This window comes from Bacillus sp. HY001 (assembly GCF_007558965.1).
Lineage (GTDB): Bacteria > Bacillota > Bacilli > Bacillales > Bacillaceae_G > Bacillus_A > Bacillus_A mobilis.
On sequence record NZ_VLTE01000018.1, the window covers coordinates 1 to 88909 of the forward strand.

At 36.1% G+C, this 88909-nt stretch carries 82 protein-coding genes, 9 tRNA genes and 1 riboswitch; of the genes, 61 read left to right on the top strand and 30 right to left on the bottom strand.

Annotation, left to right across the window (positions count from 1 at the left end; translation table 11 throughout):
- Positions 1-18 precede the first annotated feature (18 nt).
- The 12 genes from FOT98_RS11030 to FOT98_RS11085 all read left to right on the top strand — a co-directional run bounded on the left by FOT98_RS11030 (position 19) and on the right by FOT98_RS11085 (position 3914).
- Positions 19-94 (top strand) — tRNA-Asp (locus FOT98_RS11030).
- 15 nt (positions 95-109) lie between these two features.
- Positions 110-185 (top strand) — tRNA-Phe (locus tag FOT98_RS11035).
- A gap of 14 nt (positions 186-199) precedes the next feature.
- A tRNA-Thr gene (locus tag FOT98_RS11040) sits at positions 200-275 on the top strand.
- Positions 276-285: 10 nt separating this feature from the next.
- Positions 286-361 (top strand) — tRNA-Lys (locus FOT98_RS11045).
- A 13-nt stretch (positions 362-374) separates the two neighbouring features.
- Positions 375-445 (top strand) — tRNA-Gly (locus FOT98_RS11050).
- Between the two features lie 10 nt (positions 446-455).
- A tRNA-Ile gene (locus tag FOT98_RS11055) sits at positions 456-532 on the top strand.
- A gap of 7 nt (positions 533-539) precedes the next feature.
- A tRNA-Asn gene (locus tag FOT98_RS11060) sits at positions 540-614 on the top strand.
- 6 nt (positions 615-620) lie between these two features.
- Positions 621-711, top strand: a tRNA-Ser gene (locus FOT98_RS11065).
- Between the two features lie 5 nt (positions 712-716).
- Positions 717-788: transfer RNA gene (locus FOT98_RS11070), tRNA-Glu, on the top strand.
- 137 nt (positions 789-925) lie between these two features.
- Positions 926-1420 carry an RNA polymerase sigma factor gene (locus FOT98_RS11075; RefSeq protein ID WP_063259480.1) on the top strand — a complete coding sequence of 165 codons (495 nt, stop codon included), beginning with the start codon at positions 926-928 and terminating at the stop codon, positions 1418-1420.
- Positions 1407-2387, top strand: coding sequence for an anti sigma factor C-terminal domain-containing protein (locus FOT98_RS11080; protein ID WP_063259481.1), 981 nt, complete (start codon positions 1407-1409; stop codon positions 2385-2387). Before FOT98_RS11075 ends, FOT98_RS11080 begins: the two co-directional genes overlap by 14 nt.
- Positions 2388-2969: 582 nt before the next feature.
- Positions 2970-3914, top strand: coding sequence for an L-lactate dehydrogenase (locus FOT98_RS11085; protein WP_000715344.1), 945 nt, complete (start codon positions 2970-2972; stop codon positions 3912-3914).
- Positions 3915-4085: 171 nt separating this feature from the next.
- Here FOT98_RS11085 and FOT98_RS11095 read toward each other — a convergent pair whose 3' ends face one another.
- Positions 4086-8309 carry a S8 family serine peptidase gene (locus FOT98_RS11095; RefSeq protein ID WP_063259482.1) on the bottom strand — a complete coding sequence of 1408 codons (4224 nt, stop codon included), beginning with the start codon at positions 8307-8309 and terminating at the stop codon, positions 4086-4088.
- Between the two features lie 32 nt (positions 8310-8341).
- Positions 8342-8947 (bottom strand): CalY family protein, encoded by a 606-nt coding sequence (locus FOT98_RS11100; protein ID WP_063259483.1) that lies wholly within the window; start codon positions 8945-8947, stop codon positions 8342-8344.
- Between the two features lie 470 nt (positions 8948-9417).
- On the opposite strand from FOT98_RS11100, the gene glgB reads away from it, so the two are divergent.
- The 5 genes from glgB (at position 9418) to glgP (ending at position 17457) form a co-directional block, all read left to right on the top strand.
- On the top strand, positions 9418-11355 hold the full coding sequence (gene glgB / locus FOT98_RS11105) for a 1,4-alpha-glucan branching protein GlgB (RefSeq protein ID WP_063259484.1): 1938 nt from the start codon (positions 9418-9420) through the stop codon (positions 11353-11355).
- On the top strand, positions 11303-12433 hold the full coding sequence (gene glgC / locus FOT98_RS11110; protein WP_061679986.1) for a glucose-1-phosphate adenylyltransferase: 1131 nt from the start codon (positions 11303-11305) through the stop codon (positions 12431-12433). Before glgB ends, glgC begins: the two co-directional genes overlap by 53 nt.
- Before the next feature lie 18 nt (positions 12434-12451).
- The gene (gene glgD / locus FOT98_RS11115) at positions 12452-13486 is read left to right on the top strand and encodes a glucose-1-phosphate adenylyltransferase subunit GlgD (protein ID WP_000504142.1); all 1035 of its coding nucleotides are present in this window, start codon (positions 12452-12454) and stop codon (positions 13484-13486) included.
- A 113-nt stretch (positions 13487-13599) separates the two neighbouring features.
- Positions 13600-15030, top strand: coding sequence for a glycogen synthase GlgA (glgA, locus tag FOT98_RS11120; protein WP_061679988.1), 1431 nt, complete (start codon positions 13600-13602; stop codon positions 15028-15030).
- Positions 15031-15048: 18 nt separating this feature from the next.
- On the top strand, positions 15049-17457 hold the full coding sequence (gene glgP, locus FOT98_RS11125) for a glycogen phosphorylase (protein ID WP_063259485.1): 2409 nt from the start codon (positions 15049-15051) through the stop codon (positions 17455-17457).
- 81 nt (positions 17458-17538) lie between these two features.
- Here glgP and FOT98_RS32900 read toward each other — a convergent pair whose 3' ends face one another.
- From FOT98_RS32900 to FOT98_RS11145, 5 genes are all read right to left on the bottom strand, one after another.
- Positions 17539-17673 (bottom strand): hypothetical protein, encoded by a 135-nt coding sequence (locus tag FOT98_RS32900; RefSeq protein WP_000911073.1) that lies wholly within the window; start codon positions 17671-17673, stop codon positions 17539-17541.
- A gap of 76 nt (positions 17674-17749) precedes the next feature.
- Positions 17750-18472 carry a lipase family protein gene (locus FOT98_RS11130; protein WP_001260119.1) on the bottom strand — a complete coding sequence of 241 codons (723 nt, stop codon included), beginning with the start codon at positions 18470-18472 and terminating at the stop codon, positions 17750-17752.
- Between the two features lie 257 nt (positions 18473-18729).
- Positions 18730-19383 (bottom strand): carboxymuconolactone decarboxylase family protein, encoded by a 654-nt coding sequence (locus FOT98_RS11135; protein ID WP_063259486.1) that lies wholly within the window; start codon positions 19381-19383, stop codon positions 18730-18732.
- Between the two features lie 140 nt (positions 19384-19523).
- The gene (locus tag FOT98_RS11140) at positions 19524-19937 is read right to left on the bottom strand and encodes an RrF2 family transcriptional regulator (RefSeq protein WP_064774833.1); all 414 of its coding nucleotides are present in this window, start codon (positions 19935-19937) and stop codon (positions 19524-19526) included.
- A 329-nt stretch (positions 19938-20266) separates the two neighbouring features.
- Positions 20267-21049, bottom strand: coding sequence for a TIGR00266 family protein (locus tag FOT98_RS11145; RefSeq protein ID WP_063259487.1), 783 nt, complete (start codon positions 21047-21049; stop codon positions 20267-20269).
- 321 nt (positions 21050-21370) lie between these two features.
- Between FOT98_RS11145 and cspD the strand changes: the two genes are divergently transcribed.
- Positions 21371-21571, top strand: coding sequence for a cold-shock protein CspD (gene cspD / locus FOT98_RS11150; RefSeq protein WP_001193053.1), 201 nt, complete (start codon positions 21371-21373; stop codon positions 21569-21571).
- Between the two features lie 44 nt (positions 21572-21615).
- Here the strand turns inward: cspD and FOT98_RS11155 are convergent, their stop codons facing one another.
- Both FOT98_RS11155 and FOT98_RS11160 read right to left on the bottom strand, forming a co-directional pair.
- Positions 21616-22347: a yteA family sporulation protein gene (locus tag FOT98_RS11155; protein WP_061677620.1), complete on the bottom strand. Its 732-nt coding sequence runs from the start codon at positions 22345-22347 to the stop codon at positions 21616-21618.
- 110 nt (positions 22348-22457) lie between these two features.
- Positions 22458-23411: a 1,4-dihydroxy-2-naphthoate polyprenyltransferase gene (locus FOT98_RS11160; protein WP_000425753.1), complete on the bottom strand. Its 954-nt coding sequence runs from the start codon at positions 23409-23411 to the stop codon at positions 22458-22460.
- A gap of 194 nt (positions 23412-23605) precedes the next feature.
- On the opposite strand from FOT98_RS11160, the gene FOT98_RS11165 reads away from it, so the two are divergent.
- The 9 genes from FOT98_RS11165 to FOT98_RS11205 all read left to right on the top strand — a co-directional run bounded on the left by FOT98_RS11165 (position 23606) and on the right by FOT98_RS11205 (position 34050).
- A complete protein-coding gene (locus FOT98_RS11165) occupies positions 23606-25000 on the top strand; it encodes an isochorismate synthase (protein WP_063259488.1) in 1395 nt (464 codons plus the stop codon).
- Entirely contained in the window at positions 24997-26751 is a 1755-nt protein-coding gene (menD, locus tag FOT98_RS11170; protein WP_063259489.1) for a 2-succinyl-5-enolpyruvyl-6-hydroxy-3-cyclohexene-1-carboxylic-acid synthase, read from the top strand. The genes FOT98_RS11165 and menD overlap by 4 nt, the downstream gene beginning before the upstream one ends.
- On the top strand, positions 26748-27560 hold the full coding sequence (gene menH, locus FOT98_RS11175) for a 2-succinyl-6-hydroxy-2,4-cyclohexadiene-1-carboxylate synthase (RefSeq protein WP_063259490.1): 813 nt from the start codon (positions 26748-26750) through the stop codon (positions 27558-27560). Before menD ends, menH begins: the two co-directional genes overlap by 4 nt.
- A gap of 68 nt (positions 27561-27628) precedes the next feature.
- Positions 27629-28447, top strand: a complete 819-nt coding sequence (gene menB, locus FOT98_RS11180) for a 1,4-dihydroxy-2-naphthoyl-CoA synthase (RefSeq protein ID WP_000963888.1) — start codon at positions 27629-27631, stop codon at positions 28445-28447.
- 74 nt (positions 28448-28521) lie between these two features.
- Positions 28522-29967 (top strand): o-succinylbenzoate--CoA ligase, encoded by a 1446-nt coding sequence (locus tag FOT98_RS11185; RefSeq protein WP_063259491.1) that lies wholly within the window; start codon positions 28522-28524, stop codon positions 29965-29967.
- Complete coding sequence (gene menC / locus FOT98_RS11190) at positions 29968-31074, top strand: o-succinylbenzoate synthase (protein WP_063259492.1); 1107 nt, start codon at positions 29968-29970, stop codon at positions 31072-31074.
- 235 nt (positions 31075-31309) lie between these two features.
- Positions 31310-32008 carry a response regulator transcription factor gene (locus FOT98_RS11195; RefSeq protein ID WP_063259493.1) on the top strand — a complete coding sequence of 233 codons (699 nt, stop codon included), beginning with the start codon at positions 31310-31312 and terminating at the stop codon, positions 32006-32008.
- A complete protein-coding gene (locus FOT98_RS11200) occupies positions 32001-33107 on the top strand; it encodes a HAMP domain-containing sensor histidine kinase (protein WP_063259494.1) in 1107 nt (368 codons plus the stop codon). The genes FOT98_RS11195 and FOT98_RS11200 overlap by 8 nt, the downstream gene beginning before the upstream one ends.
- A gap of 82 nt (positions 33108-33189) precedes the next feature.
- Positions 33190-34050, top strand: coding sequence for a M15 family metallopeptidase (locus tag FOT98_RS11205; protein ID WP_063259495.1), 861 nt, complete (start codon positions 33190-33192; stop codon positions 34048-34050).
- Positions 34051-34117: 67 nt separating this feature from the next.
- Here FOT98_RS11205 and FOT98_RS11210 read toward each other — a convergent pair whose 3' ends face one another.
- Entirely contained in the window at positions 34118-35347 is a 1230-nt protein-coding gene (locus FOT98_RS11210) for a hypothetical protein (RefSeq protein ID WP_063259496.1), read from the bottom strand.
- 193 nt (positions 35348-35540) lie between these two features.
- Here FOT98_RS11210 and FOT98_RS11215 point away from each other — a divergent pair, with 193 nt between their 5' ends.
- The 7 genes from FOT98_RS11215 (at position 35541) to FOT98_RS11245 (ending at position 42011) form a co-directional block, all read left to right on the top strand.
- Positions 35541-36641, top strand: a complete 1101-nt coding sequence (locus tag FOT98_RS11215) for an amidohydrolase/deacetylase family metallohydrolase (RefSeq protein ID WP_063259497.1) — start codon at positions 35541-35543, stop codon at positions 36639-36641.
- On the top strand, positions 36619-37722 hold the full coding sequence (locus tag FOT98_RS11220) for a DgaE family pyridoxal phosphate-dependent ammonia lyase (protein WP_063259498.1): 1104 nt from the start codon (positions 36619-36621) through the stop codon (positions 37720-37722). Before FOT98_RS11215 ends, FOT98_RS11220 begins: the two co-directional genes overlap by 23 nt.
- 1 nt (position 37723) lies before the next feature.
- Positions 37724-38479, top strand: coding sequence for a 2-dehydro-3-deoxy-phosphogluconate aldolase (gene dagF / locus FOT98_RS11225; protein ID WP_063259499.1), 756 nt, complete (start codon positions 37724-37726; stop codon positions 38477-38479).
- On the top strand, positions 38472-39488 hold the full coding sequence (locus FOT98_RS11230; protein WP_063259500.1) for a sugar kinase: 1017 nt from the start codon (positions 38472-38474) through the stop codon (positions 39486-39488). Before dagF ends, FOT98_RS11230 begins: the two co-directional genes overlap by 8 nt.
- The gene (locus FOT98_RS11235; protein WP_061677598.1) at positions 39488-40213 is read left to right on the top strand and encodes a GntR family transcriptional regulator; all 726 of its coding nucleotides are present in this window, start codon (positions 39488-39490) and stop codon (positions 40211-40213) included. The genes FOT98_RS11230 and FOT98_RS11235 overlap by 1 nt, the downstream gene beginning before the upstream one ends.
- 112 nt (positions 40214-40325) lie before the next feature.
- Positions 40326-41651: a gluconate permease GntP gene (gene gntP, locus FOT98_RS11240; RefSeq protein WP_063259501.1), complete on the top strand. Its 1326-nt coding sequence runs from the start codon at positions 40326-40328 to the stop codon at positions 41649-41651.
- Between the two features lie 168 nt (positions 41652-41819).
- Positions 41820-42011, top strand: a complete 192-nt coding sequence (locus FOT98_RS11245; protein WP_001290406.1) for a YjcZ family sporulation protein — start codon at positions 41820-41822, stop codon at positions 42009-42011.
- A 54-nt stretch (positions 42012-42065) separates the two neighbouring features.
- Here the strand turns inward: FOT98_RS11245 and FOT98_RS11250 are convergent, their stop codons facing one another.
- The 6 genes from FOT98_RS11250 to FOT98_RS11275 all read right to left on the bottom strand — a co-directional run bounded on the left by FOT98_RS11250 (position 42066) and on the right by FOT98_RS11275 (position 50630).
- A complete protein-coding gene (locus FOT98_RS11250) occupies positions 42066-44042 on the bottom strand; it encodes an FtsX-like permease family protein (protein ID WP_063259502.1) in 1977 nt (658 codons plus the stop codon).
- Positions 44039-44791, bottom strand: coding sequence for an ABC transporter ATP-binding protein (locus FOT98_RS11255; protein WP_063259503.1), 753 nt, complete (start codon positions 44789-44791; stop codon positions 44039-44041). Before FOT98_RS11255 ends, FOT98_RS11250 begins: the two co-directional genes overlap by 4 nt.
- A 20-nt stretch (positions 44792-44811) precedes the next feature.
- Entirely contained in the window at positions 44812-46767 is a 1956-nt protein-coding gene (locus FOT98_RS11260; RefSeq protein ID WP_063259504.1) for an ABC transporter permease, read from the bottom strand.
- Positions 46768-46835: 68 nt separating this feature from the next.
- Positions 46836-48815 carry an ABC transporter permease gene (locus FOT98_RS11265; protein ID WP_063259505.1) on the bottom strand — a complete coding sequence of 660 codons (1980 nt, stop codon included), beginning with the start codon at positions 48813-48815 and terminating at the stop codon, positions 46836-46838.
- Between the two features lie 94 nt (positions 48816-48909).
- A complete protein-coding gene (locus tag FOT98_RS11270) occupies positions 48910-49932 on the bottom strand; it encodes a sensor histidine kinase (RefSeq protein ID WP_063259506.1) in 1023 nt (340 codons plus the stop codon).
- A 2-nt stretch (positions 49933-49934) separates the two neighbouring features.
- Entirely contained in the window at positions 49935-50630 is a 696-nt protein-coding gene (locus tag FOT98_RS11275) for a response regulator transcription factor (RefSeq protein WP_000276736.1), read from the bottom strand.
- A 206-nt stretch (positions 50631-50836) separates the two neighbouring features.
- On the opposite strand from FOT98_RS11275, the gene FOT98_RS11280 reads away from it, so the two are divergent.
- Entirely contained in the window at positions 50837-51109 is a 273-nt protein-coding gene (locus FOT98_RS11280) for an autorepressor SdpR family transcription factor (RefSeq protein WP_001070523.1), read from the top strand.
- Positions 51106-51744, top strand: coding sequence for an SdpI family protein (locus FOT98_RS11285; RefSeq protein WP_063259507.1), 639 nt, complete (start codon positions 51106-51108; stop codon positions 51742-51744). Before FOT98_RS11280 ends, FOT98_RS11285 begins: the two co-directional genes overlap by 4 nt.
- A gap of 147 nt (positions 51745-51891) precedes the next feature.
- On the opposite strand, the gene FOT98_RS11290 is transcribed toward FOT98_RS11285, so the two are convergent.
- A complete protein-coding gene (locus FOT98_RS11290) occupies positions 51892-52764 on the bottom strand; it encodes an AraC family transcriptional regulator (protein ID WP_063259508.1) in 873 nt (290 codons plus the stop codon).
- 306 nt (positions 52765-53070) lie between these two features.
- Here FOT98_RS11290 and FOT98_RS11295 point away from each other — a divergent pair, with 306 nt between their 5' ends.
- Together FOT98_RS11295 and FOT98_RS11300 are read left to right on the top strand one after the other, a co-directional pair.
- On the top strand, positions 53071-53841 hold the full coding sequence (locus FOT98_RS11295) for an ABC transporter ATP-binding protein (protein ID WP_000859656.1): 771 nt from the start codon (positions 53071-53073) through the stop codon (positions 53839-53841).
- Complete coding sequence (locus FOT98_RS11300) at positions 53828-55777, top strand: ABC transporter permease (RefSeq protein WP_063259509.1); 1950 nt, start codon at positions 53828-53830, stop codon at positions 55775-55777. Before FOT98_RS11295 ends, FOT98_RS11300 begins: the two co-directional genes overlap by 14 nt.
- Positions 55778-55845: 68 nt before the next feature.
- Here FOT98_RS11300 and FOT98_RS11305 read toward each other — a convergent pair whose 3' ends face one another.
- Both FOT98_RS11305 and FOT98_RS11310 read right to left on the bottom strand, forming a co-directional pair.
- Positions 55846-56115: a YolD-like family protein gene (locus FOT98_RS11305; protein ID WP_063259510.1), complete on the bottom strand. Its 270-nt coding sequence runs from the start codon at positions 56113-56115 to the stop codon at positions 55846-55848.
- 288 nt (positions 56116-56403) lie between these two features.
- Positions 56404-57633: a helix-turn-helix domain-containing protein gene (locus FOT98_RS11310; RefSeq protein ID WP_063259511.1), complete on the bottom strand. Its 1230-nt coding sequence runs from the start codon at positions 57631-57633 to the stop codon at positions 56404-56406.
- 382 nt (positions 57634-58015) lie between these two features.
- Here FOT98_RS11310 and FOT98_RS11315 point away from each other — a divergent pair, with 382 nt between their 5' ends.
- Positions 58016-58594 carry a class I SAM-dependent methyltransferase gene (locus tag FOT98_RS11315; RefSeq protein WP_063259512.1) on the top strand — a complete coding sequence of 193 codons (579 nt, stop codon included), beginning with the start codon at positions 58016-58018 and terminating at the stop codon, positions 58592-58594.
- Positions 58594-59193: a DedA family protein gene (locus FOT98_RS11320; RefSeq protein ID WP_063259513.1), complete on the top strand. Its 600-nt coding sequence runs from the start codon at positions 58594-58596 to the stop codon at positions 59191-59193. The genes FOT98_RS11315 and FOT98_RS11320 overlap by 1 nt, the downstream gene beginning before the upstream one ends.
- Positions 59194-59264: 71 nt before the next feature.
- Here FOT98_RS11320 and FOT98_RS11325 read toward each other — a convergent pair whose 3' ends face one another.
- Complete coding sequence (locus FOT98_RS11325) at positions 59265-59648, bottom strand: hypothetical protein (protein ID WP_063259514.1); 384 nt, start codon at positions 59646-59648, stop codon at positions 59265-59267.
- A gap of 72 nt (positions 59649-59720) precedes the next feature.
- Positions 59721-60179, bottom strand: a complete 459-nt coding sequence (locus FOT98_RS11330; RefSeq protein WP_063259515.1) for a helix-turn-helix transcriptional regulator — start codon at positions 60177-60179, stop codon at positions 59721-59723.
- 205 nt (positions 60180-60384) lie between these two features.
- Here FOT98_RS11330 and FOT98_RS11335 point away from each other — a divergent pair, with 205 nt between their 5' ends.
- The 4 genes from FOT98_RS11335 to FOT98_RS11350 all read left to right on the top strand — a co-directional run bounded on the left by FOT98_RS11335 (position 60385) and on the right by FOT98_RS11350 (position 63821).
- Positions 60385-60732, top strand: coding sequence for a YxeA family protein (locus FOT98_RS11335; RefSeq protein WP_063259516.1), 348 nt, complete (start codon positions 60385-60387; stop codon positions 60730-60732).
- A 75-nt stretch (positions 60733-60807) separates the two neighbouring features.
- Positions 60808-60987 carry a hypothetical protein gene (locus FOT98_RS11340; protein WP_080467438.1) on the top strand — a complete coding sequence of 60 codons (180 nt, stop codon included), beginning with the start codon at positions 60808-60810 and terminating at the stop codon, positions 60985-60987.
- Positions 60988-61141: 154 nt separating this feature from the next.
- On the top strand, positions 61142-61912 hold the full coding sequence (locus FOT98_RS11345) for an ABC transporter ATP-binding protein (protein ID WP_144291062.1): 771 nt from the start codon (positions 61142-61144) through the stop codon (positions 61910-61912).
- Positions 61899-63821 carry an ABC transporter permease gene (locus FOT98_RS11350; protein ID WP_063259518.1) on the top strand — a complete coding sequence of 641 codons (1923 nt, stop codon included), beginning with the start codon at positions 61899-61901 and terminating at the stop codon, positions 63819-63821. The genes FOT98_RS11345 and FOT98_RS11350 overlap by 14 nt, the downstream gene beginning before the upstream one ends.
- 53 nt (positions 63822-63874) lie before the next feature.
- On the opposite strand, the gene FOT98_RS11355 is transcribed toward FOT98_RS11350, so the two are convergent.
- Positions 63875-64834, bottom strand: coding sequence for an Rpn family recombination-promoting nuclease/putative transposase (locus FOT98_RS11355; protein WP_063259519.1), 960 nt, complete (start codon positions 64832-64834; stop codon positions 63875-63877).
- A 181-nt stretch (positions 64835-65015) separates the two neighbouring features.
- Between FOT98_RS11355 and FOT98_RS11360 the strand changes: the two genes are divergently transcribed.
- On the top strand, positions 65016-65696 hold the full coding sequence (locus FOT98_RS11360) for a DUF7003 family protein (RefSeq protein WP_063259533.1): 681 nt from the start codon (positions 65016-65018) through the stop codon (positions 65694-65696).
- A gap of 78 nt (positions 65697-65774) precedes the next feature.
- On the opposite strand, the gene FOT98_RS11365 is transcribed toward FOT98_RS11360, so the two are convergent.
- The gene (locus FOT98_RS11365; RefSeq protein ID WP_000167910.1) at positions 65775-66677 is read right to left on the bottom strand and encodes a diacylglycerol/lipid kinase family protein; all 903 of its coding nucleotides are present in this window, start codon (positions 66675-66677) and stop codon (positions 65775-65777) included.
- Positions 66678-66760: 83 nt separating this feature from the next.
- On the bottom strand, positions 66761-67288 hold the full coding sequence (hpt, locus tag FOT98_RS11370) for a hypoxanthine phosphoribosyltransferase (protein ID WP_001019304.1): 528 nt from the start codon (positions 67286-67288) through the stop codon (positions 66761-66763).
- A 161-nt stretch (positions 67289-67449) separates the two neighbouring features.
- On the opposite strand from hpt, the gene FOT98_RS11375 reads away from it, so the two are divergent.
- From FOT98_RS11375 to FOT98_RS11405, 7 genes are all read left to right on the top strand, one after another.
- Positions 67450-67665: a hypothetical protein gene (locus FOT98_RS11375; protein ID WP_061677576.1), complete on the top strand. Its 216-nt coding sequence runs from the start codon at positions 67450-67452 to the stop codon at positions 67663-67665.
- A 183-nt stretch (positions 67666-67848) separates the two neighbouring features.
- A complete protein-coding gene (locus tag FOT98_RS11380; protein ID WP_063259520.1) occupies positions 67849-68181 on the top strand; it encodes a hypothetical protein in 333 nt (110 codons plus the stop codon).
- Positions 68182-68347: 166 nt separating this feature from the next.
- Complete coding sequence (locus FOT98_RS11385) at positions 68348-71032, top strand: S-layer homology domain-containing protein (RefSeq protein WP_144291063.1); 2685 nt, start codon at positions 68348-68350, stop codon at positions 71030-71032.
- A 163-nt stretch (positions 71033-71195) separates the two neighbouring features.
- Entirely contained in the window at positions 71196-71672 is a 477-nt protein-coding gene (locus FOT98_RS11390) for an LPXTG cell wall anchor domain-containing protein (protein WP_063259521.1), read from the top strand.
- Positions 71673-71761: 89 nt separating this feature from the next.
- Positions 71762-72382 (top strand): class D sortase, encoded by a 621-nt coding sequence (locus FOT98_RS11395; RefSeq protein ID WP_063259522.1) that lies wholly within the window; start codon positions 71762-71764, stop codon positions 72380-72382.
- Between the two features lie 37 nt (positions 72383-72419).
- Entirely contained in the window at positions 72420-73109 is a 690-nt protein-coding gene (locus FOT98_RS11400) for a response regulator transcription factor (protein ID WP_000041855.1), read from the top strand.
- Complete coding sequence (locus tag FOT98_RS11405; protein ID WP_063259523.1) at positions 73106-74956, top strand: sensor histidine kinase; 1851 nt, start codon at positions 73106-73108, stop codon at positions 74954-74956. The genes FOT98_RS11400 and FOT98_RS11405 overlap by 4 nt, the downstream gene beginning before the upstream one ends.
- Before the next feature lie 209 nt (positions 74957-75165).
- Here FOT98_RS11405 and thiT read toward each other — a convergent pair whose 3' ends face one another.
- Positions 75166-75834 (bottom strand): energy-coupled thiamine transporter ThiT, encoded by a 669-nt coding sequence (gene thiT, locus FOT98_RS11410; RefSeq protein ID WP_063259524.1) that lies wholly within the window; start codon positions 75832-75834, stop codon positions 75166-75168.
- Positions 75835-75919: 85 nt separating this feature from the next.
- Positions 75920-76021: riboswitch (TPP riboswitch) on the bottom strand.
- A gap of 194 nt (positions 76022-76215) precedes the next feature.
- Between thiT and FOT98_RS11415 the strand changes: the two genes are divergently transcribed.
- From FOT98_RS11415 to FOT98_RS11425, 3 genes are read left to right on the top strand one after another with little or no spacing between them, the layout of a single operon-like run.
- On the top strand, positions 76216-76443 hold the full coding sequence (locus FOT98_RS11415) for a FeoA family protein (protein ID WP_061677566.1): 228 nt from the start codon (positions 76216-76218) through the stop codon (positions 76441-76443).
- On the top strand, positions 76440-78428 hold the full coding sequence (gene feoB, locus FOT98_RS11420; RefSeq protein ID WP_063259525.1) for a ferrous iron transport protein B: 1989 nt from the start codon (positions 76440-76442) through the stop codon (positions 78426-78428). Before FOT98_RS11415 ends, feoB begins: the two co-directional genes overlap by 4 nt.
- Before the next feature lie 16 nt (positions 78429-78444).
- Positions 78445-78615, top strand: a complete 171-nt coding sequence (locus FOT98_RS11425) for a FeoB-associated Cys-rich membrane protein (RefSeq protein WP_000989598.1) — start codon at positions 78445-78447, stop codon at positions 78613-78615.
- 39 nt (positions 78616-78654) lie between these two features.
- Here FOT98_RS11425 and FOT98_RS11430 read toward each other — a convergent pair whose 3' ends face one another.
- Entirely contained in the window at positions 78655-79233 is a 579-nt protein-coding gene (locus FOT98_RS11430; RefSeq protein ID WP_063259526.1) for a lipoprotein BA_5634 family protein, read from the bottom strand.
- 403 nt (positions 79234-79636) lie between these two features.
- On the opposite strand from FOT98_RS11430, the gene FOT98_RS11435 reads away from it, so the two are divergent.
- From FOT98_RS11435 to FOT98_RS11455, 5 genes are all read left to right on the top strand, one after another.
- Positions 79637-80302, top strand: a complete 666-nt coding sequence (locus FOT98_RS11435; protein ID WP_000110287.1) for a PspA/IM30 family protein — start codon at positions 79637-79639, stop codon at positions 80300-80302.
- An 80-nt stretch (positions 80303-80382) separates the two neighbouring features.
- Positions 80383-80787 (top strand): DUF350 domain-containing protein, encoded by a 405-nt coding sequence (locus tag FOT98_RS11440; protein WP_061677558.1) that lies wholly within the window; start codon positions 80383-80385, stop codon positions 80785-80787.
- A 21-nt stretch (positions 80788-80808) separates the two neighbouring features.
- Positions 80809-81315, top strand: a complete 507-nt coding sequence (locus FOT98_RS11445) for a DUF4178 domain-containing protein (protein WP_000051749.1) — start codon at positions 80809-80811, stop codon at positions 81313-81315.
- Between the two features lie 12 nt (positions 81316-81327).
- Complete coding sequence (locus tag FOT98_RS11450; RefSeq protein WP_063259527.1) at positions 81328-82143, top strand: DUF4247 domain-containing protein; 816 nt, start codon at positions 81328-81330, stop codon at positions 82141-82143.
- A gap of 98 nt (positions 82144-82241) precedes the next feature.
- Complete coding sequence (locus tag FOT98_RS11455) at positions 82242-82460, top strand: hypothetical protein (protein ID WP_063259528.1); 219 nt, start codon at positions 82242-82244, stop codon at positions 82458-82460.
- Between the two features lie 95 nt (positions 82461-82555).
- Here FOT98_RS11455 and FOT98_RS11460 read toward each other — a convergent pair whose 3' ends face one another.
- Entirely contained in the window at positions 82556-83428 is an 873-nt protein-coding gene (locus tag FOT98_RS11460) for a YitT family protein (protein WP_000411242.1), read from the bottom strand.
- 176 nt (positions 83429-83604) lie between these two features.
- A complete protein-coding gene (locus FOT98_RS11465) occupies positions 83605-84639 on the bottom strand; it encodes a YdcF family protein (RefSeq protein ID WP_063259529.1) in 1035 nt (344 codons plus the stop codon).
- A gap of 678 nt (positions 84640-85317) precedes the next feature.
- Between FOT98_RS11465 and FOT98_RS11470 the strand changes: the two genes are divergently transcribed.
- Positions 85318-85551 carry a spore germination protein gene (locus FOT98_RS11470; RefSeq protein ID WP_063259530.1) on the top strand — a complete coding sequence of 78 codons (234 nt, stop codon included), beginning with the start codon at positions 85318-85320 and terminating at the stop codon, positions 85549-85551.
- Positions 85552-85717: 166 nt separating this feature from the next.
- On the opposite strand, the gene cydB is transcribed toward FOT98_RS11470, so the two are convergent.
- Both cydB and cydA read right to left on the bottom strand, forming a co-directional pair.
- The gene (cydB, locus tag FOT98_RS11475) at positions 85718-86746 is read right to left on the bottom strand and encodes a cytochrome d ubiquinol oxidase subunit II (RefSeq protein WP_061677536.1); all 1029 of its coding nucleotides are present in this window, start codon (positions 86744-86746) and stop codon (positions 85718-85720) included.
- On the bottom strand, positions 86736-88085 hold the full coding sequence (cydA, locus tag FOT98_RS11480) for a cytochrome ubiquinol oxidase subunit I (RefSeq protein WP_063259531.1): 1350 nt from the start codon (positions 88083-88085) through the stop codon (positions 86736-86738). The genes cydB and cydA overlap by 11 nt, the downstream gene beginning before the upstream one ends.
- Positions 88086-88909 lie beyond the last annotated feature (824 nt).

Below are 88909 nucleotides of genomic sequence, written 5' to 3' on the forward strand. Positions count from 1 at the left end.
CTGTCCCCGCAACCAAATGGTCCCGTGGTGTAGTGGTTAACATGCCTGCCTGTCACGCAGGAGATCGCCGGTTCGACCCCGGTCGGGACCGCCATTTTTTTTACATAAAGGCTCGGTAGCTCAGTCGGTAGAGCAGAGGACTGAAAATCCTCGTGTCGGCGGTTCGATTCCGTCCCGAGCCACCATTTTGAAGTCGCAAGCCGACTTAGCTCAATTGGTAGAGCAACTGACTTGTAATCAGTAGGTTGGGGGTTCAAGTCCTCTAGTCGGCACCACTTTCAAAATGAGCCATTAGCTCAGTTGGTAGAGCATCTGACTTTTAATCAGAGGGTCGAAGGTTCGAATCCTTCATGGCTCACCATTTACAATTTAATGCGGGTGTAGTTTAGTGGTAAAACAAGAGCCTTCCAAGCTCTGGTCGAGAGTTCGATTCTCTTCACCCGCTTTTCAATTATGGGCCTATAGCTCAGCTGGTTAGAGCGCACGCCTGATAAGCGTGAGGTCGATGGTTCGAGTCCATTTAGGCCCACCATAATTGTTCCGCAGTAGCTCAGTGGTAGAGCTATCGGCTGTTAACCGATCGGTCGTAGGTTCGAGTCCTACCTGCGGAGCCATATTATAGAGAAGTACCCAAGTGGCTCAAGGGGCTCCCCTGCTAAGGGAGTAGATCGCGAACGCGGTGCGAGGGTTCGAATCCCTTCTTCTCTGCCAGAACTGGCCCGTTGGTCAAGTGGTTAAGACACCGCCCTTTCACGGCGGTAACACGGGTTCGAATCCCGTACGGGTCATACTAAAAGAGATAGCATAATCTGCTATCTCTTTTTTGTTGTGTAAAAGTGGACTTTGGATAGTCTGCTTTTTTTTTATGGATTTCTTGTATACTTTTTTCTATTTGAATCGTCTAACTAATAGAAAGGAGAGAGCGATGGAGTATGAAAAGGTAATTATAGAAACATCTAAAAGCATTTATAGATACTTACTTAAAATTGGAGTGACACCAGTAGAAGCGGAGGATATCGTTCAAGATACGATACATAAAGCGTTAGTATCTATACCGAATATGAAAATTAAGCATATAAAAACATGGTTATTTCAAGTTGCGATTAATAGGCATCGTGATCTAGCAAGAAGGCAAAAGCGTATTGAAGAAATTCCAATGGAATCTGTTCAATTAATCGGATCAAAAGGATTAGATGAACCGCTTTTAAGGAAAGAGCTTCAAGTAGAAATACAAAGCATACTTGGAAAGATGAATCCAGTATATAAACATATTCTCTTATTAAAGTATGACTATGAACTCTCATATAAGGAAATAGCAACCGTATTAGAGATGAAAGAAGAGACCGTGCGTGTTTCATTGTATAGGGCTCGTAATGAGTTTAAAAAGCTGTATAGGAGGTTTGAAGATGAGCAGAGATGAGTTTGATTTTGATATAGAATCAAGTAAAGTATCAAAAATGTTGAAGAAGGCGAAGCGAAGACAACTATTAAAAATTATAGTAATTTCGATTTCACTTTTTATTGTTCTATTCTTCGGTTTTATAATAGGAATTTCACAATTGAATAATAGAGCTTACTCAGAGATGGATCAGGATTTAAATATGATAAGACAAATTACAAGACCTAATACGGAAAGAGGCGTAGCAATTACTTCTAATGGTTTATTTAAAAGCACAGTAGAGTATAAAGCGTATAAGGTGATTGAAGGGAAACCTGTTAAGTGGGAAGATGAAGTGTATGAGTATAAAGTTTGGAATACATTTCGCCGATTATCAAATGTAAATCCATTAACGATAGCTGATAATGTTGTAGTAGGGAATGAACGTATTAATAAAACAAGTGAATTGTATAATAATCAAACGATGGAAAGAGAGATACAGTTTTATTTACCATTTACTTCATATAATAATTATATAAATGATATAGAGAAAATAAAAGATGAAAAGAAAGTAGCTGAATTGGCTATATCCTTTGATAAACCATATACAGTATCTAAAATCAAAGAGATACTTCCAGAAGGGGTGCATCCTGTTTGGTACTGGGTAGATACATATTATGATAAAAAATCATATCGTTTAGATGATGTTACTCAAAGTGCTTATGAGGTGTACGGTTTTAAAGCAAAACAAGGTGATATTGAATTTGGAAATGGAACGGAAAAAGATTTTCTTTTAGCAATTCAAAATGGACTGGAGCAAAAGGGAAAGTATTATGAGGAATATAAACGTATATATGACTACCTAAAAGGAAAGAAAACAAAACCAAGTGAGCAGGATGTAAAAGTCATTGGAGTAGTTGTAACAGGAACAGCTGCGGATTTACAGAAGTTAAACGGTCAAAATTATGTAAAAGCCGCTGTGTTAGGGGCTACTGCGGAAAATAAATAAAGAAGCTGTCTCTAATAGTTGATCTATTGGAGAAAGCTTTTTATCCGACATTAACGGGTAGTAAAACTCCCACCTCAAAATTCGGCCGGTGCAAAGAAGCTAGGTGGAGATCAACTGCCCGTAAACGTCCGATTGGTTCAACTAATAATCAGTGGGGGATGAACAAAACCCCCACTGATTATAGGTTCACTTTATGTTGTCATTATTGTCAGGTTTTGTCGGTAAGTCGATATTCCTTGTCGAATCGCCGATATAATTTAAGTTACAGCCGATATATTCCAAAAATCGTTGATATATTTAAATAATCGTCGATATAATTTCACTTACCGATAAAAACGGAACTATTTCAAGTTCACAATCTAAACAAAACGCCTAAATTGGTATGGATTCCACACCTAATCCAATAACTTTACACTCTATGTGAAAAAGTTCACAATTAGGTCATAATTTGTGAAGTAATTCACAATAATACGTGCTACAATATGAATGTAAAGAAGTTAAACAACATTAAATTAGTATTTTAATTAATTACTTAAACAATCATAAAAAAATAGATGTGAACAATAGAGAGGGGAAATTAACATGAAAAAAGGTATCAATCGTGTAGTATTAGTAGGAACAGGAGCTGTAGGTTGTAGTTACGCTTACTCAATGATCAATCAAGGTGTAGCTGAAGAATTCGTACTTGTAGATGTTAATGAAGCAAAAGCAGAAGGGGAAGCAATGGACTTAAGCCATGCGGTACCATTCTCTCCATCACCAACAAAAGTTTGGAGCGGTAGCTATGCAGATTGTAAAGATGCAGATTTAGTAGTTATCACTGCTGGATTACCACAAAAGCCAGGCGAAACTCGCTTAGACTTAGTTGAGAAAAATACAAAGATCTTTAAACAAATCGTTCGCGGTATTATGGATAGCGGATTCGATGGAATCTTCTTAATCGCAACAAACCCAGTTGATATTTTAACTTACGTAACTTGGAAAGAATCTGGTCTACCAAAAGAGCGCGTAATCGGTTCTGGTACTACTTTAGACTCTGCTCGTTTCCGTTACATGTTAGGTGACTACTTAGATGTAGATCCACGTAACGTTCATGCTTACATCGTTGGTGAACACGGTGACACTGAACTTCCAGTATGGAGCCATGCTACTATCGGTGTACAAAAACTAGAAACAATCTTAGCTAACAACGAACAATACAAACAAGAAGACTTAGATAAAATCTTCGAAAACGTACGTGATGCAGCTTACCATATCATCGAGCGTAAAGGTGCAACTTACTACGGAATCGGTATGTCACTACTTCGTGTAACTAAAGCAATCTTAAGCAACGAGAACAGCGTATTAACTGTATCTGCATACCTTGAAGGACAATATGGTGAGAAAGATGCTTTCGTAGGTGTTCCAGCTGTTATTAACCGTGAAGGTGTACGTGAAATCGTAGAACTTGAGCTAAATGAAGATGAAAAAGCGAAATTCGCTCATTCTGTAAAAGTATTAAAAGAAACAATGGCACCAGTACTATAATAATTGTTAAACCATTCAGAGGCGGGACACTGCTTCCTACCTCTGAATTCATATAATTTAATATAAATTCCTTTTCCGGTTTCCCTTGTATATCCCCAATATACCCCTTTTGCTGGATAAGGGTCGTTTATAGAAAAGAGCACTCTACTTTATATAGAGTGCTCTTTATTATTATTTTTTAGGCGTTAATCCTAATTTCTTTAAAATATCTGCAAGTGTACCGCTTTTTGATTTTTCAACAGGTGTTTGTGATTTAGATGCATCCGGTCCTTTTTTCAAGAAATTCTTTTCAACGAAGCGAATATCTTTTTCGTCGACAATGCCATCTTTGTTAAGGTCGCCGTCTTTCACAGATAGTCCTTTTTTACCATAGTTGTTAGCGATAATTTCTGCATCCTTCACATCAATTACTTTATCTCCATTTACATCACCCGCAAGGTTTTCATCAAAGCGTGCATAGTAATATTGGCCAAGTAGCTTACCATCTTTTTCAGTACCTAATTTCGTTGTTAGTCGGCTTGTTAAATGTCCTGGAACCTCTACGTATAAGTTGTAGTCGCGTTTATTAACAGGAAGTCCATTTAGTTTGAAGTAACCGTATTTATCGAGTGAGCCTTCGAACTTATGACGGTAAGAATCTGTTGCATATACTTTTACGCCAAGCTTTGTATAATCGAATTTTTCATCTAAATAGCCACGTTCATTTAAGAATGCACCAGGTTTAATATTACCTTCTACGAGTGAGTTTAATGACATCACTGAGAATGTTTGATCTTGAAGTACACGCATTCTGTTTGGCTCTGATTGACCTTGCTTCCAGTAAGCGAACACTGCTAAATCTAATTGAGCATTTGCTTCATAAAATTCATCATTTACTACTTTGAAAGTTACATCAATGAACGGGAAGTCACCATCTAATCCGGCGAAGTTTTTATCATCAATAGCTCCGCCTACTGTAACAGATCCTTCTTCTAGTTTCGGTTCATTTACTTTTGCCGTTACCCCTTTTTCGGAAAGGAGTTTTTCAAAAGCAGGATTCAATTTCGCATTTGCAAATTTGAAGTTTTTCTCTAGGAATTCTACGTTAAATTCTCCAGACACAAATTGTTTTACATGTTTGGCATTTAGCGTCACAGTAAATTCATCATCTTTATATAATTCTTTTTTATCATAACTAGCTTTCGCATATTGAGCACCTTGCGGGATGAACCAATAGTTATTTACACCGCTCGGGTAGTCAGGGCCTGCAGTTGCATAATCGAAAATATATACGCCTGTATTCATTGGACCTTCAGTTTTAAAGGAATCAGGTGTAATACCCACTTTAAAGTCACCATTTTCCGTAATAGGTAAAAACTTGTGCAAGTATGGAGAATAGTCATAGTACATAACGCCGTTCGCTTCTTGCGTAATGTTTAACCCTTTTCCTCTTAAGTAGTCAACGTTAGAATCATATACATTTCCTTTAATCCATAGTGCTTTTTTACCATCTTCTACTGTATAGTTTTCTTCATTTAATTCATAAATACCAGGCTGTAATCCAGTTAATTTCACTTCTGGCGGTGTATTATCAATTACGACATAATCACCTTTCACACGTGCTTTACCGGCTTTATCATAGCCAACAAATTCAATTGTGTAATCACCTTCTGGTAAGTCGACTTTCTCATCACCAATTGGTTTTGCAGGATCATTTGTAAAAGGATACACTCTGCCGTTAAAGAATGAATCTAAGTAGTAATACACATCCGTTTTTAGGCCACTCGTGTTTAATGTGCCGATGAAGCCAAGCGCTTTATTTGTTTTTGAATCTTTCACGATAAGATCTAACGTCTCCAGTTCGCTGTTTAATTGGAATGCCCCGTGAACATATGATTCACGATATGGATTGAATTTAGATGTATCAGTTGAGATTGTTTTTCTTGATAATAGTGCATTTTCAATACCAGGCTCTGATACACGAATAGAGAACGGAATTTGATACGTTTCTTCTTTATTTTTCGTGTTTGTAATATGAATATATCCTTCATAGCGGCCTTGCTTTGCACCAGCAGGAATGTTAATTTTTGCTTCAATTTCATCTGATTTACCAGCATCAATTGTAATTGTTTCAGAAGTAGAAACTTTTACACCGTTTGCGGTAGCATCGTTAATAGCAGAAGATGCTGGTGTATAAGAAATTTCTGTTTTAAATTCTTTCTTCTCTTGTTTATTGCGATTTTCCACTTTAATTTTTCGTTTTTGTTCAAGAGATTCCCCGTCTTTTTGATAGTACTTACCGAATGCAATGGATCCAGTTTCTTCAGGTACTTCAATCACTTCATCATTTACAATTGTTTTTGTCGTATCTAACACTTTAAAACTTGTTTCCGTATGAACAGAGTTATAAGCATCTACTCGTCCAGCTCCCACTTCGTATACGGAATACTTTTCTTTTAAATCATCAGCTGTGTTCATAAGAGATGCTTTTACATCGAATGGAGAGTATTCTGGGTGTTCTTGTAAAATAAGAGCAGCAACGCCAGCAATATGAGGAGATGCCATGGATGTTCCTTGCATACGTTCATAGGAAACATCGTAGTTTTCACCTTCTTGCGGGTCGTTAATATATTCAGGTACTGTTGAAAGGACCGCAACACCAGGTGCTGTAATATCAGGTTTAATATCATCATTTGATGTAACAGGGCCGCGTGAGCTAAAGTCTGCAAGATGATCGCCTTCTGTTTGAATGTAATTGATTTCATCGAAAGTTAAGGATGTTTTGCCTTGTTCAATTTGAGCTTTTAGTTTTTCACCATCTTCTTTCGTTAAGCGGAATGCTGGAATGTATTTTGTGCTTTCGCCAATGTAGTAAGGAATTTCTCCATCCACATTGTTATAAATAATAACTGCTTTTGCACCAGCTTGTTTCGCATTTGCGATCTTTTCATCAAATGAGATTGTACCGCGTGCAACGAGAGCGATTTTTCCTTTTACATCTTTTTTACTAAACTCGTCAGGAGTACCGATTCCGACAGATTCAATAGGGAGAGATTGCCCTTTGAAATCTTCTATTTTATCAGTGAAGTTTTTGCCGAATAAAATTAGGTTAGGGAATTGTAATTGTCCAGCATGACCTGATAGTTTCGGTAAGGAAATAGAGCTATCACTTGCTCCAACTGTAATAGCAAATGGAGAAGCACCTGGTGATCCGAGTGTCGCTGGGTTTGGACCAGAGTTCCCAGCAGCAACGACTGTAACAACACCAGAAAGCATCGCGTTATTAACAGCGATAGACGTTGGATCAAGCGGATTGTTGCTATCATCACCTAACGATAAGTTAATGACGTTCATACCGTCAGAAATAGATTTGTCGATTGCAGCGATAATACCAGAACTATCGCCGCTTCCGTAAGGACCGAGTACACGATAGTTATACAGTTCAATGTCAGGTGCAACACCTTTTACTGCGGAATCTGATTTATTTTTCTTTTGAGCAGAAACGATACCAGCTACGTGAGTACCATGCGCAGTGTAGAAGGAAGAACCACGATCATCAAATTCAGGAGCACCAGATTGTTGCCACTCTGTATAAGTTGTTTCCATCGGATCTGCATCGTTATTAATAAAGTCCCAACCTTTTACGGAGTTCGGGTCTACCTTACTAGAATCTTCACCTGCTTTTGCGCGATAGCCTTTATACACGTCTTTTAAGTCAGGATGATTGTAATCAATACCTGTATCTAATACACCAACTTTAATTCCTTTTCCAGTAATGCCCTCGCTATGTAACTTATCTACTCCAATTTGCGGAATGCTATCTGTTAGTTTTTGAGGTGCTTTCTGTTCTGCTTGTTTTGGTAAATTTAGTTTCACTTCGTAATCTTTCCAAATACGTTTTACAACGCCAATTCGTAACAATTCTTCCACTGTATTTGCAGGTAACGTGAGAGCAACGCCATTTATCGCATGCTTATAAGAACGTTTAATTTGTACAGACTGGAAATTCCCTGATTTTACTGATGGGCTGAATTGATAAAGGCGTTTGAGTCCTTTTTGGAATTCCTCATGTTCTTGATCAATACGTGCTTTTATATTTTCAGGAGCAGCTTGTAATCCTTTTTCTTTTTGTTTTAATTCATTAATCTTTACTGGAGCTGTTTGAAATTCTACAATGATATTTACTGGTTCAGAACTACTCGTATTAATATCTGGCGAAATAGTAAAACCAGGATTGGCATCTAACGTTTGTAATGCTTGACGTTGTTCTTTAGAAAGTTTTGATAGTAAAGACTGGGCGTTTGAAGAGTCAATTTGGTTAATAGGATTTTCAGCAAGTACATTGAACGGAAGGGCAGTTGAAAATAGAACGCCAGCCGTTACAATTCCGGTAACAAAACGATTTTTCTTTTTCATATATAGGCCTCCGATAATTTATATTTTAAAAATTATTTCTCCTCGCCTGGTGTTTGCTCTGCATGGAATGTCCAGTTTAGCTGTAAGGAATCACCCTGGAATTTATTTTGATCTTGGTCGTTATCTTCAAAGGAGAAGAGCACGTGTAAGTAATCTGTTTCACCAGATTTAATACCATCTATTAAGTTATGACGTTCTAGAGAAGTAGCTACATCCTCTGGTTTCATAGTTTTTAATTCTGATAGTTTTGTTTCCCACAAAATTTCGTGATCATCGTTTGGATTAGATGGCTTTCCATCATTCACTAAAAATTTGACGATGATGTGATCGCCTAAATCTTCACCATCATTATTTTGTTTTGCATCTGTCACTTCATAGGAGGTTTCAAGTGCTACTTTTGCAATATCCAATGTTCCTTTGTTTTCAAGCTTGAAGTTTCTTTCGATCAAATCACCTGGCTTTAAATCTTTCACATTAACGATTACACTTGGATTAATAGAAAGGTCTAATGTTCCAGCTTGAAATGAGTTACTAGATGTTTCAGAATCACTGAAATAGGCGAATACACCGCCGAATGTAAGGGATAAGCCAAGTGAAGCTGTGACAACTCCCATCCCAACCTTTTGTTTTAATGACATAAGAAAGCCCCCTAATTTAATTTTTATCAAACTTTCGCCTAGAGTATGGATAGAGTAAACATAGTGTTTCAGTATGAATTATATTTGCGAAGGTTCGATGTTCTTTATTGAGAACAAGTATATGCTTATGAATTTTCGATTTCAATAAAATTATGACAAAAAATGTTGAGAAACATTTTTTTATGACAGATTATTTTGTTGCGATTTTAAGTGATAAATAGCGAGTAAAATAGGATAGATCTAATGAAATAAAGGTTGAGAAATAAATAATAAGATGAAAGACTAGTAGAAAATGAAGCGTTTACAATGAATATTCGTCAAAATTCGATATTTTACACAGTAAATTTGAATATTTTAAGCGAAATTAAAGAAAAAAACGAATATTTTTTAAAATATAACAAGGATATTTCAGTTTTTCGCAGAAATGATAAAGAGTAAAAAATTTCTGTCATCTTAGTGAGGTGAACATATTGGATGTAATAAATTGTGAAGAAGTGAAACGAGATGAGTTTCATACAGAAAAGTACTATGACAGTTATAACATCTTTGGGGCACATATTGTGACGGAAGATGGGATGCGAGGTGTACGATTCACAGTATGGGCTCCTCATGCGAAAGCGATGAGTGTTGTTGGAGATTTTAATGAATGGGATTATGAGCAACATAAGATGCTACAAGTGACAGAAGAGGGGATTTGGTCCTTGTTTGTACCGCATATTGAAGAGAATGAGATATATAAGTATGCGATTGAAACGATGGATACTAACGTGATTTTAAAAGCAGATCCTTACGCAGTATATGCAGAAGTAAGACCAAATACGGCATCTGTAGTTTTTGATATAGAGGGATATGAATGGAATGATAAAAACTGGATTCGTAAGAGAAAGAAAAAATCGATTTATAAAGAAGCGATGACAGTTTATGAATTACATTTCGGTTCTTGGAAAAAGAAAGAAGATGGCGCTCTGTATTCTTACAGAGAAATGGCCGAGGAGCTCATTCCGTATGTGGTGGAACATCAATTTACACATATTGAAATTATGCCGCTTGTTGAGCACCCATATGATCGTTCTTGGGGATATCAAGGAACGGGATATTATGCAGCGACAAGTAGATTCGGCACGCCACATGATTTGATGTATTTTGTCGATGAATGTCATAAATATGGAATCGGTGTCATTTTAGATTGGGTGCCGGGGCATTTTTGTAAAGATGCTCACGGTTTATATTTGTTTGATGGGACACCGACTTATGAATATAAAGATATAGATGTGCAAGAAAATACAGTATGGGGGACTGTCAATTTTGATTTAGGAAAGAGGGAAGTACGTAATTTCTTAATTTCAAATGCGTTATTTTGGATGAAGTATTTCCATATTGATGGTTTCAGGGTGGATGCAGTTGCGAACATGCTGTACTGGAATAAAGAAGGACAAGAGCAAAGTAATGAGCACGCTGTTTCATTTTTACGAGAGTTAAATGAAGCGGTGTTTGCAGAAGATGAAGATTTTCTTATGACAGCAGAAGATTCAACAGCTTGGCCACTTGTAACAGCTCCAACGTATGAAGGTGGGCTTGGATTCAATTACAAATGGAATATGGGCTGGATGAATGATGTGCTGAAATATATGGAGTGTGCGCCTGAGTACAGGAAGCATATTCATGAGAAAATAACGTTCTCATTACTATATGCTTACTCTGAAAACTTTATATTACCGCTTTCTCATGATGAAGTCGTTCATGGGAAAAAGTCGTTATTAAATAAAATGCCAGGAGATTACTGGGATAAATTTGCTCAACTTCGTTTATTATATGGATATTTCTTTACTCACCCAGGTAAGAAATTACTCTTTATGGGTGGAGAATTCGGGCAGTTTGATGAGTGGAAAGATCTTGAAGATTTAGATTGGAATTTACATGACTTTGAAATGCATCGTTATATGCATGATTACTTTAAAGAGCTCATAGCATTGTATAAGCGCTCCAAACCACTTTGGCAGCTTGATCATTCACCGGAAGGATTTCAGTGGATAGATGCTAATAATCATGAGCAAAGTATTTTCTCGTTTATCCGCCAAGGGGATAAGCAAGAAGATGCGTTAGTTGTCGTATGTAATTTTACGAAAGCTACATATGAAAACTATAAAGTAGGTTTGCCAGATTTCGAGTATTATAACGAGGTTTTAAACAGTGACGCTGAGCAATATGGCGGATCGGGGCAAGTGAATAAGAAACGTCTTAAGACGATTCAAGAACCGTATCATAATCAAGCGGCACATGTAGAAATTACAATTCCACCATTTGGCGTATCCATATTACGACCAGTGAAGACGAGAAAGGGGAGCAAAAAACAAGATGGCTCAAAAACAAAAATGCGTAGCAATGTTACTAGCAGGGGGAAAAGGTAGTCGATTAAGTGCATTAACAAAAAATTTAGCCAAGCCAGCTGTTCCATTTGGTGGTAAATATCGCATTATTGATTTTACGCTAAGTAACTGTGCGAATTCTGGTATTGAAACGGTTGGGATTTTAACGCAATATCAACCACTCGAACTTCATAATTATATCGGGATTGGAAATGCTTGGGATTTAGACCGAGTAAGCGGTGGAGTCACAGTGTTACCTCCTTATGCGGAGTCTTCAGGGGTGAAATGGTACACAGGTACGGCAAGTGCTATTTATCAAAACTTAAACTATTTAAGTCAGTACGAACCAGAGTACGTTCTGATTTTATCAGGCGACCATATTTATAAAATGGATTACAGTAAAATGCTAGATTACCATGTGGAGAAAGAAGCGGATGTTTCGATTTCTGTTATTGAAGTACCTTGGGATGAAGCGAGTCGTTTCGGTATTATGAATACGAACGAAGAGATGGAGATTGTTGAATTTGAAGAGAAACCGCAATTTCCAAGAAGTAATCTTGCATCAATGGGAATTTATATTTTTAACTGGGCAATTTTGAAAGAGTATTTAGAGATGGATGCAAGAAATCCTGAATCTAGTAATGATTTCGGAAAAGATGTACTTCCGCTTTTATTAGATGAAGGGAAAAAGCTGATGGCGTATCCGTTTGAAGGATATTGGAAAGATGTTGGAACGGTGAAAAGCTTATGGGAAGCGAATATGGATTTACTTCGCGATGAAACGTCGCTGAATTTAAATGATCGTAATTGGCGTATTTATTCTGTGAATCCAAATGAGCCACCTCAATATATTGCTGAACAGGCAAAGGTAGAAGAATCACTTATTAACGAAGGATGCGTCATTGAAGGGGACGTGAAGCATTCTGTGTTATTCCAAGGAGTGACGGTGGAAGAAGGTAGTATGGTTATTGATTCTGTCGTTATGCCAGGAGCGAAGATTGGTAAAAATGTTGTGATTGAAAGAGCGATTGTTGGATCGGAAATGGTTATTGAAGATGGAACAATTATTCGTCCAGAAAAAAATGTCGACGATGTAGTACTCATTGCTGAAGGGAAATAGAAAAGGGGGATGAAATGAATGGGAGAAAAAATGTTAGGAATTATTAATGCAACGGGAAGTTTTCCTTCCTTAAAGAAAGTAACAGGGCATCGTTCACTAGCGGCGTTACCGTTTGGGGGCCGTTATCGACTCATTGATTTCATGCTTTCAAATATGGTGAATTCTAATATTCATAGTGTAGCGGTTTTTACAAGTCATAAAAACCGTTCACTAATGGACCATGTTGGTTCAGGAAAACAGTGGGATTTAGATAGAAAAAGAGACGGACTGTTTTTATTCCCACCAAATTGCCAATGTGATCAAGATGAATTTGGTTCTTTTGCACATTTTAGAAGACATATTGATTATTTTTTAAGAGCTAGAGAAGAATACGTTGTTATTACGAATAGCCATCTCGTAACAGCATTAAATTTCCAGGCGGTGTTAGAGCGACATATACATACGGCAGCTGATATTACTGAAGTTTGCCATGAAGGGGTTTCGCTTCAAACATACGTGTTAAAGAAACAATTATTGTTAGATTTATTTGAGACATATAAAGATGTGGAGCAATACAGTTTATTTGATGTAGTGAGAGAAAAGCGCGGAAAATCACTGCATATTGCTACGTATGAGCATACAGGATATGTAGCTATTATTGATTCGATTGAAAGTTACTATAAACATAGCTTAGAAATTTTGCAGCCTGCTATTTGGAAGCAATTATTTAAGAAAGAAGCACCGATCTTTACGAAAGTAAAAGATGAACCTCCAACTCGTTACCTGAAGGGTGCAGCCGTGAAAAATACAATGATTGCAAACGGCAGTATTATCGAAGGTGAAGTAGAAAATAGTGTTATCTCCCGTTCTGTTAAAATTGGGAAAGGTTCAATTGTTCGTAATAGCATTATTATGCAGAAGAGTAAAATTGGAGATAACTGTATAATAGACGGTGTTATTATTGATAAAGACGTGAAAATTGGTGACGGTGTTGTACTAAAAGGAAACGCCGATGAGCCATATGTTGTAGAAAAAGGAAGCATTCAAAATAGTACGATTAATAGTTATTCTTAAAAGAATCAGTGGGGGGGGTTCCTCCACTGATTAAAGCATTCATTCAAACGAAAACTCGAAGGGAGGAAGCTGCAAGGGAAGTAGTATAAGCTTTTCGTGCAGTGGGACAACAAGTGAATATTTTATTTGCAGTATCAGAATGTGTACCATTTGTTAAATCGGGAGGATTAGCTGATGTAGCAGGTGCGCTCCCAAAAGAGCTAAAAAAATTAGGCGTGGAAGTTCGCATTATACTTCCAAATTATAGTCTTATTCCGCAAAAATTAAGGGATGGATGTACGTTACATAAAGTAATTAATGTCCCGCTTGGGTGGAGAAATCAATATTGCGGAATTTTAAAAGGTGAGCAAGACGGGATTACGTATTACTTAATAGATAATGAATATTATTTTAAGAGAGATTCTCTATATGGTCATTATGATGACGGAGAGCGTTTTTCTTATTTTTCGAAAGCAGTTTTAGAGTGTATTCCTCATCTTGATTTCGAAGTGGATGTTCTTCATAGCCACGATTGGCATACAGCTATGGTGAATTTCTTATTACGTGAAAAGTATCAAGATAATCCATTATACGAGCATATTAAAACGGTATATACGATTCATAACTTGCAGTTCCAAGGTGTATTTCCTCCTGAAGTGATGTACGACTTGTTAGAACTTGGCGACGAATATTTCCATAGTGAGCAGCTAGAGTTTTATGGAAATGTGAACTTTATGAAGGGTGGAATTATCGCTTCTGATCAAATTACAGCGGTTAGCCCGACATACAAAGAGGAAATTCAATATGAGTTTTTCGGTGAGAAGTTAGATGGGTTGTTACGAAAAAATAATGGTAAGCTTAGCGGCATCGTAAATGGAATTGATACGAGCGTATATAATCCAGAAACGGATTCGTATATTACTGCTCAGTACGATGCGGAGTCATTAGAGGAAAAGAATGAAAATAAACGCGCCTTGCAGCGTTATTTTGGTTTGCCAGAAAAAGAAGATACACCAATTATTTCGATGGTAACGAGATTAACGAAGCAAAAAGGTCTTGATTTAGTACGTACTGTATTCCGCGAAATAATGGAGGAAGATGTACAATGTATTATTTTAGGATCAGGTGATTCGGAATATGAGCAATTCTTTGAATGGATGGCATATGAGTATCCTGAAAAGGTAAAAGTGTATATTGGATTTAATGAAGAGTTAGCTCACCAAGTATATGCGGGAAGTGATTTATTCTTAATGCCATCACTATTTGAACCGTGTGGACTTGGACAACTTATCGCATTAGCGTACGGTACGATTCCGATTGTAAGAGAAACAGGCGGATTAAATGATACGGTACAATCTTATGATGAAGAAACTGGAGAAGGAAATGGTTTCAGTTTCACGAACTTTAATGCACATGACATGTTGCACACGGTTCGTCGGGCGATTGAATTTTATCATGATAAACCGGTATGGGAGCAGCTTGTAAAGCAAGCGATGACTGAAGATTATAGCTGGGAGAAATCAGCTCTTGCCTATAAGAAATTGTATAAAAGTCTCATGGAATAACATGTAGGTGGTGAAGAAATGTTTACTCATGTTGAAAGTTTCAAATCAGCTTTTCTAGAAAAGTTAGAGACGATGTATGGTAAAAGTTTCAAAGACTCTACAACTCGTGATCAATACAATACGCTTGGATACATGGTACGTGAGTATATGAATAGTCAATGGATTGCAACGAACGAAAGCTATCGATCTGGAGAGCGAAAGCAAATGTATTACTTATCCATTGAGTTTTTACTTGGGCGTTTGCTTGGAAGTAACATATTAAATTTAGGTATCAGGAATTTATGTGAGCAAGGACTTTCTGAGCTTGGTATTTCGTTACAAGAATTAGAAGAGGTGGAAGCAGATGCAGGTCTTGGAAATGGTGGACTTGGACGATTAGCAGCCTGTTTCCTTGATTCACTTGCATCGTTAAACTTACCAGGTCATGGATGTGGCATTCGTTACAAACACGGCTTATTTGATCAAAAAATTGTTGATGGTTATCAAGTTGAATTTCCAGAACAGTGGCTGCTTCATGAAAACGTATGGGAAGTAAGAAGGCATGATCAAGCTGTAGAAGTAAGTTATTTCGGCAATGTTGAACCACTATACATTGATGGACGTTTAGAGTTCAGGCATACGAATGCAGAAGTGATCATGGCAGTACCATATGACGTTCCGGTAGTAGGTTATGAGACGAGTACTGTAAACACACTTAGACTTTGGAATGCTGAACCAGTTCCTTTCCCGCAAAATTGCAAAGATATTTTGAAATATAAGCGTGAAACAGAAGCGGTATCGGAGTTTTTATATCCAGATGATACGCATGATGAGGGGAAAATACTTCGTTTGAAACAACAATATTTCCTCGTATCAGCAAGTTTGCAAAATATCGTTCGTTTGCATAGAGAAAGATATGGTGACCTTCGTCAATTGCATGAGAAAATTGCGATTCATATTAATGATACACACCCAGTTTTGGCGATTCCAGAACTGATGCGTATTTTATTAGATGAAGAAAAACTAGCATGGGAAGAAGCTTGGCACATAACGACGCAAACGATTTCTTATACGAATCATACGACGTTATCAGAAGCACTTGAAAAGTGGCCAATTCACATTTTTAAACCGTTATTACCGAGAATTTATATGATTATTGAAGAGATTAATGAACGTTTCTGTCATGACCTTTGGGAACGTTATCCATATGAATGGCATCGTATTGAAGAGATGGCGATTATTGCACATGATCTTGTGAAAATGGCTCATTTAGCAATTGTCGGTAGCCATAGCGTTAATGGTGTAGCGAAAATTCATACGGAAATTTTAAAACAACGTGAAATGCGATTGTTTTATGAGTTTTATCCAGATAAGTTTAATAATAAAACGAATGGAATTGCTCATAGACGCTGGTTAATGAAAGCGAATCCGCAGCTGACGAACCTTATTTCAGAGGCGATTGGAACAGAGTGGAAGAAAGAACCGATTAAGCTTCAAGCGCTGCAATTAGTTCAACACGATGCGAGTTTCCAAGAGAAATTTGCAGAGGTAAAACAAGAGCGTAAAGAGATTTTAGCGGAGCGTATTCATAATAAAATGGGGATTACAATTGATCCTAATTCTATTTTTGATGTGCAAGTAAAAAGACTGCATGCTTACAAACGACAATTATTAAACGTCCTTCATATTTTATATTTGTATAACCGTTTGAAAGAGGATGCTAGTTTTACATTTTATCCGCGAACTTTTATTTTTGGAGCGAAAGCATCACCTGGCTATTACTATGCAAAAAAAATTATTAAATTAATTAATGAACTCGCAAGAAAAGTGAATAATGATCCGTACGTAAGCCAATATATGAAAGTTATCTTTCTAGAAAACTATCGAGTGTCTTTAGCAGAAGATATATTCCCAGCTGCGGATGTTAGTGAGCAAATTTCAACTGCGAGTAAAGAAGCATCAGGAACAGGTAATATGAAATTTATGATGAATGGTGCGATCACACTTGGAACGTTAGACGGTGCTAATGTTGAAATAAAAGACAGAGTCGGTGATGATAACTGTTTCATTTTCGGTTTAACGGCGGAAGAGGTTCTTCATTACTATCAAAATGGTGGGTATCGTGCAAGTGATTATTATCACCACAATATGCATATTAAAAAAGTAGTAGATCAGTTAACGAATGGTTTCTTTGCACATTCAGGAGCTGAATTTGAAGCGATTTACGATTCTCTCGTTATTCAAAATGATGAATACTTCGTTCTGCGAGATTTTGGTCCATATGCGGAAAGGCAAGAAGCTGTTGGTAGAGCTTATGAGAACCGAACGAAGTGGCTAGAAATGTCGATTTTAAATATTGCACAATCTGGTCATTTTGCGAGCGATCGAACGATTTTGCAGTATAGTAACGAGATTTGGGGTATTGGTAATGCGGTTACACAGTATTAAATGAAAGTCCCTTTTAAAAGAGGAATATAATCGCTTAAAAAACCGAGCTTAATCTCATTAAGCTCGGTTTTCCTTTTTTGCTTAAGAAAGAAATGGAATAGCGGTATAGATTATACCAGTTCCACCATATTCTCCTGTCGCAAAGTATGAAAATGTAAAGAAACCTGTAAACGTAAAAATTACAATGAGAAAAAGTGCAAAGATAAATTTTAGCATGTAAGGTCCCCTCATCCAAAAATAACTTCATATATTATTATAGTATAAGGATATTTAATTTCCAATTGTTTACTGGTTAAAAATGAGAAGTCAGACATGTTTTGTATGTTGTCATGGCATGATTATTTGTAATAGATTTTGTGTTTTTTGTAAATGTCATGTTGTGATGAACGTGTGCATATTCCCAGTCTTGGTCATTAAAATGGACATTGCGTGGAGGGAGAAGAGGAACGACATCAAATAAATTAACGAAGCGAAAGCTACTAGCTACTTGTAGTTTATAATAATTACGAAATGCAATATCGCCTACTTTTGGAGAGGCAAATGTATAAAGACCGTACTGTGCGAAGGCGGTGTTGATACGCGCATCGAGTATATGTAGTGTGGCGAGCGCGCCGCCCAAGCTATGACCTGTTGCAAGAAGTTTTTTATGGGCTGGAAGTGATACGAGCATATCCATAATAGAATCTCGGCAAGATTCATAAATGGAAAGAAAGCCGTTATGGACATTTCCGCTATTCAAAGCGTATGGGTATGGTTTTTGGTTAACGAGTGAATCGATAATCCAGTCTGTATCTGTTTGTGTCCCGCGAAAAGCTACAATAATCGTATCCTCAGATTCTAGTATGAATCCGAACCATTCTGTCGTTTGAATGGTTTTTCCTTGAAAGCCTTGTACATATTGAAAACCATCTGGTATTTCGAAAATCCCATTTTGTTTATATTGTTCATACGTTAACTCGCAACAAGAAGCTAACAATATGGCAGTATCTTTATCGAAGGATAAAGGAGTACGCATTAAGGAAGCCCTCCTTAAGAAAAAGTATAGTTCAATATATGCAGTGAGGGACTTGATTCATTCTTTTGAGAAGGTTTGAACCTACAATTATGTGGTGTGGATTGTGTTGGAAAAGAACGAGCATATCAATATTGGCATTAAAATATATCGAAAAAGAATAATAAAGTGAAGCTTTAATTAGTGGGGGCCTACTGCCCGGCAAATAGCGGGATAAAAGAAAAAGTATCCGTTGTATGAGGATACTTTTTCAAGGTTTTCTATTTTTGATAGCTTTCAATCATGTTAGCCATATGAGCATAGGCACCGCCTGCGCGTAAAGCAGCTGCAACTAAAATAGCCTCTGCAATTTCTTCTTTTGTTGCTCCTGCTTTTGCTGCAGATTTTGTATGCACATCGATACAATATGGGCATTCTGTTGTATGTGCGATAGCGATAGCAATTAATTCCTTTAGTTTTTTACTTAGAGTTCCTTCTTTAGTTGCTGCCATGTTAAACTCCATAAATGCGGAAAAACCTTCAGGCGCAAATTGTTTTAGGTTTGCTACTTTTTGTAAATTAGATCGGCGATATAGTACATCATCAGCGCCAGAATCTAATGCGTTTTGCATATGTGTACTATGTGTGATTGCGCCACCAGCTTCAACAGAAGCGACAACAAAAATGGCCTCTGTTAGTTCTTCAAGAGATGCACCAGCGCGTTTTGCATTTACTGTATGTGCATCAATACAATATGGACATTCTGTTGCATGCGCTACAGCAACAGCAATGATTTCTTTTTCTTTCTTTGATAAAGCACCTTCAGTCATAACTTGTCTACTAAACTTTTGAAATGCTTGAGCTTGTTCGGGTGCTAGTGTAGATAATTTTGATAAATGGCGTAAATTTTCTTTTTGATATAAATTGTTAGACATAATAAATGTTCCTTTCATATGTAGCTATAATTTTAGGTAAGGAGCTTTGAATAAGTTAAATGTAATTTTAAAAGTTACATTTATGACATACTTTCATTTCGGTATAGTTTGTAAAAGCATTTATACCAAAATGAAACTCTTTATTTAAATAATTTATCTATAACATCTTGTATACTTAGTTTATCTAAAAATAATTTATAATGTTTATCGCCCTCGATGAATATTTCAGTCATTACATCGCCTATTCCTGAAGAAATTGTACAATCTTTATCTATATCACCAGATCTCCAATTAGAAGATAAAGAACTAGTTGAAGTTAGTTCATAAATGTCTCCAAGCGTAACATCTTTAGGATTGTGCTTGAAAATATAACCACCGTTAATTCCTTCTTTTGTAGAAATTAAACCATTCTTTTTTAACATTCGCATAACTTTACGAATTCGCGCTGCATTAGCACAAATGTTATCAGCTAATTCTTCACTATTTGCCATATTCCCAGATACATGATTTAGATAAGTTAAACAATGTACTGCAATCATAAATTCACTATTCAAGTTTGTATCACTCCTTACAAACGTAATTTTAAATGTTACAGTTTAATATTGCAAGAGTTTTGTACTGCTTGTTTAAAGACACTATCATTATTTTTGTTTCTCCCGCTATTTGCGGGCAGTAAGACCCCTACCTCAAATTCAGCGGAAGCAAAGAAGGTAGGCGGGTGATCAACTGCTCGTAAAAGCTCGATTGGTGAGGGGCGATTAAAATTTCACTTTATTTGAGGAGTTATCATAATAGTGCATGTTACTCGTTGAAAGGAAAAATAAAAAGAGATATAACCTAGTCAAAAAGTTCGACGAAGTTATACCCCTGCTACTATTATAAATTATTCTTTCCCATCTAAAAGACGTCCAAGTCCGCCTAAAACGCTGCCTTCACCGCTGTTTTGAGCTGCTGGGCTTGTAAGGCGTGCTGCTAAACGGCTAAGTGTTAAGGACTGAATCCAAACTGTTCCAGGTCCTTCTAACGTTGCGAAGAATAAACCTTCGCCGCCAAATAGAGCTGTTTTTACTTTTCCAACGAATTGAACATCGTAGTTAACGTCTTTTGTCATGGCAACGAGACAACCCGTATCAATGCGAAGCTTTTCGCCAGGTTTTAATTCACGCTTGTATACAGTTCCGCCTGCATGCATGAAAGCAAGTCCATCACCTTCAAGTTTCTGCATGATGAAACCTTCTCCACCGAAGAAACCAGTTCCGATTTTTTTCGTAAACTCGATTCCGATAGAAACGCCTTTTGCTGCACAAAGAAACGCATCTTTTTGGCAAACTACTTTTCCTTGATATTCTGTTAAATCTACAGGAACAATTTTACCAGGATAAGGAGCAGCAAAAGATACATGGCGCTTGCCATGACCTGTATTTGTAAAGACAGTCATAAACATACTTTCGCCTGTAACAAGACGCTTGCCAGCGCCCATTAATTTACCGAATAGACCACTAGATTGGCCAGAACCATCACCGAAGATTGTTTCCATTTCGATATGATCTTCCATCATCATCATTGCGCCAGCCTCTGCGATAACGCTTTCTTCTGGATCTAATTCAATTTCAACAAACTGCATATCATCGCCATATAATTTATACTCGATTTCATGTGCTTGCATTTTTTCACCTCATCATATGTAGTAATTATATTGTACCGAAATCAAAGAAATTAGAATACTGTAGATTTGTTAATTTTTAAATAAAAATAGAATGAAAATTTAAGGTTATACTAGGATTATAAAAAACGATGGATTGAAAGTGTTCTCATTTGACGTTTTTGATATAGCATGATATAGTGAAATCACTATTGAGCTACATAATGTGGTACGGAAATAAAGCACGTTGTATTAAAGGCTGTAAGCTTGTTATACATTCATGTCCTTTATATCCACCTTTTCATGTGGATTCATAGTTTCATTTTTATTTAGGAGGTACATGACATGCAAACAGGTAAAGTTAAATGGTTTAACGGCGAAAAAGGTTTTGGCTTCATCGAAGTTGAAGGCGGAGAAGACGTATTCGTACATTTCTCAGCTATCCAAGGCGAAGGCTTCAAAACTTTAGAAGAAGGTCAAGAAGTTTCTTTCGAAATCGTTGAAGGAAACCGCGGACCACAAGCAGCTAACGTTACAAAAAACTAATTAGCTAGCGATAAAAAGCATTCCGATTTTCGGAATGCTTTTTTTTATTCTTTGGAACTCGATTCATTTGAGGATAATTCGCCCTTAAAGGTACGCTCTTCAAAGTCATCAAGCATTTGTTCATATTCTTCATGCTCTTCCGTAGCGAAAACTTGCGGATTTTTTCCATACATATCTGTACCGATAAAGTTTTCGAAATCCTCTACGTAACCTACATTTTCCTCGCTATTTACATACATGCCATTATAGTTTTTGGAATCTTGTCTTTCTAAATCAGACGGCGTTTCAGACGTTCCGTAATTGGCAACATCTTGCCATGCATCTTCCGCATCGTATTCAACAGAATGATCTTCGTCGTGCTTGTGAAAAGAAGGAGCCAACACTTCTTCTTCAACTGGTCGCGTGTTCATATTTAATTTATTTGTAGTGTGCTGAATACACGTTGTAGCAGTTGGCATTGCCTCTAATCTTTCAAACGGAATTTCTTCGCCAGATACTTCGCAAATTCCATACGTACCTGCTTCAATTTTTTGCAGAGCATGTTTCGTATCTTCTAGCTGCTTATGCCAAAACTCGATGAGCCCGAAATCTTTTTCACGTTCGTACAATTCTGTAGCCATATCACCTGGATGATTGTCATAGCTAGATAATTCTCCAACAGAATCGCGTTCAGAAGCACGATCTGTATTCTCATGAGTTTGTATTGTTTGTTCAACTTCTAGCTGTTGTTTTTCTAAAATAGATTTAAATTGATTTATTTGTTGTGGAGTTAACATAGTCGTCCACCTTCCTACAATTCAGTTTCTTTACATAGTATGAGCGTTGCGAGTAGGAATTATGAGCTGAAATTGGTATATGAAAAAGGAGCCGCGTTAGCGGCTCCTTCTTATAGGAAATATCCAAGTAGTAATCCGATTCCCATTAAGAGACCGAAGATTGTATTTGTTTTTGCTGTTGCAATCATTGCAGGTACCATTTCCATTGGAATGCTTTTGCCGATAAAGCCTTTCGTCGCTTTAAATGCTTTCGGTGCACTTAAAAATACGATAAGCATCCATGGTGATACGATGCCCACGATAATTAAAGCAATTGTCCAAATGTAGGAAACGATGAACATAGAAGCAAGTACACCAACGGCTCTTTCACGTCCAACGAGAATTGCTAACGTTTTACGGCCATTTTCTTTATCGCCATCTAAGTCACGAATGTTATTAGCTAATAATATGGCGCCAATTAAAATGGAGCTTGGAATAGATAGTAAAATGACTTCTGATGTTACAGTTCCAGTTTGAATAAAGAATGAAATCCCGATAATAATGACACCCATAAATAGTCCGGCTGTTAACTCTCCAAATGGTGTATAGGCAATTGGAAGTGGACCGCCTGTATAAAGGTAAGCAACGGCCATACAAACAAGACCGATTGCTGCAAGCCACCAGCTAGAATTCATACAAATATAAACACCTAATAGTATTGCGATGCCGAAAAATCCAAATGCTAAGTTAAGCACTGTTTTTGGCTGAATGCCATCGCGGACGATAGCGCCGCCGATACCAACTGATCCTTCGTGATCAAGTCCTCTTTTATAATCAAAGTATTCATTAAACATGTTTGTTGCTGCTTGAATGAGAAGACAAGCAAGAAGCATCATAAGGAAAAGAGGGAGATGTATTTGATTTATGCCTCCGACCTGCATTGCATATGCTGTTCCGATGAAAACAGGAACGAAAGCTGCTGTTAATGTATGGGGACGTAGTAAACTCCACCAAATGCGCCAGCCTGTTTGCTTACTTGGCTTTGGCGCCGTAGGAGAGGAATTCGTTTCGACGTTCATTTCCATGTTGAATCCTCCTTTGGTCACATATTGTACACAACTAAGTGTAGAAAAAGCATCATTTAGTGTCAACGTTTATTTTCTAGGAAGAGAAGGTGAATTTCTCAGAAATGCTAAACGTTGACAGGCCTTTCGTTTGAGGTGTATCTTAAAATCAAGCGTAATTATGACTATTTTTCGCCCATAGGGGGGAGACAATTGTGATTCAAACGAAACAAGTAGGCTTGCAAGAAGTTCTTGCTGCAGCTATTAAGCGTGCAACTGATGAAAAAATATTGGTGAGCTTCGTAAAACAAATAGACTGGATGGATCCGCTTCTGTTTTATGCAGCAGGTAAAAGGATTGCATCCGAAAATAGATGTTATTTTGCAGACCCAGCTCAGCATGTAATATTTGCTGGAATTGGCTCTGTTTTCACTATAGCAACTGCTTCTCAAAAACGCTTTCAAACTACTCGTGACGAGTGGGATAAAGTAAAAGAAAAAGCATTTGTACAAAGAGAAAAATACGAATTTGGAACAGGTCCTCTTTTATTTGGTGGATTTTCATTTGATCAAGAAAAAGAGAAAACGGACTTATGGAAAGAATTTGATGATACGACATTTTCACTACCAGCATTTTTATTAACTGTAAAAAATGAAAAAGCATGGTTAACAATGAATACATTTGTTTCAGCAACAGATTGTGCAGAAACTCTTTATAACGAAATTGTTTCTTTAGAAGAGAAAATTTTTGGGGAGAGTAAATGTGCACTAGAAGGATTGAAACTAACAGTTACTTCTAAAGTAGAAGTAGATCCGAAAGGCTGGATGAAGGCCATTGAGAAAGTGCAAGATGAAATGAAGCAGGGGAACGTGCAGAAGGTTGTATTAGCGAGGGAGCTAAAAGTAGAAATGGATCATCATATTGATTCTGCTCTCGTTTTAGAAGCACTTCGCATAGGGCAACCAGATTGTTACGTATTTTCTTTTGATTATAAAGGAGCATGCTTCTTAGGAGCGACGCCAGAGAGATTAATTCGCAAAGAAGATGAGAAGTTTACTTCGATGTGTCTTGCTGGTTCAACTGGTCATGGTCAATCTATAGAAGAAAGTAAACGAAATAGTAATGCGCTTCTTCATGATGAAAAGAATTTAGCTGAACACGGTTATGTTGTGAACATGATCCGAGGAGTATTAAATGAGCACTGCGAATCTGTTAATATTCCGGAAAGTCCGGGCTTATTAACAACGAAAAACTTAATTCATTTATATACACCTGTAGAGGCAAAAGGCGATGCGAGTCTTCTAACAATGGTAGAAGAATTACATCCAACACCAGCTCTTGGCGGGACACCTCGTTTGGAAGCGATGAAACTGATTCGTGATGTTGAATTGTTAGACAGAGGATTATATGGTGCACCGATTGGCTGGATAGATGATGAAGGAAATGGTGAATTTGCGGTTGCGCTTCGCTGCGGATTATTAAATGGCGAGAAAGCATCCTTATTTGCCGGTTGCGGGATTGTAATTGATTCAGTACCGCAACTTGAATATGAAGAAACAAGTTTGAAGTTTAGACCGATGCTTGGTGCTTTGGAGGAATTAATGAAATGAACAATCATATAGAAGCATTATCATATTATTTAGGCGCGTTCGTGGATGAACTGACGCGTCTAAATGTATGTGATGTTGTCATTAGTCCAGGCTCACGGTCAACGCCGATTGCTTTGCTAATGGAACAACATGAAGGAATGAACACATATTTACATGTAGATGAAAGATCGGCAGGATTTTTTGCGCTCGGTATTGCAAAAGCGAAAAAACGTCCCGTTGCCTTATTATGTACGTCAGGAACGGCAGCAGCGAACTACTATCCAGCTGTATGTGAAGCTTTTCATTCGCGAGTGCCGCTCATCGTCTTAACAGCAGATAGACCGCATGAATTAAGAGACGTCGGTGCACCACAAGCGATGAATCAATTCAATTTATACGGTACATTTGTGAAGCAATTTACAGAGATGGCACTTCCAGAAGCGAGTGAAGCGATGTATCATTACGCTCGCATGACGACGCAGCGCACGATAGCAAGTGCACTTCTAGCGCCGCAAGGACCTGTTCATCTTAATTTTCCAGTTCGCGAACCGCTTATTCCGGACTTTTCATTAGAAAGTTTATGGGATAAAGGACGCGGGGAATATACAGGAGTAGTTCAGCAAGGGAACGTGATGATGCCGAGTGAATATGTAGATTCTCTTGTAGGGCGCCTTTCACAGATGGAAAAGGGGCTTATTATTTGTGGAGATGATAGCCATTCAGAAATCGCAGCGTTTGCAACGCAACTAGCTGAAAAAACGGGATATCCAATATTAGCAGATCCACTTTCTAACATTCGTAGCGGACACCACGATAAAAAGATGGTAATCGACTGTTACGACACATTTTTACGAAATGAATTGTTAAAAGAAACGTGGAAGCCAGAAGTTATGATTCGCTTTGGTGGTATGCCTGTTTCGAAAGCATTAACGCAGTTCATTAAAAAACAGACGAAAGCCGTTCATATCGTTGTTGAGGAATCTGGACAATGGAGAGATCCAGCTCTCGTTGCGACAGAAGTGGTTCAAGCGAGTGATATTGCATTTTGCAAGGCACTAATAGAAAAAATGCCAGTTATGAAAAAGAATGATTGGTCCCTAATGTGGCAACATATAAACGAAAAAACGAAGGAAACGCTTCGTGAAATGGAAACATATGATACTGCATTTGAAGGGAAAGTTATTACGGATATCGTCCGTGTATTACCAGAAGGGGCAACGTTATTTGCGAGTAATAGTATGCCAATTCGTGATACAGATTCATTCTTCTTCACATCGGACAAAAATATTCAAGTGATGGCAAACCGCGGTGTAAACGGGATTGATGGAATTATTTCGACAGCTTTAGGAGCGAGCATTATTTGCGATCCGCTCGTATTAGTTATTGGTGATTTATCATTTTATCACGATTTAAACGGATTATTAGCCGCAAAATTACATGAATTAAATATAACGATTGTTGTTGTAAATAATGACGGCGGCGGTATTTTCTCATTCTTACCACAATATGAGAAAAAGGAACACTTCGAATCATTATTTGGAACACCGATTGGGCTTGATTATGAGCATGTTGTCAAAATGTACGGTGGTTCATTTAGCCGTGTAAATGGTTGGGAGCAATTCCGAGAAGAGGTACAAAAAGGAACAAGGGCGGAAGGTTTACACGTTGTAGAAATTTGTACGAACCGTGATGAAAACTTAACATTGCATCGCAAATTATGGAAAAAAACGCAGGATGTAATTACTACATCGTTGCAAGGTGAATCAAAATGAACGTAACGCTGCAAGGTGTATCGTATGAATATGAAGTAGTCGGAAGCGGAGAACCACTTCTACTTCTTCATGGTTTTACGGGAAGCATGGAAACGTGGCGTTCTTTCGTTCCTTCTTGGAGTGAGAAATTTCAAGTCATTTTAGTAGACATTGTTGGGCACGGAAAAACGGAAAGTCCTGAAGATGTGACTCATTATGATATTCGAAATGTAGCACTACAAATGAAAGAACTACTGGATTATCTTCATATTGAAAAAGCGCACATACTCGGCTATTCAATGGGCGGTAGACTGGCGATTACGATGGCATGTTTATATCCAGAGTATGTACATTCTCTTTTATTAGAAAATTGTACAGCCGGACTCAAAAGTGAAGAGGACAGAAAAGAACGTCGTGAAAAAGATGAGCGACTTGCTCATAAAATTGAGCGAGAAGGCATCAATAGTTTTGTAACGATGTGGGAAAATATTCCGCTGTTTGAAACGCAAAAAAGTTTAGCACAAAACGTACAAGAAGCGGTGCGAAAAGAACGACTTGCTAACGATTCAAAAGGACTTGCAAATAGCTTAAGAGGCATGGGAACAGGGGCTCAGCCTTCATGGTGGGACGAGCTGCCAAACTTAAAAATGCCTGTTCTTTTAATGAACGGGGAGCATGATGAAAAGTTCTTTCGCATATTAAAAACCATCGAAAAAAGCGCCCATGACGCGAAATTTGTCAAAATTGATGGTGCTGGCCATGCAATTCATGTGGAACAACCGGAAAAGTTTGATACAATAGTAAAGGGATTTCTAAAAACTATGCAGTGATGCTTTTTCATCTAAGAAGGAAGCTACACTTATAGAGGAGATCAGAAATATACAAGGAGGTAGTTGTAATGGCTATTGAATGGGTAAAAGAAGGCAATTACGAAGATATTATTTATTCAACATACAATGGTATCGCAAAGATTTCGATTAACCGCCCTGAAGTACATAACGCATTCCGTCCTAAAACGGTAATGGAGTTAATCAACGCTTTTGCACACGCTCGTGATGATGCAAATGTTGGCGTTATCATTTTAACAGGTGAAGGTGGACGTGCATTCTGTTCTGGCGGCGACCAAAAAGTTCGCGGTCATGGTGGATATGTAGGTGACGACCAAATTCCTCGTTTAAACGTATTAGACTTACAACGTCTAATTCGCGCAATTCCTAAACCAGTTATCGCAATGGTAGCAGGTTATGCAATCGGTGGTGGACACGTACTTCATATCGTATGTGACTTAACAATCGCTGCAGACAACGCTGTATTCGGACAAACAGGTCCTAAAGTAGGAAGCTTTGACGGTGGATACGGAGCTGGTTACTTAGCTCGTATGGTAGGCCACAAGAAAGCTCGCGAAATTTGGTACCTATGCCGTCAATATAGCGCACAGGAAGCGCTTGATATGGGCTTAGTAAACACAGTAGTACCATTAGAAGAGCTTGAAGCAGAAACAGTACAATGGGCACAAGAAATCTTAGCAAACAGCCCAATGGCACTTCGTTTCCTAAAAGCTGCATTCAACGCAGATACAGACGGTCTAGCTGGTATTCAACAACTAGCTGGAGATGCAACGTTATTGTACTACACAACTGACGAAGCAAAAGAAGGTCGTGACGCGTTCAAAGAAAAACGCAGTCCGGACTTCGGTCAATTCCCTCGTTTCCCGTGATCAACCGGAAACAAAACAACTAAGAGACTTGATGTCATATCAAGTCTCTTTCTTTCATGAAAGGAGAATGAATGATGGAGACGATGCCAAATTGGTTAAAGCAACGTGCGTTTTTAACACCAGACCGCACTGCAATTGAAATAGAGGATGAAAAGGTTACTTTTATGCAGCTGCATGAAAAAGTAGTATCTGTTTGTGAACACTTCACGCATGTAGGAGTGAAGCGTGGGCAAAAGGTGGCTGTTCTGATGAAAAATGGTATGGAGATGATTACAGTTATTCACGCCCTATCTTACGTAGGTGCAGTAGCTGTGCTTTTAAATACGCGTCTTTCAAGAGAAGAGCTACTTTGGCAAATGGATGATGCTGAAGTTATTTGTTTAGTGACGGATCAAGATTTTGAGGCTAAAGATGTTCCTGTATATTCATTTGCTGAAGTGATGAATGGACCGAAGGCGGAAGCCTCTATACAAGAAGAATTCTCTTTAGGAGAAGCGATGACAATTATTTATACGTCTGGGACGACAGGTAAACCGAAAGGCGTTATTTTAACGTACGGCAATCATTGGGCAAGCGCGGTTGGCTCTTCGCTTAATTTAGGGCTTCGTGATGATGATTGCTGGTTAGCTTGTATGCCGATGTTCCACGTTGGCGGGTTATCTCTTTTAATGAAAAATATTATGTACGGCATGCGCATTTTACTCGTTCCGAAATATGATGCCGATTTTATTCATAAAGCACTTCAAACGAGAGGCGTAACGATTATTTCTGTCGTTTCTAAAATGTTAACAGATCTATTAGAGAGACTAGGAGAAGAGACATATCCATCTTCTTTACGATGCATGTTACTTGGCGGAGGACCAGCGCCGAAACCGTTACTTGAAACATGTGTAGAAAAAGGAATTCCTGTGTATCAAACGTACGGTATGACAGAAACGTCGTCGCAAATTTGTACGTTATCAGCAGATTACATGTTAACGAAAGTAGGATCAGCCGGAAAACCACTATTTCAGTGCCAACTTCGTATTGAAAAAGATGGCGTAGTAGTGGCGTCGTTTGCGGAAGGCGAGATTGTAGTAAAAGGACCAAACGTAACAGGTGGTTATTTTAACCGTGAAGATGCGACGCGCGAAACCATTCAAAACGGATGGCTGCATACTGGTGACCTCGGTTATTTAGATGACGAAGGATTTTTATACGTATTAGATCGCCGCAGTGATTTAATTATTTCTGGCGGGGAAAATATATATCCGGCTCAAATTGAAGAAGTGTTACTTTCTCATCCGATGGTAGCAGAAGCCGGTGTTGTCGGTATGACTGACGATAAATGGGGACAAGTACCCGCTGCTTTTGTGGTGAAAAGCGGGGCGGTAACAGAAAAAGAAATTCTTCATTTTTGCGAGGAGAAATTAGCGAAATATAAAGTGCCGAAAAAAGCATGTTTTTTAGAGGAATTGCCACGAAACGCTTCGAAAAAATTGTTAAGACGAGAGTTAAGACAATTAGTGGAGGAGATGTAAGTGGAAATAAAAAAAGCGACACTTCATATAACGGAAATGCCACTCGTAATCCCGTTTGCTGCAAGCTACGGAACTTATGAGAAGCGTGAGAGCATCGTGATTGAATTAGAAGATACGGACGGGTACATTGGATTTGGCGAAGTCGTTGCGTTTTCTGAACCATGGTATACGGAAGAAACAGTGAAGACGGCGCTGCATGTACTACAAGATTTTTTATTACCTGATTTATTAAAAGCTGAAATTTCTCATCCGAATGAAGTGCCAGGTTTGTTCCAGCATATAAAAAGAAACCGAATGGCAAAGGCCGGAATTGAAGGGGCTGTTTGGGATCTATATGCGAAGCGTGAACAGAAATCATTAGCGACGTTACTTGGCGGAACTAGGACTGAAATTGAAGTTGGCGTTGTGGTTGGTATCAATACAATTCCGGTTATGTTAAAACAAATCGAGAAGTACGCAGAAGAAGGATATGAGCGTTTTAAAGTGAAAATAAAGCCAGAGCATGATTACGAATTATTGAAAGAAATTCGTAAAGAGTTCCCGCACATCCCGTTAATGGCTGATGCAAATTCAGCGTACACGTTAGCGGATACGGAGAAATTGAAACGATTAGATGAATTTCAATTGATGATGATTGAACAGCCGTTAGCGGATTACGATTTTCTCGACCATGCACAGTTGCAAAAGAAAATAGAAACGCCCATTTGTTTAGACGAAAGCATCCATAGTTTAGAAGACGCGCGCGTTGCGATTACGCTTGGCAGCTGCCGCATCGTTAATATTAAACCAGGGCGAGTGGGTGGATTAACAGAATCTATTCAAATTCATAATTATTGCATGGAGCACAACATACCCGTTTGGTGCGGCGGTATGGTAGAAATGGGGATTTCAAGGGCACAAAATGTTGCACTTGCTTCACTGCCGAACTTTTCGATTCCAGGTGATATATCTGCCTCTAGTAGACACTGGGAGAAGGATATTATTTCACCGGAAGTGATGCTAGAGAGCGGAAAAGTGATTGTAGCGCAAAGCGTTGACGCTGAGTATGAAGTAGACCGCGGAAGGCTGGCGGAAATCACGAAGCAGCGAATTGTTTTAGAGCGGTAGGTTGAGTCTTTCAAATAGCGGGTGAATTTCGTCGTTAATTGTCGGTAAGTCGATATTCCTTGTCGAAACGTCGATATATTAAAAAAATCGTTGATATATTTCAAGTTGTGTTCGATATATTTGAAAAATCGTCGATATAATTTCATTTACTAAGGTTACTCCCGCGAGTAACCTTTTCGTATTGTACAAATTGGATAGACTAGTTTACAATCGAGCGTATATAAGGGGGAGTAAAATGAAGCGCATTTCAATTTTAATAGCGGATGATGAGGCAGAAATTGCTGATTTAATTGAGATACATTTAGAAAAAGAAGGCTACCACGTCGTGAAAGCAGCTGATGGAGAAGAGGCAATTCATATTATTGAAACGCAGCCAATCGACTTAGTGGTTTTAGATATTATGATGCCGAAAATGGATGGTTATGAAGTGACACGCCAAATTCGTGCGAAGCATCATATGCCAATCATTTTCTTAAGTGCGAAAACGTCTGATTTTGATAAGGTGACAGGGCTTGTATTAGGCGCGGATGATTATATGACGAAACCTTTTACACCGATTGAATTAGTTGCGCGTGTAAATGCACAATTACGCCGATTTCTTACGTTAAATCAGCCGAAAGTAGCGGAGAATAAATCTGCTTTAGAGGTAGGCGGAGTCGTTATTGATCCTGAGCGAAGAACAGTAAATGTGTACGGAGAAAAAGTTGAATTAACACCGAAAGAGTTTGATATTTTATATTTATTAGCGAGCCATCCGAAGAAAGTGTACAATGTAGAAAATATTTTTCAGCAAGTATGGGCAGATGATTATTTTGAAGGCGGAAATACAGTTATGGTACATATTCGTACATTGCGGAAAAAACTTGGGGAAGATAAAAGAAAGAACAAGTTAATAAAAACAGTGTGGGGAGTAGGGTATACGTTCAATGGCTAAAAAGATGAGAAGCTTTCGCTCGAAGATGGTTATGCTATTTGCGTTAAGTATGATATTTGCTGGTGGCGTAACGTATATCATTTATGAAGGATTACGGATTTATTATAAATTAGTCGTTCGTTTTGAGGATCCGTTAGCTCAATTTCGTTCCATGGTAAGACAAATTGGGGATGTTAATTTCTTTTTAATTATTTTCATCCCTCTATCCATTATGTTTTTCTTCTTCCTTACTAGGCCTTATGTAAAATATTTTGATGAGATTTCAAGCGGGATTCATCATTTGGCGAACGGAAATTTTTCAAATGAAGTGCACGTGTCATCAAATGATGAGTTTGGATATATCGCACGTGAAATAAATGTAGCGAGTGAAAAATTAAAGGAAGCAGTAGAACGAGGCGACTTTGCGGAAAGTAGTAAAGATCAACTCATTGTTAACTTAGCTCACGATTTAAGAACGCCGTTAACATCTGTTTTAGGATATTTAGATTTAATTCTTAAAGATGAGAATTTGACGAAAGAACAAATTAAACATTTTTCCACAATTGCTTTTACGAAATCCGAAAGGCTGGAAAGTTTAATTGATGAATTATTTGAAATCACAAGAATGAATTATGGGATGCTGAAGCTGGAAAAAAGATCGATTGATATAGGTGAATTGCTTATTCAGTTAGATGAAGAATTATATCCGTTATTAGAAAAGAAGGAATTAGAAGCGAGATTGAATATCACGCCGCAGTTACCTATTAACGGAGACGGGAAGTTATTAGCGAGGGTATTTGAAAATCTTTTAACGAATGCGATTCGCTACGGGTATGATGGAAAGTTTGTTGATGTGAACGGGTACATTGAAGGTGAAGAGGTAGTCGTACAAATTATTAATTACGGAGACAGCATTCCAGAAGAAGATTTACCGTATCTTTTTGATATGTTTTATACAGGTGATAAGGCAAGATCAGAGCAGCAAGGTGGTACAGGCCTTGGGCTATTTATTGCGAAAAATATTGTTGAGCAGCATGATGGAAAGATTTCTGCTGAAAGTAATGTGATTAGAACGATATTTGAAGTGAGATTGCCAAAAGAAGAGAGCGAAGTAATTTAATAAAAATTTAAACTTTACCCCACTTTTTATTTTAATAGTTTTTTCTATTCTATACGTAAGTTACGTTAAGGAGGAACTAGAAATGAAAAAGTGGGTATTTATTTCTTTTTTTATAGCATGCACAATCTGTGTAGGCGTTTATATATCACCATTATTTCAAAAAGAGATCGATGTTAAAATTACAGACAAAGATAATACGGTAAGAGCTGCGAATACGGAAAATATAGAGGTTACAAAAGAAGAAATTTATAAAGGGGATCTATTATTAGTTAATAAAGATTACCCAGTTAAAAAAGATAGTATTAGGTCTGACATTATAAATGTAAATCACAATAGTGAATTAGTAAGAGGTTACGTCATATTTGATAGAAATCTTCGCTTATCAAAGGGTGTTGTGGAAAATTTTTTGAACGTTGTCGATGCAGCTGGAAAAGATGGAGTACAGCATTTTTTAATGAGTAGCGGGTATCGAGATTTTCAAGAGCAAAGTAAATTATATAAAGAAATGGGATCTGACTATGCACTTCCAGCAGGATATAGTGAACATAATTTAGGATTATCACTCGACATTGGATCTACGCAAAAGAAAATGGAGAGAGCCCCTGAAGGAAAGTGGATTGAAGAGAACGTATGGAAGCATGGCTTTGTTTTACGTTATCCGAAAAATAAAAGTCATATTACAGGCATTCAATATGAGCCGTGGCATATACGTTATGTCGGCTTACCGCATAGTGCGATTATGCAAAAAGAGAAAATTACATTGGAGGAATACTTAGACTTCTTAAAAGAGAAAAAAGAAATCACAACCGATGTGGAAGGTAAGAAATATACGGTTTCTTATTATAAAGTGTCAGGGAACAGGAAAGTGAATGTTCCAGCGAATAAGCAGTATGAAATTTCGGGGAATAATATGGATGGGGTTATTGTGACGGTACAGGAATAGATAATCTTGATTCTCCCATAATAGTGCTCTATTACGGGAGAATCAAATAGGGGAACAGATACAATTCTCAATGGATTTCATTCCGAGTAAAAAAGATTGGAGCCTCATCAACATTTTTCAGCCATATATACTCCTGACTATGTAAGCTATCCTTCATCCAGACATCGCCTTTATATATATTTGCTTTCTTGCGAAGCCAAGTAAGATAAGGTCCAATAACTTGAGGGTTTTCATCACGTTCATTTTGTTTTGGGAATGAGATTTGTTTCTGTTCTTCTGTTTTTATATTGATCATATAAAGTGTTGTAAACATCGTCGGAACAGGACCTTCTTTCCATACCTTATTTTCTGTTGCACGAGCCACAACCACTTTGTTTGGTGAAAACCATTCTAAATCAAGGTCTACATAACCGACAGGTGTGTAGATCTTTTGTTGTTTTGCTGTTACCATGTCTGCAACTGTGAATTTTTTATTTTCTACAAAGAACCTTCCTTCTCCTGAAATATAGGCGAGTTGATTAGTTGATGGAGCCCACTTCATCCAATCTTTGAACCATAGCATGTTACCAATCGTTCGAAAGTGTCTTCCTTTTGATGAGATAACACATAATGTATTGCTATCCATTGCTAAGGAGGCAGTAGGACTAGCCAAAAAGCTAATCCACTTTCCATCAGAACTCCACTTGAAATAGTTAGCGTTAATCGCAAATAAATCAGTTTCATTTGTTTGAATCGTATAAAAAGGCTTTATTTTATCTTTAGCAAGATTTGCATCGGCTGGTATTTTATAAAGTGGAATTGTGCCCCATCCGGTCGGACGCAAGCAGGATTGTGAGGAGACGATAAAGTCCTTTCCGTTCGGGAACCATTCGAAATCACTAACCCCAAGTGATACATTTTCAAAACCTTGTGGGTGACCGTTTTTAATTTTTGTCACGTTTAATAAACCTTGATCAGTGTAAGCTAATTGATTTTTATTTGGTGACCATTTAAAGTCAGATGTTACGACCCGTTCATAAGGCTGATAGTTTACTTTCTTCTTCGTATCATAAATGAATAAGTTAGACTTTTTCCCTGTTTCATCACTATCAATATAACCAATAAATCTCCCATCATAAGACCATTTTGGAGAATACACATATCGATTTTTTGTGATTTGTATTTCTTGATTTCCTTTCTTTATCCATAGCTGATGGTCCCGGATAAATGCAGCCGTGAGTGATGGAGGGGCTGCGCTAACCGTTGTTGGTACATACAAAGTGATTAAAATTATAAATAATAAAATTCGAAATCCCAAGAATATCCCTCCTGCTTATAGGGTGTCCGAATATGTAATGGAAACTCATATTTTAATATAAAATTAAACATTATAACGTTATATTTACTTCTCCCTTTTTTTGTGTTACGCTAAACGTGTGAAAGAGATATAAAAATGAAATTTTAATGTAAGCGTATTCTTATGGCTTCTTATAGAAAAGGGTGGAAATACAATGACAGAACGATTCGTACTACGTAATGTGAAACGTGTGAACGGGGAAGAGATTGACATTGTAATTGAAAATAATAAAATCGCACAGGTGACGAAAGCTGGTGCTGGCGAGGGTGGAAAGGTTCTTGATTACTCTGGTACTTACGTATCGAGTGGTTGGATTGATTTGCACGTTCATGCTTTTCCAGAGTTTGATCCGTATGGCGATGAGGTGGATGAAATTGGCGTTAAGCAAGGGGTAACGACAATTGTTGATGCGGGTAGCTGCGGAGCTGATCGTATTGCAGATTTAGTACAAAGTAGAGAACAGGCAAAAACGAATTTATTTGCCTTTTTAAACATTTCTCGCATCGGTTTGAAACGAATTGATGAATTGTCCAATATGGAATGGATAGATAAAGAGAAAGTAATAGAAGCAGTAGAAAAGTATAAAGATGTAATCGTTGGGTTAAAGGCGAGAATGAGTAAAAGTGTCGTTTGTGATAGTGGAATTGAACCGCTTCATGTAGCGCGCTCGTTATCTCGTGAAACATCATTACCGATTATGGTACATATCGGTTCAGCCCCTCCTCGCATTGAGGAAGTTGTACCTCTTTTAGAAAAAGATGATGTGATTACACATTACTTAAACGGGAAAGAAAATAATTTATTTGATGAAGAAGGCAAACCGCTACCTGTATTACTAGATGCAGTGAACCGCGGTGTTCATTTAGATGTTGGCCATGGCAATGCTAGTTTTTCTTTTAAAGTAGCAGAAGCGGCGAAGCGTCACGATATTGCTTTTAATACAATTAGTACAGATATTTACCGGAAGAATCGTATACACGGTCCAGTATATAGTATGGCTCACGTTCTTTCGAAATTCCTTTACTTAGGTTATCCGCTAGAAGAAGTAATTGATGCGGTGACGAAACGTGCGGCAGAGTGGCTGAAAAAACCAGAGCTTGGCCGTATTCAAGAAGGCGATATTGCAAACTTAACTTTATTTACGGTGAAAGATGAGAAGGTTACGTTAATTGATTCAGAAGGGGATCAGCGCGTTGCTGAAAGAAGAATTGATACGAAAGGGGTTGTGATCAATGGGTCATTCATTGAATGCTAAGTACGGATTAAAAAGAGTGATTAATGCGAGCGGTAGAATGAGTATTTTAGGTGTATCCGCTCCGACAAATACAGTTATGGATGCGATGAAACATGGTGGACAAAATTATGTGGAAATTGCAGATTTAGTAGATAAAGCAGGAGATTATATTGCGAGAATTCTAGATTCAGAGGCAGCAGTTGTTGTAAATTCAGCATCGAGCGGAATTGCACTTTCTATCGCTGGTATCGTTACAGAAGGAAATCGCCGTAAAAGTGAAAGACTTCATCAAGAGGTCATCGCGAAAAACGAAGTGATTATGTTAAAAGGTCATAACGTTCAATACGGTGCTCCTGTTGAAACGATGATTTACTTAGGCGGCGGTAAACTTGTAGAAGTTGGCTACGCAAATGAAGGGAAAGCAGAGCATATTGAAGATGCGATTGGTGAAAATACAGCGGCGATTCTGTATGTGAAATCCCACCATGCCGTGCAAAAAAATATGATTTCTGTTGAAGAAGCATGGGAAGTTGCGCAGCGAAATAACGTACCACTTATCGTCGATGCGGCAGCTGAAGAGGATATTCAAAAATACGTGAAGTATGCAGACCTTGCCATTTATAGCGGATCAAAGGCAATTGAAGGACCTACTTCTGGTATTGTCGGCGGGAAACGAAAATATATTGAGTGGCTGAAAGTGCAATTACATTGCATCGGAAGAAGTATGAAAGTTGGGAAAGAAACAACTTTTGGCTTACTTCAAGCGCTTGATGAGTACGGGGTAAAAGAAGATAAAAGTGAGCAAGAAAAAGAGTTGTTACAAGTACTTATGCCGCTGAAAGAATTAAACGGTGTAAATGTAACGATTGTTCAAGATGAAGCAGGAAGAGCAATCTTTAGAGCACGTATTCACATTAATGAGAATGAGTTAAATAAATCAGCAAAAGACGTTGTAACAGCATTACGCGAAGGCGAAATTGCCATTTACACACGTGATTACGGCGTAAGACAAGGATTCTTTGATATTGATCCACGTCCACTTCAAGGTGATGACATACATGTAATTGAAGAAAAAATGAGAGAAATTGTAGGGGGAAACTAAAATGACAAACATTCAAAAACGTTTTTATAAAGGCCGTGTAGCATTAAATGTATTAGCGAACAATATCCGAAATGCGAAAGATATTTTTGAAGCAGCAGAAGGTTATGTAGTAGTGGGAGTGCTATCAAAAGACTACCCAACAGTAGAAGAAGCAGTTACAGCGATGAAAGCATACGGAAAAGAAATTGATGACGCGGTATCAATCGGACTAGGAGCAGGAGATAATCGCCAAGCAGCAGTTGTAGCTGAAATTGCGAAGCATTATCCTGGTAGTCATATTAACCAAGTGTTCCCTTCAGTTGGAGCGACACGTGCAAATCTTGGCGGAAAAGATAGCTGGATTAATAGTTTAGTATCACCAACAGGAAAAGTAGGGTACGTAAATATTTCTACTGGTCCAATTAGTGCAGCTGGAGAAGAAAAAGCAATCGTTCCAATTAAAACAGCGATCGCACTTGTACGTGATATGGGCGGAAATTCATTGAAATACTTCCCAATGAAAGGTTTAGCTCATGAAGAAGAATATCGCGCAGTTGCGACAGCATGTGCGGAAGAAGGATTTGCATTAGAACCAACGGGCGGAATTGATAAAGAAAACTTCGAAACAATTGTACGTATTGCGCTTGAAGCAAACGTAGAGCAAGTTATCCCGCACGTGTACTCTTCTATTATTGATAAAGAAACTGGTAATACGAAAACAGAAGATGTTCGTGAATTATTAGCGGTAGTGAAGAAGTTAGTTGATCAATATGCGTAAGAAAATTGCGGCATTCGGCGAAGTAATGATGCGCTTGCAAGTACCCGGATATGAATTGTTGTCGCAAGCTAACACATTAAACTACTCATTTTCTGGTACAGGTGTGAACGTTGCAGCGGCACTTTCTCATCTCGGGCATGAAGGGTTTCTTATTTCAACTTTACCAGAGAACTCGGTTGGAGATGCTGCGATATCTCATATTCAAAAGTTAGGCATTCGGGCGCCGTTTATTTCAAGAGCTGGTAAATATGTCGGCATGTACTTTTTAGAAAATGGATTTGGTGCACGTGCAAGCCGCGTTACATATTCAAATCGATTAGAAAGTAGCTTCAATACGGCGTCTGAAGAGATGTACCAGTTTGAAGAAATCGCCAAGGAAATTGATATCGTTCATTTTTGCGGGATTACACTTGCGATGAATGATACGGTGCGCCATCATATGAAATCTTTAGCGAAAGCAGTTAAAGAAAACGGAGGCACTGTCGTTTTTGATTGCAATTATCGTCCATCGCTTTGGGGAGAAGATGGATATGAGCAGGCGAAACCGCATTATGAAGAAATGCTATCTCTTGCTGATATCGTTATGATGAATGAAAAAGATGCAATGTTCGTTCTTGGTATGCAAACAGAAGAGACGGAGCGAGAGGCGCAACTTGTTGATCTTATTCCGAAAGTGGCTGAAACATATCATATCGCTACAATTGCTGGTACACATCGCTCTATTAATAATGATAATACACACTCGCTTCGAGGGTTTATATGTAAAGATGGTGCGTTCACTTTTGCAAAAACACTTACGTTTTCTGTATATGATAGAATAGGTGCTGGAGATGCTTATACGAGCGGGATTATTCATGGCGAGATAGAAGAGTTTGCACCAGAGAAAGCTGTTTCATTTGCGTCAGCAGCTGGAATGCTTGCACATACAATCGTCGGTGATACGCCAATGTCATCAGAGAAGGATATACTTCGGGCAATGACGGCATCAGTAGGTGATGTAGAAAGGTAGTGGGTGTAACGGTGAACGTAACGAGAAAAAAGGGACCATTATATTTACAAATAAAAAATATTATTCGTGATCGAATATTGCATGGTGTATATGCGATTCATACAAATATTCCTTCCGAACCGCAGTTAGAAGAAGAGTTCAAAGTAAGTAAAATTACAGTGCGTAATGCGATTAAAGAACTTGCTCAAGAAGGATATTTGGAAAAGAAAAGCGGTAAAGGAACGAAAGTCATCCGTAATACTTCTGCGACAAAGTTGTCAAAGGGTAAGAAATTTACAGAAGTGTTAGTGGAAGAAGGATATAAAGTACAGAAGAAATTGCTAAAAGCAGAAATCGTTCATAATGAAGAAGGAACCGTGCCGTTTCGATTATTCGGTAAGGAGAGTTTCCGTATTGAACGTTTATATGCGTTAAATGATGCGCCGTATATTCATTATACGCACTATTTCTCAGCACACATGGCAAGTACAGATTTATCGGACTTTGACTTGCAATCACTTTACGATTTAGTCGAGGACAGAGGTATACATTTAGAAAACTTCAGAGATGAATTCGCTGTTGGACTTGCGCCTAATTTCGTTGCAGAAGCGTTAGGTGAAAAAGAGGGGACAGCGTTATTAAAACGTATGCGCTATTCTTACGATGAAGTTGGCGAAGTAATTGAATATAGCGAAGGCTACTACAATACAGAAATGCAGCATTATGTAGTGAATTATGACGTATAAAAAGAGGGGATTGTCCCTCTTTTTTTATAAAGTGAAACTTTAATTGGATTCATCCCGCATCAATTAGGTGTTACTATCCACAAATACGGGGTAAAAATAAGGGGAATGAGAGATGGATATATACTTATTAATCGTCACGTTACTTGCGATCGCAATTGTTATTTTAGGGGTATCATGGTGGAAATGGCATGCATTTATTAGTTTAACAGTTGCGAGTTTATTTTTAGCTATCATGTCTGGACTGAATTTAACGAAAATAGTGACTGCCTATGAAACTGGTGTTGGTAGTGTACTAGGGCATTTAGTTGGTATTTTGGCTCTCGGAACCATTTTAGGGAAAATGATGTCCGATTCAGGGGCCGGCATGCAAGTGGCAGATTTCTTTATTCGATTTTTCGGGGTGAAGAAACTACCGTGGGCTATGTTATTTGCAGGATTTGTTATAGGGATTCCAGTGTTTTTCGAAGTTGGGATCGTCATTTTATTACCACTTGTTATTTCAATTCGAAAAACGACGAAGCAAAATATTTTATTAATTGCTTTACCTGTTATTGCGGGACTATCGATTGTACATGGGCTCGTGCCACCACATCCAGGGGCGATGACAGCAATCGGTATTTATAACGCGAACTTAGGAAAGGTACTTTTATATTCATTAATTATCGCGTTACCAACAGCCATTATCGCAGGACCGATATTTGCAAAGTGGGTACATAAAAGAGTTATACCTGAAAATGAACCGGAGCTTGTTCGAGTTACGACTGTATCAACTGATTTGCCGAGTCGTAAAGTTTCATTTTTTATAATTTTATTACCAGTTGTATTGATGATTTTATCAGTAGTGGCACCATATATTTCATTACCGAAAAAGATAACTGAATTTTTTGTATTTATAGGAAGTCCAGTAATTGCTTTACTTATTTCATGTTTCGCAGCATTTTATTTACTTGGAATCAGACAAGGAATTAATAAAAAGGTCATTAAAAAATTAACGGATGAAAGTTTATTACCGGTCGGTTCCATTATTTTAATTATCGGTGCAGGCGGTGGATTTAAACAAATATTAATTGAAAGCGGCGTTGGAACGGCGATTGCACAAATGGCAGAACATATATCGTTATCACCAATTGTATTAGCTTTCATGGTAGCTGGATTAATTCGAATTGCAACAGGTTCAGCGACAGTAGCATTAACGACAGCAGCAGGGATTGTTTCACCAGTTATTCAGCACATGTCTGGTGTAAATTTAGAATTGCTCGTTATTGCAACGGGTGCAGGATCATTAATGTTTTCTCACGTAAATGATGCAGGATTCTGGCTTGTAAAAGAGTATTTAGGATTAACGGTGAAGGAAACGTTTAAGACGTGGACGGTACTCGAGACATTGTTATCATTTATTGCATTTGGCTTTGCGCTTTTATTAAATACGTTTATTTAGAAGATACCTTAATTGGTATCTTTTTTTGATGAAGCCCATTTCTCAAAACAAGCCCGTTTTTAGGTAAGCCAAGCTTCCTATTCGCCCTGAAAACATACTATAAATGGAATCCCCTCATTTAGAGCAAGGTGAACTTGTTATGAATGATACTAAAGGAGGAATAGAGTAATGAGCGAAAAGTGTGAACACAGACATGATGATTGTAACCGCAGAAATGGGTGCGGCGGCGGTTTTGCGCTTCTAATCGTATTGTTTATTTTATTAATCATCATCGGTGCTAGCTGCTTCGGCGGTGGCGGTTCTTGTGGTTATGGTGGTTACGGCGGTTATGCTGGCGGCTATGGTGGATATTGCTGCTAATTATTTAAAAACTATTGAAAATAGCCTTGTGCATATTGCACAAGGCTATTTTATTCATACTTTAATATGCTGTGATAATTTATTAATGTACAGAGAGCGGATTAAGAAGAAGAAAATGATCTCGATAATCCCGAAAAAGGTAAGTATAATCAATAACTCTTTTAGTAACGGGAAAGCAAACATGCTTTGTAAAAACTTAACCGCAAATAACGTGTGAACACCAGCAACGATGTAAGGAACGAAAAATAAAATTCCTAATTGAATCGTTGCAGAGCGAAACATTTCTGATTCTGTTAAGCCGAGTTTTGTAATCGTAATATACTTTTGTCGCTCAGTTGTTAAGTCATTATACATACGGAAATATAAAACACTAGCCGCACCGATAAAGAAGATAAAGCCAAGAAATGCCCAAATAAAAAAGTGAGCAACTGCACTTTCTTTATTGTGAATGAGTTCGTCGGTAGCGGTGTGAATATAAAACGGCTTGAGAAAACCTTCTTCACCCTTATGTGCTTCATACAAATTATTTGCATCTTGATCTAATATGTTTAATATATTTTTGGTCGGGATAATTGCATTTTCCCAATTTTCCACGAAGTAGTTATAAATCGTAATTGTCTCAATATGAGGAACCATATTTTCAATTGCATTATCTTGCATAACAATGAGATGAGGCAATGCAAATGAGGGTTCTATTCCTTTATTAATAAAACCTTTAATATGAAATTCTTTTTTATTAGAGCCAAGTGTAATTGTATTTTGTTTAGCGAATGGGTTTGATACAAGATTTAATAGCTCTGGTGCATAGCGAGAAATAATGTAAACTTCTGTAGAATCAAGTGTAACTGTGGGTCTATTTAATTGTTTGGCAATTGCGTTATAATCACTCATTTTCATAATTACAATTGATTCTTTTAAAGCTGTGTCTTTTACAACAGTAAACTTGTATTTCGCGTATTGAAAATTAGCATTTGTAAGCTCAGTTTCAATGGTATTAATATGCTTTTGTTCAAGTGGATTCTCACCTTCAGATGTATATGTGAAGGGAATAGGATATCGTTCTAGTATGGATGCCTTCGTACTATTATTAGCAGCGAATAACCCGATAATAATTGTAAATGCAAGTGCAGATAACATAGAAACGATAAAGAGTACATTAATATTACTACGGGTACGAGCGACTAAGTCTGAAATCCATAACATATTTATTTGTTTCAAATAAAACTTTCTACGCTTCTTTAAAATATAGATAAAAAGAAGAAATGTTTGTGAAAAGAATAAATATGTTCCGACTACTACGAGCGGCAAAATAGATAATATAATAAAGAAGACAGATCCATTTTGCACATTTTCTTCTGTTACGTAGCCTTGCGGATAACCAGCGATATAATAACATAGCCCTAAACAAATTAAAGCAAATAAAGAGATGAGTATAGACGGCCTTTTTTCGGCTGTCACTTTCTTGTTCCCTTTTATAAGGTGGACTGTTTTACGAGTACGAATAAACATCGGTGTAAACGTAGAAACGATTAAAAATAAAATGATAAATGTTACAGTTGTGACAATAATCGCTTCCGTCGGCCAATATAAATAGAGGCCTTTCGCACTTGTTAATTTCGAAGTGACTAATAAGAAAAAGTTAGAAAATACAAGACCACCTTGGATACCGATAAAGATAGATAATATCCCGATGATCATGTTTTCAGTAAATAACAGTCTTTTTAATTGTCTCTGTGAAATACCGAGAATCGTGAGTATCCCAAACTGCTGCTTCCGTACGTTTAAAAATGTTCCAATTGAATATAAGAGAAAGAAGAACGAGAACATAACGATAACAAGCTGTGCTGTACTAGCTAAGTTCATTAGAGGATCACGTTCTTGAAAGTTTTGTACATTTTGTAAGCGCGGATGATACGCATATACGGTAAAGGAAAAGAAAACCATGATAGAAAAAGCACTACTTACAAAATAAGCGAAATATGCTTTAGAATTACGCGAGACATTTTTAAATGCAAATTGCCAAAATGTCATCTACGTCTTCCTCCTAATAATGCTAAAACATCTAATATTTCTTGATAAAACTTCTCGCGATATAGCCCGCGGTGTAGTTCGTTGTAAAGCTCGCCATCTTTAATGAAAATGACGCGGTTACAATAACTTGCCGCGAATGGATCGTGCGTAACCATTAAAATTGTTGCCTCTTCTTCTTTATTCAATTTCGTAAATAGTTCCATTACGTCAATTGCCGCTTTTGAATCTAAGTTTCCTGTCGGTTCATCGGCAAGTAGAAGTGACGGATGATGAATAACAGCACGAGCTACTGCGGTACGCTGTGCTTGTCCGCCAGAAACTTCAAAAATACGTTTGTCCAAAATATGATCAATGCCAAGCTTTTTTGAAATGTTATCAAGCTTTTCGTCCATTTCTTTTAATGGAACATTATCTAATGTTAAAGGTAGTACGATATTTTCACCGATTGTTAGTGTATCTAGTAGGTTAAAGTTTTGGAAAACAAATCCTAACTCTTGTCGGCGGAAAATAGCTAACTTCTCTCTACGAAATGTGTGCGGTTTTTTTCCGTTAATCACGACATCACCAGAAGTAGGTGAATCAATTGTAGAGATAACGTTTAAAAATGTAGATTTACCACTACCAGATGGTCCCATGATAGCAACAAATTCACCTTTATCTACATGTAAATTTATATTTTTTAAAGCAGTGTGAGGGACTTTTCCTTCATACACTTTTGAGACGTTTTTTATGTGTAAAACTTCTTCCATAGTAATCACCTTTCTATCCTTTAAAACTTAATATGTTGTGATAATTTTTGCATATAGAAGGAACGAATTAAAAGGAAAAATAACATTTCAACTGTTCCAAAAATCATAAGTACGACTGTAATCTCAGCGAAGAACGAGAGATGTAAAACTTCTTGTAGCATCTTTGTCGCAAACATCGTATGAATCGATGCCATAATGTATGGGACAAAGAAAAGAATCGCAAGTTGAATTGTAGCAGATCGTTTCATCTCAGCTTCTGTTAAACCGATTTTTGTAATCGTTACATACTTTTCTTGCTCATTTGTTAAATCTGTATACATCCTGAAATAAAGAACACTGCCAGCACCAATAAAGAAAATAACACCTAAGAAAGTACCAATTAAGAAGAACGAAGCGACATTTTGTTTTGTGGTGTATAGAGAATCGCTTGCTTCACTTGCATGGAAAGGCTTGTGATCTACTTGAATGTTGTTCCCGTCGGTATTAATTTTGTCTATGAATACCGAGCCGATGTGATTCGCTTTTTCCCAGTCTTTAACTTTAAAGCTATATACACTCATCTGCTTTGAAACGGATGATAATGCCTCTACATTTTCATCAGATAATACGAGTAATTGTGATATTAAACTATTTGGGAATGGGTTATAACTTTTATATTCTTTTATATGTAACTGTAAAGAATTTTGGTTTAGCGTAAGAGTATTTCTCGTTTTTTGATCATGAAGTGTCTCAAAAACTTGATTATCTAAATCTTTAATAAGAACATAGGATTCATTATTCTTCACGTGGAGATTTTCCCAGTGTAATGCTTTAGCAAGTATATTATAGTCACTTTGTTTAATTGCATAATAGAGTTGCGGTTTTTCTTCCGCCGAAGATACTTCATATATATCCGTTTTGAATTGTGTATAAGCAAATTGATCTTCGTTAAACTTTTGTTTTAACCAATTCAAATGTTCATCTGCTAACGTATTTTCAGTATGTGATAAATATGTAAAAGGAAAAGGATTTTCCCTTAATGCATCAAATTTTGTGAATTTCCCAAAACCGTATAAGAATGTAATCATGGTAAAAGCAAGTGTTGATAGCATCGCTACAATAAAGAGCATGTTAATATTTGTCCGAATGCGCGCTGCTAAATCAGAAATCCAAAGCATATTCGTGCGCTTCATATAAAATGTTCTTCGTGTTTTTAATATACGAATGAGTAAAAAACTAATTTGTGAAAAGAAAAAGTATGTTCCGGCTGCAACAAGTGACGGAATGAAAAATATACTGGTGGCGGCGTACAAAAGCCCAACTACGTCGCCAAGCGACATGAAATATAGCGGATTTGCTGCTAGTACGTACCCAGATATTAAACATGTCGCACCAAATAGAGAGATGAGCACGGACGCTTTTCTTTCTTTTTGTTTTGTTCCTTCTTTTAAAAGACGTACAGCCTTTCTCGTCCGAATGAGCATCGGTGTAAAAGATGAGACGAGAATGAAGAGTCCAAGAAAGATGATCATCGTTAAAATAATGGCACCCGTTGGCCAATATAAATATAAACCAGGTACATGCGTAATTTTTGCGGTAACTAATAAAAAGAACTGCGAGAAGACGAGTCCAAGTTGAATACCGAAAAAGATGGAAAGAACACCAATTAGCATGTTTTCTAGAAATATGAGTCTCTTTAATTGCTTTTGAGATATGCCAAGTACCGTTAAAATCCCAAATTGCTTTTTTCGTACTTTTAAGAAAGTACCGATTGAATAGAGTAAAAAGAAAAACGAAAAGAATACAATGACAACTTCTGAAATTGTCATTAATATGTTTAGAGCAGCATTCACGCCTGTCATATGCAATTTAGGATGAAATAAATAAACTGCAAATGAGAAAAAAATTGCAATGGAAAACGCACTACTTACAAAATAGGCGAAATAAGCTCTGGCGTTCCGGGTCACGTTTTTAAATGCAAACTGCCAAAATGTCATTCACCTGAACCTCCTAGTAGGGTGAAGATGAAAAGAGTATCAGAAATACTCTTTTCATCTTGTTTGTCTTAAATAATTTGTCCATTCGTATACTGTGATAATTTTTGCATGTAAAGTGAACGGATGAATAAGAAAAATACGATTTCAACGAATCCGAAAATAATAAGAACGGCTGATACTTCTTTAAACAAAGATAAACCAATTACATCTTGTAGCATTTTCGTTGCAAACATTGTATGAATAGATGCCATAATGTAAGGAACGAAAAATAAAATACTAAGCTGAATGGTTGCAGATCGTTTCATTTCTGTATCTGTCACACCGATTTTAGAAATTGTTATATACTTCTCTTGTTCATTCGTCAAATCTGTATACATTCTAAAGTAAAGAACGCTACCAGCTCCAATGAAGAAAATAACTCCTAAAAATGTCCCGATTAGGAAGAATGCAGCACTACCAGATGTTATTTTGTATAACGCCCCCGCTGATTCAAAGAATTGAATAAGAGGTCCTTCATACTGGGAATTATTTAGATCTTTTTGCACTTTGTCTATAAAATCATCAGCAATTTTATATGTTTGTTCCCAGTTTTGAATTTTGTAATTGTATGCTGATATATGCTTTACCGTGTTGGGGAAGTTATTTACTTGAATATCAGGCAAAACTACCGTTTGATATGAAAAGTCAGATGGAATTGCATTTCCAGGCTCATAGCCTTTTACTCGTAATTTTGTATTTGTACTAGATAGTGTAATGTAATCTCTTTTGTATCTTTGCTCAAACTCGTTGAATATAGTGACATAAGATGTCCCCGTTAACACGTATGCTTCGTTATTATCCATAAATAGTTGTTTCATTCGTAAAGAACTCGCAAGTTTGTTATAGTCACTTTGCTTAATTGCGTATACGTCATTATAAATAGCTACATCTGTATCTTCTTTTAGTGTTGTTTTATATATATCAGTTTTGATTTTTTTATAAGGAAAATGCTCTTTTTGTAACTGGTGTTCAAGCCAATTTAAATGCTCTGTAACAAAAGGATTCGCATCATAGGAAAAATAAGAAATTGGGAAAGGAGAAGTTCTATTAACCTCTAACTTAATAAATTTCCCGAATCCATATAGGAATGTAATCATTGTGAAAGCAATTGTAGAGAGCATTGCTACAATAAAAAGCATATTAATATTCGTTCGAATACGGCTTGCTAAATCAGAAATCCAAAGCATATTAACCCGTTTCATATAAAACTTTCTTCTCGTTTTTAAAATGTAAATAAGTAAAAAACTAATTTGTGAAAAGAAAAAATATGTACCGATTGTAACAAGTGTTGGGATAATGAAAATACTCGAAAGCATATATATATAACCAATTTGCGGACTTACTGATACGAAATATTTAGGATTTCCAGCTAAAGCATAACCACCTAATAAACAAATCGCACCAAATAAGGAAACGAGTATGGACGGTTTTTTTTCTTTTTGTTTTCCGCCATTTGTTTTTAAAAGTTGTACCGTTTTTTTTGTACGGATAAGCATTGGTGTGAATGTAGATACAATGATAAAAAGACTAAGGAAAACGATGGTCGTTAAAATAAACGCGTTAATAGGTAAGTATAAATATATTCCTGGCACGTGCGTAATTTTTGCTGTTACTAATAAGAAAAATTGTGAAAAGACAAGTCCAAACTGCATGCCGAAAAAGATAGATAAAATCCCAATTAACATATTTTCCATAAAAACGAGACGATGTAATTGTTTTCTCGATATTCCTAAAACGGTTAAAACGCCGAATTGCTTTTTTCGAACTTTTAAAAAGGTACCGATGGAATATAGTAAAAAGAAGAAAGAAAAGAAAACAATTACTACTTCTGAAAATATCATCAATCCTGAAATATCAGAGCCCATATTGAAGTTTTGTAATTTTGGATGGAATAAGTAGACAGCAAACGAAAAGAAAACAGCAATGGAAAAGGAACTACTTAAAAAGTAAGCAAAATAAGCTCTCGAGTTGCGTGTTACATTTTTAAAGGCAAACTGCCAAAATGTCATAATATGTACCTCCCGCTAGAAGGCAAATATGTAGTTTTATTGCAAAAAATGTATGAGAGTGCGTTCTCATACATTTTGCTAGCATATGTACCGATCATGCTTCAGTCACCTTCTCCACATGTTCTGCTTGATTATTTGCAGCATTGTGGAAGATGATTTTAATCGTCGTTCCTTTACCAACTTCAGAGTCTAGTTTGACAGAGTGACCTAAATAATCACAAATTTTACTTACAATATAAAGTCCCATACCAGTAGATTCTCCGAATGCGCGACCGTTTTTCCCAGTGTAAAACGGTTCAAATACTCTTCGAATATCTTCTTGCGGAATACCAACACCTTCATCACGAACTTCTAAAATAATATCTTTGCCGTTTCGGTAAGCAGATAAGAATACTTTCTTTCCGCGTTCACCAGAGTAACGAACTGCATTTGTCATTAACTGATAAATGATGAACTTTAGCCATTTCGCATCAGAAGCAACTTTTAAATCAGAATGAACTTCTAAAACAGGGAAGACCCCGTTTCGAATGAATAGTTCTTTTAATCCGTTAATATTTTTTGTTACCGCATCTTTTAATGAAATCGTCTCAACATGGAAATCTTCATGGAAGTTATTTAGCCTTGCCATATATAAAGCCATATCGAGTCCTTGATTTAATCGTTCTAATTCTTTTTTGAATTTCGGAATTAAATGTTCATCTTCCATTTCGAGTACCATAAGTTGCATAACGGATACAGGTGTCTTCATTTGATGTACCCAGTGGTTAATGAATAATTGATGTTCTTGTTGTTTTACTTCATACGATTGTAGTTCTTTTTGGAAGAGACGGTACTGTGTACGCACGAGTTCATTTACACCGTGAGGCATCGGCGCAGTTGCTCTTTCAATAAACGCATCTTCCATTTTCTCTGGTTGCTCACTTAATCTATGGTACATTCTACGATTTCGAACGTAACGATAAGCGAGGAAACAAATAAATAAGTATAAACTTAAAACGACGAAGTAAAATTTATTATTTTGAAATCCATCTACTGCATCATAAAGAACGAAGATGATACCGAAGTTTAATACGTATAGTAAAAAAAATGCAAAATGATCACGTAAAAATAGCTTCATGCTTATTCACTCCAAGTTGCGTTAAAACGATACCCAAGTCCACGTACTGTTTCAATAGCATTTTCAATACCAAGCTCATTGAACTTTTTACGAAGACGCGTAATGTTTACGTTTAATGTATTTTCTTCAACGAAGCTTTCGTCATCCCATAGGGCAGCTAGTAAATCTTCACGGCTCGCTGTACGAGGGAATTTAGATAATAACATTTCTGCTAAAATCGCCTCTTTTTTCGTTAAAAGAACTTGCTCAGCTCCGAAATGAATTTCTGGACGCTCTGGGAATAATTTTAGTCCTTCTACTTCAACGATACGTTCAGAAATATTTGGCGCATAATCACCGTAAATACGGCGTAATTGTCCTTTAATTTTCGCCATTACAACGTCGTAGTGGAACGGTTTTGTAATATAATCATCCGCACCGCTTTCAATCGCCATAATTTGTTCCATCTCACCAGCACGTGCTGAAATGAAAATAATTGGGCAAGTAGATTCATGGCGAATTTGACGGCACCAGTAGAATCCATCGAATTTCGGTAAGTTTACATCAAGTAAAACAAGATGTGGTTTCACTGCGTTAAACGATTCCATAATATCATCGAAGTTCTCTGCAACAACAGCTTCATAGCCGTATTTTTGAATGTGAGATTGTAGTAATGATGAAATATTTGGATCGTCTTCAACGATTAAAATTTTATACATATGTATATTCCTCCTAAAAAACAATTGTAGCTATAGTGTATCATGTGTTTCAAGTCTTTTCATTATGTTGAAAGATAAGCTAGTAAACAGTATAGGTCAAAAGTGAGAAAAGTAAAAAGGGCGTATAGATAATTGACAATTAACTAAAATCATTTTAACATTTAGATAAATATCTAAATGTCTAATTAGTGAAGGGAAGAAAGACATTGAATCAAGCATTTAAAGCATTAGCAGACCCAACAAGGCGAAAAATTTTAGATTTATTAAAAGAAGGTGATTTAACCGCTGGGGAAATTGCTGAACATTTCAATATGACAAAGCCAAGTATTTCACACCACTTAAACGCACTTAAAAATGCTGAACTTATTCAAGATGAAAAAAAGGGGCAATTCGTTATGTACTCTTTAAACACAACTGTATTTCAAGATTTATTGACTTGGGTGTTTACATTTACGAATAAGGGGGAAGAGGGGAAATGAAAAAGCATATATTTCCGTTACTATTAATTGCTTTAACGATTCTTGCATGGTGCATCGCATGGCCGCATTTACCGGGAGAGGTTCCAAGCCATTGGAATCTTGCAGGTGAGGTAAATGGACATATGTCAAAAATGGGAATGATGATTTTTGATGTTGCAATTATGGTTTTTATATATGCATTAGTGACCGTATTGCCTAAGATAGATCCGAGGTACGAGAACTATAAAAAATTTCCTAAAGCACTTGGAAGAATCAATGGAGCAATTTTGTTTTTCTTATTTACTATTAATATGATGACACTAGCAAATGCTTTAGGATACAACATTCCAATTGGAATTGTGGTGAACATAATGGTCGGTATCCTCTTTGTTGTACTCGGTAATTATATGCAACAATGTAAACCAAATTTCTTCATAGGTATTAAAACACCATGGACGTTAAGTAGTGAAGAAGTGTGGAGAAAAACACATAGATTAGGATCAAAGATTATGATGATTGGTGGCATTGTAATTATAATTTCTTCATTTCTACCGGGAATGTGGAAAATGATTTGCTTGTTAAGTGTTGTTGTTATATTGGTTGTTGGTACGATGGTATATTCTTATGTCGCCTATAAAAAAGAACTAAAAATGTAAATAAAAGCTGCTTTTCCATCTAAGGAAAAGCAGCTTTATTTTTTACCCCGCTATTCGCTGGGCAGTAAGACTCCCACCTCAAAATTCGGCGAATGCGGAGGAGTTAGGTGGGGGATGGACAAAACCCCCACTGATTAAAGTTTCACTTTATTTCTTCAAAACCGGTATCCAAATTTCACTTTTAAAGTTTGGAGAGGATATATCTTTCTGTTCATTCCACAATATTTCAGGTCCTTTTGCTAGTTCATAGTTTGAGGAAGGAAACCATTCGGAATAAATACGTCCCCATACATTTTGTAATGTTTCAGGAAATGGACCGACAGCTTCAAAGATAGCCCACGTTGAAGCTGCGACTTCAAGTTGAGCGAATTGCTCTGGACAATCTTTCGTTGTGGCTACTCCAATGTAGTGATCGAGTTCTCCCTTTTCCTCCATTCTTCCTTCAGAAAAATTAGTAGAAGCACTAATGATTCCATTCGGTTCCATGTTTGAAAGTGACTTTAACATTTGAATGGACTCTGGATTTAAACTTTTCCACATAGAAGCAATTTCTGCATTTACACCGTTAAATACAATTGGTACGCGTTTTGTAATACCAATAATTCGAAATGGTTCTTTTTCTTCAATTCGATAATTCATTTCATTTCCTCCTTGAATCGATAACTGGAAGGTCATTGGTGAATAAGCTTTCAAAGAATGACTACTATTTCGGGCCTCTGAAGGTGTTATGCCGTGCAAGTTTTGAAAAGCACGTGCAAAAGAATCTGGTGAGTTGTATCCATATTTTATAGCGACATCAATGACTTTTTCATCGCTATTTTTTAGTTCAAAAGCAGCAAGAGTAAGACGTCTACAGCGAATATATTCTGATAGTGATATGCCAGCTAGAAAAGAAAACATTCTTTTGAAATGATATTCAGAGCAGAAAGCTATTTTTGCGACTTCTTTAAAATCAATTTCATTTGTTAGGTTGTTTTCAATATACTGCATTGCCGCATTCATGTTTTTAAGTGAATCCATACGATGACCTCCTTGTTAAATAGAATAGCAGGAACAAAATAGCTCCATCCGACATTTCATGCACAACTTTGTAGGGTACATTTTTTACCTTACAAAATTGTAATGTTCCTGTAAGGAGAATGAATGGATGGCATGATATCCCAATGTTATAGTAACAAAGTACTTTCGTTCAGTAGGTTAAATTTTGATTTCTCTGCTTACCGTCCTTACATAACTGTCATGTTTGTGTAAGAAACATCGATAGTGGCAAAAGTAGAGAGTGTATATAGTTGAAAATAGAGAATAGAAGAAATGAGGGATGTCGAGATGAAAACAGTGTTAGAAGCAAAAAATATTGAAAAAGTGTATGACACGGGTGGTAATAAATTTGCAGCGTTAAAAGGTATTAACTTACAAGTAAAAGAAGGTGAGTTCGTTGGAATTATGGGACCTTCTGGTTCGGGTAAGACGACTTTACTAAACGTTCTTTCTACAATTGATAATGCGACGAACGGTGAAATTTTAATTGATGGAAAAGATATCGTGAAGATGAATGATGATAAGCTAGCGTTATTCCGCCGCGATCATTTAGGATTCATTTTCCAAGATTATAATTTATTAGATACGTTAACAGTGAAAGAAAATATTGCTTTACCTCTTGCGTTATCAAAGGTGAAAGCGAGTGAGATTGATCGCCGTGTTCTTGAAATCTCAAAGAAATTCGGTATTGATCATATTTTAAGTCAGTTCCCATATCAAGTGTCGGGTGGACAAAAGCAGCGCTGCGCAGCATCACGTGCGATCGTTACGAATCCAAGTATGATTTTCGGAGATGAGCCGACTGGAGCGCTTGATTCTAAATCAGCGACAGATTTATTAGAAAGTATGAAGTCGTTAAATGAATATGATAACTCTACCATTTTAATGGTAACGCATGATGCATTTGCGGCGAGTTACTGTAAACGAGTTATTTTCATTAAAGATGGTGAGTTATATAAAGAATTGCACCGCGGTGAATCAACACGTAAACAGTTCTTCCAAAAAGTCGTTGACGTAATGTCTTCTATTTCCGGAGGTATGGCTGATGACCTTATCTAGCATTGCCCTCCGCAACATACAGCGGAACTTTAAAGACTACTTTGTATATTTTGCATCTATGATCTTTAGCATCGTCATTTATTTTACATTTAAGGCGTTGCAGTATAATTCACAAATGGAAAAAGCCGCGGAAGGTTCAAAAAAAATTAGTGGTGCGTTCCAAGTTTCAAGTGTCATGCTAATTATTTTCGTAGCGGTGTTCATTATATATTCAAACGGTTTCTTTACAAGGAAGCGTAAAAAAGAAGTTGGACTATATTCCTTATTAGGTATTCGTAAAAGACAGATTGGTAAAATGCTGTTTTATGAAAATATGTTAATGGGATTAATGTCTTTAATTATCGGTATTGCGATTGGTAGTGTCCTTTCGAAACTATTCCTTGAACTGCTAGTAAGCATGATGGGATTAAACTTAAATGTTCATTTTGAAGTACCGATGGCTGCAATTGTTGATACAGCACTTATTTTCTTTGTGATTATTTTGTATACATCACTTCAAGGATATCGTTTAATTTATCGATTTAAGCTAATTGAACTTTTCAGGGCAGAACGCGAAGGAGAAGCAATGCCAAAAGGATCAGTTATTATGGCATTAATTTCAGTTTTCTTAATCGGTTCAGGTTATTTCTTAGCATTAATGTACGTGAAGGCACTTAAGTATGCAGACTTTATGGTAGTTGCACTTTACATTTTACTTGCGACAGTATTAGGTACGTACTTACTATTTATGTTCTTTACAGTATTCGTACTAAAGCGTGCAAGAAATAATAAATCATCGTTTTATAACGGTATGAATATGGTAACAACGTCACAGTTACTATACCGTATTAAAGGAAATGCAAAATCACTTGCGACAATTTCTATTTTAAGTGCGGTAACATTAACAGCTGTTGGTACGTCAGTTACGATGTATTACAACACATTTACACAATCAAAAGCAGTTGCACCATATAGCTATTCTTATGAGAAAAAAGATGCAGAGCTTGATAAGAAAGTGAATGCGATTTTTGCAGAAGAGAAGCAAAATCATCCAATTAAAGATCAATTTGAAATTGAGACAGTTCCTGTAAAAGGGAAGTTTGAAGGAAATAAAGTTGATTTCATTCTGAATATGAACTATACGATTTCAGAGAAATATCAGTTCATGTCTCAGTCTGAATTTAATAAACTGGCGAAAAAATATGATGTAGAACCAGTGAATATAGCTACTGGCGAAGCATTTGTATATGATAGTTCGTATATTGAAGGGCATGAGTTTAGTCCACAATATAAAGGAAACAAGGCAGTATTCCAAATTGGAAACGAAACGAAGCAATTAAAAATCCAAGGTGCAAATGACGTTGCAATTACAAATTTAGGTGAATTAGTTGTTGTCGTTTCAGATGAAATGTATGAGCAAGCGAAGCAAGTATTTGGAACACGCGTTGTAAAAAATATTGATGTAAAAGATGAAAAAGATAGTAAAGTGTTAACAGAAAAATTAACAAAAGTGATGCCAGCTGGTGAATCAGAAATGGTCCCACCGTTTAGAGATTTCTATACTGGTTTCCAGATGGGGCTTGAAGGAACAGGATTAATGATGTTTATTGGAATGTTCTTAGGACTTGTGTTCTTACTAGCAACAGGCTCTATCATTTACTTCAAGCAATTAACGGAAGCAAATGCTGACCGTGAACGTTACGTTGTACTTCGTAAAGTCGGTGTAACGAAACAAGAGATGAAAAAAGCTATCGCAAAACAAGTAAGCTTTATCTTTGCGATTCCGTTAGTAATCGGAATCCTGCACAGCTTATTTGCACTAAAAGGTTTAGCGAACTTACTACCATTTGAAATTATGATTCCGCTCCTAATTAGTATCGGAGTATATGGCGTCATTTATATCGGATATTACTTCCTAACAGTTCGTTCTTATTATAAGATTGTGAGTGCGAAATAGTAAGTGAAAATAAGAAAGCCATTTGCCTATTTTTTTATGAGGTGAATGGCTTTTTTTCGTTCTAAATACTACCGCGCATCGATTATGTCGATGAAACTAAAAGTATGTTTTCGGTCAAAGGCATCTATACATACTAAAGAACGCTTTAAAGGATTTAATTCAATTACATTCATATAACTTGTAGGGAAATAACCATTTTTATAATAAGTAATCAATATTTCTTTTTCTGAAATGTAAGAGCGTAATAAAGTATCTTCAATTCTGTCTCTATCATCATATGGTGATACTTTTCGCGATTCTTTCATGTCAGTCGATTTTGATATTTTTGTACTACTCATGCTTTCTATTCTCCTAACAATATATTTTCTATATAGGAAGGTTAATTACTATGGAAGTACCTTGTGTGATAGAACGAAGCAAGTATGTATGATTGGAAGCCGAATTTGCTTAGTACTAAAAAATTATCAAATTCATTAATGTATTTATAGTAATTATTTGTCATTCTTGTACTTTTTTGAATGAGATTAAAACTTTATTAAAGGGAATTTGGAGGAGGGAGAAATAACTGGATTTGAAGAAGGTGAGCTAGTAAGATAACTATTTCACCTTCTATTAAGAAACCGTTTCTATATCACAGTATGATTTTCACGATATTGTCTTGGAGTCATACTAGTGATTTTTTTGAAGACTCTTGTGAAATAACTTTGATCATTAAAATTAAGCCAGGTACAAATATCTGATAATGGATAAGTCGTTAATGTTAATAACTTTTTAGCTTCTTCTACTCGCTCTCTTTGGATGTATTCAATTAAAGGAATTCCCACTTCTTTTTTAAACAGTTTTGATAAATAAGTAGGGGAAATATGTAAGAGATTAGCAAGATCATTAAGAGATATTTCATCGTAAATATGTTTGTGAATATGATTGAGGCACGTAGTAATCGAATTAGAATATGCTTGATTACTATATTCCTTCACACGTTCTGCAAAAGTACATAATGCATCTTCAATTAACCTATTTACAGAATACATGTTATCTAATTTTTCAATCGTTTGTATATATAAAGTACCGAGTGAAAAAGCAATATGTGATGGAAGATTACCGTCTATCGCATATCGAATAGCTAGCGTAATGGCGATAATACCATTATTTTTTTGGTTTCTAAGTTGATCTCCTTTAGATGAAATTGCTGCATCTTCTTGTGGATATGAATACGCATATTGTATGACCTTTTCTTTATTGCCTTCTTTAATGGCTGAAAAAAATTTACGTTCCAATGATATGTCATAATTTTGCGGATCATGGCGGCGACGTTTTGAAATATATAAATCAGGATTTACAATTTTATAAGAAACATCTTCGAGTAATTTATTCTCTTTCCAGACAATATCTCTATCTAATTTTTCATTGAAAATTACGTAATGTAACCAAATACTTATATCAATTAGCGTGCTTTTTTTAATCTCGGGTAGAAATTGATAGTAGTCTACTCCTTGTTGCATTGTATTATTACAGTTGAAATATTTCATAAGCTTAATCGCCATTTCATCTGATACTTTTGGATAGGTAGTCGGGCCGATTATAATCGTTCCTTTTATATGTTCATGAGTTGTTATATGGATGCTAATGAAATTCTCAAGATACTTATTCCCTTTGAAAATTGGAAAATTACAAGGAGCGTTTTCTTGATAAATTTCATTAAGATGTTCTTCTTTAGAAGAATAAAACGGACTACCAATCGTATGAGCAGTAGATTCATATACAATTTTTTTATCAGTAGATAGAAATTGAACAGGAACATGAAACGTTCTATGTACAAGATCACATAAGTGCTGTAGGTCGATGGAATTATTCATTAGCTTCTCCTTTTAAATAGTTTTGAAATATTACATATTAATTAGATCTACATGTGTTTCTATAAAATATAAATTTCTTATTATTTGAATTTTTTCGCTCACACGAAAAGAATTACATATATTGGATAGGGATGAAAGATGATTTACGAATTAAATTCTGTAAATGTTGTATGAAAATAGACGTAGTGATGGTACCTTTCATAAAAATTCTTTTTATATCCATTATACCAAATTAATAAATATAAAAGAGGTATTTATATAGAGAATATGAAATGTTTCATTCTTCATAAAATCTTAAGAAATCTCCTCAATTTTTGTTAAGAAACGATAGTTATACTTAGAAACAAGTTAAAAACTATTGAACGAATGGGGAGAGGTTTACATGCAGCTCATAACATTCTTACATGAATTTATAAAACATCCGAAACATACTGGTGCAATTGCGCCAAGTTCAAAAATATTAGCAAAGAAAATGGTAGATGTAATTGATTTTAATAAGGCAAAGTGCATCGTAGAGTTAGGACCTGGCACAGGGGTCTTTACGAAAGAAATTATGAAGAGAAAGAAAAAGGAGACAATATTTCTTCTTATTGAAATTAATGAAGTGTTTTACAAAGAGTTAAAGAGAAAGTTTAAAGATGAACAGAACGTCATTGTCGTACAAGGTTCAGCTGAAAATATAAAGAAGTATAAGGAAGAGTTCAATATAGAATGCGTTGATTACGTCTTATCTGGATTACCTTTTACATCTTTACCAGAAGAAGTTTCAAAGCTTATCTTAAACAATGTAATGGAAGCGATACATGAGAACGGTGAATTTATTACATTTCAATATTCACTTGTGAAAAAAGGATTTATACAGCATTTCTTTCCTGAAATTACGCTAGAGAAAGTGTGGCTCAATTTCCCGCCAGCGTACGTCTTTAGCTGTAAAAAAGAGCTAAGCAGAGCATATGCATAATGGAATTACATGAATTATTATCTTATATTGAACAATACGGTTATTGGGCATTATTTTTCTGTTTATGGTTAGGTATTATCGGTATGCCGATTCCAGACGAAATGATCGTAATGAGTGGCGGGTTTGTCTCGTCACTAGGGATATTAAGTGTCATTCCAGCATTTTTATTAACCTATTTCGGCGTTGTATCTGGGCTATCTTTAGGTTATATATTAGGGAAAATATTTGGTACGAAAGTACTTGATAAGCTAATGAAAAAGAAAAAGGCGAAATATCTTTTGAAATCTCAACAAATGATAGAGAAGTATGGTCATTATGCGTTAGTTACAAGTTATTTCATACCAGTTGTAAGACATATCGTACCGTATTTAGTTGGAATGAATAACATGTCATTTAAGACATATGCTCTGTATTCTTATACGACAGGATTTGTTTGGACACTCGTTTACTTTGTGCTCGGTTCTTTATTCGGACAACATATTAACAGAATTGTAGCGATCGCGATAGAATATGGCGTGTATTTTGGCGGAATTGTTTTTGTTGTTGCGAGTGGTACTTATTTGTATAAGCAGAGAAGAAGTACGGTCATGAGTAAGTAAATAGGATCAAGGTTTACTCTTATTGAGAGTAGTATAAAAGGGGGAGTTATTTTGTAAAATAACTCCCCCTTTTAATGTAATAGTTCCTTATTACTTTCATTAGGTGTTGTCTGAAATACAGTTATATAAATTGTTAATATGGTTGTATTGATTATATTAGCTAATACAGTCATAAAATCACTTGATGGAGCGATAAGAACGAAGATTGAAAGTATGGCAGAAGCAAGTGGAATAAACTTTTGTAGTATAGTTAACTTTCCATTTTTATGAAGCTTCGAAGATTGAAAGAAGCAAAGTAAGAAAATAAAGGATGTAAATAATAATCCTAAATATCCCCAGCCATCTTCAATATACCAAGGTAAAAAGCTCATTCTTGATGTGAAAATAAATAGATTGAATACTAACGTGCTAATGATTAGTGTATTTAAAACCGTGATATTTGTTTGTTTTTCCATTTGAATTACACTCCGTAATTTATTTTATACTGCTATTTATGGGCAGCAAAAAATACTGATTAAAGTTTCACTTTATTGAGATGTTTTTGCCATTTCCATAAATCTTTGTTCCATTTCATCCAAATCGAACGAGTGGCATATTCTGCGGTCGTCTTTATCTAAAATTCTATAGTGTTGCGATAAAATATTTTGTTGTATTTGATAACCGTTCAATTCTTTTATTTGTCGCCACCATACTTTTCCTCCTAAAGTCTTCGGGAAGTTCGTATTGTAATGTGTAAAAGCGATTGTTTTTATAATTTCATTCACATCATCCCCAAAGGTCATTTGGACTGTATCACACTGTTCGAAGAGTGTTACGACACAAACTGCACCTGACCATGTTAGCGTGCGTCTGCCTTTTTCAATTTCCACTAATGTTTTCTTTGATAAACCGATAATTTCTGACATTTTATCTTGTGATAAATTATTTTCAACACGGATGAGTTTTAGTTTTGAATTAACGAGTTCAATAAATTCTTGTTTATTCATTATGCATCTCCTTTTTCTTTATAGTGTAAAATTACACTAAAGGTGTAATTTTGTCAATTTAAGCGTGAAGAGTTTTTTGAGCTTACTAATTAATATTTCACTTTTAGTTTAAGAAAATGTTAAGAAACAGTACGAGTTTTTATTAAGAAATAGGCCCTATACTTAGAAACATCTTAAAGAAAGCATAATGAAAGGCGGAATATAGATGAAAAGGTTTATACTTGGAGCATTACTTGTTATTGTGGCAGGAGCAGCATATTTATTAAATGGGAGTAAGTTATTAGATCAAATGAATCCATTTCTTGATATAGAGCACCATTATGCCGTAATTGATAATGATGGTAAAGAGTTAGGTGGAAATAAAGGTCGTGAATATAAAGTGAAAGCTTATGATGAAAATGGTAAGGAAAAAGAAGTTACAATTGATGGAGTAGATGAATTACCAAAAGGTTCGTACTGGTATGTGCTTACAAGAGGGAAGCTTTTACATGATAAAGTACAAGTAACGCCAGATAAAATTCCTGATGGAGCGAAGGCGAAGTTAGGATTGTAAGTATAAAACCGATTCTCAATGTGGGAATCGGTTTTGTTATTTTATGGTAAAATTTAGTGAAGGGAGGCGAGAGTGGTGCTACTCATTGTTAGTCTTATTTTAATTGGATTCATGTGTAGTATGAAAATAGTGTCCTTACATATGATAGAACGAGAAAAGATAGAAGAGCGATATGTATATTGTCCCAAATGTGATGGGAAAATTAGGAGAGGCAATTCCGCTCCTTTTTGTTCGAAATGTAATTTAATGTTTTAACTATAGGAAATCTGAAATCATTATGTATGGTTTCGGATTTTTCTTTTTAAGAAAATATTAAGAAACCTCGTGACTATTTGTTAAGAAAATCTATTTATACTGAACTCTGTTGCTTAAAGGGAACAGCAAGAATCATAACAGGAGGTTTAAATAGATGAAAACAATGTTAGAAGCGAAAGGGATTTCGAAAATATATAATACAGGCGGCAATACATTTGAAGCGCTGAAAGATATTTATTTACAGGTAACAGAGGGAGAGTTTGTCGGCATTATGGGGCCGTCTGGTTCTGGGAAAACGACGCTTTTGAATGTTCTTTCTACTATTGATACAGCATCAAAGGGTGAAATTTTAATTGATGGAAAAGATATTGTGAAGATGAATGATGATGAATTAGCATTATTCCGTCGTAATCATTTAGGATTCATTTTCCAAGATTATAATTTATTAGATACTTTAACAGTGCGAGAAAATATTGCATTGCCACTCGCTTTATCAAAAGTAAAGGCGAAAGAGGTAGAATCTCGCGTTGAGACGATTGCGAAGAAATTTGGGATAAATCACATTTTAAATCAATATCCATACGAAATATCAGGGGGACAAAAGCAGCGCTGCGCAGCATCAAGAGCGATTGTAACAAATCCAAGTATGATTTTTGGAGATGAGCCAACTGGTGCGCTTGATTCTAAGTCAGCGACAGATTTATTAGAAAGTATGAAATCATTAAATGAAAAAGATCGTGCAACAATTTTAATGGTAACGCACGATGCATTCGCTGCGAGTTATTGCAAGCGAGTTGTATTCATCAAAGATGGAGAATTATATAAAGAGTTATATCGCGGGGAGCGTACGCGAAAACAGTTCTTCCAACAAGTTGTAGATGTTATGTCTTCTATTTCTGGAGGTGCTATAAGTGAGCTTATATAGTATTGCCCTTCGGAATATAAAACGAAATTTTAAAGATTACTTTATATACTTTGCTTCTATGATTTTTAGTATCGTCATTTATTTTACATTTAAATCATTGCAGTACAATTCACAAATTGGAGAAGCTGGCGACCGGGTTAGTGACGGATTCCAACTTGCGAGTGTTATGCTAATTATTTTTGTTGCGATATTTATTATATATTCGAATGGATTTTTCACACGAAAGCGTAAGAAAGAAATAGGTCTTTACTCTTTACTAGGTATTCGAAAAAAGGAAATAGGCAAAATGCTGTTTTATGAAAATATGTTAATGGGTTTGCTGTCATTAGTAATCGGAATTGTAGTTGGTAGTTTACTTTCAAAATCATTTCTTCAGTTGTTAGTAAGCATGATGGAATTAGGTGTAAATGTTCATTTTGAAGTACCAATTGGCGCAATTATTGATACGGCATGTATGTTTTGCTTGATCATCCTTTATACATCTTTTAAAGGGTATCGCGTTATTTATCGTTTTAAGCTAATTGAATTATTCCGCGCAGACAATGAAGGCGAGAAGATGCCGAAGGATTCAAAGCTAGTAGCAATTATCTCAATTTTATTAATGGGGATCGGTTACACTTTATCAGTTACAAAAATGAAAGATGTGGATAGCGATAACTTTATGTCACTGACTCTTTCTATTTTATTAGCAACGGTACTTGGTACGTATTTATTATTTATGTTCTTTACTGTATTTGTACTAAAAAGAGTGAGAAATAAAAAATCTAAGTTTTATAATGGAATGAATATCGTAACAACTTCGCAACTACTATATCGCATTAGAGGAAATGCAAAATCATTAGCTACAATTGCAGTGTTAAGCGCAGTAACATTAACAGCAGTTGGAACTTCTGTAACCATGTACTATAACGCATATATGGAAGCGAAAAAATATAAGCCGGTTAGTTATTCATATGAAAAGAAAGATACTCATTTGGATCGTAAAGTATCTGGTATTTTAAAAGAGGAAAAAGAAAAGAATGAAGTGATTCATCAATATGAGTTAGAGACGGTAAAGGTAGTCGGTGAATTTGGTGACGATGTTTCAAATAAAGATGCCTTGCACTCAAGAACGACAGAGCTTATCGCACAGTCAGCGTTTAATAAAATTGCAAAATATTTAAAGGAAGAAACCGTGGATGTAAAGAAGGCAGAAGCGTATGCATTTGATGCAATGTACGGTGAGGGGAATAAAGATACTGGTGTATATAAAGGAAAGAAAGGCATATTTCCAATTGGAGAAGTAGCACCTGTACAGGTAAAAGAAGTAAAGGCACGAAATATTACAAACTTATATGAACTTGTAGTTGTCGTTCCAGACGAAGTGTATGAGCAGGCAAAAAAGACAGTTGGATCTCATACTGTACAAAACATTGATGTAAAAGATGAAAGAAATAGTAAAGTGCTAACAGAAAAATTGAAGAATGTAATACCGGAAGAAGATGCAGAACACAAAAAACAATTCAGTGATTTCTATACTACCCTCCGAGATGGTATTGAAGCATCAGGTTTAATTATGTTTAGTGGTATTTTCTTAGGATTAGTATTTTTACTTGCGACAGGTTCTATCATTTACTTTAAACAATTAACAGAAGCTCATGCAGATCGTGAACGTTACATCGTTCTTCGCAAATTAGGAGTAACGAAAAAAGAAATGAAAAAGGCAATCGCAAAACAAATGAGATTTATCTTCTTCCTACCTTTAGTAGTTGGAATTTCACATAGTTTATTCGCACTAACAGGTTTATCGACAGTACTTCCGTATGAGATCGCAGTACCGTTAGTAATTAGTATTGGTGTGTATAGCGTCATTTATATTGGTTATTATTTCTTGACGGTTCGTTCTTATTTTCGGATTGTGAGTAAATAAAAAAGGCGAAAGAGAACATTGTGAAAATGATGTTCTCTTTTGCTTTTTTATCATTATTTATGTCCTAAAATATGCTCAACTTCATGCACACTTAATTTACTTACCTTAGCAATCGTTTCAAGTGGTATACCAAGATTATGCATACTTTTAATCATTTGAATTTTCCCTTGTTGAACCCCTTCTTCCAAGCCCTTTTTCAAACCTTTTTCCAAACCTTTTTCCAAGCCCTTTTCCAAGCCCTTTTCCATACCTCTTTTCATACCTTCTGTCTCTGCGTGGGCGAATTTTGCTGCTTCATCCATTAAAACTTTCTCCCTCGCGTCATAGGCTTGTCGGAAAGAGGAATCTTGACTCATACGTTCCCACTTGTTTATTGCTTTTTGTAAAATAGGATCTCGGTTCATAGCAATATCCTCCAATGTTTTAGTTAAGTGTTCATCCTCATTTGCTGAAAGCAATAAAAGCCAACGAACAAATGGATCTTTCCACGGATTTACTTTTTCTTCATGCCATTGTTTTGTTAACTTTGGAATTTCTACAATGTGAATTTCTATGTCATCACTCAAGAGTTTCTGTTGTTGTGAATTCCATAATGTGCCTGTTGCATGGAATTCTTTGTGGTCTGAGAACATTATAAAGTTCAATAAATTAATGGTGATGGTTTTATGAAGCGAACTGTAAGGCATACCTTTTTGTAATTGAGATGTGTATAATTTTCCCCAATAATATAAACTACGTTTCATCATATCGTGATTATTATTGAGTTGTATTTCTACATTTACTTTTGTTCCTGTGTTTAATGTCGCTGAAATATCTAAAATAGATAACTTATCCTCTTCATATTCCCGATGTAAATGTGGATCTTCTAGTTGTAGAGAAGCGATGGGTGATTCTAAAGACTTTTGTAACATAGCGTTTAAAAATGCAATTAGAATATCTTCACTACCATTCGTACCAAACAATTGTTTAAATGCAAAATCAATGCGTAAATTAACTAACTGTTGGTTGAACACAGATTTCCCTCTCCCTTATGTCAGGTTGCTTCTTTCCTTCATTGTATCTAAAAATAACTAGGGCATGCAAACAGGCCAATTGGCTATTTTTTAGCAATATTATTAGAATGTCACAGACAAATATGTCTATGTTATACTCTAGTGAAATTGAAAAATTTATATAGAGGTGAAGATGATACATATGCAAAAGAATATTTTGAAACTATTAGATAAAAAACAAAGTAATTATGAATTTCCTGCCTTTGATAATGAATATATAGATATTTCACAAGTGAAATTCTCTCTTTTCTTTAAAGATGATAAGGATTGGTTGATGGTGTTTCAAATTGTTGGTGTAGGATCATTAGGTGTATGTAATGATATTCAAGTATATGGTGAGAGAGTGAATCATTCAATTGTTGATGATGGTATTTTGCAGTTAAATGATGGAGAGTATGAGTTATTTGATAATGAAGGTGAATTTATACCTGATATTCATAACGGTAGTGTGAAAATTCGTGGTCATCATTTTGAATATGAATTTTCAGAAGAGGATTACACGAATAATGGAATAGAAGTAAAAACGACAGAGTCTTATCCAAGAGATTTCATGCGTATGCTTGAGACTAATGACAAAGCTCGAAAATTAGTATGGTGGGGAAAAGAAGAAATGTTAGAAGAGTTCGGTTTAGAAGGTGATTGGGAAGTAGCATATGAAACCGAAGAATGGCAACATGTTGAAGACGAGAAAGTAAGTGAAAATGAATTTTTTCAATCAGTAGCCGCTGCAATAGAGAAGAAAGATCCAAGTGTTATTGTGAGTAAGGATTCTAATACGCACTGGAAAAATTGGGTGGAGTTTGATTACGAAAATTTATATTAAAAATTAGAGAGTAAATCAAAATGCCTTGCTAATAAAAAGCCGAGCCAAAGTGTTGAAACTTTAGCTCGGCTTTTTGCATTACACAACCGCAGGATTATAAATCATCGTAAAGTGTCCTTGTAATAGTTCAATATGACAAGGTGTATGAAGCGAGCTTTCTCCATCTGTATCTACTTCTTTTTCTTCTTCGGTTTCAATATGAATGGATTTCGCTTTTACGTGGAAGATGTCATTTTCATTTGAGTCTTCAAATAGTTTCTTTCCGATATAATCTTTAAACGCTTGAATGCCTGTTGATTTTACAACGAAAATATCAAGTGTTCCGTCATCGCACTTTACGTTCGGAATAAAGGACGGGATTCCGCCAAGATATTCACCGTTTCCAACCATAACAAGGACAGCTTCGTCTTCATATACTTGTCCATCGTACGTAATTTTTACGGGGAATGTTTCAGCATTTTTGACAGTTCGAATGGTGCTTAAATAGTAACCGATTTTCCCAAGCTTTGCTTTCTCTTCTGCATCAATATTGTTTGATACTTCAGAGACAAGTCCGATGCCCCAGAAGTTTAAGAAGTGTAGGTCATTTGCTTTTGCGACGTCAACTGGTTTTACATGTCCTTGTGTAATAAGTTTTGCAGCTTCTGCGATGTTTTGCGGAACGCCGAGTGTACGAGAGAAGTCGTTGCAAGTTCCGCCTGGAATGATTGCAAGTGTAGGTCTAGTTTCAAGAGGTGCTAAGCCATTTGTGCATTCAAATACAGTGCCGTCACCACCAAAGACGATAATTAAATCTACTTTACTAGCAAACTCTTGGCAATATTTTGTTGCATCACCTTGCTTTTTCGTATGAAGGATATGTAAGTCAGGAAAAGCTGCCGCAAGAGGTGGTACGATTTTCGTTAAGTTCGTATGTAAATCACCTTGTCCTGCTTTCGGATTTACGATGAGGAGTACTTTTTCAAATTTTGTCTTTGTCATTATTATTCTCTCCCTTTGTCTTTTACGAATCGTGATAGAAAATAAACTTCCACCAGTAATTGATGGAAGTTTATTCTATTATATTATTCCGTTACAACTGAAGCGATAAATGGTAAGTTACGATATTTTTCTGCGCAGTCGATACCGTAGCCAACGATAAATTCGTCTGGAATTTGGAAGCCAACATATTCAGCTTTTAAGTCCACTTTACGTCGCTCAGGTTTATCAAGTAACGTACAGAATTTCAATGCTTTCGGTTTATGCATAAAGAAGTGATCTTTTAAGAAGTGAAGTGTTAAACCAGAATCGATAATGTCTTCTACGACAATTACGTTTTTGCCAGTAATGTTTACATCGATATCTTTTAATAGTTTTACTTTTCCAGTTGTTTCTGTTTGATTTCCGTAGCTAGATGCAGAAATAAAGTCGATTGTTACATCGTTTTTAATGTGACGAATTAAATCAGCAGCGAATACGAAAGATCCTTTTAATACAGCGATTACTACGATTTCTTCTCCTTCAAAGTCACGTTCGATTTGAAGTGCTAGTTCTTTTACTTTTTCTTGTAATTGTTCTTCAGAAATTAAAGTGTCTTTTATTTCAATATTCATTGGAGTCCTCCTACAGTGTAAAACTTGTGAACATTTCGACTGTAAAGGAAAGAAAGGGAAAAGTCAAAGAAGATATAAGTTTTTTACAGAAATCCCCACAAAATAGTCAGATGATATGATATACTGATTATATTAAGAAAACGCTTCCATAAAGGGTGATTATGATGAGAAAGAAAGAGTATACAAGTGCAACATTTATAAAAGCATTGCTTTTAACAATTGTTCTTGGCAGTTTGGCTTACATAATTGATGTACCAGCGATTCGGATTTCACTAATTGGAATGACTTTAGTATTAGGCGCAATTTCCCACGGTATGATGTCACAGCTGCAAGAAGCTGGAGTGGATCATATGAAAGATCATATAGATGAGAAATGAGAAACCTTCACGTATAGAGAGTGAAGGTTTTTTGTTTCTTACAAAAATGTAAGGTAGTTGTAAGGCAAATCGATAGTTGCCTAGTAGTGTTTTGGATAAACTATAGGTGTAAGGTAAAAGGCAAGCATATTTTAGGTAAATTAAGTTTTAGGCACTCTATATGTGAAAAAGGAGTAGGAGGGCATGGAGAAACGTTGGACGACCTTTTCTTTTTTAGCAACTAGCAACACCGTAATGCTAGCTGGCGAAATGGATTTTTTGCACTTGTTTGATCGAGAAGACGATCATTCTTCTTCTAAATTTACAATGAAATGGAATAAATGGAGCGAAAGTTGTAGGTTTGAAGAAGAGGCCCCTAACGAAGAGCAAAAGATTATTTTGACAAACCCTATTAAAGCGTGGGTTGTTCAACGTCGTAAGTGTAACGTCAAAAATCACTTAAAGAAAACTGAGCCGAGACAATTAGTTATCGCTCCGGCCTATTCTACTTCTAAATCACGCGAAAGTAACATGTAAATATTGAGACACACACCCGAAAAGAGCATTGTAGGATACAATGCTCTTTTTCTTTTGGATAAAAAGTCTTTTATCTGAGGAAAAATTTGCTATGATTATGGAGGAATCTTACATTTTATATCAAGTTCAGAAATATGAGCGTAATAAAATTTAAAAAGGTGTGTGCATGATGAAAAAGTATAGTGTAATTGCAGTAGCAAGTCTGTTAGCAACAAATCTATTAACCTTTCCTTCTAGTTCCTTGGCTGAAATTGAAAATAAAACGAGAAATAGTATAGAAGCTTTACCGTATATACAGAGCAATGAGAAAAGTGAATTGCAAAAACAATTAGAGTCTGTAAAAGAGAAACAAATAGGATTAGAAAAAAGAGAAGAAATTTTAAAACAGCAGGAAGATGTATTTGTTACAGCCGACAAATTAAAACAGAAAAAAGAAGAATTGCTAAAGCAAGATGGTGAACATAAAGTACAACTGGAAGAAATACAGGTGCAATTAGATGAATTGAAAAAGCAGCAAGAAGAACTTGAAGGGAAGAACCCGTTACAAGTAAAGGATAGCAGTGAAGAGAAAAAAACTGCTGAAGTAAAAAAACAAGAAGAACTTGAAGAGAAGAATGAATTAGAAATAAAAGAAAGCAATAGCCAAGAAGAAAAAGCTCTTGAAGAATTAGAAGAACAAAAAAAGAAAGAAGAGCTAAAGAAGCAACAAGAGCTAAAGAAGCAACAAGAGGAATTACAAAAGCAGCAGGAAGAGTTGAAAAAGCAACAACTAGAATTGGGGCAGAAAGTAAAACAAGAGCTTGAACTGAAACAAAAGGAAGAACAGACGAAACAAGAGCTTGAACTGAAACAAAAGGAAGAACAGGTGAAACAAGAGCTTGAACTGAAACAAAAGGAAGAACAGGTGAAACAAGAGCTTGAACTGAAACAAAAGGAAGAACAGACGAAACAAGAGCTTGAATTAAAGCAAAAAGAAGAACAGGAAAAGCGAGAAATAGAATTAAAACAAGCTATAAGCATAATGAAGGCGGCACCACAATCATTTCCTGATGTTCCAAGTTGGGCGGAAGAGTCAGTTTATTATTTAGTTAATAAACAGGTGATTTCTGGTATGCCGGATGGGACATTTGCATCAAGCAGAGTGTTAAGTAGAGCTGAAGCAGCAACAATTATGGCAAAAATGTTAGGATTAGAAGTGAAAGAAGGCGAAAAACCAACCTTTACAGACTCTCAAGAACATTGGGCAACATCTTATATTGCCGCAGTGGAAAAAGCAGGGGTCATTCAAGGAGAAGGAAACGGGAAATTCAGTCCGGATGGTCAAATGACAAGGGCTGCTATGGCAGCAATGTTGGTCCAAGCTTATCAATTAGACAAAAAAATTAATAATGAATTACCAACACTCTTTACTGATGTGAAGGATCATTGGGGAGAGAAGTTCATTAATATTTTAGTAAGTATGGGGATATCAAGTGGTGTTGATGGAGAGCATTGGCAACCAGATCGATCGATTACACGTGCAGAGGCAGCACAGCTCGTCGCAGTTACAGATAAGTCTAAAGACAATGAAGTGAAGGTTAAGAAGGTAAACATTTCAAAAAAATTCTTTGCGTATAATGGACCATCTTTATCATCGGGAATTGCAAAGGAATATGGGCCTAGGGAAGTAACAGTGTATGAAGAGCGGGAAGACGGCTGGATTAGAATTCATACGGATGCTGGTTTTAAGTGGATATGTTTAGTTGAAAAGAAAGTGAATATGAATAATAACTTTTTGACATACAATGAGGCATCTTTATCCTCTGGTATTTCAGGGGAGTATGCTCCGCAAATAGTAACAGTTGTTGAAGAAAGAGGAGACAATTGGATTAAAATTCATACTGGTTTAGGCTATAAGTGGGTATGTTTAATAGAAAAAAAGGTTCAGATTGATAGAGATTTTACTACTTATGATGCTCCTGCCCGATCTGCAAATATACTAGGTTATTATGGACCTCAAGCAGTAACTGTTGTAGAGGAAAGAGGAACGTGGCTTCGTATACGTACATATGCAGGTTATCAATGGTTAGATACGAAAAAAGAAACGAAGTATTTATCTAAAGTATTCTTTGCTTATGATAACCCGAGCTTTATATCTCGTGTATCAGGAAAGTATGCACCGCAGACAGTAGAAGTTTATGGAGAAAGAAATGGTGGCTGGATTCAAATCCAAACTAGTAATGGATTAAAGTGGGTTAATGAAGGAAATGTTAATCGTAATCAAGTTATATTAAACGTACCATCACTGTATCAATTCCCAGAATTGAATAATGGTTGCGAAGTCGTTTCTTTACAAATGCTTGTGGAACATCAAATTGGTCGCTCGTTAAATAAAGTAGCATTTGCGTTTGAAATGCCATTTGATCAAACAAAGTTAAAAAATTATAAAACATCATCACAAATTTGGGGTGACCCAGATGTAGGCTTTGTTGGTGATGTGACAGGAAACACGCCAGGGTATTCCATTAATCCAGAACCATTAAAAAAATTGCTAGATAAATATGCAAGAGGAACGAATTTAACTGGAAATGATCTTTCGGTTTTAGAGGATTATGTGAGAAATGGGAAGCCTGTGGTGACATGGGTAACTGTAGCACTAAATAATCCAAGGGCGATTACAACGTGGAAAACGCCAGCTGGAAAAACAATTTATGCGAGAATGAATACGCATGCGGTTGTTTTAACAGGTGTGGATGATAATTACGTGTACTATAATGATCCATTTTATGGGACGAAAAATGTTAAAGTGAGTAAGAGCAGCTTTGCAAGTATTTATAATCAAATGGGCAAGAAGGCTTTAAGTGTAGATTAAATGTAGAAGGTTATCCAAAGAATATTTTGGATAACCTTTTTTTCTACAACGAAATCTTTAAATGAAATATATTTCATCTGCATCTTATATTTATATCTCTTGTTTATTCTAGTGATACATCCGATGCGAAGTGATGTAAAACGTATAAAAGGAGAGATATAAAATGAAAAAGAAACTATTACCAATCTGTGCAATGGCACTGTTAACAGTAGGATATTCTTCAGTAGCAAGCGCGGATACTGGAACAGTAACAAAGGAAGAAGCGGCGCAACTGCAGCAAGATAAAGCGAAAAAAGAAGCAGCGATTAAAGAACAGCAAAAAAGTGAAGAAGAGAAAAAGAGAATAGCACAAGAACAGTTGAAAAATGATAAGGAAAAAAAAGAAGCATTGATTAAGGAACAGCAAAAGAGTGAAGAAGAGAAAAAGAGAATAGCACAAGAACAGCTGAAAAATGATATGGCCAAAAAAGAAGCGGTGATGAAGGACGGTCAAAAGAAAGAAGTAGCAAAGCCAGTTGTACAAGGTGAAAAATTGCCAAACACAGCATCTAATAATGCAGCAATGATGGCACTAAGTGCGTGCCTTGTAGGGATAGGGACATTATTTGGTTTGAAACGTCGTAATAAAGTTAAGGTGTAAGTAAAATATTGTCCTATAAAGAATGGGATAATTTCATATATTAAAAATGGTAGGTTATTCCTACCATTTTTGGCATGGAGGGATGAAACATGAAGTTACTCAATTATATCGGTATCATATTGATGGCGATAGGACTATGTATGGGATCATATTACGTTATGGAATGGTATAAAGGAAAAAGCTCTGCTCAACAATTAACGAAAGAAGAACTAAAGAGCCTTAAAAATATACAACATAATCAACTTGCTTACGAAACACCTGTAACTTCCCAAGTACCTTCATCTCAAACAGAACATAAAGAAGGAGAAAAGGTTGCACTATTACATATACCGAAAATAAAGAAGAAGTTTTCTATATACTGGGGAGCGAATGAGGTAACGCTGAAAAAAGGAGTTGGAATGTTCGTTAGTGATTTAACGACAACGCCATCTGGAGGGGGACATACGGTACTAAGTGGGCACCGGGATACGGTATTTACAGATTTAGGAGAGTTGAAAGAAAAAGACACTCTTGTTTTAGAGTATGATAATAAAACGTACACATACGAAATTCAAAAGATATGGATTACCCATGAGGATGATCGTACTGTTATTATAAAAAAAGAAGAACCGATATTAACACTGACGACTTGCTATCCATTTGATTATATAGGGGATGCACCAGATAGATATATTATTGAGGCGAAGTTAAAGGCTAGTTATTCGAAATGAAGTTGTAGTTTTTGAAAGCGAGAGGGGGATATAAGTTATGTCAAAAAACATTTTAATTGTGGAAGATGAAGATATTTTACGTGAAATATTAAAAGATTATTTTTTGAGTGAGCAATATGTAGTGTTTGAAGCAAGAGATGGGAAAGAAGCTTTAGTTGTATTTGAGGAAGAAGAGGTTGATTTAGTTATTTTAGATATTATGTTGCCGGAACTTGATGGATGGTCTGTTTGCCGAAGAATTCGTAAAACATCCGAGGTTCCTATTATTATGCTGACAGCTCGTGTTGATGAAGATGATACGTTACTTGGATTTGAGCTTGGAGCAGATGACTATGTGACGAAGCCATATAGCCCACCAATTTTATTAGCAAGAGCGAAAAGGTTATTAGAAAGTAGAAAAGTAACAAAGCAACTGCTAGAGAATGAAGATGATACATTATCCATCCACGGTATTCACGTCCACTTCCCGTCGCGTACTGTTACGATAGATAGAACCGACATTAATTTAACACATACAGAGTTTGAAATATTAGCGTATTTTATGAAAAATCAAGGGATTGTTTTAACACGAGAGCAACTCATTTCAAGAATTTGGGGATATGAATTTGCTGGTGACGATCGAACGGTTAATAGCCATATTCGTAATTTGCGAAATAAATTAGGAGAGAAAGCGAAGTACATTACAACTGTAGTACGAACGGGATATAAATTTGAGGGGAATGTATGAGAAAAGGGATTGTTCTCAAATTATTTACTCTTACAACAGCATTGTGCATGTTAATTTTAGCGACGATATTTATTGGACAAACGATATTTTTTAAACAATATTATGCGAATCGAAAAGTAGAAGATATTAAAGTTAACTTAAATTCCTTTGAGAAGAGTTATTTGAATTATGTAGGAAATACAGAAGAAATTAAGCGACTGGAGCAAGATTTTTTAAGAGAAAATAATACGTGGATTACGACATTAGATCAGAATGGAAATTTAAAACATGCGGATGATTTTTATTTTGAGGTAACGATAGATCGTAGGCAACAAAAGAGTTTTGGACAACAAATATTCAAAATTCCTTTATACAATCTCATCAATATAGAGGAGATTGATAATAAATCATCAAATGCATTTTTAGGACAAGAAATTTATTTTTCTGGCGTGAAAAAAGATGATAGTTATATTCCATTCTCTTTCGCGTTAGGCAAGCAAAATTTAAGCGGATCTAATAAACCGTTAGAAAAAGCGTTTCAGGAGAAAATGAAATTAAATGAGGAGGAAAAGAGAGCAGCCGGGGAACAACTTGCCAAGGAAAAGAAACCGGCTGTCCAGGAAGAATCTGCTCAAGAATTAGATGCTTACATAAGTGGGCGTGTTACGAAAGTTCAGCTTCCTGATGTAACAGGTCCTATAAATCCAATTTATAAAAATAGCATCTTCTTAGATAGCATAAAAGAATTTCAAACTAATTTATTATTAAAAGAGAGCAAGCACATACAATATGCAATACAAACAATGGACTATGAAAAAAATGATATTAAATATAAATTATTAATCAAGCCAACAAAAGAAAAAGATGGATCAGTAACTTATATATATGCGATGGCTTCTTTACAGCCTGTAGATGAAGCTGTACAAATGGTGCAAGATTACTATATTTACATCATTGCATTTGTAGTTGTTCTTATTTTTCTAGCGTCATTCTATTATTCAAAACAAATTGCAAAGCCGTTATTAAAAATAAATGATACAACGAAGAAAATAGCGCATTTAGATTTCACAGAACAAATACCGATTACTTCAAAAGATGAAATTGGTGATTTATCGAAAAATATTAATGTATTGTCCAATAAGCTCCATTCGCATATTGGACAGCTAGAACAAGATATTGAAAAGGAAAGAAAGTTAGAAAATACGCGGAAAGAATTTATTTCTGGTGTTTCGCATGAATTAAAAACACCGCTGAGTATTATGAAAAGCTGTATTTCTATATTAAAAGATGGAGTAGCTGAACATAAAAAAGAGTACTATTTTCAAGCGATGGAACGAGAAGTAGATAAAATGGATACTTTAATTTTGGATATGCTGGAGTTAGCTAAATTCGAGTCAGGTACATATAAAATGAAAAAGGATGCATTTTATATTGATGCAGTAATTGAAGATATATGTGAACATCTTTCTGTGGACATAGAGAAAAAAGGACTTCATGTGCATAAAAATATATGTTCATTGGAAGTAGTTGCAAATCAAGGCCGGATTGAACAAGTCATCGTGAACTTCATTACGAATGCCATACGTTATACACCGAATAAAGAGGATATTGTTATTTCTACAATAGATGAGAAGGATCGTATCAAAGTGTGTATTGAAAATAAAGGTACTCACATTGAAGAAGAGCAATTAGATAAAATTTGGGATCGTTTTTATCGCGTGGATGCAGCTCGCAAGCGTTCGCAAGGTGGAACGGGGCTTGGGCTTGCTATTTCTAAAAATATTTTAGAATTACACGATGCTGAATATGGAGTAAAGAATACAGAAGACGGTGTATTATTTTACTTCTACTTACCAAAAAAAGCGTAGATGATGCATGCTACGCTTTTTTTAATTTATCTTCATATTATCTTTACCTAATCTTTATTTTTAAACGATATAATCTGGATAGAAAATGAGGTTATGTAAGGAGTCGATGAACCGTGCATAGCAATTGGCTAAGTATAATGGTATTTATTTTCTTTTGTGCATTTATTGTATTTTTAATTGATATTACGATATGAAAAAAAGAGCGCTCATTAAGCGCTCTTTTTCTTCGAGTTCAGTTGATAAGCATTGATGCTTTTGAATAAACGTGGTGAAGTAAGAAATAAAAAGATAAGTAAAACGGTACATAGAATATAGGAACCAATCATTACACTACCGTTTACTATTAATGAATATAGAACTGCTGATTGACCTTTCGGTGCATATTGTCCCCAGAAAATAATACCGGCAATAAAGTGACAGAAGTAGCGAGCGAAGCTACCAACAAATGTAGCAAGAATAATGTAACCAATAACTTTCTTTCCTTCGTTTTGTTTTTGTAAAGGTTTGTCTTTACGGCTACCTAAACTGGATTGTTCTAAGCTATTTTCATTGGATGTTAAAAGTGCTTTTTGAATTGGACGATAGAATAGACCAGCAAATCCAATGAATGCGAAAGCAACGAAATATTCAATTAGTACTTGAATTGGTGTGACGATAATGGCATCGCCCACGACAATTTGTAATAATCCCCAAATTAAGCCTCCTAAGAAAGCCATTTTGAAGCCCCAGCGGTATGCGATAATAAAAATAGGAATCATAGCGAATGAGATGGAACCGCCTGTTGGAAGTTTGATTGATATTGGTAAAATGTCGATGACCAAGGCGAAGGCTGCAAGAATTGCAGATTCGATCATCGCTTGTAAATTGGTGTTACGCATGTTGTCTCCCCCTAAATCCAAGTTGTACAAAAAAGAATAGATATCATAGGAGGATACGAAATACGTAAATAAAAAGAGGTATGTATTTCGGACGTTTGCACAATCCCTGCGTTAGCATTAACTAACAGGTTCGAAGGGTCGGAACGAAGTGTTCCCTCTCAGCGGTATGGCTCCCCCAGTGATAACGAGATTCTTTATTTGCTATTGTTTATTGTAAGCGAAATGGATGAGAATGGCAAATGAATACAGTATGACAATAATTGAAATAGAATTGTAGCGAAATGTTAATAAATATGAAGCAAAAGGGTATAGTCCAATTGAAATAGAGTATGATATAATTTTTCTGAAAATAATTATCATTCTCTTCTGAGGGGGAAGGTTATGAGCTTAGTAGATATTAAAATTGGCGAGAAAGTGTTAGTAAAAAGTATTCAGTCTTTAGATCAGTTATTAAAGCGCAGACTAGCTGCTTTCGGCCTCGCGGAAGGAAGCGAACTTCGCATGAAACAGAAAGCGATGTTCAAAGGTCCTTGTACATTGGAGTGTCGTGGACAGTTAATTAGTATTCGTCATTGTGACGCGAAAATGATAAAGGTGGAATTAGCGTGAATAAGGTAGCTTTGCTAGGGAATCCGAATACAGGGAAGACATCATTATTTAATGCACTTACTGGTTCTTATGAGTATGTAGGAAACTGGAGCGGTGTAACAGTAGAAAAAAAGGTTGGTAAATTAAAAGATAAGCAAGGAACATTAATTGATTTACCAGGCGTTTATGATTTAAATCCAGTTTCGCGTGATGAAGGTGTCGTTACGAATTTTCTACTAACAGATGAATTTCATCATATGTTAAATATAGTGGATTCTTCGCAATTCGAGCGAAATATGCACTTAACATTGCAATTGCTTGAATTTGGTAAACCAGTTTTGATTGGTTTAAACATGGTGGATGTGGCGAAGCAAAGAGGAATTGTAATTAATGTAAAACGGTTATCAGAACTATTAGGTGTAACAGTCGTTCCTGTCGTTGCAAGAAGCGGAAAAGGCTGTGAAGAACTACTTGCCACTCTTAAAGAAAATGACAAAAAAGAGAAAAAGCCATTCATTATTTCATATGGTGTACAAATGGATGAGGGAATTGGAGAGGTAATAACTCTTTTAGAGACAGCGAATTATAAGCACCCAAGATGGTTATCCCTTCAATTTTTGAGTAATAACGAAGTGGTAGAAAAAGAAATGAAAGCATTACCAATTTATAAGGAACTTGTAGCCGTTCGATCTCGCTTAGAAGGAAAACTTGATTGTACGTTGGAAGAGCACATTTACAAAACTCGTGAAGCGTATATTGAAAAGTTAAAAACAAATGTTATGCAGCAAGAGAAAGAAGGAAAAATTCCTTTTTCGGAAAAAATTGATAGATTAATTACACATAAAATTTTAGGACTTCCAATCTTTTTAGCAGTTATGTTTTTTATTTTTCAGGTTACGTTTACGTGGATTGGTACACCTTTATCGGATATGTTAGATGGCTTTTTTGGTGGACAGCTTACAGATTGGGTGACGGCTGGGCTCACAAGTGTTGGAGCTTCTGAATTTATTCAAGCGCTCGTTACAGAAGGTATTATTGCCGGCGTTGGTGCGGTATTAGTATTCGTTCCACAAATCTTTGCACTATTCTTTTTCATTTCATTATTAGAAGACTCCGGATATATGGCGCGAATTGCAGTTGTTATGGATAGAATTATGGAGTTCTTCGGTTTAAACGGAAAAGCATTCATTCCGATGATTATCGGTTTTGGATGTAATGTTCCTGGGATTATGGCAGCGAGAACGATTGAACAAGAAAAAGAACGTTTACTTACAGTTCTTGTAACACCATTTATGTCTTGTTCAGCACGTTTACCTGTATATGCATTATTTGCGGGAGTGTTCTTCCCTAATAGTCAGGCAACTGTTGTATTTTCTTTATATGTTGCAGGTATTGTTCTTGCATTACTTGTTACAAAAATTATGTCTCTTACAATTTTAAAGGCGGAAAAGTCTATTTTCGTCATTGAACTACCTCCTTACCGCGTGCCACAAGCGAAAACGTTATGGTTAAGCACGTGGGAGAAAGGGAAAGGATTTGTTCGTAAAGCAGGTACATTCATCTTCGGTGGTTCTGTTGTCATTTGGTTATTAAACTATGCAGGTCCATCAGGATTTGGCGTTGATATGGGCGACAGTTTCTTAGCAATGATTGGTGGATTTATCGCACCACTATTTGCACCGCTCGGCTTTGGAACGTGGCAAGCCGCAGCATCTCTTTTAACAGGATTTTTAGCGAAAGAAGTTGTCGTTTCTACAATGGCAATTATTTATGCGGTGAAAGAAGATGTGCTAGGAAATGTTATGGGAGCACATTATACTGCGTTATCAGCTTATGCATTTATGTTCTTTATTTTATTATATGTTCCGTGTTTAGCGACAGTAGCTGTTATTAAACGTGAAACAGGATCAGCGAAGTGGACGATTTTCTCAGTTGTTTATCCACTCGTTGTTGCTTATGTATTAACGTTCATTATATACCAAGTTGGATCCTTACTCGGATTCTAGAAGGAGATGTATTAGAGTGATGGTCAATATTATAATTGGAGCTATCATTTTTGGTTATGCAGCATACACGTTAGTTAATTTTGTAAAGAGAAGTAAAAAGGGAAAATGCGCAGCATGTTCTTTAAATAAGTCATGTCAGTCTCAAACTTGTAGTCCGGATATGGAGCAAATTGCTCATAATAAATAGAAAAAAAGCTTTGCGAAATTTCGCAAAGCTTTTTTTGTTTTATTTTTTAATTTTTACAAGTTGAGAAGCTTCTACACCATTTGCTCCAGGTAGCTCTTTGCTTGGGTCTTTATCAAATTTCAAAATACCTACAGATTTTTCATCACCTTTTACATTTCCGTAAGTTGCATCATCAACAATAGCGAACATGTCAGCATATGCACGGCCACTTCCTATAATTGTGTTGCCTTCGTATTTTAGTTTTGCTCCATCAAGTGTAGCATTTTCTACTTTTTCTTTAGCAAATAACACACCTTGTTCTGTTGTTACAGCTGGTAATTTATCAAGTGGTTTTGTGTCGTCGTTTTTACCAACTTTGCTAAGTAACTCTTTCTTCACCAGTTCATCACCAGTTTTCTTATCCATAACAAGTACTTTTTTACCTTCTAATGTTGCCATTTTCATTTTATAGAAGTCTTTTTCTTTTACTTCTTTCTTATTTTGATCTGTAATTTTTTGAACTTGCTCTTCTGATCCGTATAATACTAAGCCGTTCGCTTTTTCTCCTAATAAAGAACAACCTGATAATGCTCCAAGTGAAATTGCTGCTGCTAATCCGATTCCTACTAATTTTTTCATGATGATTTCTCCTTTTATATGTTTTATAGTGAATACATTTTTTGTATTAGTTTTGAAATGATGAGAAGCTTGTTTGTTGCTTCTGGTATTAGTGTATAAGAAATATTGAAATGTAACTATCGAGTTAGCTTACAGTAACATTACAATAATGTAATTTAGTGAAAGTGCATAAAAATAAGTCAATTCTGAAGGAGAATAATGAGAATATATTAGGAATACAATATTTTATCTATAATGTCATATTATATTGGCTGTATTTTGGAAATAACATGTAAGGACATCTTAGTTTTGTTATAATAAACACATAGGTTGTAAAAATGAATATTCTTTACTGTAAAGGGAGATTTTTCAGTTTTCCAAGTAGTGAATTTGAAATATGAGGTATATCATAGGAGGAATTTGGATGTCTGTATTTAAACGATTAAGAGATTTAACTATGTCGAATGTGTATTCATTAATTGAAAAAGCGGAAGATCCAGTTAAGATGACGGATCAATATTTACGCGATATGCAAGCGGATGTACAAGAAGCTGAGAAAAGTGTAGCAGCTCAAATCGCACTTGAGAAGAAATTCAAAATATTATTTGAAGAGCAAGAAGCACTTGTGAAAAAACGTGAAGAGCAAGCTCATATGGCTGTTCAAGCAAGCAATCTTGACCTTGCGCGTCGTGCTCTTGAAGAAAAGCAAAACGCAGAGCAAAAGATGAATGAATATAAAGCAAGCTATGAGCAAAATAAAGCTGCTGCTGATAATCTTCGCCTGAAGCTAGAAGAAATGCGTAAGCAATTAACAGAGCTGAAAAATAAACGTGAAACACTTGTAGCACGTGTAAATGCAGCGAAAGCACAAAAGAATATTAATCAGGCGATGTCTGGATTTGATTCAAATTCAGCAAAAGCTGGTTTAAGCCGTATGGAAGAGAAAGCTCTTCAATTAGAAGCTGAAGCAGAAGCAAGCGGCGAAGTATATAAGAAGGAAAAATCATTAGATGATGAATTCGCAAGCTTAAACAAAAATTCTGCTGTTGACGATGAATTAGCTCGTATTATGAAGCAGTATGAGAAATAATATAGAATAGAGACAAATGAACCGACATGTCTAAACAAATTCATGTCGGTTTTCTATTACTTTTTAGAGGAGGTTTTGCAATGACATGGACAAATGTGTTAGCCATGCTTGTATGGACTGGAGCAAGTGCAGTACTTTTATTTGCAATTATGTGGGTTGATTCAATTTTTACGAAATACAATGATTTAAAAGAAATAAAGAGTGGGAACACAGCTGTAACAACGCGTTTCGTTATGAAATTATTCGCACAAGGGTACATTTTATCTCAATCCATAACGAAAGCAAACGACTTATGGCAAGCACTACTTGCATCAGCAGTTTCTTTCGTTATTTTATTAGTGGTAGAAATGTTTATCGAATTTGTGTTAAAGAAAATGGCTGGTTTAGATTTAGAAGAAGGTACGAAAGAAGGCAGTGTTGCGCATGCGATGTTGGCCGGATCATTACATATCGTTGGTGCACTTATTTTAGGTGCTTGTTTATAAAGAGAGAAGGAGGGGTAGATCGTGAGTTTATTTAAACGAATTAAAAATATAATGAAGAGCCCAGAGCCGCCGAAACCAGAGAAGAGTTTGTTAACGTTAGCTCCTGGCGATATGATTGAAGTTTCATTAGTTATGTACGAATTAACCGGGAAAACGAGTATGCATTCTCGTAAAGAAATTGTTTTAACGCTGCAAGACGGGAAAGATATTCGTTATTTAAAAATTGAAGACCGTGAAAATACGTATTACAAATTATATACACCAATTGATGGTCGTTTAGATTCGATTGATGAAATTCCGACGACAATTGAAATGGATGATACAGAGTACCATATGGAAGAGCAATATAACGGACGTGTTGTTGTGATGGGGAAAACACCATTCTCTGCTTCAGAGGAACAGCATGTATGGGAATTCCAATCAGATAACCGAAAATTATTGCGTATTGAATGGCAAAATGGTCGCACAATGATGTATGAGGGAGAAGCAATTATTCCTGCTGATGTACAAATTATAAGAGCAACGTAAGGGGGCGTAATCATGTCAAACCGATTGTTTACCATGATTAAATCGTTCGTGATCCCTATACTTGCTATCGTTACATTACTTGTTGTTGCTGGATATGCCTTATCAGGTTGTCAAGGCGGGCAGACAAAGTCGATTCAAGATCGTTATCCACTTGAGTCTGTTGCAAAAGAAGGTAAACAAGAATCTTACGTGTATAGGGCCGCCAATCGGTCAGTTCCTGAAGTCGCGAAGGAACTTATAGCCGAAAGGAAACCGAAGCAAGCATCTAAAGAAGACGAAAATCAAATGTTCCTCGTTTATTCTGATAAAATGTATAATTTGCAAAAGGATAAAGAGAAACCATCTGATACATTAATTGAAGTAAGCAATGAAGAATTTGTCCGTCAAAATTACCAACCATCCTTCCTGCAAGGATATATTATGGGAAGCATATTAAACGATATATTCGGTTCAAAAAAATCATCATCCGGTGATTACCGAGGATATAATGACAGACAAAATCATAAACCAGTTGTTCCAGAAAGACCACCTACGAAAGAAGAAAAGAAAACCCCTCCTCCAATTACGAAGGAAGGGAAAGGATCTATTATTAAGCGAGGCGATAATGTAGATTCGAAATCTTCTGTAGGAGATACAGGAAGTATTACGAAAAAAGGAAGTAGTACCCCTCCGCCTTCTACTGGAAGCAAAGGCAAAATTACGAAAACACCAGGTGGCTCGAGCGGATCAGATGTGAAGCCGAAATCATCTATTAAAACGCCGCCAAAGAATACATCTCCCCCAAAAACAAGGGTTGGTGGTTCAGGAAAGATTACGAAGAGAAGATAGTTATAGAGACCGAAAAGTGGAATTTGCTTTTCGGTCTTTTTATTATGGAAATTAATTCCTTGTAGCTGGTACAATTAAGTTATAAGGAGGAGATTATTATGACTCTATATAAAAGGTTTAGTTTAATTATGTTCCTCGTCTTATTCCTCAGTTTGTTTATTAGCACAACGATGAAATTTCACTTTGTAGTAGGCATTCTATGGATATTATGTACATGCACTCTCTTTCTATATGTTCCGCTTCGCTTCCAACATGAAGTGCCTGCCTTTCAAAGATATGTAGAATGGATTCAGAGAGGAGGAAGATGGGGAGAGTAAAAATATATCAGCGATTATTACAATATATCGACCGCAACTTAATAATAAGAAGAGGGTGTACCAAATTGTTGGCACACCCTCTTTATTCATAATGATTAATGAATATCACGTTTCTTAAAGTTACCGCCTTTTACTTCTGCTACATCATAAACTGTAATAAAGGCATTTGGATCGATTTCATTAATCAAGTCTTTCATTTTACTTTCTTCTAAACGGTTAATTACACAAGAAATTTCTTTGAATTTCTCTCTTGAATAACCACCATATACTTCGTTATACGTTGCGCTTCGGCCTAAACGATCACGAATTGTTTCTACCATTAATTCAGGCTCTTTTGTAATGATTTTAAATGTTTTCGAACCACTTAAACCAACTTCAACGATATGAATCACTTTCGAAGCGATAAAGTAAGCAATTGCCGAAAGGATAGCTCCTTGAAGACCGAATACTGTTGATACGAAAATAAATACGAACATGTTTAAGAATAAAATAAGGTCACTTGTTCCAAAAGGTAACTTACGAGAAAGTAATACGGCTAGCATATCGATTCCATCTAATGCGCCACCGTTACGTAATGCTAGTCCCATACCGAAACCGATAATAATACCACCAACAACTGTAACGAGTAATGTATCACCTTCAATAATAGTTGGTATTCCGTGCATGACAACGGTACCGATTGCTAATGAAGCAATCCCGATAATAGAATAAATTGCAAAGCTTTTACCTATTTGTTTATATCCCAACCAAACGAAAGGAATGTTAATAACTGCGATTAGAGCTCCTAATGGCAATCCAAATAATCTTGAACTAACGATACTTAAACCAGTCACACCACCGTCTGATACGTTATTTGGAATTAATACCGCTTCTAATCCGTATGCTGTGATAAATGCCCCAATAATAATCATCAAAGCTTTTGAAGCGATTTTTAGCTTATTGGGCTTGTTTTTGATAATTTTCTCCATGTAATTTCCTCGTTTCAAACTAGTTTCTTATTTGTTACGTAATTCACACCTAACTTCCATTTTAACATTTAATTTGAAAAAATTCTCCTTTAATGGATGTATGCAGGGAACATTATCATTAAAATGTTATGGAAATAAGTATAAGAAATCCCATCCTTTCAAAGGATGGGAGGTTATTAAGAAATGATAAAACTAAGTACGGATAGGAATAAAGAGAATCCTAAAATAGCTCCGCAAACTTTCATATGACGTTTACGTCCCATCACAACAATTGCGACATATTCACGAATCATTGCATTAGGCCAGTAATAAAATGCAGTTTTTGATCCGATTCCTTGGCTATTAAGCCCTGCTAGTCTTGCATATATACCAGCGCGGAAAAGGTGGAAATTATTCGTTGTAAAAATACTTCTATATTTACCTTCAGGCTTTAAAGAATCCATAATTTGTTTAGAGAACGACATATTTTGATATGTGTTTACAGAGCGATTTTCTTGCACTGTATGTTCAATTGGAATTCCTTTTTCAACAGCGTACTTTTGCATCGCTTCTGCTTCTGGAAGGCCTTCATCTGGACCTTGTCCGCCAGAGAAAATGATCGTTGGCGCTGTATTCACAGCGGCTTGTTTCCAGTAAAAGTCGATTGCTTTATGAATACGACTTGCAAGTAAAGGTGGTACTTTATCATTAATTAAGCCGCTACCAAGAACGATGATGAAATCTTGATTACGCCTTGGTCTGTTGAATTGATATAAAAAATAAGCGGTTAAGAAATTAGATAAGTGTATAAAGAAATATAAGGTTATAAGAGAAATCCCACCAAAAATAGGTTGGAAATGCGGTGAGAACAAACTTGCTGGACTTATAAAAGGGAGTAACATAAATAATAGAATACCTAAAGCAGCAATGAGCGTTAAACAGTTAGTGAAACGTCGTCCTTCTCGTTTCATTAAAATTCTAGCATTCAGAAATAATCCAAACATTAAAGCAACAACACCGAAAGGAATCATAATGATAAGTGCTAAAATAGGTAAGACTATACTATAGCGCAGGATATCATTACTTGAATTAACAGATATAATCACACAAAAAAGAAGGAAAAAACAGAAAAAGACATTAAATAAAAAGCCGTTTATTATTTTCCGAGGATCTTTTAAATAAGAGATAAGAAAAATAATAAACAATATAAGAGGAATAATTCCAAAATACATAAGTAGTGTACACCTCAATTTGTATAATAATTTGACATACCCTTTATATTACATGATTTTATAATTGAAAATGAAAGGAAAGATGATTTCGAATTTTCTCAATAACATATAAAGATACGTATGTTAAAATGTATGTAAGGCGATATATTAAAAGTAAAATGGTTGAAGAGGCACTCGATGGAGTGTCTTTTCTTTTTGGTATGTAATTGTGCATATTGTATTTATTTTCAGAGGAAGAGGATTAAAATATAAGTGGTAGACAGGCTTTATAAAGCAGAATTTCGTACAAACATTTCCCTCTACTTTTTGTATCTAACAATCGTATAACAATAAAAAATTCTGTTTTATAGTGTTTGTTTATGAAAGGTGTCTTCTTTGAAGGCACCTTTATGTTGTTTAATGTAGATACTTTTCACTGTTGATATAATGGAAAGTATCTATACTAAACATTAGCAATCTTCCGTATAAACATTATCAATTTACTATATATTCCAGTGGTGTTAACCTACATATGAAAGGCTTTCTTTTTCAAAATATTACCCCTAATAAATTTTTGAAGAAGTCAACTGTCTCCAAAATTGCCATTCATGCTTAGAGAAAAAGCACTCAATCCGAGTGCTTTTTCTCATGGAAACATGCTATTTTTTTAGGCGATTCTCATAAAATAAAAGTAACGAAATGAAAGTAGGTGACAAAATGCCGTCAGTTGTGGAAGGTGTTATTATTGAAAATTGTAACGGAACAATTAACTTAGGTGATAAATATAACGTGCAGCCAATTGAAAAAACGAAAGCTTATAATGGATCGGGATCATCGAATACAGGAAAAAAAGTACAAACATTTAGTGGTATTAGTACAGCAGATGTAAGGGATAGCGATGTGAATGATCAAGTCATTCAATCCACGTTATAATTTTCATATGCAAAATTGCATAAAGTAACATGTTTGTTGTGTGTTACACTTTAGCTGTGAGCTGTTAGGAATTCTTCTGTATTATAGTTGTTAGATTAGAAATATAACATCTTATTGAAAATCATACGTACAAAAAAGACACTTCAAACGAAGTGTCTTTTTCATTTTAGTGATACCCTTTAGCAGAGTCTTTATGAATTTTATTTTTAAAGATACTGTAGCTCCAAAGTTGATATCCAATAACAATTGGTACCATAACCATTGCAACGAAGAACATAATTTTTAAGTTTAATTGACTACCTGCTGCGTTGTATAGCGTTGTGCTGTATGCGTCGTTAATACGTGACGGTAACATTCTTGGGAACATGCCTGCAAAGCCAGTTGTCATAAACATCGCGATTGTTAAGCAAACGAATGTGAAGGCAAGCCCAATTTTATGTTTGTACACCATAATAAGTGCGAGTACACTCATTAACATAGCAAGTACTGGAAGAATGAATAGTACCGGATACTCTGTGAAGTTTTGGAATAAGTTTGTACGATTTGCAGTTGCTACATAGAAGATAGCTAAAATGATAGCAGCTGCCATTGAAAATGGTCTTGCAATTTTATAAGCACGATCAGATACTTCACCAGTCGTTTTGATCATAACCCAAAGGGCACCAGATACGACGAATATAGCAGTGAAGAACAGGCCACCTAAAATACCGTAATGATTTAGTAAGCTAAGTAAATTTCCTTCATAACCATTTTTTCCGATTTGTAGTCCGTAATAAAGGTTAGCGAACGTAACGCCAAATAAGAAGGCAATTAGGAAGCTCCCGATTGTAAACGCCCATTTGCAAGTTTTTTGCCAAATTGGTGAATCGTCTTTATGCATAAATTCAAGTCCGGCAGCACGAGCAAACAGTGCGAGTAATACTAAAAATAGTGGTGTATATAGGTAACTAAACATATTTGCATACGTGATCGGGAAGGCAGCAAATGTTGCACCACCAGCTGTAATTAACCATACTTCATTACCACCCCAGAACGGGCCGATTGCTTCTTGTAATTGATTTCGTTCTTGTCGGTCTTTCGCAACGAAAGGAAAAATCATTCCGTTACCAAGTGCGTACCCATCAAGAATGAAGTAGACTGTCCAAATTACGCCCCATAAACCAAACCAGATGATCGCAAGCATATCATGAGACATGAGCTGTACCTCCTTCAGTAGCAGGCTCTTCTAATGCAGCAGGTCCTTTTTTCGCGAACTTTAGCATTAAGTATACGTCTGCAATTAAGAGTAGAGTATAGAATAATATTAAACTAATTAATGAGAACCAAATTTGAGGAACAGATATAGGTGATACGGATTCTGCTGTACGCATTAGTTTATAAACTGTCCATGGTTGACGACCTACTTCGGCAACAATCCAACCAGCGTTAATTGCGATATATGGTAGTAAAACAGACCACATTGTAATTTTTAAATAACGTTTTGAGTTTTCTAGTTTTCCTTTTCGGTTTAAATAGAAGCCATACCAAGTTAATGCCATAAAGAACATACCAAGTGCAACCATTAAGCGGAAGCTATAGTACACGAGGTTAACGTTTGGACGATCTTCTTTCGGGATATCTTTTAAACCGACAATCTCTCCATCAAATGAGTTTGTGTAGAAGAAACTTCCTAGTTTCGGAATCGTAAGGAATTCAAAGTTCTTTTCGTTTTTTACATCAGGAATTTGAACAATCGAGAAGCCTTGTCCTTTTCCCGTTTCCCAAACAGCTTCCATCGCAGCACCTTTTGCTGGTTGATATTTAGCTGCGGATACACCAGATTGATGTCCCATAAACGGTGTAACAGTTGCGGCGAATAAGCCTAACAGTAAACCAAATTTGAATGATTTTTTGAAGAATTCGACTTCTTTTTTACGTAATAAATGATAGGCACTAATTGCCATAACGAAGAAAGCACCAACGATATAACAACCAATTACAGTATGGAAGAACATATTCCAAGCATATGGATTTGTAACAAGTGCCCAGAAATCATTTAATTCAGCGCGGCCGTTACGTACGACGTAGCCAACTGGATTTTGCATAAAGCCGTTTGCTGTAATAATCCAAAGGGCGGAAATATTTGTTCCAAGTGCAACCATCCACATACAGAAGGCACGGAACTTTGGTGAGATTTTGTCTTTACCGAATAACCATATTCCCATGAAAGTAGATTCTAAGAAGAAGGCAACGAGTGCTTCGATTGCGAGAGGGGATCCGAAAATATCTCCCATATATTTGGAGTACTCAGACCAGTTTGTTCCAAATTGGAACTCCATCGTAATCCCGGTTATAATCCCCATGACGAAGTTAATTGTAAATAATTTACCCCAGAAATTTGCCATTTTGCGGTATGTTGGATTCAATGTGCGGGCGTATTGCGTTTCCATACATGCCACTAAAATAACAAGTCCGATTGTCAAAGGTACAAATAAAAAGTGATAAAAAATAGTAATTGCAAATTGAAAACGACTCAGTAACAGAACGTCGGACATAATAAATATTCACTCCTTTTTTACATTATCTACAATTAGTTTATAGTGAAAATAGGAGTATAGTATGTGAGACTTGTTACAAAGCTGTGTGTATATTTTGAAAGAATTATGTCGGTTATCTGAAAATATATTGCTTTTATAATAATACAATATGCTTTTTGTGTTTTTCATATTTTGGTACACTGTTTATGTAGTGTAAATGAGAGAAAAGAGGGTAACTAACTGTTACGATTTATTTAACCAATTATAACGAAAGTTAATTAAATATATCAGTAAGCCCTGCTAGTCAAGTGATTGTCTAGTAGTGAGGGTTAACTGCGGGCAATCCCTAAAGCTGATTGAACTACAACGTGGCTAGAAATGGCGAGCGTGAATGTTGCGAAAGCTGAAAAAATCAATCAGATGGTGCAAGGTTAAATCCTAAACACTAGAACAATGGGTCTTCCGCCTCGAATCATCTAAGTCAAAAGTGATAAGATGAACGTTCAACGACTATCTCGTATAACTGACGAGAGTACATCACAAGCCTATGGTGATGGAAAAATCCTCTATCTCTAAAGAGATAAACATATAGTCTGCGCTCATGTGAAAACATGAGAAGTTCATAAGAGAACTGGCTAAGGAATTGCGCCCTTAGTTGAACGAGATACATTTAATTAAATCTATCCAACCTTATTGAATTTATCGAACGTATGTGCTATCGTGAGTTTGATGAGGTAAGAATAATAATGAAATTTTTACGAGTTAGTCAAGTATCAGAATTAACAGGTTTGCATCCGAGTAGTCTCAGGAGAATGCTGGTGGAACACGCTACGATTCAGAAG

Bases quoted from the DNA above. Each gene is read 5' to 3' on its own strand.
- glgP (WP_063259485.1), top strand. From the start codon at position 15,049: ATGTTTACTCATGTTGAAAGTTTCAAATCAGCTTTTCTAGAAAAGTTA.
- dagF (WP_063259499.1), top strand. From the start codon at position 37,724: ATGACAAACATTCAAAAACGTTTTTATAAAGGCCGTGTAGCATTAAAT.
- hpt (WP_001019304.1), bottom strand. From the start codon at position 67,288: ATGAATATTGAAATAAAAGACACTTTAATTTCTGAAGAACAATTACAA.
- FOT98_RS11390 (WP_063259521.1), top strand. From the start codon at position 71,196: ATGAAAAAGAAACTATTACCAATCTGTGCAATGGCACTGTTAACAGTA.
- glgC (WP_061679986.1), top strand. From the start codon at position 11,303: ATGGCTCAAAAACAAAAATGCGTAGCAATGTTACTAGCAGGGGGAAAA.
- FOT98_RS11075 (WP_063259480.1), top strand. From the start codon at position 926: ATGGAGTATGAAAAGGTAATTATAGAAACATCTAAAAGCATTTATAGA.
- FOT98_RS11305 (WP_063259510.1), bottom strand. From the start codon at position 56,115: ATGAGTAGTACAAAAATATCAAAATCGACTGACATGAAAGAATCGCGA.
- FOT98_RS11205 (WP_063259495.1), top strand. From the start codon at position 33,190: ATGAAAAAGTGGGTATTTATTTCTTTTTTTATAGCATGCACAATCTGT.
- FOT98_RS11285 (WP_063259507.1), top strand. From the start codon at position 51,106: ATGAAAAAGCATATATTTCCGTTACTATTAATTGCTTTAACGATTCTT.
- FOT98_RS11400 (WP_000041855.1), top strand. From the start codon at position 72,420: ATGTCAAAAAACATTTTAATTGTGGAAGATGAAGATATTTTACGTGAA.
- FOT98_RS11200 (WP_063259494.1), top strand. From the start codon at position 32,001: ATGGCTAAAAAGATGAGAAGCTTTCGCTCGAAGATGGTTATGCTATTT.
- FOT98_RS11215 (WP_063259497.1), top strand. From the start codon at position 35,541: ATGACAGAACGATTCGTACTACGTAATGTGAAACGTGTGAACGGGGAA.
- FOT98_RS11450 (WP_063259527.1), top strand. From the start codon at position 81,328: ATGTCAAACCGATTGTTTACCATGATTAAATCGTTCGTGATCCCTATA.
- FOT98_RS11440 (WP_061677558.1), top strand. From the start codon at position 80,383: ATGACATGGACAAATGTGTTAGCCATGCTTGTATGGACTGGAGCAAGT.
- FOT98_RS11095 (WP_063259482.1), bottom strand. From the start codon at position 8,309: ATGAAAAAGAAAAATCGTTTTGTTACCGGAATTGTAACGGCTGGCGTT.
- FOT98_RS11080 (WP_063259481.1), top strand. From the start codon at position 1,407: ATGAGCAGAGATGAGTTTGATTTTGATATAGAATCAAGTAAAGTATCA.
- FOT98_RS11405 (WP_063259523.1), top strand. From the start codon at position 73,106: ATGAGAAAAGGGATTGTTCTCAAATTATTTACTCTTACAACAGCATTG.
- FOT98_RS11365 (WP_000167910.1), bottom strand. From the start codon at position 66,677: ATGACAAAGACAAAATTTGAAAAAGTACTCCTCATCGTAAATCCGAAA.
- menB (WP_000963888.1), top strand. From the start codon at position 27,629: ATGGCTATTGAATGGGTAAAAGAAGGCAATTACGAAGATATTATTTAT.
- FOT98_RS11385 (WP_144291063.1), top strand. From the start codon at position 68,348: ATGATGAAAAAGTATAGTGTAATTGCAGTAGCAAGTCTGTTAGCAACA.
- FOT98_RS11135 (WP_063259486.1), bottom strand. From the start codon at position 19,383: ATGTCTAACAATTTATATCAAAAAGAAAATTTACGCCATTTATCAAAA.
- FOT98_RS11250 (WP_063259502.1), bottom strand. From the start codon at position 44,042: ATGACATTTTGGCAATTTGCATTTAAAAATGTCTCGCGTAATTCTAAA.
- FOT98_RS11395 (WP_063259522.1), top strand. From the start codon at position 71,762: ATGAAGTTACTCAATTATATCGGTATCATATTGATGGCGATAGGACTA.
- FOT98_RS11325 (WP_063259514.1), bottom strand. From the start codon at position 59,648: ATGGAAAAACAAACAAATATCACGGTTTTAAATACACTAATCATTAGC.
- FOT98_RS11380 (WP_063259520.1), top strand. From the start codon at position 67,849: ATGGAGAAACGTTGGACGACCTTTTCTTTTTTAGCAACTAGCAACACC.
- thiT (WP_063259524.1), bottom strand. From the start codon at position 75,834: ATGCGTAACACCAATTTACAAGCGATGATCGAATCTGCAATTCTTGCA.
- menD (WP_063259489.1), top strand. From the start codon at position 24,997: ATGAACAATCATATAGAAGCATTATCATATTATTTAGGCGCGTTCGTG.
- glgD (WP_000504142.1), top strand. From the start codon at position 12,452: ATGGGAGAAAAAATGTTAGGAATTATTAATGCAACGGGAAGTTTTCCT.
- FOT98_RS11265 (WP_063259505.1), bottom strand. From the start codon at position 48,815: ATGACATTTTGGCAGTTTGCCTTTAAAAATGTAACACGCAACTCGAGA.
- FOT98_RS11270 (WP_063259506.1), bottom strand. From the start codon at position 49,932: ATGAAGCTATTTTTACGTGATCATTTTGCATTTTTTTTACTATACGTA.
- FOT98_RS11345 (WP_144291062.1), top strand. From the start codon at position 61,142: ATGAAAACAATGTTAGAAGCGAAAGGGATTTCGAAAATATATAATACA.
- FOT98_RS11230 (WP_063259500.1), top strand. From the start codon at position 38,472: ATGCGTAAGAAAATTGCGGCATTCGGCGAAGTAATGATGCGCTTGCAA.
- cspD (WP_001193053.1), top strand. From the start codon at position 21,371: ATGCAAACAGGTAAAGTTAAATGGTTTAACGGCGAAAAAGGTTTTGGC.
- FOT98_RS11295 (WP_000859656.1), top strand. From the start codon at position 53,071: ATGAAAACAGTGTTAGAAGCAAAAAATATTGAAAAAGTGTATGACACG.
- FOT98_RS11315 (WP_063259512.1), top strand. From the start codon at position 58,016: ATGCAGCTCATAACATTCTTACATGAATTTATAAAACATCCGAAACAT.
- FOT98_RS11330 (WP_063259515.1), bottom strand. From the start codon at position 60,179: ATGAATAAACAAGAATTTATTGAACTCGTTAATTCAAAACTAAAACTC.
- cydB (WP_061677536.1), bottom strand. From the start codon at position 86,746: ATGTCTCATGATATGCTTGCGATCATCTGGTTTGGTTTATGGGGCGTA.
- FOT98_RS11255 (WP_063259503.1), bottom strand. From the start codon at position 44,791: ATGGAAGAAGTTTTACACATAAAAAACGTCTCAAAAGTGTATGAAGGA.
- FOT98_RS11260 (WP_063259504.1), bottom strand. From the start codon at position 46,767: ATGACATTTTGGCAGTTTGCATTTAAAAACGTGACCCGGAACGCCAGA.
- FOT98_RS11220 (WP_063259498.1), top strand. From the start codon at position 36,619: ATGGGTCATTCATTGAATGCTAAGTACGGATTAAAAAGAGTGATTAAT.
- FOT98_RS11130 (WP_001260119.1), bottom strand. From the start codon at position 18,472: ATGCGTACTCCTTTATCCTTCGATAAAGATACTGCCATATTGTTAGCT.
- cydA (WP_063259531.1), bottom strand. From the start codon at position 88,085: ATGTCCGACGTTCTGTTACTGAGTCGTTTTCAATTTGCAATTACTATT.
- FOT98_RS11320 (WP_063259513.1), top strand. From the start codon at position 58,594: ATGGAATTACATGAATTATTATCTTATATTGAACAATACGGTTATTGG.
- FOT98_RS11460 (WP_000411242.1), bottom strand. From the start codon at position 83,428: ATGGAGAAAATTATCAAAAACAAGCCCAATAAGCTAAAAATCGCTTCA.
- gntP (WP_063259501.1), top strand. From the start codon at position 40,326: ATGGATATATACTTATTAATCGTCACGTTACTTGCGATCGCAATTGTT.
- menH (WP_063259490.1), top strand. From the start codon at position 26,748: ATGAACGTAACGCTGCAAGGTGTATCGTATGAATATGAAGTAGTCGGA.
- FOT98_RS11195 (WP_063259493.1), top strand. From the start codon at position 31,310: ATGAAGCGCATTTCAATTTTAATAGCGGATGATGAGGCAGAAATTGCT.
- FOT98_RS11455 (WP_063259528.1), top strand. From the start codon at position 82,242: ATGACTCTATATAAAAGGTTTAGTTTAATTATGTTCCTCGTCTTATTC.
- FOT98_RS11160 (WP_000425753.1), bottom strand. From the start codon at position 23,411: ATGGAAATGAACGTCGAAACGAATTCCTCTCCTACGGCGCCAAAGCCA.
- FOT98_RS11185 (WP_063259491.1), top strand. From the start codon at position 28,522: ATGGAGACGATGCCAAATTGGTTAAAGCAACGTGCGTTTTTAACACCA.
- FOT98_RS11100 (WP_063259483.1), bottom strand. From the start codon at position 8,947: ATGTCATTAAAACAAAAGGTTGGGATGGGAGTTGTCACAGCTTCACTT.
- FOT98_RS11300 (WP_063259509.1), top strand. From the start codon at position 53,828: ATGACCTTATCTAGCATTGCCCTCCGCAACATACAGCGGAACTTTAAA.
- FOT98_RS11465 (WP_063259529.1), bottom strand. From the start codon at position 84,639: ATGTATTTTGGAATTATTCCTCTTATATTGTTTATTATTTTTCTTATC.
- FOT98_RS11415 (WP_061677566.1), top strand. From the start codon at position 76,216: ATGAGCTTAGTAGATATTAAAATTGGCGAGAAAGTGTTAGTAAAAAGT.
- FOT98_RS11375 (WP_061677576.1), top strand. From the start codon at position 67,450: ATGATGAGAAAGAAAGAGTATACAAGTGCAACATTTATAAAAGCATTG.
- FOT98_RS11275 (WP_000276736.1), bottom strand. From the start codon at position 50,630: ATGTATAAAATTTTAATCGTTGAAGACGATCCAAATATTTCATCATTA.
- FOT98_RS11435 (WP_000110287.1), top strand. From the start codon at position 79,637: ATGTCTGTATTTAAACGATTAAGAGATTTAACTATGTCGAATGTGTAT.
- FOT98_RS11245 (WP_001290406.1), top strand. From the start codon at position 41,820: ATGAGCGAAAAGTGTGAACACAGACATGATGATTGTAACCGCAGAAAT.
- FOT98_RS32900 (WP_000911073.1), bottom strand. From the start codon at position 17,673: ATGCTAAAATTTATCTTTGCACTTTTTCTCATTGTAATTTTTACGTTT.
- FOT98_RS11085 (WP_000715344.1), top strand. From the start codon at position 2,970: ATGAAAAAAGGTATCAATCGTGTAGTATTAGTAGGAACAGGAGCTGTA.
- FOT98_RS11145 (WP_063259487.1), bottom strand. From the start codon at position 21,049: ATGCAAGCACATGAAATCGAGTATAAATTATATGGCGATGATATGCAG.
- FOT98_RS11470 (WP_063259530.1), top strand. From the start codon at position 85,318: ATGAAAGTAGGTGACAAAATGCCGTCAGTTGTGGAAGGTGTTATTATT.
- FOT98_RS11430 (WP_063259526.1), bottom strand. From the start codon at position 79,233: ATGAAAAAATTAGTAGGAATCGGATTAGCAGCAGCAATTTCACTTGGA.
- FOT98_RS11335 (WP_063259516.1), top strand. From the start codon at position 60,385: ATGAAAAGGTTTATACTTGGAGCATTACTTGTTATTGTGGCAGGAGCA.
- FOT98_RS11310 (WP_063259511.1), bottom strand. From the start codon at position 57,633: ATGAATAATTCCATCGACCTACAGCACTTATGTGATCTTGTACATAGA.
- FOT98_RS11290 (WP_063259508.1), bottom strand. From the start codon at position 52,764: ATGGATTCACTTAAAAACATGAATGCGGCAATGCAGTATATTGAAAAC.
- FOT98_RS11155 (WP_061677620.1), bottom strand. From the start codon at position 22,347: ATGTTAACTCCACAACAAATAAATCAATTTAAATCTATTTTAGAAAAA.
- FOT98_RS11360 (WP_063259533.1), top strand. From the start codon at position 65,016: ATGCAAAAGAATATTTTGAAACTATTAGATAAAAAACAAAGTAATTAT.